This is a genomic window from Niallia yueguangensis, from assembly GCF_052663115.1.
The window spans coordinates 57,672-173,014 of record NZ_JBQTCX010000003.1 but is presented as its reverse complement, the minus strand read 5'-3'; the positions used below and the strand labels follow the sequence as shown (position 1 = coordinate 173,014).

The 115,343-nt window shown below is 34.4% G+C and carries 105 protein-coding genes and 2 riboswitches (1 of these 107 only partly in view); of the genes, 72 read left to right on the top strand and 33 right to left on the bottom strand.

Going from position 1 to position 115,343, the window contains the following annotated elements:
• Nucleotides 1-312: 312 nt before the first annotated feature.
• The 6 genes from ACTYA4_RS04075 (at nucleotide 313) to ACTYA4_RS04050 (ending at nucleotide 6,637) form a co-directional block, all read left to right on the top strand.
• On the top strand, nucleotides 313-795 hold the full coding sequence (locus ACTYA4_RS04075) for a hypothetical protein (RefSeq protein WP_443480324.1): 483 nt from the start codon (nucleotides 313-315) through the stop codon (nucleotides 793-795).
• A 285-nt stretch (nucleotides 796-1,080) separates the two neighbouring features.
• Entirely contained in the window at nucleotides 1,081-1,662 is a 582-nt protein-coding gene (locus ACTYA4_RS04070; RefSeq protein ID WP_443480437.1) for a shikimate kinase, read from the top strand.
• A 109-nt stretch (nucleotides 1,663-1,771) separates the two neighbouring features.
• Complete coding sequence (aroD, locus tag ACTYA4_RS04065) at nucleotides 1,772-2,542, top strand: type I 3-dehydroquinate dehydratase (RefSeq protein ID WP_443480323.1); 771 nt, start codon at nucleotides 1,772-1,774, stop codon at nucleotides 2,540-2,542.
• 189 nt (nucleotides 2,543-2,731) lie between these two features.
• A complete protein-coding gene (locus ACTYA4_RS04060; protein WP_443480322.1) occupies nucleotides 2,732-3,865 on the top strand; it encodes a Fic family protein in 1,134 nt (377 codons plus the stop codon).
• Nucleotides 3,866-4,045: 180 nt separating this feature from the next.
• Complete coding sequence (locus ACTYA4_RS04055; protein ID WP_443480321.1) at nucleotides 4,046-5,434, top strand: aldehyde dehydrogenase; 1,389 nt, start codon at nucleotides 4,046-4,048, stop codon at nucleotides 5,432-5,434.
• Between the two features lie 114 nt (nucleotides 5,435-5,548).
• Nucleotides 5,549-6,637 carry a nitric oxide synthase oxygenase gene (locus ACTYA4_RS04050; RefSeq protein ID WP_443480320.1) on the top strand — a complete coding sequence of 363 codons (1,089 nt, stop codon included), beginning with the start codon at nucleotides 5,549-5,551 and terminating at the stop codon, nucleotides 6,635-6,637.
• A 43-nt stretch (nucleotides 6,638-6,680) separates the two neighbouring features.
• Here the strand turns inward: ACTYA4_RS04050 and ACTYA4_RS04045 are convergent, their stop codons facing one another.
• Together ACTYA4_RS04045 and ACTYA4_RS04040 are read right to left on the bottom strand one after the other, a co-directional pair.
• Nucleotides 6,681-7,214, bottom strand: coding sequence for a hypothetical protein (locus tag ACTYA4_RS04045; protein WP_443480319.1), 534 nt, complete (start codon nucleotides 7,212-7,214; stop codon nucleotides 6,681-6,683).
• Nucleotides 7,215-7,366: 152 nt separating this feature from the next.
• On the bottom strand, nucleotides 7,367-7,993 hold the full coding sequence (locus ACTYA4_RS04040) for a DUF421 domain-containing protein (protein ID WP_443480318.1): 627 nt from the start codon (nucleotides 7,991-7,993) through the stop codon (nucleotides 7,367-7,369).
• A 482-nt stretch (nucleotides 7,994-8,475) separates the two neighbouring features.
• Between ACTYA4_RS04040 and rpoN the strand changes: the two genes are divergently transcribed.
• From rpoN to ACTYA4_RS04025, 3 genes are all read left to right on the top strand, one after another.
• On the top strand, nucleotides 8,476-9,813 hold the full coding sequence (rpoN, locus tag ACTYA4_RS04035) for an RNA polymerase factor sigma-54 (protein WP_443480317.1): 1,338 nt from the start codon (nucleotides 8,476-8,478) through the stop codon (nucleotides 9,811-9,813).
• A 484-nt stretch (nucleotides 9,814-10,297) separates the two neighbouring features.
• Complete coding sequence (locus ACTYA4_RS04030; protein ID WP_443480316.1) at nucleotides 10,298-11,053, top strand: DeoR/GlpR family DNA-binding transcription regulator; 756 nt, start codon at nucleotides 10,298-10,300, stop codon at nucleotides 11,051-11,053.
• 31 nt (nucleotides 11,054-11,084) lie between these two features.
• The gene (locus tag ACTYA4_RS04025; protein WP_443480315.1) at nucleotides 11,085-11,903 is read left to right on the top strand and encodes a Cof-type HAD-IIB family hydrolase; all 819 of its coding nucleotides are present in this window, start codon (nucleotides 11,085-11,087) and stop codon (nucleotides 11,901-11,903) included.
• A gap of 99 nt (nucleotides 11,904-12,002) precedes the next feature.
• Here the strand turns inward: ACTYA4_RS04025 and manZ are convergent, their stop codons facing one another.
• From manZ to ACTYA4_RS04000, 5 genes are all read right to left on the bottom strand, one after another.
• Nucleotides 12,003-12,872, bottom strand: a complete 870-nt coding sequence (gene manZ / locus ACTYA4_RS04020; RefSeq protein WP_443480314.1) for a PTS mannose transporter subunit IID — start codon at nucleotides 12,870-12,872, stop codon at nucleotides 12,003-12,005.
• 77 nt (nucleotides 12,873-12,949) lie between these two features.
• Nucleotides 12,950-13,762: a PTS mannose/fructose/sorbose transporter subunit IIC gene (locus ACTYA4_RS04015; RefSeq protein ID WP_443480313.1), complete on the bottom strand. Its 813-nt coding sequence runs from the start codon at nucleotides 13,760-13,762 to the stop codon at nucleotides 12,950-12,952.
• A gap of 65 nt (nucleotides 13,763-13,827) precedes the next feature.
• Entirely contained in the window at nucleotides 13,828-14,301 is a 474-nt protein-coding gene (locus ACTYA4_RS04010; RefSeq protein WP_443480312.1) for a mannose/fructose/sorbose PTS transporter subunit IIB, read from the bottom strand.
• Complete coding sequence (locus ACTYA4_RS04005; RefSeq protein ID WP_443480311.1) at nucleotides 14,298-14,729, bottom strand: PTS sugar transporter subunit IIA; 432 nt, start codon at nucleotides 14,727-14,729, stop codon at nucleotides 14,298-14,300. Before ACTYA4_RS04005 ends, ACTYA4_RS04010 begins: the two co-directional genes overlap by 4 nt.
• Nucleotides 14,730-15,058: 329 nt before the next feature.
• Nucleotides 15,059-17,878 (bottom strand): sigma-54-dependent transcriptional regulator, encoded by a 2,820-nt coding sequence (locus tag ACTYA4_RS04000; RefSeq protein WP_443480310.1) that lies wholly within the window; start codon nucleotides 17,876-17,878, stop codon nucleotides 15,059-15,061.
• 621 nt (nucleotides 17,879-18,499) lie between these two features.
• Between ACTYA4_RS04000 and ACTYA4_RS03995 the strand changes: the two genes are divergently transcribed.
• A complete protein-coding gene (locus tag ACTYA4_RS03995) occupies nucleotides 18,500-18,886 on the top strand; it encodes a YidH family protein (RefSeq protein ID WP_443480309.1) in 387 nt (128 codons plus the stop codon).
• A 236-nt stretch (nucleotides 18,887-19,122) separates the two neighbouring features.
• On the opposite strand, the gene ACTYA4_RS03990 is transcribed toward ACTYA4_RS03995, so the two are convergent.
• Nucleotides 19,123-19,431 (bottom strand): (2Fe-2S) ferredoxin domain-containing protein, encoded by a 309-nt coding sequence (locus ACTYA4_RS03990; RefSeq protein ID WP_443480308.1) that lies wholly within the window; start codon nucleotides 19,429-19,431, stop codon nucleotides 19,123-19,125.
• A gap of 252 nt (nucleotides 19,432-19,683) precedes the next feature.
• On the opposite strand from ACTYA4_RS03990, the gene ACTYA4_RS03985 reads away from it, so the two are divergent.
• On the top strand, nucleotides 19,684-20,805 hold the full coding sequence (locus ACTYA4_RS03985) for a 3D domain-containing protein (RefSeq protein WP_443480307.1): 1,122 nt from the start codon (nucleotides 19,684-19,686) through the stop codon (nucleotides 20,803-20,805).
• A gap of 307 nt (nucleotides 20,806-21,112) precedes the next feature.
• On the opposite strand, the gene sacB is transcribed toward ACTYA4_RS03985, so the two are convergent.
• Nucleotides 21,113-22,564 carry a levansucrase gene (sacB, locus tag ACTYA4_RS03980; protein ID WP_443480306.1) on the bottom strand — a complete coding sequence of 484 codons (1,452 nt, stop codon included), beginning with the start codon at nucleotides 22,562-22,564 and terminating at the stop codon, nucleotides 21,113-21,115.
• A 1,218-nt stretch (nucleotides 22,565-23,782) separates the two neighbouring features.
• On the opposite strand from sacB, the gene ACTYA4_RS03975 reads away from it, so the two are divergent.
• The 3 genes from ACTYA4_RS03975 to ACTYA4_RS03965 all read left to right on the top strand — a co-directional run bounded on the left by ACTYA4_RS03975 (nucleotide 23,783) and on the right by ACTYA4_RS03965 (nucleotide 26,746).
• A complete protein-coding gene (locus tag ACTYA4_RS03975) occupies nucleotides 23,783-23,977 on the top strand; it encodes a hypothetical protein (protein WP_443480305.1) in 195 nt (64 codons plus the stop codon).
• A gap of 85 nt (nucleotides 23,978-24,062) precedes the next feature.
• On the top strand, nucleotides 24,063-25,400 hold the full coding sequence (locus tag ACTYA4_RS03970) for an RNA-guided endonuclease TnpB family protein (protein ID WP_443480304.1): 1,338 nt from the start codon (nucleotides 24,063-24,065) through the stop codon (nucleotides 25,398-25,400).
• Nucleotides 25,401-25,930: 530 nt separating this feature from the next.
• Nucleotides 25,931-26,746 carry a lipid II flippase Amj family protein gene (locus ACTYA4_RS03965; protein WP_443480303.1) on the top strand — a complete coding sequence of 272 codons (816 nt, stop codon included), beginning with the start codon at nucleotides 25,931-25,933 and terminating at the stop codon, nucleotides 26,744-26,746.
• A gap of 98 nt (nucleotides 26,747-26,844) precedes the next feature.
• Here ACTYA4_RS03965 and ACTYA4_RS03960 read toward each other — a convergent pair whose 3' ends face one another.
• Entirely contained in the window at nucleotides 26,845-27,273 is a 429-nt protein-coding gene (locus tag ACTYA4_RS03960; RefSeq protein WP_443480302.1) for a MarR family winged helix-turn-helix transcriptional regulator, read from the bottom strand.
• A 121-nt stretch (nucleotides 27,274-27,394) separates the two neighbouring features.
• Here ACTYA4_RS03960 and ACTYA4_RS03955 point away from each other — a divergent pair, with 121 nt between their 5' ends.
• Nucleotides 27,395-27,982, top strand: a complete 588-nt coding sequence (locus tag ACTYA4_RS03955) for an NAD(P)H-dependent oxidoreductase (RefSeq protein WP_443480301.1) — start codon at nucleotides 27,395-27,397, stop codon at nucleotides 27,980-27,982.
• Nucleotides 27,983-27,988: 6 nt separating this feature from the next.
• A complete protein-coding gene (locus ACTYA4_RS03950; RefSeq protein ID WP_443480300.1) occupies nucleotides 27,989-28,483 on the top strand; it encodes a hypothetical protein in 495 nt (164 codons plus the stop codon).
• 359 nt (nucleotides 28,484-28,842) lie between these two features.
• Here ACTYA4_RS03950 and ACTYA4_RS03945 read toward each other — a convergent pair whose 3' ends face one another.
• The 3 genes from ACTYA4_RS03945 to ACTYA4_RS03935 all read right to left on the bottom strand — a co-directional run bounded on the left by ACTYA4_RS03945 (nucleotide 28,843) and on the right by ACTYA4_RS03935 (nucleotide 32,239).
• Nucleotides 28,843-29,550: a hypothetical protein gene (locus tag ACTYA4_RS03945; RefSeq protein WP_443480299.1), complete on the bottom strand. Its 708-nt coding sequence runs from the start codon at nucleotides 29,548-29,550 to the stop codon at nucleotides 28,843-28,845.
• Nucleotides 29,551-29,729: 179 nt separating this feature from the next.
• The gene (locus ACTYA4_RS03940; RefSeq protein ID WP_443480298.1) at nucleotides 29,730-30,158 is read right to left on the bottom strand and encodes a VOC family protein; all 429 of its coding nucleotides are present in this window, start codon (nucleotides 30,156-30,158) and stop codon (nucleotides 29,730-29,732) included.
• 539 nt (nucleotides 30,159-30,697) lie between these two features.
• On the bottom strand, nucleotides 30,698-32,239 hold the full coding sequence (locus ACTYA4_RS03935; RefSeq protein ID WP_443480297.1) for a glycoside hydrolase family 68 protein: 1,542 nt from the start codon (nucleotides 32,237-32,239) through the stop codon (nucleotides 30,698-30,700).
• Between the two features lie 915 nt (nucleotides 32,240-33,154).
• Here ACTYA4_RS03935 and ACTYA4_RS03930 point away from each other — a divergent pair.
• From ACTYA4_RS03930 to arsC, 6 genes are all read left to right on the top strand, one after another.
• Nucleotides 33,155-34,822, top strand: a complete 1,668-nt coding sequence (locus tag ACTYA4_RS03930; RefSeq protein ID WP_443480296.1) for a ribonuclease J — start codon at nucleotides 33,155-33,157, stop codon at nucleotides 34,820-34,822.
• Nucleotides 34,823-35,035: 213 nt separating this feature from the next.
• Nucleotides 35,036-35,689, top strand: a complete 654-nt coding sequence (locus tag ACTYA4_RS03925) for an MtnX-like HAD-IB family phosphatase (protein ID WP_443480295.1) — start codon at nucleotides 35,036-35,038, stop codon at nucleotides 35,687-35,689.
• On the top strand, nucleotides 35,686-36,741 hold the full coding sequence (locus tag ACTYA4_RS03920) for an iron-containing alcohol dehydrogenase family protein (protein ID WP_443480294.1): 1,056 nt from the start codon (nucleotides 35,686-35,688) through the stop codon (nucleotides 36,739-36,741). The genes ACTYA4_RS03925 and ACTYA4_RS03920 overlap by 4 nt, the downstream gene beginning before the upstream one ends.
• A 393-nt stretch (nucleotides 36,742-37,134) precedes the next feature.
• Nucleotides 37,135-37,479 (top strand): ArsR/SmtB family transcription factor, encoded by a 345-nt coding sequence (locus tag ACTYA4_RS03915; RefSeq protein WP_443480293.1) that lies wholly within the window; start codon nucleotides 37,135-37,137, stop codon nucleotides 37,477-37,479.
• A gap of 16 nt (nucleotides 37,480-37,495) precedes the next feature.
• Nucleotides 37,496-38,794, top strand: coding sequence for an arsenic transporter (locus tag ACTYA4_RS03910; protein ID WP_443480292.1), 1,299 nt, complete (start codon nucleotides 37,496-37,498; stop codon nucleotides 38,792-38,794).
• Nucleotides 38,795-38,815: 21 nt separating this feature from the next.
• The gene (gene arsC, locus ACTYA4_RS03905) at nucleotides 38,816-39,235 is read left to right on the top strand and encodes an arsenate reductase (thioredoxin) (RefSeq protein WP_443480291.1); all 420 of its coding nucleotides are present in this window, start codon (nucleotides 38,816-38,818) and stop codon (nucleotides 39,233-39,235) included.
• A 179-nt stretch (nucleotides 39,236-39,414) separates the two neighbouring features.
• Here arsC and ACTYA4_RS03900 read toward each other — a convergent pair whose 3' ends face one another.
• The 5 genes from ACTYA4_RS03900 to ACTYA4_RS03880 form a co-directional block, all read right to left on the bottom strand.
• Complete coding sequence (locus tag ACTYA4_RS03900) at nucleotides 39,415-39,909, bottom strand: GNAT family N-acetyltransferase (RefSeq protein WP_443480290.1); 495 nt, start codon at nucleotides 39,907-39,909, stop codon at nucleotides 39,415-39,417.
• Nucleotides 39,893-40,045: a hypothetical protein gene (locus tag ACTYA4_RS03895; RefSeq protein WP_443480289.1), complete on the bottom strand. Its 153-nt coding sequence runs from the start codon at nucleotides 40,043-40,045 to the stop codon at nucleotides 39,893-39,895. The genes ACTYA4_RS03900 and ACTYA4_RS03895 overlap by 17 nt, the downstream gene beginning before the upstream one ends.
• 11 nt (nucleotides 40,046-40,056) lie before the next feature.
• Nucleotides 40,057-40,893, bottom strand: coding sequence for a permease (locus ACTYA4_RS03890; protein WP_443480436.1), 837 nt, complete (start codon nucleotides 40,891-40,893; stop codon nucleotides 40,057-40,059).
• Nucleotides 40,894-40,991: 98 nt separating this feature from the next.
• Complete coding sequence (locus ACTYA4_RS03885; RefSeq protein WP_443480288.1) at nucleotides 40,992-41,438, bottom strand: MarR family winged helix-turn-helix transcriptional regulator; 447 nt, start codon at nucleotides 41,436-41,438, stop codon at nucleotides 40,992-40,994.
• A gap of 22 nt (nucleotides 41,439-41,460) precedes the next feature.
• Nucleotides 41,461-41,664: a hypothetical protein gene (locus ACTYA4_RS03880; RefSeq protein WP_443480435.1), complete on the bottom strand. Its 204-nt coding sequence runs from the start codon at nucleotides 41,662-41,664 to the stop codon at nucleotides 41,461-41,463.
• 309 nt (nucleotides 41,665-41,973) lie between these two features.
• Here ACTYA4_RS03880 and ACTYA4_RS03875 point away from each other — a divergent pair, with 309 nt between their 5' ends.
• Nucleotides 41,974-42,468 (top strand): hypothetical protein, encoded by a 495-nt coding sequence (locus tag ACTYA4_RS03875; RefSeq protein WP_443480287.1) that lies wholly within the window; start codon nucleotides 41,974-41,976, stop codon nucleotides 42,466-42,468.
• 181 nt (nucleotides 42,469-42,649) lie between these two features.
• Here the strand turns inward: ACTYA4_RS03875 and ACTYA4_RS03870 are convergent, their stop codons facing one another.
• Nucleotides 42,650-43,273, bottom strand: a complete 624-nt coding sequence (locus ACTYA4_RS03870; protein WP_443480286.1) for a nitroreductase family protein — start codon at nucleotides 43,271-43,273, stop codon at nucleotides 42,650-42,652.
• A gap of 123 nt (nucleotides 43,274-43,396) precedes the next feature.
• On the opposite strand from ACTYA4_RS03870, the gene ACTYA4_RS03865 reads away from it, so the two are divergent.
• Nucleotides 43,397-43,747 (top strand): winged helix-turn-helix transcriptional regulator, encoded by a 351-nt coding sequence (locus tag ACTYA4_RS03865; RefSeq protein WP_443480285.1) that lies wholly within the window; start codon nucleotides 43,397-43,399, stop codon nucleotides 43,745-43,747.
• Between the two features lie 177 nt (nucleotides 43,748-43,924).
• Here the strand turns inward: ACTYA4_RS03865 and ACTYA4_RS03860 are convergent, their stop codons facing one another.
• Nucleotides 43,925-44,170 carry a HesB/YadR/YfhF family protein gene (locus ACTYA4_RS03860; RefSeq protein ID WP_443480284.1) on the bottom strand — a complete coding sequence of 82 codons (246 nt, stop codon included), beginning with the start codon at nucleotides 44,168-44,170 and terminating at the stop codon, nucleotides 43,925-43,927.
• A 268-nt stretch (nucleotides 44,171-44,438) separates the two neighbouring features.
• On the opposite strand from ACTYA4_RS03860, the gene ACTYA4_RS03855 reads away from it, so the two are divergent.
• Both ACTYA4_RS03855 and ACTYA4_RS03850 read left to right on the top strand, forming a co-directional pair.
• Nucleotides 44,439-44,585, top strand: coding sequence for a hypothetical protein (locus ACTYA4_RS03855; protein ID WP_443480283.1), 147 nt, complete (start codon nucleotides 44,439-44,441; stop codon nucleotides 44,583-44,585).
• Nucleotides 44,582-45,544, top strand: coding sequence for an LLM class oxidoreductase (locus ACTYA4_RS03850; RefSeq protein WP_443480282.1), 963 nt, complete (start codon nucleotides 44,582-44,584; stop codon nucleotides 45,542-45,544). The genes ACTYA4_RS03855 and ACTYA4_RS03850 overlap by 4 nt, the downstream gene beginning before the upstream one ends.
• A gap of 83 nt (nucleotides 45,545-45,627) precedes the next feature.
• Here ACTYA4_RS03850 and ACTYA4_RS03845 read toward each other — a convergent pair whose 3' ends face one another.
• Entirely contained in the window at nucleotides 45,628-46,344 is a 717-nt protein-coding gene (locus tag ACTYA4_RS03845; RefSeq protein WP_443480281.1) for a 3-ketoacyl-ACP reductase, read from the bottom strand.
• 298 nt (nucleotides 46,345-46,642) lie between these two features.
• Between ACTYA4_RS03845 and ACTYA4_RS03840 the strand changes: the two genes are divergently transcribed.
• The gene (locus tag ACTYA4_RS03840; protein WP_443480280.1) at nucleotides 46,643-47,674 is read left to right on the top strand and encodes a LacI family DNA-binding transcriptional regulator; all 1,032 of its coding nucleotides are present in this window, start codon (nucleotides 46,643-46,645) and stop codon (nucleotides 47,672-47,674) included.
• 38 nt (nucleotides 47,675-47,712) lie between these two features.
• Nucleotides 47,713-49,380, top strand: a complete 1,668-nt coding sequence (locus ACTYA4_RS03835) for a glycoside hydrolase family 13 protein (RefSeq protein ID WP_443480279.1) — start codon at nucleotides 47,713-47,715, stop codon at nucleotides 49,378-49,380.
• A 130-nt stretch (nucleotides 49,381-49,510) separates the two neighbouring features.
• Here ACTYA4_RS03835 and ACTYA4_RS03830 read toward each other — a convergent pair whose 3' ends face one another.
• Both ACTYA4_RS03830 and ACTYA4_RS03825 read right to left on the bottom strand, forming a co-directional pair.
• Complete coding sequence (locus tag ACTYA4_RS03830) at nucleotides 49,511-50,341, bottom strand: pentapeptide repeat-containing protein (RefSeq protein ID WP_443480434.1); 831 nt, start codon at nucleotides 50,339-50,341, stop codon at nucleotides 49,511-49,513.
• Between the two features lie 123 nt (nucleotides 50,342-50,464).
• Complete coding sequence (locus tag ACTYA4_RS03825; RefSeq protein WP_443480278.1) at nucleotides 50,465-50,863, bottom strand: hotdog fold thioesterase; 399 nt, start codon at nucleotides 50,861-50,863, stop codon at nucleotides 50,465-50,467.
• A gap of 506 nt (nucleotides 50,864-51,369) precedes the next feature.
• Between ACTYA4_RS03825 and ACTYA4_RS03820 the strand changes: the two genes are divergently transcribed.
• The 5 genes from ACTYA4_RS03820 to ACTYA4_RS03800 all read left to right on the top strand — a co-directional run bounded on the left by ACTYA4_RS03820 (nucleotide 51,370) and on the right by ACTYA4_RS03800 (nucleotide 59,516).
• Nucleotides 51,370-54,504 (top strand): MMPL family transporter, encoded by a 3,135-nt coding sequence (locus tag ACTYA4_RS03820; protein ID WP_443480277.1) that lies wholly within the window; start codon nucleotides 51,370-51,372, stop codon nucleotides 54,502-54,504.
• Between the two features lie 701 nt (nucleotides 54,505-55,205).
• On the top strand, nucleotides 55,206-56,195 hold the full coding sequence (locus ACTYA4_RS03815) for a glycosyltransferase family 2 protein (protein WP_443480276.1): 990 nt from the start codon (nucleotides 55,206-55,208) through the stop codon (nucleotides 56,193-56,195).
• Nucleotides 56,195-56,617, top strand: a complete 423-nt coding sequence (locus tag ACTYA4_RS03810; protein WP_443480275.1) for a GtrA family protein — start codon at nucleotides 56,195-56,197, stop codon at nucleotides 56,615-56,617. The genes ACTYA4_RS03815 and ACTYA4_RS03810 overlap by 1 nt, the downstream gene beginning before the upstream one ends.
• 2 nt (nucleotides 56,618-56,619) lie before the next feature.
• Complete coding sequence (locus ACTYA4_RS03805; protein WP_443480274.1) at nucleotides 56,620-58,302, top strand: DUF6044 family protein; 1,683 nt, start codon at nucleotides 56,620-56,622, stop codon at nucleotides 58,300-58,302.
• A 182-nt stretch (nucleotides 58,303-58,484) separates the two neighbouring features.
• On the top strand, nucleotides 58,485-59,516 hold the full coding sequence (locus tag ACTYA4_RS03800; RefSeq protein ID WP_445505520.1) for an AI-2E family transporter: 1,032 nt from the start codon (nucleotides 58,485-58,487) through the stop codon (nucleotides 59,514-59,516).
• A 17-nt stretch (nucleotides 59,517-59,533) separates the two neighbouring features.
• Here ACTYA4_RS03800 and ACTYA4_RS03795 read toward each other — a convergent pair whose 3' ends face one another.
• Nucleotides 59,534-59,713 (bottom strand): Spo0E family sporulation regulatory protein-aspartic acid phosphatase, encoded by a 180-nt coding sequence (locus ACTYA4_RS03795; RefSeq protein ID WP_443480272.1) that lies wholly within the window; start codon nucleotides 59,711-59,713, stop codon nucleotides 59,534-59,536.
• Between the two features lie 592 nt (nucleotides 59,714-60,305).
• Nucleotides 60,306-61,142, bottom strand: a complete 837-nt coding sequence (locus ACTYA4_RS03790) for an undecaprenyl-diphosphate phosphatase (protein ID WP_443480271.1) — start codon at nucleotides 61,140-61,142, stop codon at nucleotides 60,306-60,308.
• A gap of 499 nt (nucleotides 61,143-61,641) precedes the next feature.
• On the opposite strand from ACTYA4_RS03790, the gene ACTYA4_RS03785 reads away from it, so the two are divergent.
• Nucleotides 61,642-62,589 (top strand): carbohydrate kinase family protein, encoded by a 948-nt coding sequence (locus ACTYA4_RS03785; protein WP_443480270.1) that lies wholly within the window; start codon nucleotides 61,642-61,644, stop codon nucleotides 62,587-62,589.
• A gap of 128 nt (nucleotides 62,590-62,717) precedes the next feature.
• Here ACTYA4_RS03785 and ACTYA4_RS03780 read toward each other — a convergent pair whose 3' ends face one another.
• Both ACTYA4_RS03780 and ACTYA4_RS03775 read right to left on the bottom strand, forming a co-directional pair.
• A complete protein-coding gene (locus ACTYA4_RS03780; protein ID WP_443480269.1) occupies nucleotides 62,718-63,197 on the bottom strand; it encodes a PDC sensor domain-containing protein in 480 nt (159 codons plus the stop codon).
• 12 nt (nucleotides 63,198-63,209) lie between these two features.
• Nucleotides 63,210-64,091 (bottom strand): methyl-accepting chemotaxis protein, encoded by an 882-nt coding sequence (locus ACTYA4_RS03775; protein WP_443480268.1) that lies wholly within the window; start codon nucleotides 64,089-64,091, stop codon nucleotides 63,210-63,212.
• A 239-nt stretch (nucleotides 64,092-64,330) separates the two neighbouring features.
• Here ACTYA4_RS03775 and ACTYA4_RS03770 point away from each other — a divergent pair, with 239 nt between their 5' ends.
• The 4 genes from ACTYA4_RS03770 to ACTYA4_RS03755 all read left to right on the top strand — a co-directional run bounded on the left by ACTYA4_RS03770 (nucleotide 64,331) and on the right by ACTYA4_RS03755 (nucleotide 69,922).
• Nucleotides 64,331-65,269, top strand: coding sequence for an NAD(P)-dependent oxidoreductase (locus tag ACTYA4_RS03770; protein WP_443480267.1), 939 nt, complete (start codon nucleotides 64,331-64,333; stop codon nucleotides 65,267-65,269).
• A 583-nt stretch (nucleotides 65,270-65,852) separates the two neighbouring features.
• Complete coding sequence (locus ACTYA4_RS03765; protein ID WP_443480266.1) at nucleotides 65,853-66,302, top strand: MarR family winged helix-turn-helix transcriptional regulator; 450 nt, start codon at nucleotides 65,853-65,855, stop codon at nucleotides 66,300-66,302.
• A 21-nt stretch (nucleotides 66,303-66,323) separates the two neighbouring features.
• Nucleotides 66,324-68,054, top strand: a complete 1,731-nt coding sequence (locus tag ACTYA4_RS03760; RefSeq protein WP_443480265.1) for an ABC transporter ATP-binding protein — start codon at nucleotides 66,324-66,326, stop codon at nucleotides 68,052-68,054.
• Entirely contained in the window at nucleotides 68,051-69,922 is a 1,872-nt protein-coding gene (locus tag ACTYA4_RS03755; RefSeq protein WP_443480264.1) for an ABC transporter ATP-binding protein, read from the top strand. Before ACTYA4_RS03760 ends, ACTYA4_RS03755 begins: the two co-directional genes overlap by 4 nt.
• Before the next feature lie 632 nt (nucleotides 69,923-70,554).
• On the opposite strand, the gene ACTYA4_RS03750 is transcribed toward ACTYA4_RS03755, so the two are convergent.
• A complete protein-coding gene (locus tag ACTYA4_RS03750; RefSeq protein WP_443480263.1) occupies nucleotides 70,555-70,743 on the bottom strand; it encodes a hypothetical protein in 189 nt (62 codons plus the stop codon).
• A gap of 789 nt (nucleotides 70,744-71,532) precedes the next feature.
• Here ACTYA4_RS03750 and ACTYA4_RS03745 point away from each other — a divergent pair.
• From ACTYA4_RS03745 to ACTYA4_RS03730, 4 genes are all read left to right on the top strand, one after another.
• A complete protein-coding gene (locus tag ACTYA4_RS03745) occupies nucleotides 71,533-72,813 on the top strand; it encodes a methyl-accepting chemotaxis protein (protein ID WP_443480262.1) in 1,281 nt (426 codons plus the stop codon).
• A gap of 375 nt (nucleotides 72,814-73,188) precedes the next feature.
• Nucleotides 73,189-74,355: a rod shape-determining protein RodA gene (gene rodA / locus ACTYA4_RS03740; protein WP_443480261.1), complete on the top strand. Its 1,167-nt coding sequence runs from the start codon at nucleotides 73,189-73,191 to the stop codon at nucleotides 74,353-74,355.
• Nucleotides 74,356-74,886: 531 nt separating this feature from the next.
• Nucleotides 74,887-75,201 carry a hypothetical protein gene (locus tag ACTYA4_RS03735; RefSeq protein ID WP_443480260.1) on the top strand — a complete coding sequence of 105 codons (315 nt, stop codon included), beginning with the start codon at nucleotides 74,887-74,889 and terminating at the stop codon, nucleotides 75,199-75,201.
• Nucleotides 75,202-75,300: 99 nt separating this feature from the next.
• Nucleotides 75,301-75,654 carry a hypothetical protein gene (locus ACTYA4_RS03730; protein ID WP_443480259.1) on the top strand — a complete coding sequence of 118 codons (354 nt, stop codon included), beginning with the start codon at nucleotides 75,301-75,303 and terminating at the stop codon, nucleotides 75,652-75,654.
• Nucleotides 75,655-76,446: 792 nt separating this feature from the next.
• On the opposite strand, the gene ACTYA4_RS03725 is transcribed toward ACTYA4_RS03730, so the two are convergent.
• Genes ACTYA4_RS03725 through ACTYA4_RS03715 form a run of 3 tightly spaced genes read right to left on the bottom strand, consistent with a single transcriptional unit; the run spans nucleotide 76,447 to nucleotide 77,291 of the window.
• Nucleotides 76,447-76,782, bottom strand: a complete 336-nt coding sequence (locus ACTYA4_RS03725) for a spore coat protein (protein WP_443480258.1) — start codon at nucleotides 76,780-76,782, stop codon at nucleotides 76,447-76,449.
• A 46-nt stretch (nucleotides 76,783-76,828) separates the two neighbouring features.
• Nucleotides 76,829-77,110 carry a hypothetical protein gene (locus ACTYA4_RS03720; protein WP_443480257.1) on the bottom strand — a complete coding sequence of 94 codons (282 nt, stop codon included), beginning with the start codon at nucleotides 77,108-77,110 and terminating at the stop codon, nucleotides 76,829-76,831.
• A 46-nt stretch (nucleotides 77,111-77,156) separates the two neighbouring features.
• Nucleotides 77,157-77,291, bottom strand: a complete 135-nt coding sequence (locus tag ACTYA4_RS03715) for a YuzL family protein (protein WP_443480256.1) — start codon at nucleotides 77,289-77,291, stop codon at nucleotides 77,157-77,159.
• Between the two features lie 321 nt (nucleotides 77,292-77,612).
• On the opposite strand from ACTYA4_RS03715, the gene ACTYA4_RS03710 reads away from it, so the two are divergent.
• The 23 genes from ACTYA4_RS03710 to yunB all read left to right on the top strand — a co-directional run bounded on the left by ACTYA4_RS03710 (nucleotide 77,613) and on the right by yunB (nucleotide 105,628).
• Entirely contained in the window at nucleotides 77,613-79,970 is a 2,358-nt protein-coding gene (locus ACTYA4_RS03710; protein WP_443480255.1) for a 3-hydroxyacyl-CoA dehydrogenase/enoyl-CoA hydratase family protein, read from the top strand.
• Nucleotides 79,971-79,986: 16 nt separating this feature from the next.
• Nucleotides 79,987-81,741 (top strand): acyl-CoA dehydrogenase FadE, encoded by a 1,755-nt coding sequence (locus tag ACTYA4_RS03705; protein WP_443480254.1) that lies wholly within the window; start codon nucleotides 79,987-79,989, stop codon nucleotides 81,739-81,741.
• Between the two features lie 215 nt (nucleotides 81,742-81,956).
• Nucleotides 81,957-82,313, top strand: a complete 357-nt coding sequence (locus tag ACTYA4_RS03700) for an arsenate reductase family protein (RefSeq protein ID WP_443480253.1) — start codon at nucleotides 81,957-81,959, stop codon at nucleotides 82,311-82,313.
• A gap of 174 nt (nucleotides 82,314-82,487) precedes the next feature.
• The gene (gcvH, locus tag ACTYA4_RS03695) at nucleotides 82,488-82,871 is read left to right on the top strand and encodes a glycine cleavage system protein GcvH (RefSeq protein WP_443480252.1); all 384 of its coding nucleotides are present in this window, start codon (nucleotides 82,488-82,490) and stop codon (nucleotides 82,869-82,871) included.
• A gap of 159 nt (nucleotides 82,872-83,030) precedes the next feature.
• Nucleotides 83,031-83,378 carry a toprim domain-containing protein gene (locus tag ACTYA4_RS03690; RefSeq protein ID WP_443480251.1) on the top strand — a complete coding sequence of 116 codons (348 nt, stop codon included), beginning with the start codon at nucleotides 83,031-83,033 and terminating at the stop codon, nucleotides 83,376-83,378.
• A 2-nt stretch (nucleotides 83,379-83,380) separates the two neighbouring features.
• Nucleotides 83,381-83,698 (top strand): thioredoxin family protein, encoded by a 318-nt coding sequence (locus ACTYA4_RS03685; RefSeq protein WP_443480250.1) that lies wholly within the window; start codon nucleotides 83,381-83,383, stop codon nucleotides 83,696-83,698.
• Nucleotides 83,699-84,140: 442 nt separating this feature from the next.
• On the top strand, nucleotides 84,141-84,491 hold the full coding sequence (locus ACTYA4_RS03680) for a hypothetical protein (RefSeq protein ID WP_443480249.1): 351 nt from the start codon (nucleotides 84,141-84,143) through the stop codon (nucleotides 84,489-84,491).
• Between the two features lie 104 nt (nucleotides 84,492-84,595).
• A riboswitch (SAM riboswitch) is annotated at nucleotides 84,596-84,698 on the top strand.
• A 161-nt stretch (nucleotides 84,699-84,859) separates the two neighbouring features.
• The gene (locus ACTYA4_RS03675) at nucleotides 84,860-86,179 is read left to right on the top strand and encodes an O-acetylhomoserine aminocarboxypropyltransferase/cysteine synthase family protein (RefSeq protein ID WP_443480248.1); all 1,320 of its coding nucleotides are present in this window, start codon (nucleotides 84,860-84,862) and stop codon (nucleotides 86,177-86,179) included.
• 160 nt (nucleotides 86,180-86,339) lie between these two features.
• Nucleotides 86,340-86,448: riboswitch (SAM riboswitch) on the top strand.
• 164 nt (nucleotides 86,449-86,612) lie between these two features.
• The gene (locus ACTYA4_RS03670; RefSeq protein ID WP_443480247.1) at nucleotides 86,613-87,635 is read left to right on the top strand and encodes a methionine ABC transporter ATP-binding protein; all 1,023 of its coding nucleotides are present in this window, start codon (nucleotides 86,613-86,615) and stop codon (nucleotides 87,633-87,635) included.
• On the top strand, nucleotides 87,632-88,300 hold the full coding sequence (locus ACTYA4_RS03665; RefSeq protein WP_443480246.1) for a methionine ABC transporter permease: 669 nt from the start codon (nucleotides 87,632-87,634) through the stop codon (nucleotides 88,298-88,300). The genes ACTYA4_RS03670 and ACTYA4_RS03665 overlap by 4 nt, the downstream gene beginning before the upstream one ends.
• Before the next feature lie 14 nt (nucleotides 88,301-88,314).
• Entirely contained in the window at nucleotides 88,315-89,151 is an 837-nt protein-coding gene (metQ, locus tag ACTYA4_RS03660; RefSeq protein ID WP_443480245.1) for a methionine ABC transporter substrate-binding lipoprotein MetQ, read from the top strand.
• A 711-nt stretch (nucleotides 89,152-89,862) separates the two neighbouring features.
• Complete coding sequence (gene sufC / locus ACTYA4_RS03655) at nucleotides 89,863-90,648, top strand: Fe-S cluster assembly ATPase SufC (RefSeq protein WP_443480244.1); 786 nt, start codon at nucleotides 89,863-89,865, stop codon at nucleotides 90,646-90,648.
• A gap of 16 nt (nucleotides 90,649-90,664) precedes the next feature.
• Nucleotides 90,665-91,972, top strand: coding sequence for a Fe-S cluster assembly protein SufD (gene sufD / locus ACTYA4_RS03650; protein WP_443480243.1), 1,308 nt, complete (start codon nucleotides 90,665-90,667; stop codon nucleotides 91,970-91,972).
• Nucleotides 91,972-93,201 (top strand): cysteine desulfurase, encoded by a 1,230-nt coding sequence (locus ACTYA4_RS03645; RefSeq protein ID WP_443480242.1) that lies wholly within the window; start codon nucleotides 91,972-91,974, stop codon nucleotides 93,199-93,201. The genes sufD and ACTYA4_RS03645 overlap by 1 nt, the downstream gene beginning before the upstream one ends.
• On the top strand, nucleotides 93,191-93,622 hold the full coding sequence (gene sufU / locus ACTYA4_RS03640; protein ID WP_443480241.1) for a Fe-S cluster assembly sulfur transfer protein SufU: 432 nt from the start codon (nucleotides 93,191-93,193) through the stop codon (nucleotides 93,620-93,622). Before ACTYA4_RS03645 ends, sufU begins: the two co-directional genes overlap by 11 nt.
• A gap of 63 nt (nucleotides 93,623-93,685) precedes the next feature.
• Entirely contained in the window at nucleotides 93,686-95,083 is a 1,398-nt protein-coding gene (gene sufB, locus ACTYA4_RS03635; protein WP_443480240.1) for a Fe-S cluster assembly protein SufB, read from the top strand.
• Nucleotides 95,084-95,669: 586 nt separating this feature from the next.
• Entirely contained in the window at nucleotides 95,670-98,267 is a 2,598-nt protein-coding gene (gene ppsA, locus ACTYA4_RS03630; protein ID WP_443480239.1) for a phosphoenolpyruvate synthase, read from the top strand.
• A 366-nt stretch (nucleotides 98,268-98,633) separates the two neighbouring features.
• The gene (locus tag ACTYA4_RS03625; RefSeq protein WP_443480238.1) at nucleotides 98,634-99,479 is read left to right on the top strand and encodes a DUF72 domain-containing protein; all 846 of its coding nucleotides are present in this window, start codon (nucleotides 98,634-98,636) and stop codon (nucleotides 99,477-99,479) included.
• Nucleotides 99,480-99,554: 75 nt separating this feature from the next.
• A complete protein-coding gene (locus ACTYA4_RS03620) occupies nucleotides 99,555-100,907 on the top strand; it encodes a bifunctional metallophosphatase/5'-nucleotidase (RefSeq protein WP_443480237.1) in 1,353 nt (450 codons plus the stop codon).
• Nucleotides 100,908-100,972: 65 nt separating this feature from the next.
• A complete protein-coding gene (locus ACTYA4_RS03615) occupies nucleotides 100,973-101,275 on the top strand; it encodes a YunC family protein (protein ID WP_443480236.1) in 303 nt (100 codons plus the stop codon).
• A gap of 710 nt (nucleotides 101,276-101,985) precedes the next feature.
• Complete coding sequence (locus ACTYA4_RS03610) at nucleotides 101,986-103,443, top strand: RNA-guided endonuclease InsQ/TnpB family protein (protein WP_443480235.1); 1,458 nt, start codon at nucleotides 101,986-101,988, stop codon at nucleotides 103,441-103,443.
• 201 nt (nucleotides 103,444-103,644) lie between these two features.
• Nucleotides 103,645-104,730: an HD-GYP domain-containing protein gene (locus ACTYA4_RS03605; RefSeq protein ID WP_443480234.1), complete on the top strand. Its 1,086-nt coding sequence runs from the start codon at nucleotides 103,645-103,647 to the stop codon at nucleotides 104,728-104,730.
• 145 nt (nucleotides 104,731-104,875) lie between these two features.
• Nucleotides 104,876-105,628 carry a sporulation protein YunB gene (gene yunB / locus ACTYA4_RS03600; protein WP_443480233.1) on the top strand — a complete coding sequence of 251 codons (753 nt, stop codon included), beginning with the start codon at nucleotides 104,876-104,878 and terminating at the stop codon, nucleotides 105,626-105,628.
• A gap of 390 nt (nucleotides 105,629-106,018) precedes the next feature.
• Here yunB and ACTYA4_RS03595 read toward each other — a convergent pair whose 3' ends face one another.
• Entirely contained in the window at nucleotides 106,019-106,957 is a 939-nt protein-coding gene (locus tag ACTYA4_RS03595) for a M23 family metallopeptidase (RefSeq protein WP_443480433.1), read from the bottom strand.
• Between the two features lie 805 nt (nucleotides 106,958-107,762).
• Here ACTYA4_RS03595 and lipA point away from each other — a divergent pair.
• From lipA to nucF, 4 genes are all read left to right on the top strand, one after another.
• The gene (lipA, locus tag ACTYA4_RS03590; protein ID WP_443480232.1) at nucleotides 107,763-108,677 is read left to right on the top strand and encodes a lipoyl synthase; all 915 of its coding nucleotides are present in this window, start codon (nucleotides 107,763-107,765) and stop codon (nucleotides 108,675-108,677) included.
• 521 nt (nucleotides 108,678-109,198) lie between these two features.
• Complete coding sequence (locus tag ACTYA4_RS03585) at nucleotides 109,199-109,477, top strand: YutD family protein (RefSeq protein WP_443480432.1); 279 nt, start codon at nucleotides 109,199-109,201, stop codon at nucleotides 109,475-109,477.
• Between the two features lie 195 nt (nucleotides 109,478-109,672).
• The gene (locus ACTYA4_RS03580; protein ID WP_443480231.1) at nucleotides 109,673-110,977 is read left to right on the top strand and encodes an EAL domain-containing protein; all 1,305 of its coding nucleotides are present in this window, start codon (nucleotides 109,673-109,675) and stop codon (nucleotides 110,975-110,977) included.
• 18 nt (nucleotides 110,978-110,995) lie between these two features.
• The gene (gene nucF, locus ACTYA4_RS03575; RefSeq protein ID WP_443480230.1) at nucleotides 110,996-111,772 is read left to right on the top strand and encodes a 5' nucleotidase NucF; all 777 of its coding nucleotides are present in this window, start codon (nucleotides 110,996-110,998) and stop codon (nucleotides 111,770-111,772) included.
• A 91-nt stretch (nucleotides 111,773-111,863) separates the two neighbouring features.
• Here the strand turns inward: nucF and ACTYA4_RS03570 are convergent, their stop codons facing one another.
• The gene (locus tag ACTYA4_RS03570; RefSeq protein WP_443480229.1) at nucleotides 111,864-112,355 is read right to left on the bottom strand and encodes a phosphatidylglycerophosphatase A family protein; all 492 of its coding nucleotides are present in this window, start codon (nucleotides 112,353-112,355) and stop codon (nucleotides 111,864-111,866) included.
• A gap of 407 nt (nucleotides 112,356-112,762) precedes the next feature.
• Here ACTYA4_RS03570 and yutH point away from each other — a divergent pair, with 407 nt between their 5' ends.
• From yutH to thrC, 3 genes are all read left to right on the top strand, one after another.
• Nucleotides 112,763-113,770, top strand: coding sequence for a spore coat putative kinase YutH (yutH, locus tag ACTYA4_RS03565; protein WP_443480228.1), 1,008 nt, complete (start codon nucleotides 112,763-112,765; stop codon nucleotides 113,768-113,770).
• 247 nt (nucleotides 113,771-114,017) lie between these two features.
• Nucleotides 114,018-115,307 (top strand): homoserine dehydrogenase, encoded by a 1,290-nt coding sequence (locus ACTYA4_RS03560; RefSeq protein ID WP_443480227.1) that lies wholly within the window; start codon nucleotides 114,018-114,020, stop codon nucleotides 115,305-115,307.
• On the top strand, nucleotides 115,307-115,343 hold the start of the coding sequence (gene thrC, locus ACTYA4_RS03555; RefSeq protein WP_443480226.1) for a threonine synthase. The gene runs 1,025 nt beyond the window's last position; the window shows 37 of its 1,062 coding nt (coding positions 1-37); its start codon is at nucleotides 115,307-115,309; its stop codon lies beyond the right edge, outside the window. Before ACTYA4_RS03560 ends, thrC begins: the two co-directional genes overlap by 1 nt.

Here is a 115,343-nt window from a genome sequence, read left to right as displayed (position 1 = left end):
TTCTTTGTCTTAAATAATAATAGCATTTATAATAAAAAAATCAATACTACTTTATAATTATTATAAATAAAGTTATCGTAAGCAATTTGTAAAGACAAATTCATAATGATCAATTAGATGAATTACAATAATTTTCCACGTATATATAGAATAATAGAAAAGTAATAAATTTACTAACAAAAAGAGTTTGAAGGGTTAAATTCAATTATGTACAATCACCCAATTGGAAGTGCCAACATACCTTTATAAAAGAAAAGTTTTTTAAGAAGATGGTTACCTTTATGAACACACATTTTAAAGGGGGGAATATGCTTGTATCCTTACAATTACTATAGGGAAACAAATTGGCAAGACATCTTAAATTTGCTGCAAAGAAGTTTATACGCTGAAGAAATGGTTTGTGCGATGAGCAGTGAGCTTTATCATATTCCGCAAGCGAAAGATATAAAAGGGAATAATGAAATGCATAATCATTTAGTTCCAGCATCTTACCATCGTGTGACAGCAGTTGGATCGGCTCAAAGACTAGCAACTGGCGAGCAGAGGCAATCAATCATCGATACGATGACAGCTTGTATAAAAAATGCTGAGAAACAGGATGTATCTGTAAAAAAATGGCTAGGTGTTATGGAGGGAAATGCCGGTTCTGAATTTAAACCATTTATCCAAATGATCATTCGCTGGCAAAATCAGACGGAATTTTATTTAAATCAAACGAAGTCTGAACTAAAAAAAATGGGAATTTCTATTCCAGCAGAAGCCGAACAGCAGGGCGGAGAGTATAATGGGTATTAACGTTCAGCTTCCATCAGAGAGAGAAAAATTCTTGCAAATGGAAGTTTTAACAAGGCTTGCATCAAGGTCTAGAGCCTTTCATCACTAAGTGTTTGAGGTAGACAAAAGGCTCTATTTCTTATTTTTCAGTTTGCTGAAACGATTTCGTCCAAATAGATAAGTAAGCCCCTATTGATTTCGAACATTTATCATAAAATCCATCGCCTAATAATCTTCTATGATTAAGAGGTTCGATGACGTATAATATAAGGAGAAAAAAACAACTTATTGGTAATAAATGTTAAAATGCAAGAAATAGGGGGCTTCACCTTGAATACACGCAGTGTTCCGCTTAAAGAAAAAAATATTATTTTTATTGGATTTATGGGAGTAGGGAAAACATCGATTGGAAAAGCCGTTGCGAAGAAGTTGTACCGAGACTTTCTCGATGTTGACCAAGTGATAGAAGAAGAATATGGAATGCCTGTTCCTGAAATTTTTAATAAGCTTGGAGAAAAGACATTTAGAGAGAAAGAGAAGGAAGTAATCATCAACCTTTGTCAGAAGAAGAAGCTTCATATTCTTTCGTTAGGTGGAGGTTCCTTTTTACAGGAAGAGATAAAAAAAGCTTGTTTAGAGCATTGTATCGTTATCCATTTAGATTTATCTTGGGATTCTTGGAAAGAAAGAATTAATCTTATAATCGATAGCAGGCCCGTTTTAAAAGGAAAATCAATGGAAGATATGGAAGAGCTGTTTAATAAAAGAAAAGCAATATACGCTGATCACCATTCCTCAGTGTTGACAGATAGCCAAGAAATTGAAGAAGTAGCAGATTATATTGTGAATTCATTAAAATGGGCTTGGGAGTTAAATGAACCACAATAAGGAGAATCAGCATAAAAACACTCGTTTTTTTGCTACCTAATAAGCTAGATTAAAACGTGCGTGTTTTTGCTGTCTGTTCTTTTTATCATGTAACTGGAGTGAACGTTTGATGGATCAAGTAGTTAAAGTGAAAAATATAGAAATAGGTGCAGGCATTCCGAAAATATGTGTATCTATGATTGGACAAACAGTGCAGCAGCTAAAAGAAGAGGCTGCCTATTTAAAAACATTAAATGTAGATGTGATCGAGTGGCGGGTTGATTACTTTGCACAAGCAGATGATGTAGAAAAAGTACTATCGGCATTAAGTGTCATTAGAAATGAACTGGCAGATCTTCCGCTTATTTTTACTTTTAGAAGTAAAAAGGAAGGGGGAGAAAAAGAACTTGATTCTTCCTTGTATTTTGCTTTAAACAAGGCAGCTTGTGAAGCTGGGATTGCCGATATTATTGATATAGAACTATTTAATGATGAAAAAGAAATACAAGAAATAGTAAACTATGCCCATAGTAAAAAGGTTGCTGTTATTATATCGAATCACGATTTTGAAAAAACTCCTTCCAAAGAGGAAATAATAGCTCGTCTATGTAAAGCGCAGCAATTGGGTGCAGACTTGCCAAAAATTGCTGTTATGCCTAACTGTGCTGCCGATGTTATTACTGTTTTAGATGCAACAAGCACGATGAAAGAACAATATGCAGACAGACCAATTATTGTGATGTCTATGGCTGGAAAAGGTGCAATCAGCCGAATGGCAGGAGAAGTATTTGGATCAGCATTGACATTTGCCGCAGCGAAAAAAGCATCCGCTCCAGGACAAATTCCTGTTGCAGAGTTAAGAACAGTTTTAAATATCGTACACAATGCCATAAAATTATAAGAGAAGAAAAAAGAAACCTGAACGAAAAACTGTTAAAAAGTTCTTCATTCAGGTTTTTTATATTTAATTCTTGTTATTAACTCTAGTTACGGAAGAAAGTATGATTTATAAATCACTTTTTTGTATTTTTTGATCTAATTTAGTGTAATATGGATAAATAAGAGCAAAAAATGCAAAGGAGGGACATTAATGGCAATTCATGGATTGAATTTATTACCTTTAGATGTAAAAAACAAAGACGCCATCAAAATCTTGAATGTTCTATCCCAGGCAAGTAATAAAATAGGTAGACTTGAAGAAAAGTTTAAACACTCTATTGTTAGTGAAGCATTAGTTCAAGTATTATCTCTAAGTGAATCCGTTGAGTCGACACGAATTGAAGGTACACAAGTTACATTTACTGATATGGTGGAAGAAAAAGATGATAAGAATCCTCGATGGGAAGTTATAGAAGTAAATAACTATCAACAAGCTCTGTTTGAAGGATTTGAGCGTATAAAAAATGGTTATCCAATAACTACAAGGCTCATCCAAGAATTACATCAGATTCTGATGAAAGGGGCGAGAGGTTCTGTTCAATCCAGTGGACAGTTCCGGAAAATCCAAAATTTTATTGGTCCCACGAATAAAATAGAAGATGCTTCTTATATTCCTATATCGGCTGAGAAAATTAGTGGCTATATGAATAATTTAGAAAACTTTATAAATGGCCATCCATATAATCAGAAATTATCAATAGAGCATTTGGGAAATTCTTTAGAGCGTTTTGTGTTTGACGAAGAGAGTGATCCCCTTATTAAATCAGCTATTATTCACGCGCAATTTGAATCCATTCATCCTTTCTTAGATGGAAATGGTCGATTAGGTAGGATTTTAATTGTACTATATCTTATGCAGTCTAAACTTGTAACGAAACCCATCTTTTTTGTAAGTGAAGAGTTAGAAAAAGAGAGAATGCGTTACTATGATTTATTAAATGGAGTACGAGGGCAAGATCCAGATTGGGGAAGTTGGATTTTATTCTTTTTAAATGCATGTAATCGAATGGCGGATAAAATTAATGATAAATTGGATAAAGCTGAAGAATTAGCAAGAGGTGGGTTACTGAAATGTGAAACTCCTTCTGATACAAAAGTATGGATATATACTTTTTCAAATCCTTTTACCGATGTAGCTTCTGTTGCAAAAGCATTAAATATATCGCCTAATACCGCGAGAAAATCACTCAATAATTTAGTGGAGAAAGACCTATTATTTACGGATCGCCATACAAAACGCAATAAAAAGTACCGAAATTATGAGTTAGTTCGTATTCTTACTTAAGAGAACCAAAATCGCTGCTAAGTATAGATTACATCAATAGAATTTAAAGTTATTATTATCAGAAATAAAACAAAAGTGAATCGATAAGAGTTGAGCGCTTTTGTTTTTTCTTATTCTTGTTAAGTTTTTTAATTGGGACGAAACAAATCACTTCAATTGAAAGGAAGAAAACGAAAATATATGGAACTAACTTCAAAAGATGTGGAGCAACTGATCAGCGGGCATCAACAATTCTTTTATACGAACGAATCGGCATCCATTGAATTTCGTTTACAGCAGCTGCAAAAGTTAAAAGCAGGAATCGAACAATTTAAACAAAAGATTATAGAAGCACTGCAAAAGGATCTAGGAAAGCATGCGTTTGAAGCGTATGCCTATGAAGTAGGTTTTGTGTTAAGTAGCATCAGGCATACGCTAAAGAATTTAAAAAAGTGGGCAAAGCGAAAAAAAGTAAAAAGTCCGCTTACGTTGTTTCCATCAAAAAGTTATGTACAGTATGAACCATATGGAACGGTGTTAATCATTGGGCCATTTAATTATCCTTTTCAGCTTGTAATGGAACCGTTAATTGGTGCGATTGCTGCTGGAAACTGTGTCGTATTAAAGCCTTCTGAATTGGTTCCATCTATATCAGCTGTTATTACGGAGATGATTTCGTCTATTTTTGATGAAAACTATATTCGTTCTGTTGAGGGTGGAGTTGCCACAAATACGGCATTAATACAGGCTTCTTTTGATTATATATTTTTTACAGGAAGTGTTTCTGTCGGAAAAATGGTCATGGAAGCAGCCGCTAAAAATCTTACACCTGTAACGTTAGAATTAGGCGGAAAAAGTCCAACATTTGTCGATGAGAGTGCCAATATTCCCATCGCTGCACAACGTATTTTATGGGGGAAAACAGTTAATGCTGGGCAAACATGCATTGCTCCCGATTATCTTGTAGTCCATGAATCAGTAAAAGAAGACTTGATTGTAGAATTGAAAAAAGCATTGCATACTTTTTTTGGATCGAATGTAGCAAGCAGTAAAGACTTTGGCAGGATAGTGAATGACAAACATTTTAACCGGCTAGCACAAATCCTTCAGCAAGAGGAAGAAAACATTCTTGTTGGAGGAAATAGCAATGCGAAAACAAGATTTATCGAGCCAACCTTACTGAAGGCTGATTGGAATTCTTTATCGATGAAAGAGGAAATATTTGGACCGATTCTTCCTATTATTACGTATTCTGACTTGGATGATGTCATACAGTCTGTCCAAAAACAGTCCAAACCACTGGCATTATATGTTTTTACAACAAATAGAGAGGTAGAAGAGAAAATTGTAAGCAGCATTTCTTCTGGGGGAGTGTGTATAAATGATACCATTACACATGCGGCAAACCCATATTTGCCATTTGGTGGTATTGGGAGTTCTGGAATGGGAATGTATCATGGCGTGTATAGCTTTTTTACTTTTTCACACAAAAGAAGTGTACTAAAGAAAAACAATAGATGGAATATTACGACTTTATTTCCTCCTTACACAGAAAAGAAAAGGAAATTAGTTCGTAAAGTTTTAAAGTAGGAAACCTGTGGGAAGAGGACTAGAGCTTTTATAGTCTGGAGAAAGTAGTTTACTTTTTCGTTTAAAATCTGCTGTGTTATGATAAAGCCAGTATTGCTAATAGGGAGGACTATTTTGCGTCGATCAATAGACATTCTACAAGAAGCAGCAGCATTTATTTATACTTGTTATCACGAATTAAACAAAAGTGCACAGCAAATAAAAGATAGAATAGATAAGATAAAAAAGGAAATAAACGAACAAGGCTACTATACACATACAAAGGAAGAGTTAGAGCATGGAGCAAAAATGGCATGGCGAAATAGTAATCGCTGTATCGGGAGGCTGTTTTGGGAAAGCTTGCATGTAATCGATAAAAGAGAAGTGAAGACTGAAGAGGAAATGCGGGATGCCTTGTTTGATCATATTTCGTATGCAACAAATGGTGGCCAAATACGACCAACTATCACGATATTCCAGCAAAAAACGGAAGAAACAACGATGCGAATATGGAATCATCAATTAATACGCTATGCAGGTTATGAAACAGAAGAGGGAGTAATAGGGGATCCAGATTCTCTGGCGTTTACTGAATGCTGTCAAAAATTAGGGTGGACCAGCAGCAAAACCGATTTTGATGTATTGCCATTAGTGGTACAAATCAATGACAATCATCCAAAGGTTTTTGATATTCCAGAAGAATTACTGCTTGAAGTACCTATTCGCCATCCCGAATTTAGACGGTTCGTTGATTTACAATTAAAGTGGTACGCTGTTCCGATTATTTCAAGCATGTGTTTAGAGATTGGCGGTATTACATATACAGCTGCACCATTTAATGGCTGGTATATGGGTACAGAAATAGGAGCCAGAAACTTGGCAGATGAAAATCGCTATAATATGCTGCCGAAAATAGGTATTTTAATGGAGTTGGATATGCACAAAAATATGTCTTTGTGGAAGGACAGGGCACTGGTGGAATTAAATATTGCTGTTTTACATTCTTTCCGTGAAGATGGAGTAATGATTGTTGATCATCATACAGCTGCACAGCAATTTAAAACATTTGAAAAGAAAGAGCAAGTGAAAGGAAGAGAAGTTACTGGGAATTGGGCATGGCTTATTCCGCCTTTATCACCAGCGACAACCCATATTTTTAATAAGCAATATGACAACGAAGTGAAAACACCAAATTATTTTGATCAAAAAAGACCGTATGAATAAATTATTTGCGGTCAATGGCGTAACTGAGTTTACTTAAATATTGCTACTGTCCTGTAAATTCAGTTACGCCAAATGTTTGATTATAATCATATCCATTAAATAAAATATCTAAATCGTGAAAGTAGCGATGAAGCAAACGCATCGCATCTCGATCATCCCCGTTTATGACTTGTTGTGCATGTTGTTGAATGCTTTCCAGATCATGTTTGATTTTTTTATTTTTTACCGATACATTCTCTAATTGCTGCAGGATGGAGGAAGCCGCTTCTTTTTGTTCGCTGTAACTAGCTGTCTCCATTTTTCCCCAACCGAGTGTCTCATTGTAAAAATTATGCCAGTCTGCAATAAAGGTATGGCCATTTGTTTCATCCGCTAGTGTTACGACATCTTCCTCGACAGGATCATTGACGGTTTTTTTAGTAAAATCCGCTGATTCTCCAACAGCTGCACTCTTCCCTGTTTGTTGTGCTTTTTCTTTTTCTAAAAAAAGCAGCAACCCAAAAGATACAGAGGCAATAAGCGCACCTCCGCCAATAATAATGCCGAAACACCATAAAAGAATTTTTTTCCAGTTCATGATAAACTAGGACACGCTCCTTTTAATTGAAAGATTAGCTGTTTAATAGTCTATCATTATGATTTTTACATTTCAAATTTTTACAAAGATGCCAACTTTTAAAAAAGAGAAAAAAGGAAAACAAAAAATTTTGTTTTCCCTTTCAATTAGAATTAATATGTATAAAGCTTTAAATCATTTTTATAATATTCGGCAAAAAAGACATCTTCTATTTTATAGCCTTTTTCTTCTAACATGGTATGCAGCCATTTTTCGTCTTTGCCGATATCCTCTAATCCTTCTTGATGAATATCTCCATCGGATATTAACATATAAGAATAATCTTCATCATCCATATGAATTACAGTTAATTGACCATTTTGTTCAATTTGGGCTTTTTTTAATGAGCCAATATAATGGATATCTTTTAACCGCAGCATCGTATGAAATGTTTTCGTTGATAACTTAGCTTTTTTAAAATTATCAATCAGCAAGACACCATCCTGCACAACGACAATTCTTTCCCCATCGATAAATTGTTTTACAAATCGATTTTTCAGTCTTAAAATCCGGATAATGTAGACTAAAAACCCCCATATCAATAAAACAATCAAAAACTGCATTATTGTGATTGCAGGACTGTAAATAATTCCTCCAACAATGCCCCCTAATACATAGTTTTGAATCTGATCAGCTGCAGTCATCGGTGCTAAGTTTCCTTTTCCAGACAAATTCATCAAGATAATTAAACAAAAAAATCCTATGGTTAATTTTATCGCAACCTCTACATATATAGTCATAAAATCGGACCTTTCTATATATACTTTACTGTTCATTACGATGGTATGAATGAAGACAATCAATGTTTATGTATTCTCGGCAATATCACGTTTATCATTGCCAATTTTATGTTTTGTATTCACTAATAACCTATAGTAAATATTATGCAAATTCGATATAATGATAGTATAATATTTAATTATCTAAAAATTTTTACTATTAAAAGAAAACGCATTCATATTTTTATCAATAAATGCAGCCTATATTCAGTATCAGTAGATGTTCAAAAAGCAGAGTAGATAAAGCCAAGGGCCTTGAAGTTACAAAGTCCGGAGCTACGTAATGATGGAAGTGAAGAAGTAAGGAAGAAATCCATGAGACGGCTCATGAAGGACAAAAGAAGGGAAAAAGAAGCAAGTTTTGTTCATGAGATGGTATATAAAGGAAAGTCCGCGGTTTTAACGAATTCATTAATAGTATTTGGATGTTTGGAGGGATTAAGATGAATCTGCAGCCAACTATTTTACAATATCAAAAAGCAGCGATGGTTTTAAATCACGAAATGCTTCAAACGATATCACTTTTAGCATATTCTACTGATGACTTGCTTGATTATATTCGTGAACAAGCAATGGAGAATCCGTTAATAGAATGTGAACAAAGTTTGCAGAATGCTGTGGCGCAAGGAGATGGCGATGAATTTCCTAGGAAAGAAAAAAGACAACAAAATACGAGTGAAAAAAACGACATCATTGAAAATTTAAAAGATACAAATGGTACAACATTAGCGGAGTTTCTTTTGGAGCAGGCAAGATTGTTAAAAATAAATGAAAACGATTACAAGAAGTTAGCATATTTTATTTATAGTCTTAATGAAAATGGTTATTTAACTACATCGTTAGAAGAAATTGCTGCTAATTTATCACTTACAGCAGAAGAAGGAAGAAATTATTTAACTTTATTGCAAAGCTTGGAACCGACTGGAGTTGGGGCAAGAAATCTGCAGGATTGTTTGCTGCTTCAGTTGAAAAAAAAATATCCGGAAGACAAATTGGCAGCTGCTATTGTAGCCGATTATTTTGTTCTTTTTGCAGAGAAAAAGTGGAAAAAGATTGCAAAAGAATTAAGTGTAGACGTATCTGCTATTCAAGAAGTGCAAATGAAGGTTCTAGAACTTCAGCCGAGACCTGGTCTATGCTTTCAGCAAGATTTGTCATTATATATCCGACCAGATGTTTCTGTTTATTGTGTAAATGGCAACTTCGAAATCCAGTTGAAAACTCAATTTTTTCCTAAGTTTACTATAAATGAAGATTATATGTTCCTTTTAAAAAATAAAAAAGGAAAGGAGTATGAGTATATACACAAGAAATATGCAGAATTTCAATCATTGCGAAACGGTTTAAAGCAAAGAGAGGCTATTTTACTTCAAGTTAGTACCATTATTGCACAACTGCAAAGCGATTTTTTTGATAAAGGTTCGAGTAAATTAAAGCCATTAACATTAAAACAAGTAGCAGATGCACTCGGTGTACATGAATCAACCATCAGCCGTGTAGTTGCCAATAAATATATGGAAACATCATTTGGAATAATTCCTTTAAAATCATTTTTTAGTCAAGGAATGAAAGGGGAAAATGAAAAGGAACTATCGTCTGCTGCTGTAAAAAAAGCAATGATTGATTTAATAAAGGAAGAAGATAAAAAGCATCCTATTTCTGATGAGAAAATAAAAAAATTATTAGAAACAAATCATAAAATGTTTGTGTCAAGACGTGTTATTACAAAGTATCGCGAAGAATTAAATATTCCTTCTTCTACAAGAAGAAAGCAGTTTTAAAAGGAAAGGGGCTGTTAAACTTGCCTGTTGATTTCCGCTCCAGGCGTTCGCTTTCCGCGGGCGGTCTGGGAGCATCCTCAGCGCTGTGCGGAGGCCACTGAAAAACTGATTATTTTTTAAAAAAACTTGAATTGTCATCTATATACAGATGACAAATGAGTTTATCATTCTATATATAGTAGGTTGTTCGTATCTTTTTCCTTTCCGATGGACTTTTTCAGTGGCCTTGCTGTGCGCCTGTGGGGTCTCCCTCTGACTCGCTTTTCCTGCAGGAGTCTCACACCTTCCGCTCCAATCAACATAGTGCCAAAATCAACAATGAGCTTAAACATAGCCAAAGAAAAAAATCTCCTTTTTCTACTTGAAAGGAGATTTTTTTCCTTTTGATATAAGTGTTTTTTTGTTAATTTATTGAAAAACAAGTGTTTATCACTTGTAATTACTTACATAAATACTTATAATTACTTATATAAAGGAGGTTAATATGTATCAAGAAGAACGACTTGTTAAAATACTTGAAATATTAAATAAACAACATAGCATGGCTGTTCAAGAAATTTGTGAGCGCTTTAATATTTCTCGAGATACGGCAAGAAGGGATATAGTAAAGCTGGTAGAGCAAGGTGCGGCAATCCGAACACATGGCGGAATTTCTCTGCCTGCGATAAAGGAGACGATTTTAGCTTATAGAGAAAGAGTTCAATCGTTTTCAAATGAAAAAAGAAGAATCGGCAAGTATGCTTCAGGCTTTTTGGATAAAGATGGAGTTTATTTCTTTGATGTTTCAACAACGGTTTGTTGCTTGGCAGAACAAGTAAATAAGCAGATGCAAGTATTTACTCATTCTTTAGATATTGCAGAAGTGCTGGCTAATCAATCATATGCTTCCCTTTTTCTTTTCGGGGGAAAATTAAATGAACAAAATCGTTTTTTCTTTGATATCGAAAGTATCAATCAACTAGATAAAATCAAATTTGATGCTGCTTTTCTAGGGGCAGCTGCGGTTATGGAAGATGGCATTTACTTTGAAGATAAAGAAGATGCTTCCATTAAAAACATGGTTGTTCATAAAAGTTCTAAAAATATTATTCTGGCTGATTTTAATAAATTTTCTTCAAATAGTTACTATAAAGGGATGAACTGGGAGAACATACATGTTCTTATTACAGATCAGTCGCCTCCGCCCGTATTTTGCGACATTATTTCTGCTCATAACATAATGCTTTGTATTGCTGATTAAAGAATAATCAGTAGATTGGGAGATGATAAGGGTGTATAAACTTATTTTCAGTGATATTGATGGAACATTGTTAAATTCTAATCACCAAATTAGTGAAGAAACACAAAACTCCTTAAAATTTTTACAGCATAAAGGGATTCCTTTTGCTCTCGTTTCAGCAAGAATGCCAGAAGGGATCTTTCCGCTGCTGAAATCTTGTCAACTAAATGAACCGATTATTTGTTTTAGTGGAGCACTATTATTAGGAAAAGAACAAATAAATGGGGAAAGAGAGATATTGTATAAAGCGACAATGAAGGAAAAAGATGTTGAAGAAATTTACAAGTTAGTTTCTTTACAGTTTCCATCAGTTTGTTTCACCATGTACAGTAAAGACAATTGGTTTGTGGAATCTCTGAAGGATGAATGGGTAGAACAGGAGCAAGAAATAACCAGCATTATCCCAAAAATTTTTGTTTTTCATTCGTCATCTTATCCATCTGTTTACAAAATTTTATGTATGGGTACACCTGAGCATATTACTTCACTTGAAAAGGAGCTAAAGAAGGATTATCCCAAACTCTCTATCTATAAATCTAAAGCAACTTATTTGGAGATAATGGCAGAAGGTGTTAAAAAATCTAATGCCATTTGTATTCTTGCAAATCAATTAGGAATTTATCAAGATGAAATAATGGCATTCGGTGATAATTATAATGATATCGATATGCTGAAGTATGCTGGATTAGGGGTAGCAATGGGGAATGCACCACAGATTGTAAAAGATGCTGCAGATTTAATTACAAGCAGTAATGATGAAGACGGGATTGTAAAAGTAATCGATCAATACTTTAGTAATAAAGAACAGTAATTAACCGAAAAGGGATTCTATTTCCTCAAGAAACAACGAAGAAATCAGAATCCCTTAATCATGCAAATATTTAATGGCTATACAGCAATCCTAAGCGAATTACGCTAAAATTTTTGCCCAGTAGCCTAAAATACCGATGACAAAAATCGATAAGATTAATATCAATGGATTTACTTTTTTCTTTAATAGTTTAGCAACTAAGAAGGTTAATAATAATGGAACTAATCCTGGCATTAATTGATCCAGTACACTTTGAATTGTTGTAACGGTTGTATTGCCTGCTTGGTCAGTTAACTCTGCAATTTTAACAGGAATATTGATACTGGTCCACTTACATACTAGCGCACCCATTACGAAGAGACCCAGAATGGAGGCGCCTTCTGTTAATTTTTGCAGTCTGTTTCCTGCAAGGTCGGAGATGATTTCCATCCCTTTACTGTAGCCGTAGCGTACACCATACCATACAACACCTAAACGGATCACATTAAATACCAGGAAGAAAATAAGCGGTCCAATAATGCTTCCAGTTAATGCAATAGATGCCCCAAGTGCACCAAGTACAGGGCGCAGCGTACCCCAGAAAATAGGATCCCCGACACCAGCAAGTGGTCCCATTAGACCGACTTTTACACCAGCAATAGAACTATCTTCAATTTCTGCACCATTTGCTTTTTTCTCTTCCATCGCAGCGTTAACGCCAATGATTGGTGCGGCTAAAAACGGCTGTGTATTAAAAAACTCTAAACCGCGTTTCAGTGCTTTGTTGCGATCTTCTCCTTTTTTATACAGTCTTTTAATGGCTGGGATCATGGAATAGCAATATCCAATTGCCTGCATTCTCTCAAAGTTAAAGGATCCTAATAATAGATTTGTCCGGAAAAACATTTTCGTTAAATCTTTTTTTGTTAATTTTACTTCTTCTGTTTGTATTTCCGTTTCGATAGATGTTTTCTTTAATGATTCACCCATATTGATTGCCTCCTTTTTGTTAAAAAGATAAAAAAGTATACTATTCAACCCAGATGAACAAGGCGCTTCCGCTTTTCTTAACTGTCTAAATCATCATCTAAATCATCGTCAAAACTTGCATTGGTTGGTGAAGCAGCTGCGACAGCTTGGTTTTTCGCAACGTTATATTTTGGATGCAATTGAATATAAACAATTGCAGCAACTATTCCTATGACACCAAATGCCACTAGGTTAAAGTTTAAAAATGCTGCGAATACAAATCCAAGGAAGAAAAATGGCATTAAATATTTAGCGCCCATCATGTTAATAATCATGGCATAACCGACAATAACGACAATTCCGCCTCCAATTTGCAGTCCTTTTGTAATCACTTCTGGAATGCTGTTCAACATAGCTTCGAAAGAATGAACGCTGATTAAACTTACGATTAAAGTTGGAATAACAACGCGCAGCGCTTGGATGGCGAGACCGAAATAATGCATTCGATCAATACCATTAAAATTGCCTTCTTCTGCATATTTATCGGCACGATGCTGTAATCCGATTGTTAACGTTCTTGCGAAGATTGTCAGTACTTGGCCGGCGGCAGCTAAAGCTACTGCAACGGCAATCCCTTTTCCGATGCTTTGGTTTGCTGTAATAACAAGAATAGTAGATATAACACTGGCCATCGCCGTATCTGGTGCCATTGCTGCACCGATATTCATCCAGCCAAGGGCCATCATTTCTAATGTACCGCCAAGAATAATCCCTGTTTTAAGGTCTCCAAGTACAAGACCGATTAATGTACAAGCAACGATTGGACGATGTGTTTGAAAGGCATCTAATACACTGCCCATCCCTGTGATCGCAGCGATTATAAGAATTAAAACAATTTGTAAAGTCGTCACGATTATTCACCTCTCAAAAAGTATAATTTTATTAATATAAAAAGCTATTAGGACAAGGTATGCACTTACAATCTAGTCATTAAATCAACTTTTGGATCTGTAATTGCATGTCTTATTTCTAATTTAATATGATAGCTATCAAGTTTTTTAAAGGCTTCTATATCTTTTTCGTCAACATTGATCGCGTTGGCAAGCGGTCTTTTTCCTTCTTTAAAGCTCATCCCGCCGACGTTTACTTTATCAATTTTCACTCCACCCTCCACTACTCTTACAATATCAGTTGGGTTAGTGAAAAGAAGCAAAGTTTTAACGCCTTCATATTTAGGATTACTATAGGCTCTGAGCATTTTATCGATTGGAACTACACTTGCTTTAATCCCTGGAGGGGATACAGAAATCAACAGTGTTTTTCTTAATGTATCTTTTGCCACCTCATCAGATACGACAATAATACGTTCACAATCTGCTTCTTTTGACCAAGCTGTAGCAACCTGACCATGAATTAAACGATCATCAATTCGAACTAATGTAATATTCATAATAAATCATCCTCTCCGCTAGCGTCACTGTATGCCAAACTTTGTTTTAGAGACTTAACGCCATCTGCTGCTGTTTGACTAACGGCCTGAATTAGATCATGAAGATTATTTCTTTGCCGCTTATCCAGTCCTTCAATTAACATTGGTAAATTAACTCCAGCAATTACATCCATATCTTCCTTATCCGCAGCAATTAATGCTGCAGCATTATATGGGCTTCCTCCAAAGAGGTCTACCATAAATAGTGTTCCTTTACTACTATCTAATTCCTGTAATGCTTGGTGATACTTTTTTTGTAGATCCTCAGGTCCTTCTCCTGGAGAAAATGTTACATATGCTATATTTTCTTGTTTGCCGAAAATCATTTCAGCTGATTTGATGATTTCTCTGGAGAATTCCCCGTGAGTCGCAATAATAAATGCAACCATCTGATGCACCTCCTAATTTTTTTTGCCTTACACTAATATATAAAGCAAGAACCGTGCCAACTTTTCGGAAGTGAGCGATTGTTTTTTGCAAAAATAGAAAAAAATATTGATATTAAAGCGTTTTCATTCTTTGTGAAAAAATAATGTTTTTTTTAATTCGTTGTTTTTTGGGGTGGTTTTTCCGTATTTAATACACTAAAAAATAAGAAGCACTCAAAAATGCTTCAAATGCTTCTTATTTTGATACACTATTCTTTTTTTTTTGAGGAATTGATACACTAAAAAGGAGCGGCAGCATGTTAATAAAACACTTTATCGATAATATTTTATTATCTTTTTCTCAAACATTTTTCTTTTATTTCTTCAGAAAGTAACTCGACAATATAATAAAACTCATCATCTGATAACATAATATTTAATTGTTCATTAATTGTACTGAAGCAGCTTTTGATTGTTTTCATCCTATTAGTTATTTCTTCCGTTATTCCTTCATGATAAACTAATTCGGTTTTCATAATGGCTCTTTCCATCGCAAAGGCAGTATGCATGACAATCTTGATAACGGTCGTATTTTTAAAATGCATATCCCACTCTTTTTCTAATTGTTGACAAAATAACAATAGGCTGGATGTGGCACGATATGGATTTAAGTAGATTAATGTTTTTTTCATGCCATCTTCACATAAACTGCGGAGAATAACATCTGAGTGGCTGTTTTTTATGGTAATAGCATGGTTATTAATCACCTGTTCGATTATTCGTTCCCCTTTTCCTTCAATAAAATCTTCTAAAGAAATAAAAGGAGCATTAATACGTGGATTTTTCACCCCAATGGAAACGATAATGCTGTATTTTTTTTGTATTTCTTCGATAGATTCTTTTAAACCTGCTGTTGAAATAGGAATAACATCGATAGGTTCATCTGCGATTTCTGCAATATAAGACTTTACCATTTCTTTTAAGCGCAAAGCAGTACCTTTTCCTGTAGAACATATTGTGATAATGGCTTTTTTTTCGACTGTTTTTTTTGGAGCAGGTTCTATAATAACTTCGCTGTCATTATGATATCGAAGCGATGAATAGATGGTATTTAAATCCATTTCTAAAAAATTCGCTTTTCTGACGGCATCGAGTACTAGTGGAGTAGAGACCATATCAATCGTTTTTACGGTTATTCCGGATTTTTCAATTATTTTTTCCTCGAAATAAAATAAAGATCCCATATCTACAAGCATTAATACGCCTTCGCCTCGGTCCGTTTCTTTCACAGCATGCACAATCGTATCAAAAACATCGTGGAAGCTAACGTCAAGAGGCATATCAACTGCTCTTATATTATGCTCCCCTAATAGCTCTTGTGTAACGTTTACGATAGAGCTTGCTGTAGATACTCCATGTGCTGCAACAACAATACCGACTTTACCTTTATTATTCCATTCATCGGCTGAAAGAAGGAGCAGTGCTAAATACATCACTTCTAGCTCAGGAAGTACAATATTTAATGTAGCTTCAATTAATTCTTTCATTTTAAGGGCAACTTTATATTCGTTTTGATTCTGCTGCATCGTTTCATATATATCTTGAAGCATAGGATTATCTTTTTTTAACCGGTTCTTTCTATTTAATAATCCTTCCAAATGCAAACTGATAAAATAAATAAATTTATCATTAAAATGTCGCTGCAGTATGCTTTGTGATAAAGAACGCAGCTCTTCTGCAAGCAAAAGCACTTTTTTATCTACTAAATTGGCTAGTTTTGAAAAGTTTTGTTTTGTCACTTGCTGATAAAAGCTTTTGATATGAACTTTAATATCGGTTGTTACAAATTTATTGATTTCGTCTTTATCAATTCCTTCATCTTTTAAGAGTCGGGCTTTATCTTCAATAATTTTATACATGTCAAATGGCAGCTCATATACATCATCCTCTAATAAATCTTCATTTCCTTCCCCTGTAATATTAATGATTGGATCGACGAACTTTGCGATTTCTTCATTTTCTTGACGGTTTCGAGGAAGAAGACTCAGCCTTTCCTTCATTTCAGGAGGAAGAGTTTTAGCATATAAATAAACGGCAGACTCTTGAATACTCTCTAGAAAACCGTGGGCACAAACGAGTTGAATATTGGATTTAAGCTGACCGATATTTCCAAATGTTACACTTCCGATTAATGCTCGCATTACATCCTCATGAACACGAATACTTTTCTGAATACGCACCGCTTCTTTTCCAAGCAAAAACTTTGTTAGTTCAATTTTTTCTTTTACTTGCCGTTCATGAAAAGATGGCATCGTGATGGTAATCGGTATTCTTCGTAAAAAAGTGTTGAGAAAAGAAGAAGAAGGATCTTCTGTTGTAGCGCTGATAATTAATACTTTTGCTTTCCGGTTTCTTTCTGTTTCTCCTAATCGATTAAACAGACCATTATCCATAAAATAAAAAATCATTTCTTGTCCTTCTGGGGGAAGGCGATGTACTTCGTCTAAAAACAAAATCCCTCCATCTGCTTTTTCTACCATACCTTGTTTATCGGAAGTGGCACCAGTAAAGGCGCCTTTTATATGTCCAAATAATTGAGAAAGAAGCAATTGGGGGTTATGATAATAATCGGCACAATTAAATACAACAAAGGCAGACTTTTCATCCATCGATTCTGCAAACTTTGCGTAATTATGCATCATATGAGCAAATAATGTTTTACCGGAACCAGTAGGACCGAGTATTAATGTATGCAGCCCCTTAGGAGGATACACAATGGCTGCCTTTGCCTGTTCCACTTGTTTTTTTAAACTGCCTTCTACGCCAATCAAAAGGCGGAATGGATTTTGATCATATGATTGTTGTCCCTTTTTTTTCTTTTCATATAATTCCTTTAACGATGGAATTTCTAAGATGCTGCGATCGATAATATTCCCGAAATGATGTTTGATAACGTCACGTGGGAGATATAGTACAGGTCGTTTTTTGATTTTTACAACCTTCCCTAATCGCACAAGATTATTTAATTCTAAGCTTACATTATTTCTTAACATCGCTAAGTCTTCTACTAATTCATTTGCAGAAAAACCTTCTTTTACTATTAGTTCATCTTTTGATAATTTTTCGCACTTATCAACTAATAATTGAAAGATACGTTCCATTCTTTTCATTGAATCACCTCATATTGTGAAAAGCACTTTTAAACTCCCAAATTAGGAGCAAGCAAGTACTGCTAATGATGATTATATGTTTGTAAACCTTTTCATAGAAGTTTGACAACGGAAATATAGATGTTCTTATTATTTATTTTAAGGGATAAACGGAAAAAAAGCTTTAAAAAAAGGAGAATAATTGTGTGGAATTAGTGTCAGTTGGAATGAATGAAAAAAGAAGGGATAGTATACGATGTAATGATTTACAAGGAATAAAAATCTGTCAAATTAATGGTATACTAAAGATATTCGTTAACAATCTATTTTCCCTTTTATGTTTTGGCTCTTTTCGTATAGATTGTTGTTATTTAACCCGAAGCGTGTGGTAAGCCTCGGAAAACCGAACGAAAACCTCTTCGTTGCTTGGATTGTCACTACATATATTTTATTGCATTCACTTTTTCAGTGGCCTCGCTATGCTCCTGTGGGGTCTCATCTTTCTCGCTTTTCCCGCACGCAGGAGTCTACGTGTATTCAGGCTACTCTGTATGTCAAAAATGTTTTTATTTATTCAAAAACTACAGACTTTTAGAAAACAGCCTATGTTTTACTAGTTTTCATTTAAGGGAGAAAGGACAAATGATGCAAGAGTTAGAGAAAACGAAAGATTCACAATATATTCAGCAGCATTTGGCAAATGAGCGTACGTACCTTGCGTGGATAAGAACTAGTGTTACGATTATTGGTGTAGGTTTTTTAATAACCAATCTTCACTTTTCTACGCATAAAACAAATATAAAAATAGCCAATTTGTTAGCTGAAATAGTTGGGTTATCATCTATTCTGGTAGGAATCGTTATTATCCTGATGAGCACTTATTCTTATTTTCATAAAGGGAAAGACATTAATCAGCAGTCTTTTCTATTTCCCAAGATATTAATTATTGTTTTATCTTTATTGATTATCATTATATTTATCGTCTTTGCTGTCTATTACTTGTTTGTTTGGGGCTTGTTAGGAAAGTAAAAAAAGCATCTAACGATAACTATACTGTTAACGTAGATGCTTTTTTATTTTGGCTGTTTTCGTATAGATTGTTGCTTTTAAACCCGCAGCCTGAATACACTTCGTCCGTTTAGCGAGCGTCCTCGTCTTTCTCGCATTCCCACAGGAGTCTACGTGTATTCAGTCTGCTAAGAAACACTTTTCCAAATGTATTATGTAAAAAACAACAAACTTTGAGAAAACAGCCTTTATTTTGGTTAAGCCTTAGCCAATGTATGTATCACTAAATCCGCAACCGGCTCACCGTTAATAAAATGTTCTTCTGTAATTCTCTCCACATCATCTTCTGTAACGTTGTAATACCAAACTCCATCAGGATAAACAAGGACAAAGGGACCATTTCCACACATTCCTAAACAGCCTGTTTTCGTTATTTTAATCTCTTTATATATGCCATGTTCAACAAATTGCTCTTTAAAAGCATCCATTACACTGTCAGCATCTGATTCACAATGTTGGCTTCCGCAATACAAAATATGTTTTTTTATTAAATTTAAACGACTCATTCACATCACTCTTTTCATAATAATGGAAGTTAACGTTAACATGTCTCCATTATATAGTGTAATGAATAGAAAATGAGCGTAAATGACATATTGTCGAAAAGTTGTCAATTATCTGAAAAAAGAAAAGAATTCCTTTCTTTTGATAATGTATCTCATCTGTAAAGAATTTTTAAGCGAAATGACTTTTTAGTTTAATTGGATTGTAACTTATTGGCACCTTTCTTATGGTATAACAATAGGGAAAGGGGTTTTATGATGCGTTCCTTAAAAAAAATGATGGTCATCGCACTGACAAGTATGTTTTTCCTGTCAACAGCAATAATGGCTCAAGCAGAAACGAATCAAGAATCACTGAAGAAAAATCAACGTGTAATGGACGAAAAAGTAGCAGAACAACAAAAAGTATTAAAAGAACTGGAAGCTGTACATAAAGATTTAGCAAATTTTAATAACGAATTGGAAAAAAATAAGAAAAGTATAGCTGCGTTGAAACAAGATATTGCAAATTCTCAAAAAAGGATAGAAGAGAAGAAAAAAGACATTGTGAAATTAGAAGATAAAGTACTTTCAAGAAAAAAAATCATGAAAGATCGCCTTGTCTCTCTGCAGCATAATAATCAAACGAATGTAGTTATTGAAGTTCTTGTTAATGCGAAGAACCTTTCCGATTTTTTAGATCGAGCAACGGCAGTTACAGTTATTTATAATATGGATAAAGAGATATTAGAGCAACAAAAAACAGATTTAGAAGAAATGGAAAAAGAAAAGCAAGAAATTGCAGAGGAAGAGAAAGAGCTGCAAAAGCAATTTCAATCATTGGCTGCCAATCAAGTAAATTTAGAAAAGAATTTGCAACAAAAACAAGAAGCGCTTGCTTCTGTTCAAAAAAAATATAAAACAATATCCAATGAGGTAAATCTTGCTAAAAAGGAAAAAGAAGCGATTCAATTGGAAATCAATCAGCAGCAAGATGATTTAAAGAAAGAGCAGCAAGAAGCGAAGACTAATAAAAAAACATTTACACAGCAAAAGCAAACAATAAAAAAAGCAGCAGCTGTTTCCAATACAAAAAAAGACAATGAAAGCGGAGAAGAAATATATGTGACAGCAACAGCCTATAGTCATGAAAGTGTAAGTTCGGAATTCACAGCGGTAGGGATTAATATTAAAAAGAATCCGAATATGAAATTAATCGCCGTTGATCCTTCTGTTATTCCATTAGGAACAAAAGTATGGGTGGAAGGCTATGGAGAAGCCATTGCCGGAGACACAGGCGGAGCAATAAATGGTCACAAAATCGATGTGCTAATGCCATCCAACAGCAAAGCAAGATCATGGGGGCGTCAAACAGTTAAAGTAGTGATTTTAGATTAAATTAAGAAAATATGGATTAATAGCTCTGCGGAAGTTCGCTTCTGCAGAGCTATTTGCTTTAAACGAATAGGACTTTTAAAATAGAGGCAGCCCGAATACACTTCGTCCGTTTAGCGACATACGCTCCTGTGTGGTCTCGTCTTTCTCGCATTTCTACAGGAGTCTATGTGTATTCAGTCTGCTGAGTACTTCTTCTCCCATTTTTTTACGTAAAAAACAACTAACTTTGAGAAAACAGCCAATTAAAAAAAGAAAATGCCGATATGCTTTCGACATTTTCTTTTCCTTAATATTATAAGGTTTTTTATTATTTAATTGTTAATTGGCCTTGTTCAAGAATGCTGTCTTTTACAACAGATGTTTTTGAACCTTTGATTTTCACTAAGAAACTTGGTGCGAAAGTAGCTTTATGATCTGCAAAGTAGCCTCTGTTTGTCATGTAGCTTGTGATTACTACATTATCACCTTTAACTTGTGGAATTGCAAAGTGAGCATAAGTCCAAGTGATGTCATATGGATTTAAGTCTTGATGCAATACTAGTCCAGTTCCGTTTAATGGTTTGTATGGTCCAGTGATTGAATCTGCTACATATCCTAACATGTAGATGTCTTCTTTATCAATTCCGTCAACGAACATTTTAGATCCACGTGTATCTGTGAATAAGTACCATTTTCCATCTTTTTCGAAAATGTTAGCACGTTCAATTTCATCTGTTACTATATTAGATGCAATAAGCGGCTTCATTACTTTTTTCAATGAATAATCATCATTTAATTCAACGATACCAAGTGCACCATTTGCTAATGAAGTGTAATATTTGCTTGGGCTTTGAAGCAATTTAGCTCTTTCTGCTTCGAAGAACTTTTTGCTGCCGCCATAGTATGCTCTATTATTGAACTGCTCTTCACCTTGATAGCCAGTTTCTGTTCCTGTGTTTGCTTCAAATACAAGGTATTTTTTACCGTTGTCTTCTACATAATGAGGATCTCTTAATGTATGGTTGTCATCAAAGTTGCCATTTCCGAAAGCTTGGTTCATAGTTTGGTAGTTTTTGCCGTCACCATCAAAAATCGATTTGAAATCTTCCACGCCATCCACTTTAAGCGTGTTGCCGTCTGGTTGAGATACGTTGATTTGAGCTGTTGTTAATGTTTGTTTACCAAAATATCCTTTTGATGCATCCCAGATTGAGCGATTTGTATAGAACAAGCGAACTTTTCCATCAGAAGTAAAAGTTGCAGATCCAGACCATTCTTCTGCTTGATTATGAAGAATAGGATCATTTGTATTAAATTTATCGCTGTCTTTAAATACTCTACCAGCAGATTTCCAAGCGTCAATTGAATTATCGCCTATTTTTTTATAGAACAAGTAAACAAATGTGTCCCATCCTCTTTTAGGATCTCCTGCTAAACCAAATGTGATTTCGTAGCCATTATAGTTTGCTACTGTTCCATCTGCGTTTTGCAGCGGCCAAGTATCCCAAACATCTAAATTAATAAGGTTTCCAAACTCATCGAAGCCTTTTGCTGATTCAACGTTTTTAATAGTCGATGCATCAAATTGAGGCACTTTAAATTGCTCGTTTGTTTGTTGCGCAGGAATTTTCAACGCATCAAAACGTGTAATGTGGGAAAAACCATAATCTTCTTTGAAACTCGTGCTTTCTTTTGCAGATGCTAGAGATGCACCACCTAACAGTAATGCTGTAGTAAAGGATACTGCTGTTGCTTTTTTAGCAATCTTTTTGATGTTCATGCTTTTTTTTCCCTCTCTTTTATATATGTATCTAAAAAGTTGGAAAACGATGTTAACCTGCTTTTTAGACCAAGAAATTGCCTCTGTGTTATTTATTTAGAATAGGTTGGATGCTAAATTAATATGATTCATAGTTTTGATTTGAAAACAATCGTTCAAACCAATAAATTATGTACAGTGTAACTTCGTAACATTGTCTACCTTTTTTTGATATGGAACGTAAATCTAATATTAACTTGTTTATATATAGCTATTTAATCGATTACCTTCATAACTTATTCAATACACAATGTACAAATATGAATATGAAACTATTAATGATTAGCCTCTATGAAGTCGGGCAAAATATTCTAAAAAAAATAACAAGATTTAATTTCAACACAAGATTACTTTGATAAGAAAGTTCAGTCAATTCGACCAAATGTAACAAACTTCTACATACAATCGTTATATGATAAAATATTACCAGGACGAAAATAATAAGTTTTTTCCATTTTATTAAAACAAGCTGGACGCAAAAAAATAATCCTATTTTTTCTTTTTTAAGAAAATATTTACTCTTTCTAATCAATGTTTATATGTTAACTTTTTATAAAAAATCTTTGCACAGCATACATTCCAAAGTTATTAAAATTAACTTTTATCGTTTCAACTCTACTATTTATTTTAATTAGGAATAGAATAGCAGAAGGTGTTGGATTTTAATCAATTACATTAATATTTTCTATTGTAAATATACTATTAACAGATCTGGGACAAAAGGATGAGATGGACTTTTAAACGAAATTAGGACCTTTAACATAAATTGTTTTTGGGAAAGCTGCTGTCACTCCCCTGAAAATATTAAAATTTGGTAAAAAATGATAGAGATATTATATAAAAGATAACTATCGTCCTCAATAGAATATACTGTATTTTCCAAATGTTATACTCTCTTATAGAACTATCCAGTACGTTCGAATAAAAATCTTAAATAAAAAGATGATTAAATAAATGAAATAAGAGCATGTTTTGAGTGATTTCAAAACATGCTTATTGATTTTTATACAGTTGGAAAGAGCGCATTTTTTACATCACAGAATTTTAGGCAAAGGAAGCCCATTCCTTCAGGTGTGGAGGAATGGGCTTTTTTTGAACATTTTGTTAAAAGGTACATTTGTTCCTTTTTGTTTGTTATAATTATTATACAAACAAACGTTCGTAAAGGGGGTTTTTGTAATGGCAAAGGAGACAACGCCTTCCTATGTAATAACGATGGAATTATGGACAAATCCTTCTATTATAAAAGATATTGAAAGCGATTTAGAAGTGAGTCGCGTCATTTATAATTCGTGTCTTGGAGAACTATTAAAACGTGAAAAACAAATGAAACGGACAAAGAAATATAAAAAATTAAGAAGATGCTGTTTCTAAAAAACTCTCCTATTATGAAACACAAAGAAACAAAGAGAACATACAATTCTATCAAAACGAGAAAAAGCAAATTATGAGGAAAATATTGGATATACAAGAACAATTGGAGTTAACGGAGTATGCTATGCACGATTATCTTAAAACCATTCGGAGCCATTTTGGAAATACATTAAATGTAGATATTGCTCAAAAGGCAGCTACTCGTGCTTGGAATACGTTTCATAAAAAATTGAAGGGTGAATCCAAGAAAGTAAACTTTATTAAACGCGGAGAAATGTTTAGTTTTGAAGGGAAGAAAAACAATATCGGCTGGTTTTATCGAAATGGAGCCATTGTTTTTAGAAAAACAAATATACATTTAATCATGAAAAAAAATGATTTGTACATGCAGGAAGCGTTGTCTAACATCGAAAACAACGTTGAATTTGAATACAAAACGAAAAAAGGCATGCTAAAAGAAGCTTTCCATAAAGTGAAATATGTTCGTATTGTAAAACGTGTAATACGAGGGGAAACTCGTTATTTTGCACAATTGATTGTTCAAGGATTTCCTCCAGCGAAACGAAATAAAGATGGATCATTCAAGCATCAAATTGGAAAAGGTCGTGTTGGCGGAGACTTAGGAACTTCTTCTATTGCAGTCGTTGGAGAGAATAACGTTCTCTTAACGAATTTAGCTGAGATTGTGATGAATCAATCAAGAAAAATTCGATTGATTCAAAGAAAAATGGATCGTTCAAAACGAGCTATAAATCCGAAAAATTATCATCAAGACGGAACCATTAAAAAAGGAAAAAAGACGTGGATTTACTCCAATCGTTATTTGAAGTTGAAAGCCAAAATAATAGAATTATACCGTAAACAAGCTGATAACAGAAAACAATCTCATCGTACATTAGTTAATAGACTGCTCTCTTTCGGAGATGAACATTACTGGGAAGAAATGAACATAAAGAGTTTGCAAAAGCGTTCTAAGAAAACAGAAATCAATGAAAAAACAGGAAAATATAAACGTAAAAAGCGTTTTGGGAATAGCATTGGACATCGAGCTCCTGCGATGTTTATAAGCATACTTGAACATAAAGTAAAAGCTCAAGGCGGAATGTTTAAGAAAGTGAATACAAGAACATTCAAAGCTAGTCAGTATAATCATAAGACAAATGATTATACGAAAAAAGAATTGAAAGAAAGGTGGCACATCTTTGATAATGGGACAAGCATTCAGCGAGATTTATATTCGGCGTTTCTGTTGATGAATTCCAATCAGACAGGAACAAAAACTAATAGAAAACGTTGCAAAGAGACGTTTGAGCTGTTTCGATCTTTACATGATAAAGAAATAGAAAGAATAGAGAAACAAGGTATGTTGGTGTTAAATTCAGGTATTCGATTAAAAAACAAAAAAACTGCTGCAGCAGTTTAAAATATAATGGCGGTGTGACCTACCGAGTCTGTGAGGACCATAGATGCAGTCGCAAATGGCAACAGAGGTTGCTTTGGCTGTGAAAGTTCTGAATAAACCTTTTAAACATAATGTTTATTAATGTCAGTGCTTCATTCCCAAGCCGTCTACTTGTAAGAGTGTGGAGTGTGTGAATGTACTTGTACATGTATGAATGAAGAGAAGCAAGAGTTTTTCAGAACCCCATTGCTTTAGCGGTGGGAGTGTCAGATTAATGAAATAACAATAAATAGTATAAATATGGTAATATAAAAAATAAAGCTGTTTTCGTATAGATTGTTGCTTTTAAACGCGCAGCCTGAATACACTTCGTCTGTTTAGCGAGCGTCGAGTCTCCTCGTCGCATACGCTCTGCTTAAGTCTCGTCTTTCCCGCATTCCTACAGGAGTCTACGTGTATTCAGTCTGCTGAGTACTGCTTTTCCCATTTTTTTATGTAAAAAACAACAAACTTTGAGAAAACAGCCAAAAATAAAAAAGCAGGTAACTATTTTGGAATTTATCACTGAAAAACTATTGTTCATCTCTTTATTTATTTTGATCATTCATTCAATCGAAACACTTGCGTATGCAGTTCGATTATCTGGTGCAAGGGTAAAACTATTAGCCTCTGCTTTATCTTTATTTAACGTAATGGTTGTATTTTCTCGTTTTTCGAATATGATGCAGCAGCCTTTTACAGGGAGTTTAATAGACAATGCTCCTAAAGAACATAAGCTGGAATTTGTAGAAAATCAATTTAGAGTTATTATTGGTGCTGCATCATTAGGCACAATTTTAGGAATTCTCTTGCTTCCTACTTTTATTGCTCTTTTTTCTAGAGCCATCATTCATTTGTCGGAAGGGGAAGGTTCTGTTCCTTCCTTATTGAAAAAAGGTTTTACTTTAGAATTCATTAAGCGGGGCTTAAAACATATACACCTACCAAGGCTTTCTTATATAAAGGATATTCAGTTGAAAAATATCCCAGTTAAATTATTTCTTATTAATATGGTCGTAACAGCAGTCTATACCATTGGAGTGATTGCTGCTTTATATGCGTCGTTATTGGCTCCTGAAAGAGACTCAACAGCAATAATGGCATCAGGACTTATTAATGGAATAGCCACTATTTTACTTACTATTTTTATTGATCCGAAAATATCTATCCTTGCTGATGGTGTCATTAATCAAAAGGGAAGCTACCTTCAATTAAAAAGTATGTCGATCATGATGATTACTTCTCGCGTAGCAGGAACGCTGCTTGCTCAACTTTTGTTGATTCCAGGAGCTGAATACATTGCTTGGCTTACTAAGTTTATTGCATAGTTTGATTGGTTTTGTCATTCGATAGAGTGATGATCAAAGAGAATCTTGTCATGGATAGAAATAATCGTTTCTGTCCATGACAAGATGTATTAATCAGCTTAATAAAATAGTTTTTTGTGCAGTATTTCTAAGGCTCGGTCCATCTCCTCTAATTCTTCTTTTGAAGCATCTTGTATTCGATTTAGGAAACCCGTTTCTACATATTTAAAGGCTTCGTTCATCATTGTTTTCCCATTATTTGAAAGACGGATAAATTGTTTTCTTCGATCCTCCATATCTTCCAATTTTTCAATTAATTTTTTTTCGCTTAATTTTTTCAGCTCACGACTTGTATTCGGCATGGACATGTGCTGACAATCACTAATTTCACTAATGGTAACGGGCTGATTTACATATATATATTTAAGAATATTAAATTGAACCGGAGTAACGGTATCCAGTTTAGCGTTTTTTGTTAATTCATGTGTCACTTGATGAACAGAAGTTGTAAACACGATAAATTTCTGAAAAAAATCTTTCTTGTCCAAAATTATCACCTCGTATTAACAAGATAGCAAAATAATTATCAAAAAACAATTATCATTTGACAATTAAAAGAGATAGGATTATTATTTAGTTATCAAATGATAATTAAAGGGGAATGGCGATATGAACATGCTTGTTATTTATACACATCCTAATCACAAGAGTTTAAGTTATGCATTTTTGCAAAAAGTTATCAAAGGAAGTAGTGAGAACTCCAATATTAAAGAAGTTCAGGTATTAGATTTGTATGAAGAAGGGTTTGATCCGAGGCTTGTATTTAATGAGACAAAACGAAGACGTGATATGCATAGTGACCCGAACTTAGAAAAATATAGAAAACAAATTAGTTGGGCCGACAAGATTGTTTTGATCTATCCGATCTGGTGGGGAAGACCTCCTGCCATGCTCTTAGGATATATTGATCAACTATTTGCTTCTGGCTTTGCCTATAACGATAAAGGGGGACTTTTACCAGAGGGACTCTTGAAAGGAAAGTCTGTCGTGTGTATTTCCGCCATGAAGGGGCCAACACATTATCCATTGTTTTTCTTAAATAATGCGCATAAAATGTTAATGAAAAAAGCCCTTTTTAATTTTGTAGGCATCAAAAAAGTGAAATTTTTTGAATTTGGCAATATGGAAAGTCCAAAAGGAAAACAAGCGGAAAAATTGGATAAAATCTATCGTTATTTTAAGAACATAGATCGTTAAGGGGAAATGACAAGGAGTGAGGATTGTATAAATACTTTCATACTTTATTATAAAATGTACGAAAACAAAGTAGAGGCTATCGATTATATAGATTGGACAATTGCTATGTTGAAAAGCGGTTATTCGAGTGACTCTCTCCTTATTTTAAGTTCCTTGCAAGAGCCTCTGAATTTATTTGAGGTAGAGGATTATTTTAAAAGATCAGTGAAGGAACTGAATATTTATAAACCGTCATATGAGGAATGTGCAAGAAGCTTTATTGTCCACTTATCGGAAATGATATTGGCTGGCGGTAATAACATGGTTGAAGTTGCCAATGAGATATATAGCGTAGTGAGGAGTTTGGAATATCCTGAGGATCTAATAGAGTGGTATAAGATAACTGAATGGATGGATGATTTTCGTTATGGCGACAATATATCCAATATAAGTGAGCAAACATTGACCGAAATGATAATCAAAATAGCAAAGAATCAAATAGGACGTTATGTATCCAAGTAAGTTAGAAAGGGTACATAACACTTTTTTATTATGAAAGGCTGTTTTCGTATAGATTGATGCTTTTAAACTCGCAGACTGAATACACTTCGCTTTCCGTGGGCGAGCGTCGAGCCTCCTCGTCGCATACGCTCCTGTGGGGTCTCGTCTTTCTCGCATTCCCACAGGAGTCTACGTGTATTCAGTCTGCTGAGTATTTCTTCTCCCACTTTTTTTACTTGAAAAACAACAAACTTTGAGCAAACAGCCTTAGACAAAGAAGTAATTGAAGTACAAGTATTTCAGTCTTTATTGTTAAATTGGGTACTGTAGCTTATATTACATCGTTGTCATAGGACCATTTAACGTCAAGTAATAATGTATTAATTAGCTCGGATAAACAAACTGATGTCTTTTGATAAAATGGATGTGTCCCAGGGATGCCAAAAGTATGTTTTTCCGTCAAATTGTAGGTTGAAATGATATGCAATTGGTTCATCCATATAAAAAATCATTTCATAATAAGTGGGGTCTTTCTCCGACGTATCAGGTTGAAAATTCGGGCTATTTTTACTATGCTTTAATATTTTTAGGAAGGTATTGATTTCTTTTTGGCTATTCAATTTATTCACAAGTTTTGTACCGTCTGGCGTATTCATTTGATAAATTTCCACTTTAGTTACTTTTTCGGTGGGCATATCTTTATAATGCCATTTATATTTACTATCTTCAGTTGAATAGTAAACTTGATAGCCGTTTATTGTATTTAGAGATTCAACGGCAATTAAATTTGAGTGACCCTTTAAAGAAAAGATAGTCGTACCTTTTTCGTAAAATGCCGCATCTCCGTCTTTTATTTTGTAATGAGGGTTTGTGACATTATCAGCGACTTTAAATTTAACAGTTCCGATTTTTTTACCAATTAACTTTTTATCAGCTAAAACGCCAGTATATACTCCATCATATGTTTTTCCATCCCATTTAATAAAATCAACCCAATCGATTTCGATTTCGGAATGACCATCAAATGGTGTTGATCTACAACCTGTTAAAATGATGATAAGTAAAATAAATAGACTCCATTTTTTCATAAACATCGCCCCTTTTTACGTTAGACGAAAATTTAGTGCCATTCGTTCCATATCATTTATCTAAATATAGGTTGTTTTATATGTATTTCTTCATTTGTTGTAAATAGTATTAGAAATCAAAAAAAGGATATAGAATCCTTCTTCAGAAGAGAGTTCCATATCCCTTTATATTAAGAGAATTACATGTTCATTTCTCCACTATCATGGTTGAATTGCCAATGAATTCCGAACTTATCTGTTACTTGTCCGTAAAGTTTACTCCAAAATGTTTCTTGAAGGTCCATGCCTACCGTGCCGCCTTCTTTTAGTTTATTAAAAAGAGAGATCATTTCTTCCATATTACTATTTACAACTGCAAGGGTGATGTTGTTTCCTTCAATAAAAGGCATTCCAGGGAAGACATCTGAAAACATAACAGGGCTTCCATCAATGATAAGCATTGTGTGCATGACTAAATTTTTTGCTTCATCTGGTAGAGGGTAGTCTGGATGAGGTGGTGTTTCTCCAAAGGTCATAATTTGTGTCATTTCTGTTCCAAAAACCTCTGCGTAAAACTCTACTGCTTCTCGACAGTTCCCATTAAAATTAATATAAGCATTAACAGACATTTGTTTCACCTCTAAGTAAGATTTTGTCAAACATTGTAAACCACGTACACATCTATTCTACCATGTATATATACATAATGAAAATTTCAGCTAGAACACTGAATGAAAAATTAGTAGAAATTCTACGCTATTTATAAAAAAATCGGGTTTATCCTACTATTGAAAAATTGCTGAAAATTGGCAGGGAATATAAGGGTTGTATTGTTATCTTCTACTATCATCTTAAGATCTAACCAATAAAGCGTTATGAGCACCTCATTTTTCAAAATATACCCTCTTGTTGGATGAATAGCATTGATAGTTTGTGGATTAATTGAGGGATCTTTTATACAAAAGTGGCCCGATTAAAGTGATGATTCTTGAGTTTATAAATTCTGTTTATTGCTTAGTTGTAGGTGTGATTATGTGACATATCTGAAAAAAAGAAAATGCCGATATAATTTGGCATTTTCTTTTTTAGATATTATAGGATACTTTTAGTATCCTATAATATGTTAATACACTATTTTTGCTTATATGAAGTAAGCGAAAACTCTTTGTTATCTAGTATTTTCAGTTGTTAATTGACCTTGTTCAAGGATGCTGTCTTTTACGACAGAAGTTTTTGAACCTTTAATTTTCATTAAGAAACTTGGTGCAAAAGTAGATTTATGATCTTCAAAGTAACCTCTGTTTGTCATGTAGCTTGAGACTACCACTTTATTACCTTTAACTTGTGGTATTGCAAAGTGAGCGTAAGTCCAAGTAATGTCATATGGGTTAAGATCTTGATGCAATACAAGTCCTGTTCCGTTTAATGGTTTGAATGGTCCAGTGATTGAATCTGCTACATATCCTAACATGTAAATGTCTTCTTTATCAATTCCGTCAATGAACATTTTAGATCCTCTTGAACTAGTAAACAAATACCATTTTCCATTCATTTCAAATAAGTTAGCTCTTTCAATTTCATCTGTTACTGTATTGGATGCAATTAATGGCTTCATCACTTTTTTCAACGTATAGTTATCATTTAATTCAATGATACCAAGTGCACCATTTGCTAAAGAAGAGTAATATTTACTCGGACTTTGAAGCAATCTAGCTTTTTCTCGTTGGAAGAATTTGTTGTTCGCAGCATAGAAAGCTTTTTCCAATAATTTATTATTTCCGCCATCGAAAGATTTGTTGAAGAATTTATTATTTCCGCCATAGAAAGCTCTATTATAGAAAGATTCTTTTCCTTGATAGCCAGTTTCTGTTCCTGTATTTGCCTCAAATACAAGGTATTTATGTCCTTGTTCATCTTCTACATAATGAGGATCTCTTAATGTGTGGTTATCATCAAAGTTTCTGTTACCAAATGCTTGGTCAACAGTTTGATAATTCTTACCGTCTCCATCAAAGATTGATTTAAAATCATTCACGCCATCTACTTTAAGTGTACTATTGTTTGGTTGAGATACATTAACTTGAGCTGTTGTTAATGTTTGTTTACCAAACATTCCTTTTGATTCATCCCAGTATTGGCGATTTGTATAGAATAAGCGAATTTTTCCATTAGAAGTTAAAGTCGCAGATCCAGACCATTCTTCTGCTTGAGTGTGTAGAATAGGATCATTTGTATTATATTTATCACTGTCCTTAAATACTCTTCCAGCACATTTCCAACTGTCAATAGAATCTTCGCCTACTTTTTTATAGAACAAGTAAATAAATGTGTCCCATGGTCTTTTTGGGTCTCCAGCTAAACCAAATACGATTTCATAGCCTTTGTAATTTGCTACTGTTCCATCTGCGTTTTGCAGCGGCCATGAATCCCAAACATCCAAATTAATAAGGTTTCCAAACTCATCATAACCTTTTGCAGATTTAATGTTTTTAATAGAGGATGCATCGAATTGAGGCACCTTAAATTGCTCGTCTGTTTGTTGCAGAGGAATTTGCAACGCATCATAACGTGTAATGTGGGAAAAGCCATAATCTTTTATGTAATCCATACTGTCTTTTCCTTTTGCAGAAGCTAGCGATCCTCCTCCCGCAAGTAATGCTGTCGTTAAGGTTAGTACTGTTGCTCTTTTGGCAATGTTTTTAATTTTCATAAACTTCCCCTCTTCTTTTAACCTATGTATCTAAAAAGTTAGATTGATATATCATATTGTTTTCTCACTTTTTAGACCAAGAAACTGCCTCTCTATTATTTATTTAGATATTTTTGTATTGCTAAACTAATAAAGTTCATAAAGTATATGCACAATGTGCAAGTTTATATATGAATTTCTATAATTTAAGCATCTATGTAGTTGAGAGAAATTTCTAAATAGAATAACAAGATTTAGTTTCAACACAAGATTACTCTGATAAGGAGGTGTGGTCAATTCGACCAAATGTAACAAATTTCAAAACGTATTTATTGCTTGGTAAAAAATAACTAGGATAAAACTAACAATTTTTCCTGATTTTAAAGCAAGCAGAACACAAAATTTTTATCATCTTTTTCGATTCTTTTCTTTTATGAGAGAATGTATTATTTTTTCTCTAATCACTATCTATTAGTCTTTTATGAATAAGAAATCCATGCATAATATACATGTTCAAAGCCTATGAATATTAACTTTTTCACGTTCTATCTCTATTTTTTATTTCAAAAAGGAATAGAGTAGCGGGACAGATAAATACATCATTTTTTTCATTCATATGGAATGAAAGTAACTATTTCTTAATTTTTTATATTTTTTAGATGTAAAATAATGTTAAATGTTACTGACAATAGAAGGGGATGGGCTTTAGTATAAATCGGTACTTTTATCATAAAAAAATTTCTTTATATCCCCTTAGATAGAAATATTTGGTCATAAAATGATAAAAATAATGAATTGATAATATAAAAAGCCCTGTATATTGTTTAAACACAGTAAAAAAATCGTGTATTTTTAGTGTCTAGTAGATGGAATCGACAAATAAAGAATATCAAATGGGGGATACTAATAATATCGAGGAATTGGGAGGAAAAAATCATGACTACAGAAAAATTATCGATATTTGCTTTAGGTGGCATAAATGAAATTGGAAAAAACATGTATGTTATTCAATATGAAGACGATATTGTCATTATTGACTGTGGAGGAAAATTTCCCGATGAGAGTTTATTAGGCATTGATTTAATTATCCCTGATATTAGTTACTTAGAAGAAAATAAGGATAATATTCGGGCATTGCTTGTTACACATGGTCATGAAGATCATATTGGCGGAATTCCCTACTTATTAAGAAAACTAAATATACCTGTTTATGCTACACGCTTTACATTAGGGGTAATTGAATTAAAATTAGACGAACATAGGCTAAAAAGAGATGCGAAGCTAGTTCAGATTGATTCGAATTCAGAACTTGATTTTGGAAAAATAAAAGCATCCTTTTTTAAAACTAGCCATAGTATTCCTGATTGTCTAGGCATGGTTTTTCATACTCCAGAAGGAAATGTTGTTCATACAGGTGATTTTAAATTTGATTTAACCCCAATGAATAATCAATATGCTGATATTCATAAAATGGCCGAGATTGGCAAACAAGGTGTTTTGCTTCTAATATCTGAAAGTACAAATGCAGAACGAACTGGCTTAACTCCATCGGAAAAAATGGTAGAAGGCCATATGTATGAAGCTTTTACGAAAGCAGCCGGGAAAATTTTTGTTTCTACTTTTGCTTCCAATGTGAACCGTGTTCAGCAAGTAGTTCAAGCTGCCATCAAAACGAATCGAAAGCTTGCGCTGCTTGGACGAAGTATGGTTAATATTGTGTCTGTAGCAATGGAGCGTGGCTACTTATCCATTCCTGATGGGATGCTGATTGAGGCAAATGAAGTAGATAAACTCCCCTCTGAAAAAGTAGTTATCCTGTGTACAGGAAGTCAGGGAGAACCAAATGCTGCTCTTGCCCGACTATCAACTGGAAACTATCGGGATATTTCTATTTATCCTGGCGACACGGTTATTTTAGCTGCATCTCCAATACCCGGAAATGAACGGGATGTTTCTCGAATAATCGACAACTTATTTCAGCTTGGCGCCAATGTTATTTATGGATCCGGCAGTACAACAGGCATGCATGTTACTGGGCATGGCTACCAGGAAGATCTTAAGCTCATGATTACTTTAATGAAGCCAACGTATTTTATTCCCATTCATGGTGAGTTTAGAATGCTTTATCATCACCGGCAGCTGGCTGAATCTGTAGGAGTAAAGGAAGGAAACACCTTTATTATCAAAAATGGGGATGTCGTTGATATTGAAAACAAAATTGCCCGTCAAACAAGGAAGATTCCATCAGGAGATACATATATTGATGGAATCGGGGTTGGTGATGTTGGGGATATTGTCTTAAGAGATCGAAAACAGCTTTCGGAAGATGGAATGTTAGTGATTGTGATAACTATTAGTAAAGAAGAAAGAAAGATCATTTCAGGACCTGACACCATCACTCGTGGGTTTGTATATGCCAGAAATGCAGATGATCTTCTAAGCGAAGTGAACCATCTTGTGACAAGAACGGTTAATGACTTGCAATCCGAGAATATCCGACAATGGAAAGCAATAAAACAAAATATTAAAAAATCAGTAGGACAATATTTATTCACACAAACGAAGAGAAAACCAATGATTTTGCCGATTATTATTGAAATTTAAGACTAAATTGCCTCTCCTAATAGGGGGGCAATTTTTGTGAAATTTATATAAAAATTTTATGAGTTTTTTAGTAGTAATATTAAAAAGCAGTATAATAAAAACATTATATTTTCTTTTTTTAAGGCTTTGAGGTGGATGTATTTTCTCTTTGCTGTCATTATTTTTTAAGAGTTATGAAATATCTTATATGAAAAAGAATGGGGGATATAGTTAATGAAACGTTGGGCATTTGTATCTGATTTTGACGGAACTATTTCAAAAAAAGACTTTTATTGGCTTGTTATTGAGCAATATTATCCAGAAGGGAATGATGTTTATAAAGAATGGAAAAAAGGGAAGGTGAAAGATATTGATTTTTTGCGGACTGTATTTAAAGCGATTCACCAAGACGAAGAACAAATTATTAAAGATGTTCACGGTATTCCAATTGATGAATATGTGCCAGAATTTATTAAGCTTGTACAAAAAAATGGCGGAGATTTTTATATTTTAAGTGCCGGTACGGATTATTATATCAAGCATCTTATTAATAAGTACAAGATTGAAAATGTAAAAATATTCTCAAACGAAGGCGTATTTCGTGAAAGAAATATTCATCTGAATGTTGATGTTAATGACTGGAAGTATTCTGAACGCTATGGCATAGATAAAGCGATAGTCATCAAAAAACTAAAGGAAGAATATAATTTGGTTTATTACGCAGGAGACAGTGAGCCTGATTCACACCCAGCTGTTTTTGCAGATTTAACATTTGCAAAGGATTTTTTAAAAGATTTACTGAAAGAAAAAGGGGTGCCATTTATTGCTTTTGAGGACTTTATGGAAATAGAAAAATATCTAGTAGATAAAGGTTTGATTTTGAAATGATGAATCAAGGAAGAAGTTTTAATGCACCTGCGATATTAGAAATTGGTGAAGGAGTTATTCAGGAATTAGAAGTTCATTTAAAGAAATACGAGTTTATGAAAATTATTCTTTTTTTAGATGATTATACGAACAAACATTTTGCACCAGGCATTTTAGAATCTTTTATTACAGTCAAAATTGAAACGGAAGTTCTTCCTGCTAAAATGGATATTCATGAGCTTATTTCGATAGCGTTTAAAATGAGCAACTATGATGCAATCCTTGCCTTGGGGGGAGGAGCGATTATTGATTTTGGAAAATATATTGCATTTACTAGAAAGATACCGTTCATTAGCATCCCAACATCTGCTTCTAATGATGGCTTTGCAAGCAGCAGTTGTTCCCTGCAAGTAAATAATAAAAAAACAACAGTTCCTACGAAAATTCCTTTCGGCATTATAGTAGATTTAGACATTATTCGAACAGCTACAAAACATTTAATTCTTGCTGGAGTTGGGGATTTAATGTCCAATATTACAGCATTATATGACTGGAGCTTTGAAGAAAAACACGGAGTTGCTAATGTAGATGCATTTGCGGCCATGCTTAGTAAAAAAGGAGTAAACAGCTTTGTACGAACCCCAATGTCAGATGTGGAACAACCTATATTTCTAAAAGAATTAGTAAGCTCTATGACAATGGGAGGAATTGCGACCGAAATTAGCGGGACGAGCGCACCGATTAGTGGATCAGAGCATCTTATTTCTCATGCATTAGACAAGATTTCAAAAAAACCACAAATGCATGGTGTACAAGTAGGGATTTCCACCTATTTAATGGCTCTAGTACAGGAGCATCGATATGAAAGGGTGGGAAAGGTTTTTCAAAGAACCGGCTTTTTCGATTATGTAAAAAAATTAGGTTTAGATAAAGAAGAATATAAGCAGGCCATTGACTTATCTCCTGAAATAAAGCCTAACCGCTATACATATCTTCATGAAAAATCATACCGTGATATAGCGAAGAAGCTGCTTGATGAAGATCCAATTTTAAGAGAAATATTTGAAAAATAAATGAATACAAAAGAAATTAGGCAGTTTTTGTTCAACATATATCGAGCAAAAACTGCCTAACTATATAAGTTCTTCCTTCGTAGTAATCAACTATTAATGTTTTCTGTATATTGAAGGGTGATTATGTTTAGGTTACATTTAACCATCTATTTACTATGAGAAGCTACTTTTCAGATAGGTAATAAACTAAAGGTTTATTATCGATTTTTAATTTACAATAACTTATCAAAAAATCCATTGTAATTACTATATAATCAAATTAATATATAAGTAAGTTTTTATATAATAAAATAATCATAAGGAGGAGTTCTAGAAAATAAACGGTAATTTAAGTTTATTATATAAGCACATTATTATGTAATGATATTTATTTGGGTATTGGGAGGTGTTGTTTTGAAAGTATCAACTGTTGAAATCGAAAAAGCTGCGACAATCTTAAAGCTATTAGGGGATAAAACCCGTTTAACAATGGTGAAGATTTTAGAGTTGCATGACTGTTGTGTTTGCGAATTTGTGGAAATATTTAAAACGAGTCAGCCTGCTATTAGTCAACACGTACGCAAATTAAAAGATGTTGGAATTGTAAGAGAAACGAGAAGAGGGCAATGGATTATCTATTCATTGAACAAAGAAAGTGAGTATTATCCATTTGTTCAAAACTTGCTTCAACAACTGCCAAATCAAGATTTCAAACTACAAGAATTAGAAGAACAAGGATTACGTATATCGTGTGAGTAAATAGGAGGCTAGTACATTGACTTCGGTAGTTTTAGCATTAGTGATTTTTTTAGTAACACTTATTTTAGTTATATGGCAGCCAAAAGGGTTATCAATCGGCTGGTCAGCCTGCGGGGGAGCCATTCTTGCATTAATCATAGGAGTAGTAGATTTTAAAGATGTAATAGCCGTTACTTCTATCGTATGGAACGCTACATTAGCTTTTATAGCAATTATTATTATTTCTCTTATCTTAGATGAAATTGGTTTCTTTGAGTGGTCAGCCTTACATATGGCGAGAGCTGCACGGGGAAACGGGGTTCGAATGTTTGTCTACGCGGCGATTCTTGGAGCACTGGTAGCTGCCTTTTTCGCAAACGATGGTGCAGCTCTAATTTTAACTCCTATTGTTTTGGCAATGGTCCGAAATTTAAAGTTTAATGAAAAGATGGTATTTCCTTTTATTATTGCGAGCGGTTTTATTGCGGATACGACATCTCTTCCGTTAGTTGTTAGTAATTTAGTTAATATTGTTTCAGCGGACTTTTTTTGGATTAAATTTACTGAGTTTGCTTCAAGAATGATTATTCCAAACCTCTTTTCCTTGATTGCAAGCATTTTGGTTTTATATCTCTTTTTCCGTAAAAGCATACCGAAAAATTATGATCTGTCTCAACTTCAGCAGCCAGTCGAAGCGATTCAAGATAAAAAAATGTTTCGATTATCTTGGCTTGTGCTAGGAATCCTTTTAATTGGATATTTCGCAAGTGAATTAACTGGAATTCCTGTTTCTATTATCGCGGGTGTTGTCGCTATTTTTTTCCTTGCTATGGCTAGAAGAAGCCCAGCTGTTCATACTCGAGCTATCATTAAAGGTGCACCTTGGGCAATTGTCTTTTTTTCAATTGGAATGTATGTGGTAGTTTATGGATTAAGAAATGAAGGATTAACAAATATATTAGCTGATCTTATTCAAATGACCGCCGATCAAGGCTTATTTGCTGCAACGATAGGAATGGGATTCATAGCTGCTATTCTTTCATCCATTATGAATAACATGCCTACTGTTATGATTGACGCACTAGCTATTGCAGATACAACGACAAGTGGTCCAATAAGAGAAGCGCTCATTTATGCTAATGTCATCGGCTCAGATTTAGGTCCTAAAATCACGCCAATCGGTTCCCTTGCAACCTTATTATGGTTGCATGTCTTATCGCAAAAAGGGGTTAAGATATCCTGGGGAACTTATTTTAAAACAGGAATCATTCTAACCATTCCAGTATTGTTTATTACTTTAGTTGGTTTATATATATGGTTGATCACTATTCATTAATTATTAAAGGAGAAATACAACATGACTAAAAAAATAATCTATTTCTTATGTACAGGCAACTCTTGCAGAAGCCAAATGGCAGAAGGCTGGGCAAAAAAATACTTAGGTGGGAAGTGGGAAGTGAAAAGTGCAGGACTTGAAGCACATGGACTAAACCCAAATGCAGTAAAAGCAATGAAAGAAGCAGGAATCGATATTTCGAATCAAACATCTGATGTGATTGATCCAGAAATATTAAATAATGCTGATTTAATTGTAACACTTTGCGGTCACGCAGCAGACAATTGTCCTGTAACTCCCACGCATATCAAACGTGTACACTGGGGCTTTGATGATCCTGCAAAAGCTACAGGGACAGAAGAAGAAAAATGGGCTTTCTTCCAACGTGTTCGTGATGAAATTGGCGACAGAATTGAACGTTTCGCGAAAACTGGTGAGTAGATACTAAATGAAGAGTTGCAAATTTCTATCGGTTAGAAATCAAGCTTAACGATTTAAACTTCGATAAAGAGAACATTCAATGAGTTTGTTGTTAAAAAAGAGGTCTTTTAATTGCGACCTCTTTTTTTATAGAATAAATATAAAAACTAAAAATAGAAACGTCTAAATGAAAAGGACTTTTAAAATTTTTGACTTCTTCTCTCCATGAATAAAACATCTCTCCAAATACCTTTATGTTTTCCTATCTTTTCTCTTATGCCAACTTCCCGAAAACCACAACTTTTGTGAGTATGAATACTCGCTTTGTTTTCAGGAAATATCCCAGACTGTAAGGTCCAGTATCCTTTTTTCTCAGAGTGATCAATTAAAGTTTCTAACAGTTTTTTCCCTAACCCTTTCCCATGATAATCGGGGTGAAGATAAATGCTGACGTCTCCAACTCCCTTATAGACACATCGGCTTGATACCTTGCTTATAGAAGCCCAACCAATGGTTTGAAGTGGATGGGTTTTCATTAGAACAAGGCTACAAGATAGATCACGATTGTTTTTCCAACTTTCCCAGCCAGGTGTAGTGGTCTCGAATGTGGAGTTTCCTGTTTCAATCCCAAGACGATAGATTGTTTCTATTTGTTCCCAATGATCCTTCGTTAATAAATCAATTTGAACGTTCATCGTCATCTTCCTTTTCTTTAAGTTTTTCTACTTTTTGGGAGCAAGATTCATCTTCTTTTTTATCAACTTCTTCAACAATAATATTGTAGCAATCATTTTTCTTGTTTGTTTTGAATAATTTTTGAAATAAACTCAATGATATCCCTCCTAGATAAAGTAAAATAAGAATCCTGAAATCGTCGACATACTGATAACGGAAAGAATAAAGGCAAAGACTAATTTCTTTTTAAAAATGCTGTTGAGCAAGGTTACTTCTGGCAGACTGGCCCCAGCAGAACTAATCATAAGTGCCATAACTGGAGCTAACGCCATTCCTTTTGCTATCATAATCTGGGAGATTGGAATCATCGTTGATAATCGGATATATAGGGGGATTCCTACAATAGCTGCAATAGGAACAAGCCACCAATTATCTCCTCCGAAATATTGAGCAATAAATTCAGTTGGAACAGCTCCGTGGATAATAGATCCAATGGCAGCTCCTATTAGGAGATATGGATACACCGTTTTTATGAGTATTATGGTTTCTGAAAAGGCGTTTTTTAAATTAAATCCTTTTGTTTCTGGTACAAAATTTTTGACTAATACGTTTTTTACTTCTTTTTCAAAACCATGCTTTTCAAGAGTGAATCCAATAATGATGGAAAGTATGGTTGTGATCAGAGTGTAATAAAGAGCTACTTTCCACCCAAGCATTGCAGTCATAATTGTTAAAATCGTTGGATCTAAGACAGGCGATGAAAAAAGAAAGATCATCACAACGCCAAACCGAATTCGATTGTTTAATAGATTTACGACAACAGGTATCGTGGAGCATGAACAAAATGGAGTGACAAATGCGAAAAATACAGCAATTAATGCACTAATGATTGAATGACTCTTCTCCATAAGTAGTTCCATTTTTTCATAAGGAACAAATGCTTGAATGATGTTAATAATAAATGAAATCCCGATAAATAAAGCGGTTAATTCTTTGCAATCCATAGAAAACTCTTGAAAACTTCGAACCACATTGTAAGTCCTCCTTTATTTAGTTGCAAAATGCAAGTTTATGTTTATTTGAAAAGCAAGTAGATACTTGTTTATTGAACAGGTTTACAGCACATTTTACTTTTAGCCATGGATTTATTAAGTAAGATTAAGGAACGAATAACCGTTTCTTTTTCAAAATCAGTCATGTAGGAAAATACTTCATCTAGGTACTGGTTCATTTGCGAATCAATTGATGCAGCGATTATTCTCCCTTGAGTGGTTAAATGGAGTTCATAAACCCTCTTGTCTTGAAGGGACTGTCTTTTCTCCACCAATTCCAATTTAATTAAGGTTTGAATTTGTCTGCTGAAAGTTGTAAGATCAATGCCTAATATTTCTGATACTTCCTGCATGGAGGGGTGATGCCTTTTATCAATTTCGTATAAGATGTGACTCTGAACAAGGGATATTTCAGTAGTTCCTATAGAACAGCAGTTTTTATCTAGCAATCCAAATCCTCTCATTGTTTTCTGTAAAATTTCTCGTAGATTCTCCATTTTAATAACCTCATTTCATACTTTACTTATTATTTACCAATTGTTTGTAGGCAACCTGAAAATTACGTTTTGTTTTTTCTCCCCTAGAACATAATTCTCCTTGGAAGAATTGAGTTATGATATAATATTTTACTTCTTCAATTTCCATTTCAAATGTATTCATGATTAATTGAAAGTAAGAATGAAAATATTCAACCGATAAATTCCCGGAGTTATTAATAATCATGATAATCACTTTCCTTACTCCAAATACTGTTAATTTAATATTATTATATTTTATTATTTGCAAAACGCAAGTATTTTTAATGTTAAAGGAGCTAATTCAATCGAAAAAGCCGATTTTCCTTACAATGATCCTTTTACGATTAAAAACGCCTTAAAAATAAAATCAAGCGTTAATTATTATGGTGAATATTATCAAATGAAAAGGTATGATAAAAAATGAAGAATATAAGGTTACTAAATATTCCTATATATCCATATAGTAGTTTTTTTGGTAACTTTAAAATAAAATACAATAATAAAGGAGAGTTCAATGAAAAAAATTGCAGGGCTTTTAATGGTATTATTATTTACAATTGTATTAGCAGGGTGTGGTGATGAAACTGTTAGTGGAAAGGTAAATGAGAAATTAAAGTATGAAGAAAATGCATTGACAGTAAAAGGAACAAAGATATATAACAAATTATTGTTGGTGGAAAATGGAGAGAATATGGATTTAACCTTTGATGAAGGACATAAAGCTATATTAGTAGATATATCTATGAATACAGGGTCTAATAAAGTAGACCATACTAACTTTGTTATTGAAAGCGAAACAGATAGTGATATAACTCCATATGAGGCATTGCCTTCAGATGTTGAGTACCATAAAAAGCAGAATATAATAAATTTTAATCATTCTAATAAAGGAAAGATAGAAGGGAATCTAGTTTTTTCTTTCAGTGAAAAAGAAATTAAAAATAACAAAAATACTTTAGTAATAACATTAGATGGTGTAGTATTTAAAGTTCCTTTAAACTTAAATTAAAATATATAACAACGAAAGCTGGTTAGGCTCTTTCTTTGGAATTTTAGTTCCATTTCATTTAAACAGAAAAATCCTTTCCTTTTAAGTACAGATCAAGTTAAATCTGCAAACTTTTCAGGCTGATTCAAGGTAAGTTTGTTGACAGCCTGAGAGTTGCAGTGCTTATAAACTTTTAATCAACTTATATCTTATCTTTATAAATCACTTTATCCACATCATGTCTTACCGTTTGATGACCAGCTTTAATCCCTTTCCCAATAGCGATAAGCATAACGTCTAAATACCTTTCCGAAATATTTAAGGCCGCTCTTAGTTGGTTAGAATCATAACCGGACATAGTGATTGTTTCAAAACCTGCTTCATTTGCTAATAAAATTAATGACATGGAAGCGAGACTGACGTCTCTAGTTAATTCAAGCTTTAAATCATCCTTTGATTTAGCTGCATAGTAATTGATTGCAGCATTCGTTAGAAAATCTTTTAATGATTCATCAAAAAAACCTGCTTGAAACTCTTGCTCATGTATTGTAATAATATTATCTTCATTAAAAGCTTGATAATCACCCAGCATAACGATTAAAGTAGAAGCTTCTACAACTTGCTGCTGATTAAAAGCGATAGGCAATAATAATTCTCGTAAAGTTGGATCTTCAATGATTAAGTATCGAGTTGCTTGAATATTATTTCCATTAGGCGACTTGCTTGCACTTTCAATTAAGGATGTTAGAATTTCCGAACTAATTTTATAATTTGGGTCATAATGTCTAACGGAACGTCTTTTTTCTAAAATGTTTTTTACACTCATGATATCCACTCCCAAGGTTTTATTTGTTGCACCTAAAAGTATAGTAGGCAATAATTAATAAGAAAATAACGCACAATAATGTGGTATAACCACTTTTAGGTGCCTATTTAGGAGGAACAGGATATGGTTAGTCATAATACTGGCATCAATATTTTCATGAATATTGTAGGTGGAAAGTGGAAATGTTTAATCCTTTATTTCTTGAGTCAAAAATCAATCAGGACAAAAGAATTTTATGAATTAATACCGGGAATTACCCAAAAAGTCTTAACAGATCAACTAAAGCAGTTGGAAAGAGATGGTCTTGTCCGAAGAGAGGTATTTAACGAAGTGCCGCCAAAAGTAGAATACAGTTTAACGGAGTTAGGCAAATCATTCGTACCAGTCTTAAACACAATGTGTCAGTGGGGTAATGAATATGCGGTTGTGAGGGACATTGATAGAGATAAACAGATTTGTTGTCAGCATAAATAAATATACTCTTCCTAGAGTTAACTCTTTGCAAAAAGTGTCTATTCTATAAGCTTTTTAAGAAACTTATAGAACAGGCACTTTTTTTGTATGCCGCTTCCTTTTTTAGAAAAAACGACAATCATTTCATATCTTGCATTTCAAAAAATATATCGTCATGTATAGGGTCATATTTAATATCTAATGATTTTTCTTGAAAAATGGCATCATCGGAAATCTCAATATAAAAAGGATGCCGTCTTTCTTAAAATGTGTAACAAGAAGGTTGGGCACTTCTACAAGAAATTTTAACGAAAAACCGGGGTAATAGGATCTGTTTATTGCTTCTTCTTCATAGCTGATCATTAAACGGACAGTTTCGCCTTTTTTCAATTCAGCCACTTCCTTAAACCATTGTACTGCATTTTCTTCAATCTTTAAATTCAAGCTAATCTCTTCCAACAACTATAGATACTTTTTAGTTCCTATACTACTAAAAAGTACGTACTTTTCTTTTTGTTTTGTATGCGACATAATAACATTCATAAAGGCAGTGTGATGAAAATTTGAACGGCGCCTGATCACGTTGTCCATGAATAATTATTTACTATTACAAGGCGGAGTTTGATGGACTCAATTGCTATAGATTCAAGAGAGAAAAAAGGAGGAACACCAGCCCTTGGAAAAACGAAACCTGAATTAAAGGAGCTTTTAAATGAACAATCGTGAAGAAATGCTAGAAATGATGAAAAAACAATCGCTAAATAAAAATAAATTAATTTTATCATTAGTTGTTACAATTGGTTCTTTTTTAGGTGCATTAATAGCGCTTAAACAAAGAAGAAGGGAGTGGAAGAAATGAATTTTTTACAAGAACACCGAGCATTCAATCGAATGTATAAAGAAGCTGAGCTAACACTTGGCTTGCATATACCGTTAGAGAATTATCAATTTCAAACGCCTACCATGGAGAAGCAGGTCGAACTAGCACAACTTGCAGAAAACTATGGCTTCTCAAGTCTTTGGTTCCGTGATGTTCTGCTGCAAGATCCCTCTTTTGGGGATCCGGCAACAGGACAAATATATGATATGCTTATTTATTTAACGTATCTTGCAAGCAAGACGAAAGAAATTGCATTAGGAACATCCGCTGTTGTGCTGTCACTTCGTCATCCTTTGCGTGTAGCAAAAGAGATAGCTACGATAGAAAATTTGTTTCCGGAAAGACTCATTATGGGTGTATCGTCTGGTGATCGAAGAGCAGATTTTTTAGGACTAGGGATCTCTCACGAAAATAGAGGAAAAAGATTCGTTGAAGCTTTTGAATACCTCAATCAGCTCTTATACAAAGAATTTCCTATGATTACTTCATCATTAGGAGGAGTTGCAGGTGCAAATCTAGTACCTAAGCCAACGAAAAAAATTCCTACAATGATTACTGGGTACAGTCAGCAAGATATGAGTTGGTTTGCTGAAAATGGAGATGGCTGGATGTATTATCCTCGGAGTCCGCATCTACAAGCAGAATCGATCAAAAAGTGGAGACAGTTAGTAGATCATTATCATCCAGGCGTGTTTAAGCCATTCACGCAGCCAATGCATTTAGATTTATCGGAAGATCCAAACGAAGGACCAACTCCTATACGACTTGGATTCCGGGTTGGGAGAAACGCTTTAATTGATCTATTAAATATCTATAAGGAAATAGGCGTAAATCATCTATTCTTCGCATTATTCGATAGCAATAGACCTGCGGAAGAAGTAATTCATGAATTAGGGCAAGAAGTTTTACCATATTTTTCAACACAAGACAGCAACTAGAATTCTAGTAATTTTCAATAAAAAGACATATAGCCTTCTTTTCTTAAAAAGAATGCTTATATGTCCTTTTTTTATTAGCCTGTTTACGGATTCGTTGACCACATACCAGCAGTTTTAATAAAGACGCGTGGATTTAATTTTAATTGTGCGACCATTAATTCTGCTAAGTCTTCTGGCTGCATAACTTTCTCAGGATTGCCGTCTGTTAAATTTATATCGATAGCCATATCTGTAGCAACTGTACTTGGTGTTAACGCAGTTACACGTATATTATGTTTTCTCACTTCTAACATAAGCGATTCGGTTAATCCTAGTACAGCAAATTTAGAGGCGCTGTACGCACTAGTTACAGGCGCACCTTTTTGTCCTGCAGTAGAGGAAATATTAATGATATCTCCCGCTTTTCTTTCGATCATGCCTGGTAAAACGGCTTTTGTCACATAGTATGTACCAAGAAGATTCACTTTGATAATATTTTCCCATTCTTCTGTAGCAAGATCTAGGAAACCGCCGAATTTCGCAATACCAGCACTGTTGATTAATATATCAATTTGTTTTAATTCAGAGGTAATATGGTTTACAGCATCTATAACAGAAGCATTGTCTGCTACATCTGCAGTTGCAATCGAAACAGAAACGCCATATTGTTTCACTTCTTCTGCCACTTTTTCTAAATTAGATAAAGTTAAACCAACTAAACCAAGATTAACACCTTCCTGTGCAAGTGCGATGGCAGTTGCACGGCCGATGCCTCTGCCTGCGCCAGTAATAAGCGCTGTTTTTCCTTTTAGTGATGCCAATGAGAGCACTTCCTTTCTAAAAAACTATAAACAAAATATAATTGAATATCATGCCTTATGTCTACTTTTATGCATGACGAAAAGAAAAAGAAAACCTTGTTTGAATAGTGAATAATAGACACCAGCATATTGTTCATTTAATAGACCTGTGGTATTATTTTTTATATCGTTAAGTGCAATCGTTTGCACTGGTGTTTGAAAACATATAACAAAATAATAGGAAACATCCCTTTTATATGAATTATAGGAAGGTTTAACAACATTTTCATTTAGTGATAACGAAAGGAAGAGGGGCGTTTTGGCAATTACAATCAAAGATGTTGGCAAAGAGGCGAATGTGTCTCCATCAACTGTTTCCAGAGTACTTGCTAACCATCCAAAAATAAGTGAAGAAACAAAAAGAAAAGTTCGGGAAGCGATGGAAAAATTGGGGTACCATCCGAACTTGCAAGCAAGAAGTCTCGTTGTGAAATCAGCGAATGCCATTGGGATTGTGATGCCTCACTCTGCTGAATCGATGCTTGAAAATCCTTTTTTTCCAGAAGTAATTCGAGGAATTAGTTTAAAAGCCCGTGAGAATAAGTATGGAATTTATTTAACAACAGGCGCAGAAGAAGAGGAGATTTATCAAGAAGTTGTGCAAATGGTACAAGGTAAGAGAGTGGATGGCATTATCCTTTTGTACAGTAAAAAGAATGATAAAGTAATGGATTATTTAGTAAAAGTGAAATTTCCCTTTGCGGTGATAGGAAGACCATATAGCAATGCAGAACAAATCACCTATGTCGACAACGATAATATTTCCATTACAAAACAAATTACGGAATACTTAATTAATATGGGGCATCAACATATTGCATTTGTAGGGGCTAATATGGAAATGGTGTTTACAATTGACCGTTTAGAAGGGTATAGACAAGCACTAGAGCAGGCAAATATTCCATTTGATGAATCGATTATTATTTATGATAAAGAGATGAAAGTGAATGCTAAAAAGCAATTTCAGCAGCTGCTGCAAAAAGATGTGCCTCCAACAGCACTAGTAGTTGCAGACGATTTTGTAGCAATTGAGCTGATTAGCTATGCAGAGGAATGGAATATATCTGTTCCTGAAGATATATCAATTGTTGGGTTTAATAATATTATTGTCGCTAAGCATATAAAGCCTTCTTTAACTTCCATCGATATAAATATTTATCAGCTTGGTATAGAAGCAGCTGATTGCTTAATAGATAATATGAAAAATTCTGATTCTCTGCCTAAAAAAATGATTATCCCTGCAAAAATGGTGGAAAGAAAATCTTGTTCCCCTATTCCAAATATTTTATGAGAAGTAAAATCTTGAGAAAATAGAGGAGGAAATCTTGAATGGAAACACAAAAATGGTGGAAAGAAGCAGTTGCTTATCAAATTTATCCAAGAAGTTTTATGGATTCGAATGGAGACGGAATCGGTGATTTACAAGGTATCATTTCAAAATTAGATTATTTAAAGGAATTAGGAATTGATTGTATTTGGATTTGTCCAATGTATAAATCTCCAAATGATGATAATGGCTATGATATTAGCGACTATCAAGATATAATGCCAGACTTCGGAACAATGGAGGATTTTGATCAATTGCTGAATGAAGTTCATCAAAGAGGGATGAAGCTGATTATTGATTTAGTAATTAATCATACGAGTGATGAACATCCTTGGTTTATTGAATCCCGTTCTTCCAAAGAAAATGCAAAAAGAGATTGGTACATATGGAGAGACGGAAAAAATGGCAAAGAGCCAAACAATTGGGAAAGTATTTTTGGCGGATCCGCATGGAAATACGATGAAAAAACGGAGCAATACTTTTTACATATTTTTTCGAAAAAACAGCCGGATTTAAATTGGGAAAATGAAGAGGTCAGAAAAGCGTTATATACAATGATTAATTGGTGGCTGGATAAAGGTATCGATGGCTTTAGAGTTGATGCCATCAGTCATATTAAAAAAGAAGATGGACTCGAAGATATGGAAAATCCAGAAGAACTAGAGTATGTCCCCTCCTTTGATAAACATATGAATGTAGAGGGAATTCAGCCATATTTGGAAGAGTTGAAAAAGGAAACATTCGCTAAATATGACATTATGACTGTCGGGGAAGCCAACGGTGTAAAAGTCGAAGAAGCAGAATTATGGGTAGGTGAAACAAAAGGGAAATTTAATATGGCTTTCCAATTTGAACACCTATATTTATGGGATGCAGATAAAAAGAAAAAAGTAGATGTATTAAAATTAAAAAAAGTCTTAAATAAATGGCAAAAGGGTCTTGAGAATAAAGGATGGAATGCCCTGTTTATTGAAAACCATGACCAAACTCGAAGCGTATCCACATGGGGAGATGATAAAGAGTATTGGAAAGAAAGTGCAAAAGCTTTAGCAACGATGTACTTTTTTATGCAAGGAACTCCTTTTATTTATCAAGGACAGGAAATCGGCATGACAAATGTCCAGTTTCCGACAATTGAAGAATATGATGATGTAGCAACAAAAAATTTATATCAACTAAAACAAAAAGAAGGACTTTCTCACCAAGAAATAATGGAAATTATTTGGTCTTCCAGCCGTGATAATTCGCGTACACCGATGCAGTGGTCAAGTGAGCCGTATGCTGGTTTTTCTACGGTTGCTCCATGGATGGGGGTAAATCCAAATTATATAGACATAAATGTAGAAAATCAAAAACAGAATCCTTATTCCATTTATCATTATTTTAAAAAGATGATCGAATTAAAGAAATCTGGACCAATTTTAACGTATGGAACATTTGATTTAATCGATGAAGAAAATGAGGAAGTATTTTCCTATACAAGAACATTAGATGATGAAAAAATCGTAGTAATAGTGAATATGACTTCATCTGAGGCCGTATTTAATAGTCAGGAAGTAGAGCTGCATTCAAGAAATTTATTGCTTGCAAACTATGAGGTAGAGGAGCATCCTGCTGTTAATAGTTTGTCATTAAAGCCATATGAAGCAAGGGTTTACAGTAGTAATTAAGAAGAAAACTAGGGAAGAGGCTGTCTCAAAAGGTCGTTAATAACGACTTTTTAGAGTCAGCTTTTTCTTTTCCTTCTACTAAATGAAACCCCTTCTATTGGACAGTTTCCAGTCACTTACGCTTTTATGCTCACCTAGACCAATGTGTTGGGCGAGAAAGCAAGTGCGGTAATTTTATGCGTGCATCGCCCTTTGCTGAGTTAATTTGAACTTGGGTGAGAAAAATACTCTCAGTGAGATCCGCTCCCCTTAAGTCTGCGTCTCGGAAATCAGCCCCAATAAGATCGGCCATTCTCAAATCTGCGTCTCGGAGGTCTGCTGCAATAAGATATGCTCCTCTTAAGTTAGCTCCTTTAAGGTTCGCCCCTTTAAGATTTTTCCCGATAAGATCCGCTCCTCTATGGTCCGTTTTTTTGCTTTTTTTATAACTATTATTTTGGCGATGGGACTCGGCCCGTACAAGTTCACTTGTTTTTAAAAGCAGAGCATTTACCTCTGCACGATGTGATGGAACATTTAATTCCATGAGAGAATCGGGACTAAGTTGAGTAAGTCGTTCTGTCTCGTCAAGTACGAAGCTAAGTTCTTTATGAATGGAACGAGATGCTTTTAAAGTTAGTGCTTCGGCAAGATACCAGAGCATCTCATGAAGTTGTTGCATAATGGGGAACAGATCAAACATTTTTTTTGCCGTTTCTGCACTTTCCCTCCAGTCAACTCCTTCGAAAGTAACTTTAGAAACCTTTTGACCTGCACCGAAACAGTCGAAAACTGTACAACCTTTATAACCTTGCTGTCTGAGGCTTTTGTGAATGCCGCACCGGAAATCTAATTGTAAATTGGGACAAGGTTTGCAAGCGTCTTTATCGATTGCAAAATCTGCAGAAGCGGCGAAGGGCAGTGCAACACAGCATAAGCCGAAGCAGTTCTCACAATCAGCACGCAGACTGCTGCGACGCATGTCGCTTTTTAGATTTTGATCATCACGATTTTCAAACAATACGTACACGTCCTTTGCTTCTGTTAGGTAATAAATGAACAAAATTTGTTTGCTAGACTTTTTCCTCCTGAAGGAAGTTTCATTTTATTTTCTCTTCGTGACAACTGCAATCGTACAGCGAGAAATGCTGATTAATTTTTCATCTTCATCAATAATTTTCGTTTCATATACCATACTAGTTCTGCCTTGATGAATAACCGTTGCAATGGCTGTCACCATTCCGTCTTTTTTGGAAGCAATATGATTAGCGTTAATTTCTTGACCGAAAACAGCCTGTGTCTGTAAATCTACCAGACTAGCAGCACCAAGGCTTGCAACTGTTTCTGCCAACGCAACAGATGCTCCTCCATGCAAATAGCCAAAAGGCTGTTTCGTGCGAGAGTCAACCGGCATGGTAGCAATACATGTACCATCCTTTTTTACTTCTTTAATTTCAATTCCTAAGGCTTCCATTAAAGTATTTTTCATTTCAAATTTCTCCATAATTCCTCCAAAATATCCTGTTTTTCCCCATTATAGCATAGACATGATAGTAGAAAACGTTTTCCTATTGTAGTGAAACGACAATCTTTATTCATCTTTTCGATTCCTTTTTATATATGCTTAGTATAAAAGATACATATCGATTTATGACAAATAAGTGAAAAAATGAATTTATAATTGACAGTAAAAAGGAAAAAAGTTAAAATCAGAAAATTAAAGATAATAGTAGATCGTTATGAATATATTAAATTTTTGTTAATAGGAAACTGGAAAACCTGATTAGATTGGAAACTGGTGATATTTTAAGTTCGTTATAAAGAACGAGTGTAGTCTATTTAACGATTACAGAGAAAGGATATTCTGTTTTTAAAAAGATGGAAGAAAGAATACATCGTTATAAGAATCCATTACTAATCCATTCGATGAAACAGAATTAACATTTTTTTAACTACCTATGAGGATAAATTAATTGTAGAAAACTAAGAAATAGTAGAGGAGGAGACAGAGTGAATACTATTTTAAAAGGGAGATGGTTTATTCCCTTTGCATGGCTTGTTGTTATTATAGGTTTATTTTTTCTAGCGCCAAATATTGCTGATTTAGTAAGAGAAAAAGGACAATTAAGTATTCCTAATAATTATAGTTCTGCACAAGCAAGAAACATAATAAAGGAAATACAAAAGCAAAAGAATATTGGTGATCAATCAACAGTCGCCCTTGTTTTTCAAGATGATAAAAAGTTAACGAACAAGGAAATAGCTGAGGCGAAAAAGGCGTTACATAAATTAGAAGGTGATAAAAAACAATTAGGCATTACAGAAATACATTCCCATTTCATAGATGAAAATTTAAAAGATCAGCTTTTTTCAAAAGATGGAAAAACAATCTTAGTATTGCTGTCCTTTAGTTGGAATGATAGAGATCGAGATGAAGTAAGTGATGCATTATATGCTGCAATTAAAGGTTACGATGTGGAACATTACTATACGAGTAATTGGATGATTAATCGCGATATAACCAAAGGCTTCCAAGAAGGGTTAAAGAAAACGGAAGGTATTACGGTTATATTTATTCTAGCGGTATTATTGATCATTTTCCGGTCTATTATTGCACCGCTTATACCATTAATTACCGTTGGTGTTTCTTATTTAGCATCTCAATCGATTGTTGCTATTCTTGTCGATAAATGTAATTTTCCCATTTCAAATTATACACAAATATTTTTAGTAGCAGTGTTATTTGGAATTGGAACAGATTATTGTATTCTTTTATTATCCCGTTTTAAAGAAGAATTTTCCCATCGAGAAAGTATAGTTGAAGCAATATTGGAAACATACAAAACCGCTGGTCGAACGGTTTTTTTCAGCAGCATGGCCGTTATGATTGGATTTGCAGCTATCGGATTTTCAAAATTTAAGCTATACCAGTCTGCTTCTGCTGTTGCTGTCGGGGTAGCGTTATTATTAATCGCCTTGTTTACATTGGTGCCGTTTTTTATGTTTGTTCTTGGTCCGAACATATTTTGGCCGTCTAAGTCCAGTACAAAACATGAGGACAGTAAAATCTGGGCAATCACAGGAAAATTTTCCTTAACTAGACCGCTTCTTACTTTACTGATTGTGGCGGTAATTTGTGTACCTTTTCTCATGACATATGATGGAAAACTTTCTTTCAACTCATTGGATGAAATTAGTGATAAAGTTTCTTCTATTAATGCATTTAATGCAATAGCAGATAGCTTTGGACCTGGAAAATCGAACCCTTCCACAATTGTAATAAAAAATGATGAAAAAATGGATTCAATAGAATACATAGGATTAGCTGAAAATTTAAACAAAGAATTAGCAAAGTTAGAGCATGTAGATAAAGTGCGTTCTGTTACACATCCTACAGGAGAACCAATTGAAAAATTATATGTAGGAACACAAGCACAAAGTTTAGAAGAAGGGCTTGAGAAAGGAAAACAAGGATTAGATAAAATTAGTAATGGCCTTCATTATTCAGGCAGTGAGCTCTCTAAATTTGAACCCAAATTAACTAATACTTCAAAAGGCATAAATGATTTAATAAGCGGTACTTCCGGCATTCAATCAGGTTTAACAGAAATTCAAACCAATTTAATGAAAATTGAAGATGGAATCCGTCAAGGTTCAGCTAAATCTGAACAGATTATTCAAGTGTTAGAAGATGCAAAAACTGGCGCTGAAAAATTATTGGCAACACATCAAAACTTGCAGCCAGGCTATGAGGAAATCGATACAAATTTATTCAACATTATAACTCAGAATCAAAAAATAGGAGCGAAATTAGAAGAACTGTCGGGTGACATCAATCAAATACCAAGCGAATCTTTTGGCTACTTAGAACAAAAATATAATGGACTCGATGAGGAACAGGCATATCAAGTAATAAAAAATGCATTGTTAACCACACAACCTCAATTGCCACAAGTGGTACAGGGTATTACAGGGTTAAATACTAGTTTATCTCAATTGCAAAATCAATTGCAAACAGGAATAAAGCAGGGAAATAGCATATACGCTGAAGTAGTGAAAAATCAAGCATTACTCGGAACCGGATTAGAACAATTAATCGAAGGAATTGAAGCACAGCAAAAAGGATTAAACCAACTAGCAGATGGTCAAGGTAAAATTGTTTCCATTATGCCCAAATTAACCAATGGTTTAAGCAGCATTAATGATGGTCAAAAACAATTATTAAATGGATTTAGTAATATAGACGGTCAAATCAAGCAATTATCTGATGGACTGAATCAAAGTGTGGAAGGTTTAGATAAAGTATCGGGAGGAATAGGTTCGGCAACAAATTATTTATCTGGTTTATCTCAGCATAATAAAGACAGCTTTTATATACCACAGGAAGTACTGGAAAGCAACGATTTTGCCGAATCTATCAATACGTATATGTCTAAAGATCGTAAAATAATGACTTTGGATGTTATCTTTGCTGCTAATCCTTATTCAAATGAAGCAATTAATCAGGTAGATGAATTAAAAGATGCAGTGAGCAGAGTGACAAAAGGAACGAAATTGGAAAATGCAGAGGTGGCGATTGGTGGCATAACGAGTACAAATGCTGATTTACGGACAATTTCGCATGAAGACTATTCTCGTACAGTTGTCTTCATGCTGCTGGGGATTTCTGTTATACTGGTCTTTTTATTCCGTTCGATTATTATGCCTGCATATATAATTGGATCTTTGATCCTATCCTTTTATACTGCAATGGGAATAAATGAAGCAATCTATGTCAAACTATTAGGATATTCAGGGATTAGTTGGGTTGTTCCTTTCTTTGGATTTGTAATATTAGTAGCATTAGGCGTTGATTACAGCATCTTTTTAATGGATCGTTTTAATGAGTATCGTGGTCTATCAGTTGCAGAGGCAATGTTAGAAGCGATGAAAAAAATGGGCACCGTCATTATTTCTGCTGCAATCATTTTAGGCGGTACATTTGGAGCAATGATGCCATCTGGTATGCTGTCCTTACTGCAAATCGCCAGCATTGTTTTAGCAGGGTTAGCATTGTACGCTTTTGTCATTTTGCCTTTGTTTATACCAGTAATGGTGAAGAATTTTGGAGAAGCCAACTGGTGGCCGTATAAAAGACCAAATTAATTGGAAATTTATAGAGGGAAAAAGAGTTTGTAAATATTGTAGCTAAAGAAATAAAGCAATGAGGGGAATTTCCTAAGCTCATCTTTAACAAAGGTTGTTTTCTAAAAGTTTGTTGTTTTTGAATAAAATAATAATAAACATGGCTGCGGGTTAAATAACACAATCTATACAAAAAAAGCGTTAACAAAAGAAACCTAAAACGATGGAGATTCTTTTCTAATCGCTTTAGGTTTTTCCCTTATTAAAACATCGATAATTTAATAAATATTTATCAAATGTTTATAATGTATGTTACAATAATCCCCGATAATGAAGAAAATTCCAACTGGCAACTTTTTGTTGAAGGCTGTTTTCTAAAAGTTTGTTGCTTTTTAATAAGTTGAAAAACCTTATAGAATTACTGAGCAGCCTGAATACACGTAGACTCCTGCGGGATTAGCGAGACAGGCGAGAAGAAAGCAGGAGTGAAACGACGAAGCGGCTCGGCGCTCGCCCCGCGGAAAGCGAAGTGTATTCAGGCTGTGGGTTAAATAACAACAATCTATACAAAAAGAGTCTTGTTGAAAAATAAACCATTAAGTGAAAAACTTGGAAAATTCTTTAATACAAGTTGTTATGGAAGAAATAGTAGATCCTATAGTTAGTTATGTTTTTCCGAGATAAAATACATGTATTTAGTTAGAAGAGGGTAGGTCTTTAATATGAATGAAACAGTTTTAACGATTGCAGTACCATGCTATAACGAAGAAGAAGTATTTGACACCACGTATGCTCATTTAAAGGATGTGCTGCATAACTTAATCGACGAAGATTTAGTTAGTGAAAAAAGCCAGTTATTATTTATTGATGACGGCAGCAAAGATTCCACATGGGAAAAAATTGAAGCGGCTTGTCGCTTAGATTCTTATGTAAGTGGGATAAAGCTTTCCAGAAATTTTGGGCATCAAAAAGCACTGTTATCCGGTTTGGAAGAAGCTGCAAAATTTTCTGATTGTGTGATTAGCATTGATGCGGACCTTCAAGATGATACAACCGTAATAAAAGAGTTTGTAATACAATATTTGAACGGTTTTGATGTGGTGTATGGAGTAAGAAGCAAACGAGAAACCGATAGTTTTTTCAAAAGAACCACTGCCGAAGGCTTTTACAAGCTGATGGGCAAGTTAGGCTTGTCACTTGTTTACAATCATGCTGATTATCGTTTATTAAGTAAACGTGCTTTAACGGAAATGCTGCGTTTTCAAGAAACGAATCTATTTTTAAGAGGCATAGTTCCTTTATTAGGGTTTAAATCGACAAAAGTTTATTATGAACGAAAAGCACGTGAAGCAGGCGAATCCAAATATCCACTGGCGAAAATGCTTGCGTTTGCATTTGACGGTTTAACTTCTTTTAGTGTGAAACCAATCCGTTTTATCACCATTATTGGATTTTTATCTTTTTTTATTAGTTTTATTGCTGGGGCTTATGTTCTGATTGAAAAATTTATGGGCGATACAGAATCTGGATGGGCTTCATTAATGATTTCCATTTGGTTGATCGGAGGCCTTTTATTAATGAGTATTGGCCTAATAGGAGAATATATTGGAAAAATATATGAAGAAGTAAAGCAACGTCCTCGCTATATTATTGAACATAATTTATGTCCTAAACGCACCGAAGAAAAACCTAAGACAAAGGTACATGCATAATGTTGCAGCATCCTTTTATTAAATTTCTTTTTATTGGTGTCATAAATACTTTAGTTGGCTTATCGATTACGTATACTTGTTTAAGCTTCTTACAATTAAACTACTGGACTTCTACGATTATTGGAAATTGTCTTGGAGCCTGCGTGAGTTATTTTTTAAATAAACGATTTACCTTTCAAAGCAAAGCTCCCTTTATGGGGAGCAGTATTCGTTTTGCCATTGTGATTATTCTATCCTATATCTCTGCTTATAAAATTGGTTTAGAAATAGTAGAAGAAATAGTGAAAATGCTTGCAATACCAGCGGGTTATACAGAAGAAATTGCGGTATTATTTGGAAGTGGATTATATACCATTCTTAACTATTTAGGACAAAAATATATTGTATTTCCACATAAATACAAGCAAGAACCAAGGAGTTAATAATGATTGATCAACAAGGAAAAAAAGAAAAAATTTATATAATTAGTGCACTTATTATTATTTCATTATGGGTAGCCCCCTATTTTTTGTTAAATGAACATGCTCATATGCGAATGCATGATAATTTAGATTCTAACTTAGGCTGGTATCAAGTTTTAAAGGACAGCGGCCAGTTATTTGCACCTTTAAATACACCAATGGAACAAATTATGAACGGCAACTTTTCGAGAGATACTTTTTATTCTGAGTATTATGCGATGGTTTTTTTATTTCAACTATTTCCGCCTGTCATTGCATATGGTATCAGTCAAGCAATCACAAGATTTATTGCTTTTTTAGGAATGTATTTCCTTTTGAAAAAATATGTGGTAAAAGAGAAGGGGTTTTCTTTTATTATAATTGGGGCAGCCCTTACTTTTGCATTAACTCCTTATTGGCCGTCAGGCATGTTAAGTATTCTTGGAATGCCATTGGCACTTTGGAGTTTCCTTAATATTCGCAACGGGGATCGGCATTGGAAAAATTACATCGTATTAACTGTTTTGCCTTTTTTCTCGACATTTGTCATCGGATTCTTTTATTTTCTTGCCGCAATTGGATGTGTATGGCTATATGATGTAATCAAAACAAAAAAATGGAATATGGCTTTTTTCTTATCCATTTTATATATGCTGCTTATTTATTTATTAATTGATTACCGATTAGTAGCATCGATGATTACACCAGCCCAAGAATTAACCAACCGAAATGTTTTTTACCAGTCGAAACTAACGTTGTGGGAGACAATTAGATTGATTGGAAAAAACTATGTGATTAGTCATAATCAAGATAGAACGATTCATACGTATATCATTCTCCCGCTAACTCTTTTCTGCTTCGTTATCGTGTTATGGAAAAAAACATGGAAGGAGCATAAGCTATTTCTTTGGCTTCATCTACTCAACATTCTGCTATCCACTTGGTATGCATTTTGGTTTTTTGAAGGCTGGCAGCCATTAAAAGAGCGAATTAGTATTTTAACAACCTTTAATTTTGCTAGATTTCACTATTTAAGACCGATGATCATTTATGTTTTATTTGCGCTGTCTTTAAAAATGATATGGAAGATGGGGAGTCTAGGAAAAAAAGTCGTCTATGTACTTGTTTTTCTTCAGTTGCTCGTATTAGTGCCAAATAACGAAGAAGTGAAATACAGCAAACAGCCAAGCTATGGTCAATACTTTGCAAAAGAAGAATTTACGCAAATAAAAAACTATATTGGTCTTCCAATGGATCAATATCGAGTAGTCAGCATTGGCATGCATCCTGATGTCGCCCAATATAATGGCTTTTATACAATTGATTCTTACAGCAATATGTATCCTTTGCGGTATAAACTGGAGTTCCGAAAAATAATCGAGCCTGAATTAAACAAAAATAAAGCGCTTCGTGAATACTTCGATTATTGGGGAGGAAGATGTTATATCTTTGTCGATGAATTAGGAAAACATTATCAATTCTCCAAAAACTCAAAGAAAGTTATTCACGACTTAAATCTAAATACAGATCAGCTGAAAAAAATGGGAGGACGTTTTGTACTGTCAGCTGTTCCGATTGAAAATGCGAAGGAAACGAATTTAGAGTTTCGTAAAACATTTGAAACAAAAAAAGGATATTGGCGTGTATATTTATATGAAGTGAAGTAAAAAAAAGCATCCGCTCCAAAACTTATTTGGAGACGTGATGCCTTTTTTATAGGATAAGGATAGAATTTAATAAAATATATCTTGTTATTTTTTCCATATTCGTAAATAATGGTAGTAAAAGGATTATAAATGGAACACACATAACAGAAGAAGCTATTCACCAATGGTCAGGAGTCTTTTAAATGGATTATTTTTCTAGGTTTGTGCTTAACAAGGATTTGAAACGGTTTCTAATTCTTGTTTTATTTGCATTTACGCTTTATGCCGTACAAGATATGATTAATCTTATTTTATTTACCGTGATTTTTTCTTTTTTAATGGATCGATTTGTGACTATTTTCGCAAGTAGAATTCCAATCAAACGTTCTATCATCGCTATCCTTTTATATTTGCTTGTTATAGGAATATTAATTGTTGGAATCAGTTTGTATTTACCGATTATATTGACCGAAATTATACAGCTTATTAAACAAATCATTGATTTTTATACGAATACGCATGAAAATATTGTCTTTAATTATCTCGTACATATCATTCGAAACTATCATATCTCTACTTATTTACAACAAGGCTTTTCTTTTTTATTCCAATATTTTACAGGGGTAGGGGAAATAAGTTTGCAGTTTTTTTTGGCAATGGTATTAAGTTTTATTTTTATATTGGAAAAGGAAAAGTTAAAACGGTTTTCTCATCATTTTAGCAATAGTAGAATTGCGGTGATTTATGATGAATTTATGTATTTTGGAAAAAAGTTTGTGGGAACTTTCGGAAAAGTAATAGAGGCGCAATTTATTATTGCTCTATTTAATTGTACTTTTACTACTTTGGCATTGTATTTTTTGGGGTTTCCACAATTATTTGGGATTGCTATTATTATTTTTTTTCTTGGGCTTATTCCAGTTGCAGGGGTTATCCTTTCTTTAATTCCATTAGCTACAATTGCTTATACAGTAGGTGGAATAACACAAGTAATGACGATTGTTATTCTTATTATGATCATTCACGGGATAGAAGCGTATATATTAAATCCAAAACTAATGTCTTCTAAGACAGATTTGCCAGTATTTTTTACGTTTATTGTCCTTATTTTTTCAGAACATTTTTTTGGTATATGGGGATTAATCGTCGGTATACCAGTTTTTATTTTCCTGCTAGATATACTCCAAGTGAAAAATGGTCCTCAAAGGAGAATAGGAAAAAATAATAATAGCTAGGAATTACATTCCTAAAATTATTTATTGTAAATAATTTGTTGATATTGGTTAAGATAATAATCTAGTTTTTGGCTCAGTTGAATCGTTTCTCTACTTGTAAGCCCATGATCTAAGCCAACTTCAATTAAATCTTGTCGTAATGTATTAATATAAGTTAATAAAGTATCAGAATCATTGTTTTCTAGTACAACAGTCATTTTTGTTAACTCCTTGCATTTTTGCTACTTTAAGGATGTTACCAAAATAATGTTATTATGGGAAGAAAATTCTTGTTCATTTTTCTAATATTTTCAAAATGAGTCTTTATAACTATGCAAAATATCGATAAATAAAAAGCCATCCCTTTATGTAAATAGGATGACTTTTTTCAAAAGATAAGAAAGTATAAGTTTTCTGAAGTCTGATGGGTGTCTAGCCCCAGCGCCCTATCGACTTCAACGCTTCCCTCACCTCGTCTACGATAAGTCAACATCGAATCGCTAAGCTCTTCGTGTTTCCTTTATCTCTGAAAGGTACACAATCTAAAACCGCCACGTCCTGTGGCAACGATTGTGTAATCCACATCCTGTGGACCTCAGCTTTTTCTGTCGATGAGCAAGGGCGCTTCCGCTTTTCTTATAAGATAAGAAAGTATAAAATTTCGAACCTAGTTTAGTGTTTAGCTCCAGCGCCTAGCTCTTGTGAAAAATAACCCCATGCCTCTAAAAGTAAAAAGCACTTTTTGAGTCATGTGAACATTTTTCTTCAGAGCTGATCAAGGCGCTTCCGCTTTTCTTATTAGTATAGAAATTAAAAAAAGACAAGAATAATGATAACAGCTAGTACAATTCGATAAATCGCAAATGGGAATAATTTGATTTTGTCTATTAGTTTCAGAAAGAAACGAATAGAGATGATGGCAAAGATAAAAGCACTGATAAAGCCTGCAATAAAAAATGGCAGTGTATCCATTGTGATAGATTCCCAGTGTTTCAGTAATGATATAAAGCTTGCTCCAGCCATAATCGGAACTGCCATAATAAACGTAAAGTCAGCAGCGGCACGGTGGCTTAACCCTAGTAATACCCCGCCAGAAATAGTGGACCCGGAGCGGGAAAATCCTGGCCATAAGGCAATACACTGGAAAAGTCCGATTAAAAATGCTTGTTTATTGGTGATTTTGTCGACTGTTTCAACAGATGCTACTCTTCTTTTTTGTGCAAAATCAGCGATAATCATTAAAATAGCGCCGCCAATTAACGCATATACGACTGTATGTATCGTAAATAGATGTTCATCAATATAGTCTTCAAATAAGACACCTAGTATCCCAGCTGGAAGCAAGCCAATAAAGATTTGCACTAAGCTTAATTTATGTCCTATTATTTTTTGTCCATTAATGTCTTTTTTCAGGCCTAAAAGATTTAAAAAACGGTCTTTAAATAAAATAACAACGGCTAAAATAGAGCCCAGCTGAATGACTACTTTAAATGTATTGGCTACTTCTTCCGAAAAAATTTCTTTTGATTTTAATAATAAGTCATCGACAATAATCATATGACCTGTCGAGGAAACTGGGGCAAACTCTGTCAGCCCTTCTACAATACCTAAAATAATGGCAACAATGATATTCCATAAATCGTTCAATCTATTCACTCCTATTGATTCTCTTATAGTTTTTATTATTTATATTTACTGTTTCGTGCAGATATGTCCTACCATATCATAACAAATTTAATTCAAAAGAAACACTCCCATTTTTTTTTAAAAAGTGAATAAAAAAGGCTCTTTTCGTATAGATTGTTGTTATTTACCCCGCAGCCTGAATACACTTCGCTTTCCGCGGACGAGTGCCGAGCCTCCTCGTCGCATACGCTCCTGTGGGGTCTCGTCTTTCTCGCATTCCCCGCAGGAGTCTACATGTATTCAGGCTGCTCAGTGCTTCAACCATGTTTATTGTTTTATTCAAAAACAACAAACTTTTAGAAAACAGCCATAAAAAATTATTAGATACAGTACATACCTTCTAACGGAAAAATTGGTTGGAAAGTTTCAAGAAATAATAATTGGTAAAAAGATGGTTTGGTAAATAAGAGGAGATTTTAGTATGATAGTTTCATAGAAAATATGATAAAGGAAGATACTATTGAAAAAACAGGGAATTGTTTCATTAGGAGATGCATTTATTGATTATATCTCCACAAATAGGAATAATGATGAATTTAAAAAGAAACTAGGTGGTGCGTCGGTTAATGTTGCGGTGCATGTAAGCCGTTTAGGAATCCAAAGTTATTATGTAACGAAATTAGGCAAATATGAAGATAGTCTTTTTGTCCAACAAGAAATGGAAAAAGAATCGATACATTTAAAGTATAGTGTTTTTTCTTCTGAAAAAGAAATATGTGGTGTTTATGTTCATTTAGATGATAAAGGAGAGCGACATTTCCATTCCTATATAAATAATACACCTGATGATGTAGTTAAAGAGGAAGATATTGTCGTAGAAGCATTTCAAAATAAAAAGATTTTTTATTTTGGATCGGGTACACTCTTTCATCTGCAAGCACGAAAAGCAACAGAAAAAGCAATAAAATTTGCAAAGGCCAATCAACTTATCGTAAGTTTTGATGCAAATATACGATTACAAAGATGGAAAAGTGAGCAAGAATGCAGAAATACAATAAAACAGTTTTTCCATGCATTGGATGTATTAAAACTATCAGAAGAAGAATTATTATTTTTATTTGAAGTGCAAACAGTAGAAGAGGGACTAAAAGCGCTGGAGCAATATAATATCCCTGTTATTTTCATTACAATGGGAGAAAAAGGGGCCTATGGGCTGCTTTCTCATCAAGCTATAAAAGTAAATGGAGAGACGATTGAAGCAAAAGATACGAATGGGGCTGGCGATGCTTTTATGGCCGCCATTCTTTATAATATTTATGAACAAGGATTGCCAACTTCCCTGGAAGAATTAAAAAGATATGTTCAACTTGGAAATTTATTAGGTGGAATGGTCGCAACAAAGATTGGGGCTTTACCTTCTAAGGTAAACTATAATAGTATCGTTTCTTGTGAACAGGATTATCAATAAATGATGGATTAATAAAAACATAGTGAAAAAATCAATTCCTAATAGAAACGGTGCTGTCCAAAAACAAAAATTCTACCTGATGGTAAATATTGGATGATGGACAGCGCTACTATTTTTATGCCGATTGATTAAAAGGATATATCGACTCCGACTACTCCACCAACTTCTCCTTTTTTTGTAATTGGGAAAGAAATAGTGATGCATGGTCGTTTTGTTAATACAGATGTATAGGCTTTTGTAATAAACGATTTTCCTTTGCTTGCTTCAATAAACCATTGGCGGATGCTTGCATTAATCAGCATTGCTTTTGGTTTACTGTGTATGAAGCTTCCATCCAGTCTGTTTGACCATATTGCATCTAATTCTGTATGTTCCTTTAAAACGTTATTCAACCATTTGATATGATAAGAATCATTCATTTCTGAGAGAGTAGATTTCGTTATTTTATCTTGAATTTGCGTTTGAATGGAATGAATGAGCTCTTTTTGTTCTGTTGTTAAAGAAATCGAATCTGTAACGGTTGTAATATTTTGTAATTCTTTAGAAGTTATGTGTAATAATTCATTGATTTCTATTATTTCTTCCACATTGTTATGTTGTTGCCCCATATCTTCTAACACTTAAGATACATATTCTTTATTATGAATAGTCATTTTAGAGATTTCTTCTAAAAGATTGGCAATCTCTTTCACACTTGTAGATTGAGCATTCACTTCTTGGGTTGAATTTGAAACCATGGAAGTAATATTATTTAAGTTATTTTTAAAATGATCTAATAAGTTTCCAATATGCTGCAGTTCTCCTGAACCAGTTTCTATTTGTTCTGTTTCTGTTCGAACCATATCGGTAGTAATAGAAATTTCTTCTTGTACTTGTAAAATATTATTTCTTGTTTGTTCCACAGCATCATTCGTTTGATTAGCAAGTTTTCCTACTTCGCTGGCAACTACCGCAAAACCTTTGCCGTGTTCTCCTGCCCTCGCGGCTTCAATCGTTGCATTTAAAGATAGGATGCTCGTTTGTTGGGAAATAGAGCCAATGCTCAAAAGAATGTCATTAATATTATTTGAGTGATTTACTAAGCTTTCCATCTGCTTTAATAAAGAATAGTGATTGGATAATAAAGAATCATATTTTTCCTGCAGTGCAGCTAATGAAGATAAAGAATGCATCAACTCTTCGTATGAAGCTTCGCTGTTTTCATGAATGATAGTTGATACTTTTGAAATTTCACTGGCAGATACTTCAATTATTCGCATTTTCTCCGATACTTGCAGGGTGTATTCGACGGTTTTTTCGCTTTGGTTCATTAATTCCAACGTACTATTTTTACTTGATTCAGAAGTACTATTTAATGAATTTGCAGCAAGCTTCATTTGTTCGATCACGCCATTTAGTTGATCTGCTGCAACTTGTATTTTTCCATTCAATTCTAATGCTTCGTCGTCTTTTATTTGTAAAGGGATATGTTTTGTTTTGCTTTTTACTTTCCAAATAGACATTTTACCTCTCCTTATGTCATTATTCCTGTCATTTATTGTAACATAATGAACGGGAGAAAAGTTTGGGAATTTTAGAATATATAGATCGAATTTACTATAGAAAGTGGAAAAATGGATTGTTCTTTTTAGTTTACCGTAAAAATAATATGATTTTTTTGAAAATTATAATGATTGTTGTGAGATATTCGATCATAATAAATAAAAAAGGATTTTTAGACCATAGCGGGAGGAATACATAAATGACAAAAGTTTTATTATCTTTAAGTGATGGATTTGAAACAGAAAATAAAAAAATTACGGAGGAGCTAGAGAAATTAGGGGCAGAGGTTACTTCAATTGTGACAAAAAAAGCTTCTATTTTAGACTATGTACAAGATGCGGAAGTGATTGTAACTGGTGTCGAAAAAATAAATGGTACGGTAATGGAGGCTGCTCCGAAGTTAAAATACATATCAAAGTTTGGAACAGGTGTAGATAGCATTGATTTAGAGGAAGCAGAAAAACGGGAAATTATCGTCACAAATACACCAGGACAAAATGCTTCCTCTGTAGCAGATTTAGCTTTCGGTTTACTATTATGTATTGCTAGGAATTTAGCAAAATCAAATGAAATTGTAAAAAACGGCGGATGGAAGCTGTTAATGGGAAATGATGTAGAAGGGAAAAGGATAGGCATCATTGGTTTTGGAGAAATCGGCAAAAAAGTAGCAAAAAGAGCAACTGGATTTGAGATGGATATCGTTGCATATGGCAATTATAAAGATGAAGCAACAGCGTCCAAGCTAGGTGTGCAATTTATTGAATTGGAAGAGCTGTTAAGTACATCTGATTATGTTGTTATTTGTACAAGCCTTAAAAAATCTACTTACCATCTACTAAATAAACAAAAGTTAGCGCTTATGAAAAAAAGTGCGTATTTAGTTAATATATCTAGAGGAGATTTAATTGATGAAGCGGCCCTAATCGAATGTTTAAAAGAGAATCAAATAAAGGGTGCTGCACTTGATGTATTTAGCAAAGAGCCTCCAAACCTTGAATTAGCACAGCTAGACAATGTCATTTGCGCAAGCCATATTGGCGGTGCAACAGAAGAATGTGCGGAAAGAATAGGAGACGTAATTATTGATAATTTAAAAAATTATATACAAAAACAGCCATTAACACATATTGTCATGTGATTGTGGTAATGATGTTTTTTTAGGATTGTTTTGCCCGGAATTTTGGGTGAAACAGTCTTTTTTATTTGACAAGAAATTTTAACAACTTATATACTTAGGTTACTTACCTAATTATATAGCTGTGTAAAAGCTAATTGTTGATTTTGATACTTTGTTGATTGGAGTGGAAGGCGTGAGACTCCTGCGGGATTAGCGAGAAAGACGAGACCCCACAGGAGCAAAGCGACGAGGAGGCTTGGTGCTCGCCCCGCGGAAAGCGTGTGGTAAGCCTCGGAAAACCGAACGAAAACCTCTAAAAGCTTGATTTTCACTATCTATATTTCATAGCATCCACTTTTTCAGTGACCTCCGCACAGCGCCAAGGAGGCTCTCGGATCGCCCGTGGAAAGCGAATGCCTTACGCTGCAATCAACAGGCAAGTTTAACAGAGCCACCCATGCTAATAAAAATTCGCATCAAGGGGGATGAAAATAAGTAGTGTTCATTCAGCGTGAAGATAGAAGGAGTTAGAGCTAAGAATGATGTTGGTTTTCCGAAGCTTATTTTCAGGGTAGCCAAATATATAAACAGAGGAGAGGAAAGAATGGAGGAATTAGCCCATCAACTTTTGCATTCATTTAGACAATTTCACAAGCTGAAGGATATGAATCAATCTTTTCATGGTTTTAAAAGAAGCGAGATCATGATGTTATTTGTCATTGGCTGTAGGAATGATCAGAATGAAAAAGCAATAACGATATCAGAAATTAGTTCCATATTGCAAATAACTTCGCCATCTGTCACACAAGTGATTAATGTTTTAGCGAAAGAGGGATTAGTGGAAAGAATCAACGATCAAAAGGACGGAAGAGTTGTTCGAATTACATTAACTGAAAAGGGAAAATCAGTTACAAAGGAAATTCATCAGAAAATCATCGAGAAGTATAAACAGCTGGTAGAGTATCTCGGAGAAGAAAAGAGCAAGGAACTAATAAGCTTATTGACAGATGTAAATGAGTTTTTTTCAAAAGGGAAAACATGTAATGATAAATAAAATAGACTGGAGTAAAGTAGAATGAGCAAATTATTACGAGAAATGAATAAGTATCGCGTAGGTATTTTGATTGTTCTTTTATTTACTTTGTTTCGAGCATTTTCAGAGCTTTATTTGCCAACGATTATGTCAGATATTGTGGACGTAGGGATTGTGCAAAATAATAAAACCTATATGATGCAGCTAGGCGGGTGGATGCTGCTTATTACTGCTTTTGGGACTGTATGTGCTGTCTTTACCAGCTATTATTCAGCAAAAATTGCATCAGGTTTTAGCAGAGATATCAGGGGAAAAATGTTTTATAAAGTAGAAAGCTTTGCATTAGAAGAAGTAAATAATGTCGGAACGTCTTCGTTAATCAATCGTACGACAAATGATATTAACCAAGTGCAGCAGGTCACTATTATGCTGTTAAGATTGGTTGTTTTTGCACCAATGCTGTGCATTGGCGGAATTATTATGGCTGTAGCAAAAAATGCAAAACTATCCCTTATTTTTCTTGTAGCTATTCCGATGCTTGCACTCGTTATTTTTTTGGTTATAAAAAAAGGTATTCCACTATTTAAAGTATTACAGAATAAACTGGATCATTTAAGCAGTATTTTTAGAGAAAATTTAACTGGGATGCGAGTTATTCGAGCTTTTAATAATGAAAAATATGAGCAAAAGCGTTTTTATCATGCAAATAATGATTTAACGGAAACAGCGCTGAAAGTAAATAAAATGATGGCTGTAACAATGCCGATTATGATGGTAGTTTTAAATGTATCAACGTTGGCAATTGTGTGGTTTGGCGGAATTCAAGTCGATGAAGGGAGTATGCAAGTTGGCGATATCATGGCATTTATTCAATATGGAATGCAAATCATGTTTTCTTTAATGATGGTCAGTATGATTTTTATGATGATGCCAAGAGCATCGGCTTCTGCAGACAGAATTAATGAAGTGTTGGCTATGCAGGTCAGCATAAAGGATTCTGGTGAAGAAAAAAAGGGCAGCAAACCTGAAAAAGGAGAGATTGAGTTTCGCGATGTTGTTTTTTCGTATCCCGGAGCAGAAAAACCGGTGCTGCAAAATGTATCGTTCCGGATAAAACCTGGTAAAGTAACAGCTATAATTGGCGGCACAGGGTCTGGAAAATCGACAATTCTCCATTTGCTGACGAGATTTTATGATATAAACAGCGGTGAGATAATAATAGACGGAATAAATATTCAGGATTACCGACAAAGTGATCTTAGAAAAGAAATTGGTTTTGTACCACAAAAAGCAGTTCTTTTTTCAGGAACAATTGCGGATAATATTCGTTTTGGCAAAGAAGACGCCTCTGAACAGGACATTGAAAAAGCCTTAGAGATTTCTCAAGCAAAGGAATTTGTCGAGAAAATGGATAAAGGGATACATGCTTCTATTACGCAAGGCGGAACAAATGTATCAGGCGGTCAAAAGCAGCGTTTATCTATTGCCCGTGCACTAGTAAGAAAACCGTTAATCTCTCTTTTTGATGATAGTTTTTCTGCATTAGATTACCGAACAGATGCTTATTTAAGAAAAGCATTAAAACAGGAAATGGAACATAAGACGATGGTCATTGTTGCCCAAAGAGTTAGTACGATAAAAGATGCGGATCATATTATTGTGTTGGATGATGGGAAAATTGCAGGTGCTGGCACACATCATGAACTTTTAGAAACATGTGATGTATATAAAGAAATCGTATATTCACAAGGGGTTATGGAGGAGAGTGTATGAGTGAAAATACAGGAAATAAAGGAAACTCCAGCTTCCCTTCAAGAGGTCCAGGCATGCCTATGCATATGCAAATGCCTGGGCAAAAAGCGAAAGATGCAAAAGGGACATTAAAAAGGCTATTGGTTTATTTAGGAAAGTATAAATTGCAGCTTGTATTTGTTTTATTATCTGCTATTTTAAGCACTGTTTTTTCTATCTTAAGTCCAAAAATAATGGCAAAAGCAATCGATCATATATTTGAAGGTTTTGTCGGCAAAATGAAAGGAGTTCCGGAAGCGGGGATTGATTTTTCTGTCGTTGGGAAAATTATACTGTTGTTAATAGTGCTATATATAATCAGCTCTTTGTTTACTTACATTCAACAAATTATTATGGTGAATATTTCACAAAAAACCATTTTTGAACTACGGCAGGATGTTCAGAATAAAATAGAAAAAATGCCATTAAAGTATTTTGATCGAACTCCGTATGGTGAAACATTAAGCAGAGCAATAAATGATATTGACAATATAAACAATACAATGCAGCAAACTGTTACGCAATTAATTACGTCTATTGTTACTTTTTTTGGTGTTATTATCATGATGTTAACGATAAGTCCGATTTTAGCGATCATTTGTTTTCTAACGATTCCATTAAGTATTTTTGTGACAATCAAAATTGCAAAACGTTCCCAAGTTCAATTTAAAAATCAACAGGCATCTCTTGGGAAAATAAATAGTCATGTCGAAGAAATATTTACAGGACACAGTATCGTTAAAGCGTTTGGTCATGAACAAAAGGCGATCGAAAAATTTAACCGCATCAATAATAACTTATATGAATCAAGCTGGAAATCACAATTTGTTTCCGGATTGATTATGCCGCTAATGATATTTATTAATAACTTAGGGTACGTGTTTGTAGTAGTCATTGGCGCCATCTTTGTATCCACTGGGAGAATTACAGTTGGTGATGTGCAAGCATTTATTCAATATGCACGCCAATTTTCACAGCCGATTACACAGCTCTCTAATATATCTAATATTATTCAGTCTACACTAGCTTCAGCAGAAAGAGTATTTGAACTGTTGGATGAAGAAGAGGAATCAACAGCCGTCAAAGAGGAAAAAACAATCGCTTTTCCTAAAGGTGCTGTTGCATTTGATTCGGTTTATTTCCGTTATAAAAAAGAGGAAGAGTTAATAAAAGATTTATCAATTCTTATTAAGCCGGGGCAAAAGGTAGCCATTGTTGGTCCAACCGGAGCCGGGAAAACGACATTAGTTAATCTGTTAATGCGTTTTTATGAAATAGACACCGGTTCGATTACCATTGATGGCATCGATATACGTGATATGAATCGAGGAAATTTACGAAGCCTATTTGGCATGGTGCTGCAAGATACATGGTTATTTAAAGGAACGATACGGGAGAATATTGCTTACGGAAAACAAGGTGCAACAGAAGAAGAGATTGTGCAAGCGGCGGTTTCCGCAAATGCTGACCATTTTATTCGAACATTGCCAAACGGCTATGATACGGTAATAAATGAAGAAGGCACAAATATTTCTCAAGGACAAAAACAATTGCTTACGATTGCCAGAGCTTTATTAGCTGACCCTGTTTTGCTCATTCTTGATGAAGCGACAAGCAGTGTCGATACAAGAACAGAAGCACATATTCAGGCAGCGATGGTGCTGTTAATGAAAAATAGAACGAGCTTCGTTATTGCTCACCGTCTTTCTACCATCAAAGATGCAGATATAATATTAGTAATGAAAGATGGCAGTGTAATAGAGCAAGGAAATCATGAAGAATTAGTAAGAAAACATGGATTTTATGCAGAATTATACAATAGTCAATTTGCAGACGCAGCAGGTAATTGAGTTTGGCAGATAACTATTTTTAGTAGAGGTAGTTTTTGATAAAGGCCAAAGTTTGTTGTTAATGAATAAAATAATAAACATGGCTGAAGCACTGAGCAGCCTGAATACACGTAGACTCCTGCTTAGAAAAGCGAGAAAGACGGAGACCCCGCAGGAGCATAGCGACGAGGAGGCTCGGCACTCGTCCGCAGAAAGCGAAGTGTATTCAGGCTGCGGGTTAAATAACTACAATCTATACGAAAAGAGCGTTGATAAAAAAAGACTCTGTTAACGATAATGTTGTTTATAGGAAGGGAGTGGATTCCCTAACCATTTGATAATCAACAATGGAATTTAACAGAGCCATAAAAAAAGAGGCTGTTAGTCATTCTTTAGGGGGAATGTTTACTAACGCCTCTTCAACAAAAGGGGGAATTACACTTTGTAGTAACATTGTGGTCCCTTTTTTGATTTTTTATACATAAAAATTTAAAAAATTCGTGCCTTTCATCAGGAAAGAAAGTATAAACTTTCTGAAGTTATACTGGTTTCTATATCCAGCGCCTAGCCACTGTGAAAGATAACCTCTTGTCTCTAAAAGTAAGGCTCTGTTAAACTTGCCTGTTGATTTCCGTTCCAGGCGTTCGCTTTTCTTAATCACCGCGGATTTTCTCGTGAATCACTTCATCTTCCAATAAATTTAATAACGAAAGAATAATGCCAGCTGCTAATGCTGCAATCGTATAAACAGAAATTCCTGTTGCAAGGAAGCAAAAAAAAGTGCTGATAAATGTCCAAAGCATACAATACTGTACGGCAGATAATTTAAAGATTTTTTCCATAAAACTACCTTCTTTCCTACTTTATCCTACGTTTAATGGGCAGTAAGACCCCCACTGATGGAAGTATCACTTTATCTATTGTTAACATATGTTCAATCGCAATAAATTAGAAGGTATGAATTGAGTTCAGATCATTTCTGTATCCAGCTATTTTGCCCTTTTTTAACAATAAAGGGATAAGCCCACACTTTTCTTTGTAAAATACATATCTTTTAAGTATAAAGGATAGCTTGTATTATCTTCTCGGAAGCTAATATCAATGCTTTCCCTTTATACCGTAACCCCATAACCTCCTCTCATTTAAGGCATAGTAGCAATACTATGTCTCTTTTTTTTTGGAAGTCAGTTTTCTAAAAGTTGTTGTTTTTGAATAAAAAAATAAGCATGGCTGAAGCACGGAGCAGTCTGAATACACTAGACTCCTGCGGGAAAAGCGAGAAAGACGAGACCCCACAGGAGCATAGCGACGAGGAGGCTCGGCACTCGTCCGCGGAAAGCGAAGTGTATTCAGGCTGCGGGTTAACTAACAACAATCTATATGAAAAGAGCCTTTTGGAAAAATAAGTTGTTTGGAATTAATCGTCATGTATTCTACAGATTAGAAAACGGAACAGCACTGATAAAAGGAATGGAAAAATATCAGATAAATAAATTTTATTAATTCATCTTCATAATAAGTGATCTATGCCGATAGAACTATTAGAAAGCAATGGTTAAAAAAATGTTCTTTTCGAAGATTATTAGGTATAATATCCTAAAAAATATAAAAATGTTAGGAAGGTACATGATATGAAAAAAAGGCTTCAGTTTCGCAGCTTAAGAGCTAAAATGATTATGGTAATTGTTTTTGCAACGATTATTAGTACCCCGATTTCGATTTTGTTAAATGACACGATAAGAAAAACAGGTGTACTGCCTCCTGAATTTGGAATTGTCATTAATACATTTATTAATCTTTTCATTACTACGCTTATTTCTGCAATTTTTATAAGTTGGCTTGTTATTAAGCCGATTAAAACATTATTAAAATTTACAAAAGAAATTCAAGCTGGAAATTTAAAGATGAGTATTCAGAAAAAATCTAATGATGAAATTGGTTTATTAACGGATGAGTTTATTCTATTAAAAGATGCGATTAAAAATCTGGTTGTAAAAGTAAATGAAACGTCTGTACATATTAATTCCTCTGCTGAAGTTTTAACAACAAACACAGTTGGCACAAGTCATGTTTCCGAACAAATATCAAACGCGATTCAAAGTGTAGCAGCAGGTTCTGAAGAGCAAACAAAAGGAATGGAAACGATTGTCGAATCGGTGGCAGTCGTAAATAGTGAATTAAAAGATATTGCCATACATATAGACGAAATGGCAAAATCATCAAATGATACAATAATAAAAGCAAAAGAAGGGCAAGGCGTAGTAGAGAAAACCGTTGAACAAATGAGTTTAATTCAAAATTCTGTAAAAGAATCGAATGACTCGATTGGGCTTTTACAAGAACGTTCTCAAGAGATAGGGCAATTTTTAAATGTTATAACGGAAATCGCAGATCAGACGAATCTATTAGCGTTAAATGCTGCAATAGAGGCTGCTAGAGCAGGAGAAGCTGGAAAAGGATTTGCAGTCGTTGCAGAAGAAGTCAGGAAACTGGCAGAACAATCCAATCAGTCTGCTAAGCAAATAGCTGTGCTAGTGAATGAAATCCAAAAAGATACGCTAAGTTCTGTTAAAACGATGAGAAGAGTAACAGATGAAGTAAAAGAAGGAATCAGCATTACAAATAATACAAAAGAAAAGTTTAATTTAATTTCTGATTCCATGTCTAATATGGGAAATCAAATGCAAAGAGTGTTGGAGGCAGGTAACAATATAACTGCAAATGTAGCAGAAGTTGCCGCATCTGTTGACCAAGTAACAAGTATTGCGAAAGAAAATAGTCAAAACTCAATGAATGTCTCTGCTTCTTCTCAGGAACAACTAGCGGCAATAGAAGAAATAGCTCATTCAACGAAAAAGCTTGCCAACATTGCAGATGATTTAGTTATGTTAACAAAAGGTTTTAACTTATAGAGGATGTTCACACGCACTTATAGTTTCTAAAAGACATTTTACCAAGAAGCCTGAGCAAGGTTTCTTTTTTTTTCATTTTGCTAAAAGAAAGATTAAATTTTGATTAATTCATTTTCGAAAGTTGTTATTTATCTGAATTACAAATATAATGAAGTGTTGTATGAACTTTTTTTATGGAAAAGGGGACGGAGCTCCTCCTAGTCAAAAATTGTAGAAAAAATATTCTGCTTAGTATCTTGTTTTTTATCAGTAAATAGTAAAAGTGCTCCGCTCACGCCGTTTTTACGAAATTATAGGGGAATTCATGTAAGTTTCTATAATGAACACAACAAATTTTTACTTAATATTGTGGTTTTATCGAGGAGTTATGAATAAATGTCGAGAATGAAAAATACTTCTAAAATAGATTTTAATCTTGTCCTTATATTAATGCTGCTTTGTATTGCGAGTTGTGTGGCAATATATAGTGCACAAAGTACGGGACAGTATAATCAAAACTTTTTAGTGAAACAAATTTTCTGGTACGCGGTTGGAATAGCTATAGTTGCTGGAGTTATTACGCTAGATTCAGACCAACTAAAGAAAATTTCATGGTATTCATATGGATTTGGCATTGTATTGCTTTTATTATTAATTGTTGCACCAGAAAGTATTGCAAGAAAAGTAAATGGTGCAAAAAGTTGGTTCCAGCTGCCTGGTATTTCTTTGCAGCCATCGGAATTTGTTAAAATATTTATCGTTTTAACGCTCTCAAGAATTATTGTCGAGCATCAGGAAAAGTATATCGTAAAGACATTGCGTTCTGATTTTTGGTTATTAATAAAAATCGGCTTAATAACCTTTTTTCCACTTGTTCTAGTGATGCAGCAGCCCGATTTAGGAACATCTCTTGTGTTTCTTGCAATTATGCTTGGAATGATTTTTATATCTGGGATAACTTGGAGAATTTTAACACCTATTTTTCTATCTGGCATGGCACTTGCAACCGGGGTTTTATATTTAGTATTATGGCATCCAGATTGGTTAGAAAAATATTTAGGTGTGCAAGAATATCAGTTTGGCAGAATTTATTCTTGGTTGGATCCTTATAATTATCAAAGTACGACCGGTTATCATTTAACGCAATCTTTATTGGCTATTGGATCAGGTGAAACAGCGGGAAAAGGTATTGGGACAAGAGATGTTTATTTACCTGAAAGTCATTCAGATTTTATTTTTAGTGTGGTGGGAGAAGAGTTTGGATTTATTGGTGCAAGCGTGCTAGTAAGTTTGTTCTTTTTACTCATCTACCACATTACAAAAGTTGCATTGGAAACAAAAAATCCTTTTTATACATGCATCTGTGTGGGGATAATAAGCATTATTACTTTTCATGTATTCCAAAATATTGGAATGACCATTGGGATTCTGCCAATTACGGGAATACCATTGCCGTTTATTAGTTATGGCGGTAGTTCACTAATGGGAAATATGCTTGCAATGGGGTTAATATTTTCTATCCGTTATCATTATAAAAAATACATGTTTTCTAATGATGAATAAGGAATAGAGATAAACAGAATCTGTTATTATACTTAAAGGTTTTATATATAACGTTACACCTTTTAGAGAACGTGGATCACGTTCTCTTTTTGTTGTATAGGAAATTATAAACGAAATGGGATTGTGGATAACTTGGCGGCTGTGTCCGTATCCAGCTTCGACGTACAGGACGTACTAGTGCCAATGTTGCCACAGGACGTGGCGCCTTTAATCGGCCAGCGCCTAGCTCTTGTGAAAAATAACCCCATGCCTCTAAAAGTAAAAAGCACTTTTTGAGTCATGTGAACATTTTCTTCAGAGCTGTTCAAGGCGCTTGCGCTTTTGTTCTTGTTGTGGCAGTTTTTTCGATTACGGTACCAAAATAAAGGTAGATGCTTTGAAAAACACTGCAATTAATAAGGTAAAACAATAATAGCATTAACTCGTTTTATAACTGTTTTTAAAATCCGCCATTCTATTGATGAACTCGTCCAATTGATTTTTCCATGTTTGAATATACTGTTAGCAACAATATGAAAGGGGGGAGAATACATGAGCACACCATGGTTTCCAAATAATGAAGATAGAAATAATAGCAAAAGCCGTTCAAAGGCAAACAGTGATTCAAAAGCAAAGGCAGATGTTGATTTCGATTTTGACAACGATATAGATACGGATATTGATAATGATAACAAATTAAAAAACACAGACAAAAATATCAACGATTCAAGAGCAAATGCTAAAGTTTTTAACAGTGGGAATTCTAAAGTTGATCTTGATATTGATGTAGATTCTGACTCTAAAGCACGAGTTCGTTCACGTGCTGAATCTGACCAGGACCAAGATCAGGAACAAGACCAAGACTAAGGTTTTTAAAGCGTAAATTTAAATGATTGATTTAAAGGGGTATTCTAATAAATAGTAATACTCCTTTAAATTAACTAGTTTACGAGAAGAGGATAATTGATGGAAAAACAGAGCAAAAAACGATCATTGCAACATTTTGATCAATTAATGAGAACAAAGGAAAGTTCTTTTAACGATATTCGATCTAACCTCTCTTCTTCTGTTAATCAGAGTGGAAATTCAGACGTAGATGTTAATGTAAATATTCAAATTGATACTATGCCAATTGCACTCTCATTGCTATGTTTATCATTCGCAAATAAACAATTGACGCGTCAAGAATTTGAATCGGCTGTTAATGAACTAGTTGAGATGACAAATCGCTACAAAGAATCTGAAGGAAAAATAAAGGGAGATTCGACCGTAAAATTATTTAATGAAAACAAGAGTAATAGGATATGGGGAAAATTTTAAATGAAATATCTTCTCCCTATTATATCCACCCTTTTAATAAATGTTCCCGACAGAGGGTATAGGGAGGTATAGCATTGTCTTGTTAAAAGAGTATATATCCTTTGCAAAGATAGTTTAGCAAAACGCCAAACCCATAAGTTAAGGGATTGGCGTTTGTTCATTTTTTCGGTTTGTGGGATAGGATCAACTTTTGACGTAAAAATTACGTGAATACAATGAATGGAAGTGACAGGTAGGTTTTTCTTACGCTATATAAGGAAAGGCTATTTTCTAAAAGTTTGTTGTTTTTGAATAGAAAAATAAACATGGCTAAAGCACTGAGCAGCCTGAATACACGTAGACTCCTGCGGGGTAAATAACAACAATCTATCCGAAAAGAGAGTAAGGAAAAGAAAAAGTTTAATTTTTTATACTTAAGTTATTTATCAACTAGCTTCCTTTTGGGTGAGGGGGAAAAGGAAGCAGTGATAAATATAGATGGAAAGAACAATCGAAATTGATAATCATTATCAATTGATTTGATTTTATCATAAAATATAATATTGACAATGTCAATATTTAGTTTAGATTATTTTGTTTTTTAGAAGATTGAGGAATTTACTAATAACAAAGCTCATATGAATAAATCGATGCCCGAACTAAGCATGGGAATGTAGAATTTCTCAAACAGCAAAAAAGAAATGAATTTAAAAAACAAATTAATAAATAAAACATATGCTATTAAGAGTGGCCTACCTAGGAAACTCTGCAGGGATGCCACTCTTAATTATTGTTGCATATCCTGTCTTTCTTCTATTGAAGAGTGGAACCGCCATAAGGGAATTGTGTATTATATCCTTTAAATTGTTGATACGATTGTTGTAATTTTTGTTGTTCAGCAGCTTCTAGTTTATACCAGCCATTTTGGAACATAACGGTATAGAGCTCGCGCTGCATATTTTGTGTTTCAGTAAAAATCGCTAATAAATCTTGATACAATGCTTGATGACTAGCTTCATTTAATGCTGTGGAATAAGAGTCTGTCATATATTTTTCTGTTGCTAATAAATCATTAATAAAATCTCTGTCATTCATTTGTGGTGTTTTTGGTACTTGTGTTTCTTGGTTTTGAATAGTCTGTTGGTTCATTTTCTTTCCTCCCTTAAATAAACGTAAAAATATAAATGATCCAAGATTATTGTTGCTGATAATTACTCATTGATTGAGATGGTTGAGAATCTAAATGGGACAATATTTTTTCATAATGCTTTTGATGCATTTGTCCACATTTCTCCAGACTAGATTTAATGCTTTGATTTTGTGTTGCTTCTGCAAAAAAATGGGCTTTTTTCATAACGAGTAAATTCCATGAAAGCATATCGGTTAAATAAAGAGAATCCTTTACGGTAAGAGTAGCTGGCGGCTGCATCATCATATTCGTATTTTGCATGGTATTAGTAGGCTGTTGCTGTATCATTTTTTTTCCTCCATTCATTGAAACTAACATAGATTTAATTTTTCAATTATTGTTTTTTGTATTGATTATTTTGGCTGTTTACTTTACCTCCACCATCCATTTCATTAGTAGGACCTGCATTTCCTTTTACACTGGCTGCACTAACTCCCGCTTTAGAAGGCTCTTTTTTAAGTCTAGGCATGATTGTCACCTCCTTCAATACGTACACTTAGTAGAATTTCCTAAACAAAATGATTTAATGAATGAACAAAATTGCCATTTTTTTAAAAGGTAAGAAAGCTAAATTTTCTGAAACTCGACGGGTGTCTAGTACGCAGCAGCCTGAATACACGTAGACTCCTGCGGGTTAATTAACAACAATCTATCCGAAAAGAGCGAAGACAAAAAATAACAAGAATTTTTAAGGGGAAATTCCGCTCTTGTTGATTGTGCTTCCTTATTTTTTATTTTATCGTTAAGGAAGTAATGGGTTTAAGTGGAAGAAATTCATAGGAGGGGTAAAATGGCTAGCGAAATAAAGTATGCAGTAGTAATTGGTTCAGGAATTATGGGATCTGCTATTGCTGCGCAATTAGTAAATGTTAATATTCCGACATTGCTTCTTGATATCGTTCCAAATCAATTGTTACCGGAGGAACATGCTCAACAGCTAACATTACAGCATCAACAAGTTAGAAATCGTTATGCAAATATGGCTAAAAAGAATTTAACAAACATAAAACCTAGTCCAATTGTTTCCTTGCAAAAGCTTTCGTTGTTAGAAACAGGGAATATAGAGGATGATTTACATCTAATATCAAAAGCAGATTGGATTATTGAAGTAATAATAGAGGATATAAAGGTAAAAAAATCATTATTTCAAAATATAGATAAATGGAGAAAACCAGGATCTGTTATAAGCAGTAATACTTCTGGAATATCTATTGAAAAAATGATGGAAGATTGTTCAGAGGATTTTCAAACACATTTTTTTGGTACACATTTTTTTAATCCACCTCGTTATATCCACCTTTTAGAAATGATTCCTAGTACTAAAACAGCCCCAACCATACTAAAAACATTTAAAGGTTTTGCGGAAGAAACATTAGGTAAAGTGGTAATTGAAGCAAAAGATACTCCAAATTTTATTGCAAATCGTCTTGGCGGATATGCATTTTTAACCATTATTAAAGAGATGGTTTTATCGCAACGGAGCATTTATGAAGTAGATCAATTGACTGGTCCAATAATTGGGAGTACTAAAAGCGCTACATTTCAAACATTGGATATGGTTGGTTTAGACACATTGTTTTATTCTTTTCAAAATATAAAAAGCCGAATTACTTCTCAAGAAGAAAAGGATTATTACACATTGCCCCCTTTCTTGCAAAAGATGATCAACAACAACATGTTAGGAAGAAAAACTGGTGGTGGATTTTATAAAAAAACAAACAAAGGTTTACAAGTTTTGGATTATAACAGCATGCAATATATAGATGTAAAAAAAGAAAAAAAACTTGTGCCGAAATTGAAGGGGATAATCTACGAAAATCATTCAGATGCCATTTTTATTTGGAAATGTATTACTCCCTTATTATTGTATTCTGCAGCTTTGGTAGGGGAAATTTCCGATACCATTTATGAAATAGATGAAGCGATAAAATCAGGATTTCATTGGGAAAAAGGACCTTTTGAAATATGGGATACGATGGGTTTACCTGATACCATTAAAAGATTTAATCAAGAAAAAGTTGCTGTGCCAAGTTGGATTACAGCAATGCTAGACAATGGCTTTACCTCTTTTTATAAAGAAGAGCAAGGGGTAGTGCATTTCTATTATCAAGGAAAATATATGGCTGTTCCAAAGAATCCAAAAACTATTTCGGTAAAAGAAAAAAAAGAAAAAGGAGGATTGCTTCTCTCTAATTATGCTGCAAGCCTTGTAGATATTGGGGAAGGTGTTGCATTGCTGGAATTGCATACTTCTAATAATGCCATTGGTTTAGATGTTTTGGAAATGATCGAATCATCCATAGAAATAATCGAAAATAATAAGAAATACAAAGGTCTTGTTATTGGCAGCACGAGCAAAAATTTCAGTGTTGGAGCAAATATAGCACTATTATTATTAGAGGCGCAATCCGGAGATAATATAGAACTTTCCTTGGTGGTAGATCGATTTCAGCAAGCAATGAACAAAATTAAGTATTGTAACAAACCCGTTGTGGCAGCAGCTTGTAAACGAACCTTGGGCGGTGGTGCAGAAATTGGTTTAGCAGCAGCACGAATTCAAGCATTGCAAGAAACATATATAGGATTAGTAGAAACAGGAGTAGGGTTAATTCCTGGAGGAGGTGGTACGAAAGAGCTTTATTTAAATGGACTAAAACAAAAACAACAATATAGTGATAAGGAATTAATGGAGTTAGTAAAAAATGTACTTTATACGATCTTAACAGGCAAAGTATCAACATCTGCAGAAAATGGAAAGGAACTTGGCTTTCTAGAAAGCAACGATAAAATAACGATAAATGAACGCTACTTATTAAATGATGCAAAACAAACAGTATTGCAGTTAGAGAAAGAAAATTACCTTCCCCCTCAAAAAAACAAAATTGTTGTTGCTGGGCAACCTGGCTATGAGATGATAATGAAAGAACTGAAAGGGTTAGCTCATATTGGAAAAATATCGGAATATGATCTTAGGATTGCCGAAAAGCTGGCCTTTGTTTTAACAGGAGGAAAGGTAGATTTTAAAACAGAGGTAGAAGAAGAATATTTATTAAAGTTAGAAAAAGAAGCATTCGTTTCTTTAATTCAGCAACAACCAACACAGGAGCGAATGATTCATCTCCTGCAAACAGGCAAAATAAAAAAGTAAAGGGGACAGTCGGAGAATGAAACAAGGCGGAAGTTTTATTATTGAAGAAACAAATTATGAAGATATTTTTACACCGGAAGATTTTGAAGAAGAACATGAAATGATTGCAGATATGACAACCGATTTTGTTGAAAATAAAGTACTGAAACATTTGCCTCTAATGGAACAGCATGATTTTAACATAACAAAACAACTGTTGAAGGAAGCTGGGGAGCTAGGGTTATTAAGTGCGGATATACCAGAAGAATACGGTGGATTAGGACTGGATAAAATCAGTTCATCCATTATCTCGGAAAAAATGGCTATTGCAGGTGGTTTTTCGATTACACATGGAGCTCATATAGGCATTGGTTCTCTCCCTCTTGTCTTATTTGGCAGCAAAGAGCAGAAGGAAAAATATTTACCTTCATTAGCTACAGGGGAAAAAATAGCTGCATATGCATTAACGGAGCCTTTAGCAGGTTCTGATGCATTGGGAATTAAAACAACAGCGACTTTAAATAAAGAAGGCACACATTATGTATTAAAAGGGGAAAAACAATGGATTACGAATGCAGGAATTGCTGATCTATTTACGGTATATGCAAAAGTAGATGGCAAAAAATATTCCGCATTTCTTGTAGAGCGTACTTTTGACGGAGTATCCATAGGTCAAGAAGAACATAAATTAGGCATTAAAAGTTCGTCCACTTGTACTCTTCGGCTAGATAATGTAGAGGTGCCAGTAGAAAATTTACTTGGCAAAATAGGCAGAGGCCATATTATTGCGTTTAATATATTAAACATCGGCCGTTTTAAATTAGGAATTGGATCAGTCGGAGCAAGTAAAGAAGCAATTAAACAAACCATTTCTTATACGAATAATCGCGTGCAATTTCATTCCCCAATTTCCCAATTTCCTTTATCAAAAGAGAAATTTGCTACTATGTCCTCCCATCTATATGCAGCTGAAAGTTCTGTTTATCGTACTGCTGGGTTGCTTGCAGAAATTATGGATCCATTAGAAGCTGATGCAGCATTTAAAGATGTTGCTACATCAACAAATGAATATGTGATTGAATGTAGTTTAAATAAAGTATTTGCCTCTGAAGTGCTCAATATGATTGTAGATGAATGTGTTCAATTACATGGAGGAAATGGCTTTATGGAAGATTACGACATTGTCAGAATGTATCGTGATGCGAGAATCAACCGAATATTTGAAGGAACAAATGAAATCAATCGTTTACTAGTTCCAGGCACGCTTTTAAGAAAAGGAATAAAAGGTGAACTCCCCATCCTGCAATCTGCGAAAATTTTACAAAAACAATTGCTGACAATGATACCCCATGATTTAGATAAAACATTGCTGGCACAAGAGAAAATGTTTATTGCAAACGGTAAAAAAATCGCGTTGCTTCTTTTAGGGTTGGCAGCAAAACATTATGAACATACGCTCGAAAAGGAACAAGAATTGCTTGCGAAAATTTCTAATATTATGTCGGCGGTATATGCAATGGAATCAGCCGTTTTAAGAACGGAAAAAGCAATCAATCATTCAACAAAAGAAAATAAACAAAAAAAATTATATACAGAGATTTATTGCCAAGAAGCATTTCAACAAATAGTTTTAGAAGCAACAGAATCGTTGGCATATATCGAAAGTGGCGATAATTTAAGAATGATGCTGGCCACTTTAAAAAAATTAACAAGATACACACCAAAGCCAATTATTCAATTAAAAAGAGAAGCAGCAGAGCAATTATTAGTAGATAATCAATATGTTGTTTAATATTGTACCTTTGTCGTTCCACTAATAGAGGGGAAATTTTTGTGAAAAAACCCTTAAATAGTAACTGTTTAAGGGTTTTTATAATTTGTATTTCCTTATACTAAATATTTTAATAGAATAAATATTATTTTTCATATTTTTATTATGATTTTGTGTAATATTGTGATAATATTCAATTATATGAAAAAAATAACTAGATAAAATAAGGTGATGGAATGAAAGTTACTTTTTTTTGGTATCCTAAATGCGGCACTTGCCGTAAAGCAAAAAAATGGCTTGATGAAAATCAAGTGCCTTATGAAGAAGTACATATTGTAGAAAATCCTCCTTCACGCTCCATGCTAGAAGATCTATATCATAAAAGTGGTTTAGAACTAAAGAAATTCTTTAATACTAGTGGTCAAAAGTATCGAGAACTCGGTTTAAAGGACAAAATAAAAGAGGCCTCTGATGATGAATTATTAGATTTATTGGCATCTGATGGAATGTTGATTAAACGTCCTTTGACTACTGGCAGTAACAAAGTAACAATTGGGTTTAAAGAAGAGGATTTTAAAGAAAGTTGGACATAAAAAGTATAAAATTTTTGAACTAGTGTCTAGCTCCAGCGCCTAGCCCCTGTGAAAAATAATTCCATGCCTTTAAAAGTAAAAAGCACTTTTTGAGTCATGTGAACATTTTTCTTCGGAGCTGAGCAAGGCGCTTGCGCTTTTCTTAAATATAATATAATTTGGAGGGATTTGTAGATGAGTACACCAAAAGAATTACGTTATTCAGAAGAACACGAGTGGGTAAAAGTTGAAGGGGAAAATGTTCGTATAGGTATTACATACTTTGCTCAATCTGAGCTAGGTGATATTGTTTTTGTTGAGTTGCCTGAGGTTGGAGACGAAATAGTTGCGGACGAGCCTTTTGGCAGTGTTGAATCTGTTAAAACAGTGTCTGAATTATATGCGCCAATCAGCGGAAAAGTTGTCGAAATAAATGAAGATTTAGATGATAGCCCTGAATTTGTAAATGAATCTCCGTATGAAAAAGCATGGATGGTTGTAATAGAACCAAACAACATCGATGATATTAATAATCTTATGACTGCAGAGCAGTATGAAGAAATGATAAAAGAAGATTAATCATGAAAGCACCGGTAATTTTCCCGGTGCTTTTGAATGTGCTTTCAGAATTTTTGAACAATCTATTTAACTAAAAATTCTGAAAATAAAACCTTAGCACTTTATCTCCTCTTCTGAATATGATAAAGTTAAACTCAATACTTCCTTTAGGTGATCATGATGAAAAAAATAATCATTGTAGAAGGTAAATCGGATAAACGGAAAATTAAAAATATTATTAGAGAGCCAATTGATATCATTTGTACAAATGGAACAATTGGTGTCTCAAAATTAGATGAGTTAATAGAAGAGTTATTTGATAAAGATGTCTATATTTTAGTAGATGCAGATAATTCAGGAGAAAAATTAAGAAAGCAATTTAAGAAAGAACTGCCTGAAGCAGAGCATTTATATATAGACAAAATGTATCGAGAAGTGGCTTCGGCACCTGAATATCATTTAGCTACTGTATTGCTGCAAGCAAATATTGATATTTTCCCCGAATATTTAGATTTAAGGATGAGTTAATAATGAATGACTGGACGTTGGAAGAAGTAGAAAAAACCTTATTAGAAGTGAAAACAACAGGATTTATGCTTTATTTGTATACTCCCCTTTGTGGAACATGTATGATGGCGTCTAAAATGCTTCATGTCGTTCAAGCAATCATAAAAGAACCTATTTTTGCAAAGATGGATTTAAATTACGCACCGCATTTAGCAGAAAAATATGAAGTGGAAAGTGTACCATGCCTTTTAATTTTTAAAGAAAATAAATTAGAAGAAAAAATATATGCATTTCAATCCGTACCTTATTTAGTGGATGTAATTCACAAACAAATGTCATAATAAAAGGTTTCCTATAAAAGTTCTCTATTATTAAAGCTTTAAATAATGGGGGATTTTTAATAGGAAGCTTTTTTTGTTGGCTATGTTAAAGCTCATTGTTGATTTTGGCACGATGTTGATTGGAGTGGAAGGTGTGAGACTCCTGCGGGAAAAGCGAGTCAGAGGGAGACCCCACAGGCGCACAGCGCCGAGGAGGCTCCCGGACCGCCCGCGGAAAGCGAACGCCTGAAGCGGAAATCAACAGGCAAGTTTAACAGAGCCTTTTATTATGTAAAAAATATATAGAAACAGATATAAGCAGTATCGACAAAATTAGTATCGTTATGACATTTCTCGGGAAATACATGTCAAACGAATTTTCATGGTATTTTTGTAATCTTAAAGGGTTTTAATTTGACAGGAAGAATACATATAAAGGGAACGATAGGAAGGTGGGGAGAAAATGCAACAGTTTATTATGGACTTATTAGAAAGATTAAATAAGAGTCATGTTATCAAACCACTGATTAAAAACGAATCATTTATTATGCTGTTAACATGCAATCAAGAAAAGTATTGCATCGAATTAAAAGAAGTTCGATTCGATCTTTTAAAGAGTAATCCTGTAAAACCAGATATTTTAATGGAAGGCAGCGAAAGTTGCTTACAATCAATTTTTCTTGGAGAAGTGTTATTACGCGAATTAAAAAAAGAGAAAAGTTTAACGATAACAACCACAATCAGAAAATTATTAATGTTAGAATCCCTTTTTTATCTAGTCAATATAAAAAATACAGTTCATAAAAAGTTATAATATCACTATAATATTTCAAGAATTTGTAAAAAATATATTGACGAACGATTATTTACCATGTTACGATCTCTCTAACAGTTGAACTGACTGAAAATTTAATAAGTTTCTTATCAAGAGTGGTGGAGGGACTGGCCCTTTGAAACCCGGCAACCGATCATTATACGGTGCTAATTCCAGCAAAGCTTTACATGCTTTGAAAGATAAGAAGAGTCGATATTAAGCCCTCTTCTTATGGAATGAGGGTTTTTTTACTGTCTGTCATTTTAATCAGACTGATTGAAAATGTTTTTCTATTAAACATAGAAGAAAGACAACTTCAACTATGGAAAACCCTCTTCTACAACTATTTCAGAAAAGGAGAATGGACGATGACTAATGGAAGAAAAGAGTACCATTTTGAAACATTAAGTGTGCATGGAGGGTTGCAGCCTGATCCGATAACTGGAGCAAGAGCTGTGCCAATTTACCAAAACAATGCTTATCAATTTAAAAATACAGAACATGCTGCCAATTTATTTGGTTTAAAAGAACCAGGGTTTATTTATACAAGAATTCATAATCCAACAGTTACGGTCTTTGAAGAAAGAGTTAATTTATTAGAAGGTGGTGTCGGTGCTTTAGCAGTAGCAAGTGGGCAAGCAGCGATTACGTTGGCGATTTTAAATATTGCACAAGCTGGTGATGAAATTATTGCGTCTTCCAATCTTTATGGAGGCACGTATAACTTATTTGCCACCACCTTACCGAAGTATGGAATTACCGTTAAGTTTGTAGATCCGGACGATCTTGATAATTTTCGGTTTGCGATAACGGAAAAAACTAAAGCTATTTTTACGGAAACAATCGGCAATCCCAGCTTGAAGGTATTAGATATAGAAAAAGTGGCTGCTATTGCTCATGATGCCGGAATTCCGTTAATTGTCGATAATACTTTTGCCACACCATATTTATGCAGACCAATTGAATATGGAGCAGATGTTGTGATACATTCTGCCACAAAATGGCTGTTAGGGAATGGGACAACATTAGGGGGGGTAATAGTCGATGGAGGGCATTTTGATTGGAACTCACCGAAATTTCCTGGATTTATTGAACCAGATCCAAGCTATCATAATTTAGTGTACAGTGTTGCTCTTGGAAAAGTTGCATATATTACAAAAGCAAGAGTCCAGCTTCTTCGTGACTTTGGGCCAGCACTTAGTCCTCAAAATGCTTTTCAATTTACTCTAGGGTTAGAAACACTGCATGTAAGGATAAAGGAACATATTGCTAATACGGAAAAAATCGTGCAATATTTGCATTCCCATCCGGCGGTGAAATGGGTTTTATATCCTGGAGATTCCGCTCATCCTGATTATGAGTTGTCCAGAAAATATTTACCAAAAGGTGCAGGCGCGGTTGTTGTATTCGGAATTGAAGGAGGAAGAGAAAGTGGAGCAGAGTTTATTAATTCGCTGCAGCTATGGGCACATGTAGCGAACGTTGGTGATGCGAAAAGTTTAGTGATCCACCCAGCAAGTACAACACATCAGCAATTAAACAAGGAAGAATTAAAAGAAGCAGGTGTGACAGAAGACTTAATACGATTATCTGTTGGCATTGAACACGTGGATGATTTAATTGCCGATATAGAACAGGCCCTTCAACAAGCAGTACAAAATCATAAAAACACTAAGGCTATTAACTAAATATTTTTGTAAGATAATCTAACAGAAGTTAATGAAAAATTCAGAAAAAACATTATATTAAAAAATGCATTATTAAATATTGACACCTAATTTTGGGCGTGTTACATTACGTCTATCCAAATAAATAACAACATAATTAACAGTGAAAATAAATTAGTTACTCTTATCAAGAGAGGTGGAGGGAAGTGCCCGATGAAACCCGGCAACCGTTAGTTTTAGGCTGACATGGTGCCAATTCACACAAAGCAGTTTGCTTTGATAGATGAGAGGAAGGTTTAGAATAGACTAAAGCCTTTCTGCTCAAACAATGCAGAAAGGCTTTTTGTTGATTAAAAGAAGTATGATTCTTCTTATTCACTCAAAAGATATAGAAGAATAGTAATGTTTGTTATTTAAAGGTAGTAATGGTGGAGACAAAAGTAGGTGAAGAATATTGATTAACATAAATAGTGTAAAAAAAATCTATCCAGCAAAAAAAGGACAAGTTGTTGCAGTAGATGATGTGAATTTAAATATTTCACAAGGTGAAATATTCGGAGTAATAGGCTATAGCGGTGCAGGAAAAAGTACATTAATCCGAATGTTAAATGGATTAGAAATACCGAGCGAAGGAAGCGTTCATGTTGCAGGACATGAAGTTTCCAAAGTAAAAGGAAGCAAGCTTCGAAAAGCTCGTCAAGAAATCAGCATGATTTTTCAGCATTTTAACTTGCTGTGGTCAAGAACGGTAAAACAAAATATAAGTTTCCCTCTTGAAATAGCTGGAGTAAAAAAAGCAGCTAGAGATAAAAAGGTAGCAGAATTAATCAAATTGGTTGGACTAGAAGGAAGAGAACATGCTTATCCATCTCAATTGAGTGGGGGGCAAAAACAAAGAGTGGGCATAGCAAGAGCACTTGCAAATGATCCAAAAGTGCTGCTTTGTGATGAAGCGACCTCAGCACTGGATCCACAAACTACGGATGCCATTCTTGATTTATTAGTAGATATTAATAAGCGATTAGGACTAACCATTGTGTTAATCACGCATGAAATGCATGTTATCCGAAAAATTTGTCATCGTGTTGCCGTGATGGAAAATGGAAAAGTGGTAGAATCTGGACCTGTGATTGATGTATTTAAACATCCAGAACAAGAGATAACTAAACGGTTTGTTCAGCAGGTAATTGAACCAGAAGAAGCGAAAGACACGATTGAAAATCTTACCTCCAGATATACATCCGGTAAAGTTGTTATTTTAGGTTTTGTTGGCGAAAATGCAGAGCAGCCTGTTATAACGAAGCTGATCCGTTCATTTGATATAACGGTAAATATCATTCAAGGAAAAATCAGCCCAACGCAAAATGGCTCTTATGGAACGTTATACATTCATATAGATGGAGAAAAAGAAGAGACAGAAAAAGCACTTCAATTTCTTCATTCACAGGACATTAGCGTGGAGGTGATACAGCTATGATGACACGTTTTTTTCCAAATGTGGAATGGGACAAGATGTGGTTAGCAACAAAGGAAACGTTGTATATGACTGGCTTTTCCATCGTTGTAACGTTTATTTTAGGCATCTTGTTAGGAATTACACTGTTTTTAACAGCAAAAGGAAATATGTGGGCTAATCCTTTTATAAATAAAATTATTAGTGCAGTTGTTAATATTTTTCGCTCTATTCCGTTCATTATATTGATTGTACTATTAATTCCATTAACCGTGTTTTTAGTAGGAAGCATGATTGGGGCAACAGCTGCGTTGCCAGCACTTATCATTGGAGCTGCTCCGTTTTATGCAAGATTAGTGGAAATAGGATTAAGAGAAGTAGATAAAGGCGTTATTGAAGCAGCGAAATCAATGGGGGCAAAACCATTCACTATTATCTTTAAAGTACTATTGCCTGAATCCATGCCTGCATTAGTTTCAGGGATTACAGTAACAACGATTGCTTTAGTGGGTTCCACTGCAATGGCAGGAGTAATTGGTGCCGGCGGATTAGGTAATTTGGCTTATTTGGAAGGATTTCAACGCAACCGTGCTGACGTAACATTAATGGCAACGATTATTATCCTTATTATTGTGTTTATTATCCAATTTATTGGAGATTATATAACATCAAAATTAGACAAAAGATAAAGGAGAATTACAGTATGAAAAAATTATTATCCTTATTATTAGCGTTCACATTTGTGTTTGTTCTAGCAGCTTGTGGAACATCCAAAGATGGAGAAAATGCATCAAATGGTGAAGAAAATGAAAAATTAGTAGTAGGTGCATCTAATGTTCCTCATGCTGAAATTTTAGAAAAAGCAAAACCGATCTTAGCAAAAAAAGGCATTGATTTAGAAATTAAAAAATTCCAAGATTATGTATTGCCAAATAAAACGTTAGCATCAAAAGAATTAGATGCAAACTTTTTCCAACATATTCCGTATTTAGAATTGCAAATTAAAGAAAATGGCTATGATTTTGTTAATGCTGGAGCAGTTCATATTGAACCAATGGCAGTATATTCTAAGAAATATAAAAGCTTAGATGAATTGCCAAAAGGCGCTACCGTTATTTTCAGTAATTCTGTTGCAGAACATGGCCGTGTTCTTTCATTATTAGAAAAAGGCGGACTTATTAAATTAAAAGATGGTATTAATAAAGTAAATGCAACAGTAAAAGATATTGTGAACAATCCAAAAAACATTAAATTTAAACCTGATTATGAGCCAGCATTATTACCACAGATCTTTAATAATAAAGAAGGCGATGCAGTAGTAATTAATGCCAACTATGCGTTGGATGCTGGTCTAAATCCTGTAAAAGATTCTATTGAAATAGAAGGAAGCGAATCTCCTTATGCAAACATTATTACAGTGCGCAAAGAAGATGAAAATAAAGAATCAATTAAAACTTTAGTAGAAGTATTACAGTCTAAAGAAATTCAAGATTTCATTAAAACAGAATACAAAGGTGCCGTACTGCCGGTATCTAAATAATTTAAAAGAAACCTGTTTAACATTGGACAGGTTTCTTTTGTATCTGTGCATAAGGAAGACTCTGGCCGTTTTTAAAATAAATATTGTATTATTTATTTTTTGAAAGAATTTATGAAACAAGGTGTTTCTAAACAGAGAATAATGGGAATAACAGGTGGTGTTATAACTTCAAGTAATCATAGAGGGGAATTTTTGTAATTTATTTTATTATATTTTGGAAAAAAGTAAATTATAGTAAGGAAGCGGTTGTATTCTGAACAAAAAGAACCGTTAATCATAAGAATATAATAAGAATATTCAGTTAATTTTGAAGGTTTTTCGAACAAATGAAGAAAATTACAACAAACGCATAAAAATAAGGTACTATAAGAATGAGATACTTTAATCCTTTGGCTCAGTTAAACGATCATGTTGTTTATAGGAAGGGAATCTGCGAGACTCCTGCAGAAAAACGGGCTGGCAAGACCCCGCAGTGAGGAACGAGCGAGGAGGCTTGAAAGAATGTCCGCGGAAAGGGAGTGGATTTCCTGACCTTTTGAAAATCAACAATGGAATTCAACAGAGCCTAATCTTTAAAAGAAAATTCAATCTATATTCCTATAGGTTGCGATGAGTTTTTATTTGTTATAATATAATAATGAGAATAAATTGATAATGAAGTTTCAGCAATTTAATGAACTAAACTTCTTTTATTATGGGGGTATAAAAATAATGGGTCAATCAAAATTAGTTATTAACGATTTGCATGTTGCAATTGAAGAAAAAGAAATTGTTAAAGGTCTTAATCTTGAAATTAAGGGAGGAGAAATTCACGCAATCATGGGTCCAAACGGAACAGGAAAGTCTACACTTTCTTCCGCTATTATGGGCCATCCGAAATATGAAATAACAAGTGGTTCTGTAACACTTGATGAGGAAGATGTATTAGAAATGGAAGTGGATGAGCGCGCTCGTGCAGGTCTTTTCCTAGCAATGCAATATCCAAGTGAAATAAGCGGAGTTACAAATGCTGACTTTCTTCGTTCGGCAATTAACAGCCGTCTAGAAGAAGGAAACGAAATTTCATTAATGAAATTCATTCGTAAAATGGACAGCAATATGGAGTTCCTTGAAATGGATCCAAATATGGCACAAAGATATTTAAATGAAGGTTTTTCTGGTGGAGAGAAAAAACGCAATGAAATTCTTCAATTAATGATGCTTGAGCCTAAAATCGCTATCCTTGATGAAATTGATTCAGGATTAGACATCGATGCATTAAAAGTAGTTTCTAAAGGAATTAATGAAATGCGTGGAGAAAACTTCGGCTGCTTAATTATTACGCATTATCAAAGATTGTTAGATTACATTACTCCTGATTTTGTCCATGTTATGATGCAAGGTCGTATTGTTAAATCAGGTGGACCAGAACTTGCACAACGTCTAGAAGCAGAGGGCTATGATTGGATTAAGCAAGAGCTTGGCATTGAAGACGAAACAGTTGAACAAGAAGCGTAAGTTTAGGGGGATCGACATGACAACTGAAATTAAATTACCATTTGACCAGGAATATATAACAGCCTTTTCAAAAGATATGGGCGAACCTGCTTGGTTAACGGAATTGCGTGTACAAGCATTTAATAATGCAGAGAACCTTCCAATGCCAAGTCCAGATAAGACCAAAATTACAAATTGGAATTTAACACAAATAGATAAACATATTGTAAGCAGCGAAGATTTCACAAATGTAAGTGAATTTCCAGATGAAGTGAAAGCACTTATTGATTTAGAAAAAAACAGAACATTATATATTCAACGCAATAATCGCCCAACTTTTTTAGCAGTATCAAATGAGTTAAAAGAAAAAGGGGTTATTTTTACCGATATCTTTACTGCGGCGAGAGAATACAGTGATCTTTTACAAAAATATTTTATGAAAGATGCTGTCAAAGTTGATGAGCACCGTTTAACGGCATTGCATGCTGCTTTGCTTAATGGTGGTGTATTCTTATATGTACCAAAAAATGTGGAATTAGAAGAACCAATTCAAGCTATTTTCTTACATGATGATAAAGAAGCTAATTTATTTAATCACGTGTTGGTAGTTGCTGAAGATAATAGCTCTGTTGTGTATGTTGAAAACTATGTATCAACAGTGGAGCCGGAAAATGCTGTCTTTAATATTGTTACAGAAGTAGTTGCAAATGCAAATGCTAAAGTGCAATATGGTGCAGTTGACAATTTGGCTAAAGGCATTACAACATATGTAAACCGCCGTGGTGTTGCAAATCGTGATGCGAAGATAGAATGGGCATTAGGATTTATGAATGATGGCAATACTATTTCTGAAAATGTAACAAACCTAATCGGCGATGGCTCCTTAGGTGATACAAAATCAGTTGTAGTCGGAAGAGGAGAACAAAAACAAAACTTTACTACAAGTGTTGTGCATTTCGGCAAAAACTCCGAAGGATACATTTTAAAACATGGCGTTATGAAGGATAGTGCTTCATCCATTTTTAATGGAATCGGAAAGATTGAACACGGTGCAACAAAGTCGAATGCTGAACAAGAATCACGTGTGTTAATGTTAAGTGAAAAAGCAAGAGGCGACGCAAACCCAATCTTGCTAATAGATGAAGATGATGTAACAGCAGGTCATGCTGCATCTGTTGGAAGAGTAGACCCGTTGCAGTTGTATTATTTAATGAGCCGTGGTATTCCAAAACATGAAGCAGAAAGATTAGTTATTCATGGTTTCTTGGCACCCGTTGTAGAACAACTTCCAATTGAGGGAGTTAAAAAGCAATTAGTTGAAATAATTGAAAGGAAAGTAAAATAATGAATATCCAGGATATTCGTCAATACTTTCCCATTTTAAATCAAGAAGTCAATGGCCATCCTTTAGTTTATCTTGATAGTGCAGCAACCTCTCAAAAGCCAGTTCAGGTAATAGAGGCTGTTAATAAATATTATCGAGAGTATAATTCAAACGTGCACCGCGGTGTTCATACATTAGGAACGAAGGCAACAGACGGATACGAAGGTGCAAGAGAAAAAGTAAAAAACTTTATAAATGCTAAATCAGTAGAAGAAATTATTTTTACAAGAGGAACCACAACTGCTTTAAATACAGTTGCACAAAGCTACGCTATGGCAAATCTAAAAGAGGGGGATGAAATTATCATTACCCCAATGGAGCATCATAGCAATATTATTCCGTGGCAGCAAGTAGCTAAGAGAACAGGCGCTACTTTAAAGTATTTTCCATTGCAAAAAGATGGTACACTCTCTTTAGCAGATGTTGAAGAAACAATAACAAATGCTACTAAACTTGTATCTGTTACTTATGTTTCCAACGTATTAGGCGTAATAAATCCAGTCAAGGAAATTGCTGCTATTGCCCATAAATATGGGGCAGTACTAGTTGTGGATGCTGCGCAAGGAGCTCCGCATATGAAGATTGATGTTCAAGACATTGATTGTGATTTTCTTGGTTTTTCCGGACACAAAATGTGTGGACCAACTGGAATTGGAGCATTATATGGGAAGAAACAATTGTTAGAAAAGATGGAACCTATTGAATTCGGTGGAGAAATGATTGATTTTGTTGGGTTATATGAATCAACATGGAAAGAGCTACCATGGAAATTCGAAGGGGGAACACCTATTATTGCAGGAGCAATAGGATTAGGTGCGGCGATTGATTTTCTTCAAGAGGTTGGTTTAGATGCTATTATTGAACATGAACATAAATTAGCAGCTTATGCAATGGAGAAAATGTCTACAATTAATGGATTAACCATTTACGGACCGAATAATGCTCAGAATCGTGCAGGGGTTATTACGTTTAATATTGAAGATGTACATCCACATGATGTAGCAACTGTATTAGATGCAGAAGGAATTGCTGTACGTGCAGGACATCACTGTGCTCAGCCATTAATGAAATGGCTTAATGTTTCTGCAACGGCAAGAGCAAGTTTCTACCTCTATAATTCTGAAGACGAAATTGATAAACTTGTTGAAGGAATTAGTAAAACAAAGGAGTATTTTAGCGATGTCTTTTAATAATTTAGATACACTTTACAGAAGTGTTATCATGGATCATTATAAAAATCCTCGTAATAAAGGGGTTTTAGAAGGCAGTCTAACTGTTAATATGAATAATCCAACATGTGGCGATCGCATCTTACTAACAATGCAGGTAGAAGATGGAGTAGTAAAAGACGCAAAATTTGAAGGCGAAGGCTGCTCCATCAGCATGTCGTCTGCTTCCATGATGACGCAAGCAATTAAAGGAAAACCAGTAGAGGAAGCATTTAAGCTTTCTAAAATCTTTTCAGATATGATGCAAGGAAAAGAATATAGTGATGATATAGATTTAGGAGATATTGAAGCACTTCAAGGTGTTTGTAAATTTCCAGCTAGGATAAAGTGCGCAACTTTAGCATGGAAGGCAATGGAAAAAGGATTTAACGAAGGAATTTAACTAAGTTAGAATCGTTTCTATTGGTGGAAATAAGAAAATGTGCATAGAATGGAGGAAAAAGAAATGGCAAAAAAAATGCCCGATATTGGGGATTATAAGTATGGATTTTCGGATAAAGACGTTTCTATCTTTCGTTCTAAACGTGGTTTAACGAAAGAAATTGTAGAAGAAATTTCTAAATTGAAGGATGAGCCACAATGGATGTTGGATTATCGTTTGAAATCGCTTGAGCACTTCTACAATATGCCAATGCCACAATGGGGCGGCGATTTAGCTTCTTTAAACTTTGATGAAATTACGTATTATGTAAAACCATCTGAAAAAACGGAGCGTTCATGGGATGAAGTTCCGGAAGAAATTAAACAAACATTTGATAAGCTAGGAATTCCAGAAGCAGAACAAAAATATTTGGCTGGAGTATCCGCTCAATACGAATCAGAAGTGGTTTACCATAATATGCAAGAAGATTTAGAAGCAATGGGTATTGTATTTAAAGATACAGATTCAGCATTAAAGGAAAATGAAGATATTTTCCGTGAGCATTGGGCAACAGTTATTCCAGCAACAGACAATAAGTTTGCAGCGTTAAATTCAGCTGTATGGTCTGGTGGATCGTTTATTTATGTACCAAAGGGTGTAAAAGTAGACACACCACTTCAAGCATACTTCCGTATTAACTCTGAGAATATGGGACAATTTGAACGTACATTAATCATTGTAGATGAAGGAGCACATGTTCATTATGTAGAAGGGTGTACAGCACCAGTTTATACTACAAACTCTCTTCATAGTGCAGTCGTTGAAATTATCATTAAAAAGGATGCTTATTGCCGCTATACAACAATCCAAAACTGGGCTAACAATGTTTACAACCTTGTAACAAAACGTGCAGTTTGTGAAGCAAACGCAACGATGGAATGGATTGACGGTAATATTGGCTCCAAATTAACGATGAAGTATCCAGCTGTTATTTTAAAAGGGGAAGGCGCAAGAGGAATGACTTTATCGATTGCCCTTGCTGGTAAAGGACAACATCAGGATGCAGGAGCAAAAATGATCCATTTAGCACCAAATACTTCTTCGACAATTGTTTCGAAATCTATTTCAAAACAAGGTGGAAAAGTAACATACCGTGGTATTGTTCATTTTGGTCGTAAAGCAGATGGAGCACGTTCTAATATTGAATGTGATACATTAATTATGGATAATAAATCTACTTCAGATACTATCCCTTATAATGAAATTTTAAACGACAATATTTCATTAGAACATGAAGCGAAAGTTTCAAAAGTGTCAGAAGAGCAGTTGTTCTACTTAATGAGTAGAGGTATTTCCGAAGAAGAAGCAACAGAAATGATTGTAATGGGATTCATTGAACCATTTACAAAAGAATTGCCAATGGAATATGCAGTAGAAATGAATCGCCTGATCAAGTTCGAAATGGAAGGTTCTATTGGATAAAACCGATTCAACCTTTGATACGACAAGGGTTGAGGCATAAATAAAATTATGAAAATTGTTGGTCGTGCCGATTTTGTAGCGATTCAGATTTTCTATCAGTGTAGGAGGCGAACTTTTGAAGTTCGTCTTCTTCTATTTTTTCAGTAATATCAAGGTAAGTATCCGCTGTTGTTTTGATGGTTTTATGACCCAAGCGATCTGATACATATTTAAGGGCTTGCACCTGATTCAAGCAGCAAACAATAGGTGCTAAAGCATAGGAGCGCTGAAAGTGATTGAATGAAATAATTGGACATTACGAGGTGAGAAAATGAACCTAATTTACAATAAAAAGATTACTGATTTGGGGATAAGATGATTACTCAGGCGTGACGTTCTAAAAAAATCTACCCACTTAGGTAGTTTTGATTAGGATTGAAGAAGAAAAACAAAGCGGCATCAGCTTACTTTATGGTAAGGTCTAGCTATTTTTTTTGAACTCTTCCTAATTTAATTATAGCATTTAAAAAATGGTTAATATAGACTTTTTATTCTCATTTACTACTGCTAAAATCAATAGAACATTAATGATTAGGAGAGATGTAGAATGAGTTCTTTGGTTCTCGGTTTTCAGGAGATAGAAAAAACACAGCATTTGCTCGTTGGCGGAAAAGGGTTAAATTTAGGGGAATTATCAAAAATTCAAGGAATACAAGTACCAGAAGGATTTTGTGTTATAACAGTGGGATATCAAAAAGCCATCGAACAAAACGAAACGTATCATGCTTTGTTGGGTCGACTAACCATGCTAAAAGTAGAAGATCGAGATCAAATTGGTGAAATCAGCAGGAAGATTCGACAAATCATTATGGAAGTAGAAATTCCTTCCGATGTTGTGAAAGCAGTTACTCACTATCTCTCCCAGTTTGGCGAGGAACATGCTTATGCAGTGCGTTCTAGTGCGACTGCTGAAGATTTACCACATGCCTCTTTTGCTGGTCAACAAGACACTTATTTAAATATCATCGGCAAAGAAGCAATCTTGCAGCATATCAGCAAATGCTGGGCTTCCCTATTTACGGATCGCGCGGTAATCTACCGTATGCAAAATGGATTTGACCACAGTCAAGTTTATTTATCCGTTATCATTCAAAGGATGGTTTTCCCACAGGCTTCAGGGATTTTATTTACTGCTGATCCGATTACTTTTAATCGCAAACTGCTATCAATCGATGCTAGTTTTGGACTTGGAGAAGCACTGGTCTCTGGCTTGGTATCTGCCGATTGCTATAAGGTTAAAGAGAATAAAATTGTCGATAAGATGATAGCAGCTAAAAAATTGGCTATTTATGGACGAAAAGAAGGCGGGACAGAGACACACGAGATCGCTCCTGATCAGCAAAAGACGCAAACACTTACTGACCCACAAATTTTACAACTGGCACGTATCGGAAGACAGATCGAAGCTTATTTTGGCTGTCCTCAAGATATCGAATGGTGTTTGGTTGATGACACCTTTTATATTGTCCAAAGCCGTCCAATCACGACTCTTTTCCCCATCCCTGAAGTGAATGATCAAGAAAACCATGTCTATGTATCTGTCGGTCATCAACAAATGATGACTGACCCCATGAAACCATTGGGATTGTCTTTTTTCCTGTTAACGACTTCTGCGCCCATGCGTAAAGCTGGTGGAAGGTTGTTTGTTGATGTCACACTTCAACTGGCTTCACCTGTCAGTAGAAACATTTTATTAAATGCTATGGGACAACACGATCCGCTCATGAAAGACGCACTTATGAACATCATTGAGCGTGGAGATTTTATAAAATCGTTACCAAATGATTCTAAAGCGCCGAGTCCCAACAGAGGCAATATAGATATGCTGGCACAAATCGAAAACAATTCATTAATCGTTTCTGATTTGATTAAGAGTAGTCAAACATCCATAGAAGAGTTAAAACAAAACATCCAAATGAAATCAGGATCGGATTTATTAGATTTTATTCTAGAAGATATTCAGGAATTAAAGAAGATTTTATTTGACCCACAAAGTTCAGCTGTATTTATGGCTGCTATAAATGCTTCAACATGGGTCAATGAAAAAATGAACGAGTGGTTAGGTGAAAAAAACGCAGCAGACACGCTTACTCAATCTGTACCAAACAATATTACTTCGGAAATGGGATTAGCACTATTGGATGTCGCAGATGTGATTCGTCCATATCCAGAAGTAATTGATTATTTACAGCATGTAAAAGATGATAACTTTATGGATGAAATGGTTAATTTTGATGGTGAACAAGAAACCAGAGACGCTTTCAATGCTTTTCTCAACAAATACGGAATGCGATGTGCTGGAGAAATCGATATTACGAAAACTCGTTGGAGTGAAAAACCAATTACACTTGTCCCCATTATTCTTGGTAACATCAAAAACTTTGAAACCAATGCCGGCAAGCGCAAATTCGAACAAGGGCGACAAGAAGCTATGGAAAAGGAACAAGAGTTATTAGACCGATTGAAGCAATTACCGGATGGTGAACAAAAGGCCAAAGAAACAAAACGAATGATTGACCAAATCCGGAATTTTAGCGGGTTTAGGGAATATCCAAAATACGGCATGATTAATCGCTATTTTGTTTATAAGAAGGCTTTACTGAAAGAAGCCGAACAACTCGTACAAGCGGGCGTTATTCGTGAAAAAGAAGATATATACTATCTCACTTTTAATGAACTTCGCGAAGTCGTACGCACAAAAAAACTTGATTGCCAGATCAGCAAGCGAAAAGACGAGTACAGATTTTATGAAAAACTAACTCCACCGCGTGTTATCACGTCTGATGGTGAAATCATTGCAGGTAAGTACAAACGAGAAAATCTCCCAGCTAAAGCTATTGTAGGTCTACCTGTTTCTTCCGGAGTTATAGAGGGGCGCGCTCGTATCATCTTAAACATGGAAGATGCTAATCTAGAAGATGGAGATATATTGGTCACATCCTTTACTGACCCTAGCTGGACACCACTTTTTGTATCCATAAAAGGCCTAGTCACCGAAGTTGGTGGACTGATGACTCATGGAGCAGTTATCGCACGCGAATATGGATTACCAGCAGTTGTCGGAGTAGAAAATGCTACCAAACTGATAAAAGATGGGCAACGAATTCACGTGCATGGAACAGAAGGGTATATCGAAATCTTGTAATTGCTGAATACGTCCAGATTTAATCATTTAATCATTAGCACCGCTTCAGTGGTTACCAGAGCGGTGTCTTACAATCTTTCCATTGGGACAAAAAGTTGAAGCCAACTTTATCGGTGGCCTTAGTAGTTATTTATATTGAATATGTTATGATAATAAATAGACATATACGTTTATTATGCATGAACGTTTAATAAAATAACTTGAAACTTAAAGCAGTAGGACACCGTTTATTAATACGAGATTATTGAAAATAAATAGGTTAAAAAAACATTGATTGAAATAAAATGATAAGAATAGATATGAAATAATCTTTACATTCTATTCTACTAATTAGTAGAAAATTGCTTTTATAGTAAAGGTGATAATATGATTAAAATTGGGTTAACTGGATGGGGAGACCATGATAGCCTTTATGGAACAGATACAACTTCTCGGAATAAACTGCAGACCTATGCAAGTTATTTTCCTATTGTTGAATTAGATGCTTCATTTTATGCTATTCAACCAATAAAAAATGCGGAAAAATGGGTGGCAGAAACGCCGGAAGCTTTTCAATTTATTGTAAAAGCCTATCAAGGATTGACTGGTCATCAAAGAGGGGAACTGCCATTCTCATCAAGAGAAGAAATGTTTACATCCTTTAAGCTATCGTTAGATCCGTTTAGAAAAGTAAATAAATTAGGGATGGTATTATTTCAATTTCCACCTTGGTTTGATTGTACGAAAACAAATGTCCACTATTTACGTATGTGCAAGGAGATAATGGGAGATATTCCGTGTGCTTTGGAATTTCGTCATCAATCTTGGTTTGAACCAAAGTTTCGTGATAAAACATTAACATTTATACAAGAGGAAAAATGGATACATAGTATTTGCGATGAACCACAAGTAAGCAAAGGATCGATCCCAACCGTTCTTGAGACTTCTAATAAGGATAATGTATTAATTCGTTTTCATGGAAGGAATCTTCATGGCTGGCAGCAAAAAAATAATCCGAAGTGGAGAGAAGTACGTTATCTATATAGATACAATCAACAAGAATTAGCAGAATGGGTTGAGCATATAAACTATTTACATACTGTTTGTAGTAATATTTTTGTACTTTTTAATAATAATTCCGGCGGAGATGCTGCAGATAATGCAAAGCAGCTTATTGACCTTTTAAAAATAGAGTATACTAATTTAGCTCCAAGGCAATTAGATTTATTTTAGATACTAACCTAAATTCCTATACAGCAGAGATATACGATATCATTTTATTCATTATCGGAAAAGGAAGGCGAAAGAATGGAAGTCATCCATATATATCACACAAATGATTTACATAGTCATTTTGAAAATTGGCCGAAAATTTTCAAGCTATTAAGAGAAAGAAAGAAATGGCATGAGGATGCTGGAGATCCAGTTTATGTTTTTGATATTGGAGATCATATGGATTTATGTCATCCTTATACAGAAGCAACCAAAGGAAAAATAAATACAGAATTATTAGAGAGGGAAAACTATACTGCTGTTACAATCGGAAATAATGAAGGCATTACATTATCTTATGAAGCACTTGATTCTCTATATAAAACTGCTTCATTTGATGTCATTCTTGCTAATTTGTATAAGGCAGATGGAGACCGGCCGGAATGGACGACTCCTTATAAAATCTATACAACAACTGCAGGCATTAAAATTGGAGTAATAGGTATTACTGCGTATTTTGATCATTTATATGAATTATTAGGCTGGAAATTAACGGATCCCTTTCATGAATTAGAAAAACAGCTTTCAGAATTAAAAGACAATGTAGATATCATTGTCGTTTTATCTCATTTAGGGATTAATGAGGATGAAGAAATGGCTGCACGCTTTCCAGAGATTGATCTTATACTAGGTGCTCATACACATCACATTCTACATCAAGGAAAGCTAATTAATAACACACTTTTAGGCGCTGCAGGGAAATTTGGATACTTTGTTGGGCATATTGTATTAACTGTAGATCCAATAAATAAAATAATCATGGATAAACAAGCAACTTTATATGAAACAAGTAAATTGGCAGCACCAAAAGATGGAGAAGTCTATATAGAAAATCTATATGAGCAAGGAAAACAGGAGCTTTCTACAGAAGTAGTTACGTTGGCGAAAAAATGGTCGAAAGAAGAAATTGCAAAATTTTTATGCAAAGAAATTCAATACTGGTGTAAGGCAGATTGTGCTATTTTAAATGAAGGATTAATATTAAATGATTTACAAGCAGGTCCAGTATCGTATTTCGATTTGCTTTCGATCTGTCCGCATCCAATTAATCCATGTAAAGTGACCTTAACTGGTGCAGAGTTAAAAGAAATTTTATTGGATTTACAGGATAATAAGTGGGAACACTTCCATTTGAAAGGTCTAGGATTTCGCGGAAAACTAATGGGAAAAATGATTTCCCATGGAATAAAATTAGAAACAAGTGGTGAACGAAATACCTATTTTTTAGAAAAGAAAGAATTGCATGCAGATGAAAAATATACGGTGGCAATACCAGATATGTTTACATTCGGAAATTTTTTTCCTGCGATTTATCGTGCAAAAGAAAAAAAATACTTCCTTCCTGAATTTATGAGAAATATCCTTGCGGAAAAACTTTCACACCACTAAGCCGATCAAATACACGGTTCGTCTTCCTTTTGAATATATTAATAGGAAAAAAGGAGTGGCGTGTAATGGTAGACGTATATCCAATCACTATTAAAGATCAACTATTTATTGCTATAAGTGTACAATTGCCAAAAACTACTTTGCTTGTAGTAAAAAATGAGAAAGGCTATATCATGTGTGGAGCATTAGATGTTGCTTTATTAAATGATAAATTAAGTGATCGAAAAATACTTGCTGGTAGAGCAGTAGGAGTAAAAACGATTGAACAATTGTTAGAAGCACCATTAGAATCTGTAACATTTGAAGCAGAAAAATATGGTATTTATAAAGGGGTGCTCGGAAAAGATGCGTTATTAAAAATGGTTTAATTGCAAGCTGCCCTGCAATAGTAATACCGTTTAAGAGCAATGATAGATTGCATAAAGATGAAAACCAGATGGTGGATAATATATTTCCTAATCTGGTTTTTTGTGTTTTAATAGGTTTTTTAATGGCTAACCTAAAAGATTATTGGTGTTCATTTTTAAAGACTGTTTTCTCAAAGTTTGTTGTTTTTTACATGAAAAATGGAAGAAGTGCTCAGTAGACGGAATACAGGTAGACCCCAATGTCATCAACTTAAGATTCCATAAATTTCAAACTGTGAAATATCATGGAATTAGATACCCTTTATGTAAAAGAAATACCTAATTTGTTTGGAGAGGCGTCCGCTCGACTCCTACGGGATTAGCGAGAAAGACGAGACCCCACAGGAGCAAAGCGACGAGGAGGCTCGGCGCTCGCCCCGTGGAAAGCGAGCGGTAAGCCTCGGAGAACAGAACGGAAACCCTTACTTCCTATTCAGTTACTTATTTTCCTTTTTTTTGAAGATTAGCTTGATGACATTGAGGTAGACCCCACAGGAGCGTATGCGATGAGGAGGCTCGACGCTCGCTAAACGGACGAAGTGTATTCAGGCTGCGGTGTAAAAGCAATATTCTATACGAAAACAGCGTCTATCATATTTGCCAAGAGTACCCCTTCTTCAAAACAAATGTTAAAATATACTTACAAACATAAGTTCGAGGAGGTGGAAAATATGAAGGAGGAAAAAGAAAAACAATACAAAACACATCAAATTTGGATTAAAAAAGGACATCGTATGTATTCTTATTTTAAAAGTTCTTGTATGAATGCAAAAAATATGTACAACACGACTAACTTTTATTATCGACAAGTGTATACAAGTTTAACTCAAAATAAAGAATTGCAACCGCTTCAAAAAGAAGTGTTAAAGTTAATTGAAAAGAATATCGGTAAAATGAATGATGTTCAAAAGGAAGCTTTCGAAAAGAAGGCTGCTAAAGAAGAAACAAAGCCAAAAGAAAAGCGAAAGAAAATAAAATGTAATCTATTTGAAGAGTTCACGAAAGAAAATCCGTATGTGGATTATCATTTTCTGGATTCTTTTTTTAAAATTGTTTCTCAACCAGACTATCGTTCTCTTCCTGTCCAATCAAGCCAAGGGATTATGAAAAATGTCTTTCAGAATTGGAAGTCTTTTTTTGCTAGTTTGAAAGAGTATAAGAAGAATCCATCAAAATTCAAAGGAAGACCGAGAATCCCTCGATACAGCCGGTGTTCGGAAAAAGAAGTCTTATTTACCAATCAAGATTGTGTCATTAAACAAAATAAGTTTTTAAAATTTCCAAAGACCAAAGAAAAATTAAATATTGGCAAGTTGGGTTATTCCAAAGGAAAATTAAAACAAGTTCGAGTCATTCCGAAATACGGTCAATATGTCGTGGAATTGGTTGTTGATGTACCTCATTCGATAGATGAATTAAAACCAAACGGTAAATATATGTCGATTGATATTGGAATTTACAATCTTGCAACCATCGTGACGAATACAGGTCAAAGACCTCTTTTAGTTAAGGGCAAACAGGTGAAATCCATCAATCAATACTACAACAAAATGAAATCTAATTACCTTGGTATCTTGAGACAAGGTAAGAAAACAAATGAAGGTCCTTTTACATCCAAAAGATTGGAAAAACTACATCAGAAAAGAAATCTTAAATTAAAGGATGTCTTTCATAAAGCAAGTTATCATATTGTGAAAGCTGCTGTAGAAGAAAATGTTTCCACTATCTTTATTGGACAAAATAAAGACTGGAAACAAGAGATAAACATCGGTAAAAGTAACAATCAATCGTTTGTTCATATTCCTCACAGTATGCTAATTAATATGATTACATATAAGGCTGCGGAATATGGAATAAAAGTGATAGTTACGGAAGAATCCTATACATCAAAAGCTAGTTTTCTAGACGGAGATGAAATTCCGACTTACGAAAAAGGAAAGAAATACTCCTTTTCCGGTAAGCGAATAAAGCGTGGATTGTATAGAACCAAGAAAAAAATTCTTCTGAATGCGGATGTAAACGGTGCAGCGAATATTATGAAAAAAGCAAGCTTAGGATTGCTTGGTGAAAAAGAATTTAAAGTGGATACGGTATGCTTTATGAATCCACGAACATTAATCGTTTCATAAAAAAAGAAGTCCCAAAGGCGTGACCAATGGGATAGAGGGGCTGGGCGTAAATAGTTCGCCAATGTGTCAGCTCCACTAGTGTTAATCGCTCCCTTCTTGGGTTCAATACATTAGAAACCCCTTCCTCAAAGCTTGCTTGGCGGGGGAGTATTCATTTAAGATATAATATACCTATATTTAAATGGAAATGGGAGTTATTTGATGAGATTAGTCGGAACGAAAAATATTGTTGACGGAGTAATATTAGCAAAGCCAATTTATAATGAAAGAGGCAAAATTTTAATTAACAGTGGCATAAAGCTTGATAATAAAATGATTAAACGATTAATGGAATTAGGAATTTCTTATTTATATATTGAAGATCCCAGAACCGATGATATTTATCCCGTACCTTGTATATCGGATGATTTAAAAAAAGAAGCCATGCAAACAATTGAAAAAAACTTTACAGACATAAAAAATAAAGCCAGTAAATCAAGATTTATTATGATGGAAAAAGCTACACCAAACTTTAAAGAACTTATATCAAGAGTACTTGAAGAACTTCGTGATCATCAAGAATTGTTTTCGATGATGTCAGATGTGTTTTTATATGATGATTATATTTTTTCTCATAGTTTAAATGTTACTGTTTATGCATTAGCAGTAGGAATAGAGTTGAAATTATCATCGAAACAATTAGAAGTGCTAGGCCTAGGGGCAATTTTGCATGATGTAGGGAAAATTAATATTCCATTAGATATCCTTTTAAAACCTGGGAAATTAACAGAACAAGAATTTGAAACAATAAAAAGCCATGCAGAAACCGGTTATCTAATGTTAAAAGATGTCCCAAATATGCCTCTTTTAGCTGCGCATTGTGCTTTTCAGCATCATGAAAGGGTTAACGGCACTGGTTATCCCCGTGGCATAAAAGGTGATGAAATTCATTTGTTTGGAAAGATATTAGCTGTTGCAGATGTTTTTGACGCGATTACTTCGAATCGTGTGTATAGACAGGCAATGCTGCCTCATGAGGCACTGGAAATATTATATAGTGGGATAAATAGGCTGTATGATACGAAAATTGTCGAAGCGTTTCGAAGAGCAATTATATTATATCCAAATGGACTCGGTGTTTCTTTAAGCAGCGGGGAAAAGGGTGTAGTATGCAGACAAAATAAAGGCTTAAATGAAAGGCCAGTTGTTCGTGTGCTGGAGAAAAATGGCGAAGAAGTTACACCGTATGAAATAGATTTAAAAGAAAGTTTATCCGTGATAATAACAGGTTGTGAATCGACTATCTAACTAGTACATAAAGTGTGCCTTCCTTCATAGTTGGGAGGTTCTTCAGTAGGAAATGGCGACATAAGCTCGGACTTTTTCGGGATAAATAAAAGCTTCTACCTGTCCTTTATTACGCATATATATGCATTAAAGGGAGGGGAAGAGTTTGCGGAAATTTTATTTTCGTCGAATGATACCTCGAAAAGGTTCATTGTCATTTCAACAAGTAGTTCTGATCACTGCTGTATTTTTTATTTTCTCTACTTTTTTTAGTATCTGGTTGATTAATAAAGGTTTAAAGCCAACATTGATTCAATATGCAGAATCACAAACAAAGAAGCTAGCATCATTAGTGATTAACGATGCATTAAAAGATGAAAAAATAGAAGAAAGTGACAACTTAAGCATAAAGGGAAATAATTTTGTTTTTAATACCGATCAAATGGTGAAAAAACAACAAAAAATTGTTAATATTGTACAGCAAAATATTATGGAAATGGAAAAAGGGAATATTTCTGAAGCTGCGCTGCTTACAGATGTACAGTTAGATAAAGAAAAAACAGCGAAACAAGAAGGAATCGTCTACAGTATACCAGTTGGTCAGGCGACTAATAATGCCTTATTAGGCAATATTGGTCCTGAGGTTCCTGTTAAATTTAATATTGTTGGAAGTGTGAAATCGGATTTAAAAACAAAAATGGAAAATGTAGGGATTAATTATGTGGTGGTAAAGGCTTATGTAGAATTAACAGTAGATATTCAAATTATCATTCCTTTTGCTACCGAAGTAACAACAGTAAAACAAGATATTTTAATTGCAATGGCTGGATTTGAAGGAGATGTACCCCAATTTTATAATGGAAGTCAAAATGGATCCGTTCCATCTGTGGAGTTGCCGAAAGATAAAGGGGAAAAATAAGGAATAAAAACGTATCAAGGACAAATCTTGGAACTTTTCTTAGGTTTTGTCCTTCATAAGCTGAATCAAGGACAAATCTTGGAACTTTTCTTAGGTTTTGTCCTTCATAAGCTGAATCAAGGACAAATCTTGGAACTTTTCCTTAGGTTTTGTCCTTCATAAGCTGAATCAAGGACAAATCTTGGAACTTTTCCTTAGGTTTTGTCCTTCATAAGCTGAATCAAGGACAAATCTTGGAACTTTTCCTTAGGTTTTGTCCTTCATAAGCCGAATCAAGGACAAATCTTGGAACTTTTCCCTAGGTTTTGTCCTTCATAAGCTGAATCAAGGACAAACCTTAGATATTTCCCCTTGATTTTGTCCTTCAAAAACCTATACCGCTTTTTTCCTTTATTTCCGTGATTTTAGCCTTTCTTGCCGTTCCCAAAGCTTTAAATGAGCATAAGGATCAAAAGACCATTCCGTGTATCCATTATCTTTATACATTCCGTAATGCAAATGGGGAGGGAATTTTCCAGATGTTCCAGGGGGGCCATATCCTGAACTTCCTACACCACCAATTAACATGCCAGGCTCGACAATTTTGCCGACTTTTAAATCTTTTGAAAAGCCGCTTAAATGGGCAAAGTAGTGGTAATTATTATTGATATCACGGATCCCAATACGCCATCCCCCATATCTATTCCAGCCTTTCATTTCTATAATTCCATAAGAAGTTGCTCTTACTGGAACACTGTAGCCGGCAAAGATATCGGTTCCTTCATGTATTCGTCTTCCACCCCATCCTCTAGCATCTCCCCATGTACTGCGATAACTATAGTCACTTCTTAAAGGAAGTGGGAAGGCATGAGCATCAAGGCTCAATCTGCCAAAATGTTTATAAATAGCTGCTTTTCCCATAATAATACTTACCGTTTTATCTCGTTTATAGTAATCCCAGAGACCGATTTTAAAATTTTCCTCGTCTACTCCATATTGAAGAATATAATGAGTAAATGCGTAAAGTACATCTTCATCATTTTTGTACTCTGCTTTGCCATCCCCATCGCCATCTAACCCATACCCACCAAAAAGCTCAATTGTAATCGGATTAGTATCCTCCACATTAGGATTAATAAGTCCTGCCCATTTTTCTTTAGAAAAATAAATTCCCGTTAATCCTTCTGCTTTTGGAAGGTCTCTTCTCGCAAAACGAATATTTCTTTCATATTGATCAACAGCTGCAATATAGTACCATGGAAGTTGAGAAACTCCCTCTATTTTTTTATATAATTCCATTCTCTTTTTATAGATATTTTCTTCGGTATTTTCTGCTGCAAACGCACGTATATTTGTTGCAGTTAATACAAATAACAATGCAAATACAATAATTCTACGCAAATGAAACCATCCCTTCTAAAGCCTTGGTATGCTTATTTTGTGAAAAAAAGGATGATTCATTAGTATCAATAAATGGTAAATAAGAAAAGCGGAAGCGACTTGAACAGCCCCGAAGAAAAATGTTCCCTTGTCTCAAAAAGTGTATTTTACTTTTAGAGACAAGAGGTTATTTTTCACAGGGGCTAGGCGCTGGAGCTAGACAATAAGAAAAGCGGAAGCAACTTGATCAGTCCTGAGAAAAATGTTCATTTGCTTCAAAAAATGCTCTTTACTTTTGGTTGTTTTCGTATAGAGTGTTGCTTTTAAACGCGCAGACTGAATACACTTCGCTTTCCGTGGGCGAGCGTCGAGCCTCCTCGTCGCGTACGCTCCTGTGGGGTCTCGTCTTTCTCGCATTCCCACAGGAGTCTACGTGTATTCAGTCTGCTGAGGACTTCTTCTCCCATTTTTTACATAAAAAATAACAAATTTGAGAAAACACCCTTACTTTTAGAGGCAATTGGTTATTTTTCATAAGGGCTAGTCGCTGGAGCTAGACAAAGAAAAGCGCAAGCTACTTGAACAGTCCTGAAGCTAGACAGTTATAAATTCTTGTTTTTAGAAAAGTCTTCAACTTGTAGCAAACAGTTCATTATGTTAAAGTGACAAAAGAAGAGTATAGATTATAATCCTTTGTATATTATACATGTTCTAAATTATTATTGTGTTATAGTATAGTGGTTGATTTTTAATTTGAGCTAGGAGATGATTTTGTATGTCAGATAAAAAACAGGAATACATACGTAAACCTGAATGGTTAAAAATAAAATTGAATACAAATGAAAACTATACAGGTTTAAAAAAAATGATGAAGGAAAAAAAGCTTCATACAGTATGTGAAGAAGCAAGATGTCCTAATATTCATGAATGCTGGGCTGTAAGAAGAACGGCGACTTTTATGATACTTGGAGATATATGTACTAGAGCATGCCGATTCTGTGCAGTAAAAACAGGATTACCGACAGAACTTGACTGGCAAGAACCAGAACGAGTAGCTGATTCAGTATTTAGCATGAACTTAAAGCATGCCGTTATTACAGCAGTTGCAAGAGATGATTTAAAAGATGGCGGTGCGGCTGTTTTTGCAGAGACAGTTCGAGCAATTCGCAGAAAAAGTCCATTTACAAGTATCGAAGTATTGCCTTCAGACATGGGTGGAATCGAAGAAAATTTACGGACGTTAATGGATGCGAAACCAGATATTCTTAACCATAATATCGAAACCGTAGAACGATTAACGCCAAGAGTTCGCGCTAGAGCAAAATACGACAGATCATTAGAATTTTTAAGAAGAGCAAAAGAAATGTATCCTTCTATTCCTACGAAATCCAGTTTAATGATTGGTTTAGGGGAAACAAAAGAAGAAATTATTGCAACAATGGATGATTTAAGAAAAAATAATGTGGATATTATGACCATTGGACAATACTTACAACCAACTAAAAAACATTTAAAGGTTCAAAAGTATTATCATCCAGATGAATTTAAAGAGTTAAAAGAAATAGCTTTAAGCAAAGGATTCAGCCACTGTGAGGCGGGACCATTGGTACGATCTTCTTATCATGCAGATGAACAAGTAGATGCAGCGAAAAAAAATCAAATGAGCGAAAAACAGGCAAAGGAAGCATAAATGATGGAGAAGTAGCTGGTGCTATTTCTCCAATTTTTTTCAATAGGGAATAAAAAATTTACAATCTTTAGACAATCTGTTGAAAATGGAGAATAAATCAATGTTTTACCATAATCATATCTATGTAAACAGGCTTTAACAGGTTATAATGAAAAGGAATAGAATCGTAAAGGAAGTTTGTTTTCACATAAATTCATGTTCAAAAGTGAACTAATTAGAAGCTTTAATTTGGAGCCTTTTGAACATCCTCTATAAGTAAGGCTGTTTTCTTAAAGTTTGTTGTTTTTACATAAAACATTTGTAAAAACGTTTCTTAGCAGCTTGCATACACGTAGACTCCTGTGGGAATGCGAGTAAGACGAGATCCCACAGGAGCGTATGCGACGAGGAGGCTCGACGCTCGCCCGCGGAAAGCGGAGTGTATGCAGGCTGCGCGTATAAAAGCAACAATCTATACAAAAACATCCATAAGTAAAGAATACATAAAATATACATATTTATACAATTGGGAGGTGGTTTATTTGGTTTGCATCAATAATTTTTGTTATGAGCTTGTTGAAGAAAGAAAAGCTGGTTTTAATGAAGAAGCTTTTAAAAATAGATACAGCGACATCTTAACGAAATATGACTATATAGTAGGAGATTGGGGTTATGGTCAATTACGGCTTAGAGGTTTTTTTGAAGATCAAAATCAAAAGTCGAGCTTTGATACTAAAATAAGCACACTTACGGAATATTTATACGAATATTGTAATTTTGGTTGTGCTTATTTTGTTGTAAAAAAAGTCAAAAAAAGCTGATCTAAACGTTTGTCTATTGGAGCAGGCAACATTGCGAGAGGATAATTTTCCATAAAAGGGTAATGGTGCTGCTTCAGCAAGTGAAGGAACGTAGCGAACGATTGTCGACAGCTTGAAAGGAAGACAACAGGATGAAGTTACACATGAAAAATATCAACCTTATCGTGATTTTGGCTTGCTGAGGGGAATGGAGTTATGGTGAATTATTATATTAAAAAAACAACAACATTAACGGATTGGGGAAAAGTGTTTTTTTCCACAGCTTCTCTAAAGTATTACCCGCCAAAATTTGTTTTAAGAGATCCAATAAAACAAGGGGTAAGTAAGGCTTTTAAAAATGGATATGAAGTGGCTGTTATTGTTTATCATATTGAAAATATTCATGAAATTCATCAGCAATTAGAACCTAGTCCCTATCAACAATATATAAAAACCTTAAAAATTGCCTTTTTAAATGCCGTAAAAACAAGACAGCATGCAGAAAATATCCTTTCCATACATGATTATGATCAAAATAGTGTTACTTTGTTTGTACGTATGGACCGTACATTGGACTGTGTTGCTGAAATTGAAGCCACCATCAAATCAATTTTACATAATGTGCAAGTATATATGAGCGATAAAGGAGCAGATGTGCAGTTAATCTTTAATACAGGCTTTATGTTTTTGGAGAAAAAATACATCTCCATCCAAGAATCCATTTATCAAGCTCACCAACAAGCGGTAATAATGGCAATGAAACAAAAAGAATCCGAATTCAACAAAATGGTCTATGCATTAAGTAATATTGTAGAAAAGAAAGATATACGTTTATTAGCTCAGCCCATTTTGGATGTAGAAACAAATGAGGTACGAGCTTGTGAGATGCTGACTAGAGGTCCTATAGGAACTCCATTAGAAAGTCCATTGAATTTATTTTCATTTGCCAGGCAAACGAAATTTTTATATGACTTAGAAATGATTGTTTTAGAAAAGACGTTAGAGCAAATAAAACGAACGAAATGGCAGCAAGATATATTTATCAATTTTACACCATTGACTATTGGTAATCCGTGTTTTGTAAAAGATTTAAAAGGATTAATGAAAAAATATAAAGATATTGCATCTAATAAATTGATTATAGAAGTGACAGAAAGAGATTCTTTTGAAGGATTAGAATATTTTATTTACAATTTAAAAATTCTCCGAACATTAGGGTTTCGCATCGCTGTAGATGATACTGGGGCAGGATATGCGAGCTTAAATTCCATTAGTGAAATCATGCCGGATATTATTAAGATTGATCGTTCTGTTATTCAAGATATTGATAAAAACTCTGTAAAAGAGTCTATGTTAAAGGGGCTTTTATTAATAGCAAAAGAAGTAGGCAGTATTGTAGTTGCAGAAGGAATTGAAAGTGCTGAGGAGGCTTCTGTTCTTTCACGCAATAAAGTAGATCTTGCACAAGGATATTTTTATGCGAGACCAACTAGTTTAAGTAATAACCTGCAAGCTTTATAAATAGGAGGAGTTACTAGCATGAAAAAGTATAAAGGGTATTTAATTGATCTAGATGGCACCATGTACAGAGGAACAGAAGTCATTCAAGAAGCTGCTGAGTTTGTAAAAAGGCTAATAGCAGAAAATATTCCTTATTTATATGTAACGAATAATTCCACAAAAACCTCGGAGCAAGTTGCACGCAAGCTAAGAGACTTTCAAATCCCAGCGAAAAAAGAAGATGTGTTTACCTCGGCGATGGCTGCCGCCAAATATATTAGTTCAGAAAAAGCGCAAGCAAACGTATTTATGATTGGAGAAGATGGATTAAAAAATGCTTTAAAGGATCAAAAACTTGTTTTATCTGATGAAGTAGACAAAGTGGACTATGTAGTAGTCGGTATGGATCAACAAATAAATTATGAAAAATTAACGCTTGCCTGTTTAGCAGTGCGTCAAGGTGCCTCTTATATTATTACAAATGGAGATACTGCTTTGCCGACAGAAAGAGGATTGTTGCCAGGAAATGGTGCATTGTCTTCCGTTATCACTGTCTCTACTCAAACAGAACCACTTGTAATTGGGAAACCAGAATCTATTATTGTCGATCAGGCAATTAGTATTTTAGGGGTGGCAAAAGAAGAAGTGGCAATGGTTGGCGACAACTACCACACGGACATATTGGCAGGAATTCAGGCTAATATTGATACTATATTAGTACATACTGGCGTAACAACAAAAGAACACCTAGTAGCAATTGAGCAAAAGCCTACCTTTACTGTAGATAGCTTAAGTGAGTGGGAGTTAATAAAATAAGCGTTTTTTCCTTATAGTGGGGTAATCTACAAATATCATCATACACATAATATTTGTAGATTACCCCTATACTCTAACGGGGGCAAATAGCTTACTCTTTCCCTCGTGCCCGATGTGCAAGCCTGCTAGAAGCAGCCGCTGCGATGGCGCCAACAATATCATCTAAAAAAGTATGACATTTTCCAGAAGATTTATCGTTTAGTTTTTTTAATATACCAGGCTTTAATTTATCGACATATCCATAATTAGTAAAGCCGATGGAACCATATACATTAACGATTGAAAATGCTAATACCTCATCCACTCCATACAAGCTTTCATCGCTTTCCACAATGGATTGCAGCGGGGCTTCGAGCATTTTTTTTTCAGCTAGTTTATCTAATTGAATTCCCGTTATTATGGCATTCTGTACCTCCCTTTTTGATAGTACGCGCTCCACATTTTCTATACAATCGGACATTTTTAAATTTTGATGATATTTTTCTTGCAAGATGTAAACAAGATCAGCGATATCCTGAACAAGCACACCTCTTTCGTTTAACCAATTTCTTGCCGTTTGTTCTGTTATATTTTTTAATGACATTCACTTCACCTTTTCTTCTATTGTAAGTGTGTATTCAAAAGGGTAACCATGGGGTAACTTTTTGAAACATCCTCTAAACACCATATATACATAGTGCTTAATATTTTATGCATAAAAATAATAAGTGCTATTTTTAGCTTCTCCTAATAAGAAAAGCGGAAGCGCCCTTGCTTATCGACGGAAAAAGCTGGACTGAATCGAGTGAGATAAGGAAACACGAAGAGCGTAGCGACTCGATGTTGACTTATCGTAGATGAGGTGAGGGAAGCTTTGAAGTCGATAGGGCGCTGGAGCTAGACACCCGTCAGACTTCAGAAAACTTTAACTTTCTTATCATTTAAAGAAAAAAACAAGTTTTTTTAAGCTCAACATATACTTAATTAGCTGAATCAATTAGGAGGGAGAAAATGATTCGACATATTTTATCAAGCAAATATGGAATTGAAGTAGAGGAAGAAACGAGAATTGGCAATTATGAGGCATGTATGAATAATGGAAAATTGTATACCTTAGTGCCAATCGCTCAAAAGGAACAGGAAGAATTAACGGAATTAGAGCAAATAACCGAACATTTAGTGAGTCGGGGTGATCACCAAGTAGGGAGATTTTTGCAATCGAAGGATGGAGAGACAAAAGTTGAGGTAGAAGAACAAGCCTTTTGTGTTATACATCATGATAATGTAAGCAGTTTTACATCTAAACAACTTGGACGAAAACTTGGGAAATTTCATTATAGAGGTAGAACCGTTCCATTTAATGTTGAAAAGATAAGTCGCATTGGACAATGGAAAGGATTATGGGAAAAGCGTCTGGATCAAATAGAATCGTTTTGGAACGGTATGTTGTATAAACAACTTGAAAGTGAATTTGATCGGATGTTTCTTGAATCTTTTCCCTATTATTTAGGATTGGCAGAAAATGCAATTCAGTATTTGGTGGATACAGAATTAGATGATGAACCAGGTTCGGTTGATAGTGGAACTATTTGTCATAATCGATTTTTAAAAGAAACATGGATGGGCAATTATTATATGAAAAATCCGTTCGACTGGGTTTTTGATCATTGTGGAAGAGATCTTGCAGAGTGGTCACGCGAAAGATATTTCCGAAATATAAAAACATATCATCGGGATGTGAAAAAATTTTTTGCTGATTATCAAACGGTGATGCCATTAAGTTCCTTTTCATGGAGATTGGTTTATTCTAGATTGTTATTTCCTATTCATTATGTAGAATGTATTGAGAGCTATTATTCTTCCTCTCATGAAGCAGATCGCTTATTTTTAGAAGATCGTATGAAAAAGTATTTAAGTCAATCAAAGGATGCAGAACAATTTTTACGTCAATTTTTCGAAAATGTAGAAGTGCCTGTGAAGAAAATGAAAATCCCAACAGTAGATTGGCTGGCAAATTAGAAAAGTATCTTTTGTGTTACATATGATTGAATGAAATAAAAAATGATGTGAAGTTTTCTTACGTAAGTTTGCGGAAAACGTAAAACTTTTTGAAGAATTGTCTTTTTTATGAAAAAAAAAACTTATGTAAAAAGATTTGCAAAGAATATATAAAACACCTCTTGTAAAAGAAGGGAACTAACACTATAATGTCTACTATAGGTAGACAGTTGTTCATTTATAGCGAACATCTTTAGGAGGAAAGCAGATGGAAACAATCTCAATTGGATTGCTTGGACTAGGAACAGTTGGCTCAGGTGTTGTAAAAATTATTGAAAATCACCAAGACAAAATTATGCACCAAGTTGGCTGCCCTGTAAAAGTAAAAAAAATCCTTGTTAAAAATGTAAATAAAGAAAGAGAGATTTCTCAAGAAATGTTAACAACGGATCCAGATGAAATTATAAACGATCCTGATATAGATGTAATTATCGAGGTAATGGGCGGTGTAGAAGAAACAAAAGAATGCTTATTAAAGGCATTAAATAATAAAAAGCATGTTGTAACAGCAAATAAAGATTTAATGGCAGTATACGGCGCAAAGTTATTGCAGGAAGCAAGCAAAAATAACTGCGATCTTTTTTATGAGGCGAGTGTAGCAGGAGGCATTCCTATTATTAGAGGGCTTGTAGATGGATTAGCATCTGATCGCATTGTTAAATTGATGGGAATCGTAAACGGAACAACAAACTTTATTTTAACGAAAATGAGCAAGCAGGGTAGAGCGTACGATGAGGTTCTAAAAGAAGCACAAGAACTTGGATATGCGGAAAGCGATCCAACATCAGATGTGGAAGGGCTAGATGCTGCTCGAAAAATGACGATTCTTGCCACACTAGGTTTTTCTATGAATATTAGCTTAGATGATGTAAAAGTAGAAGGAATTTCGCAAGTGACTGAAGAAGATATTCAATATGGAAAACAACTCGGTTATACGATGAAACTTATCGGGGTGGCACAGCGTCATGAAGGAAAAGTAGAAGTAAGTGTGCAGCCAACATTGTTAATTGACAGCCATCCTCTAGCAGCTGTTAATGATGAATTTAACGCAGTGTATGTTTATGGAGAAGCAGTCGGAGAGACGATGTTTTACGGACCGGGTGCAGGTAGCTTGCCAACAGCAACTGCTGTCGTTTCAGATTTAGTAAATGTTTTGAAAAACATGAGACTTGGTGTGAATGGAAAAGTTGCTGTAGCGCCACAATATAAGAAAAAATTAAAAAGTGATAAAGAAATATTTTCGAAATATTTCCTTCGCTTGCAAGTAGAAGATGAAGTGGGCGTATTTGCAGAAATCACCTCTATTTTCTCACAACATGGTGTAAGTTTTGAGAAAATTTTACAATTGCCTGTTAAAGAAAGAGGCTTAGCAGAAATTGTACTTGTAACACATAATGCATCATTATTTAACTATGAAAATATTTTACTTCAATTAAGAGACTTAAAATCTGTTCGAACAGTAAAAAGCTCGTATCGTGTAGAGGGAGGAACAAAGTAATGAGATGGAAAGGCCTATTAGAAGAATATAAAGAAT

Excerpts from the sequence above, each read along its gene's own strand:
- ACTYA4_RS04070 (WP_443480437.1), top strand. The coding sequence starts at position 1,081 with ATGCAAGAAATAGGGGGCTTCACCTTGAATACACGCAGTGTTCCGCTT.
- aroD (WP_443480323.1), top strand. The coding sequence starts at position 1,772 with ATGGATCAAGTAGTTAAAGTGAAAAATATAGAAATAGGTGCAGGCATT.
- ACTYA4_RS04060 (WP_443480322.1), top strand. The coding sequence starts at position 2,732 with ATGGCAATTCATGGATTGAATTTATTACCTTTAGATGTAAAAAACAAA.
- ACTYA4_RS04055 (WP_443480321.1), top strand. The coding sequence starts at position 4,046 with ATGGAACTAACTTCAAAAGATGTGGAGCAACTGATCAGCGGGCATCAA.
- ACTYA4_RS04045 (WP_443480319.1), bottom strand. The coding sequence starts at position 7,214 with ATGAACTGGAAAAAAATTCTTTTATGGTGTTTCGGCATTATTATTGGC.
- ACTYA4_RS04040 (WP_443480318.1), bottom strand. The coding sequence starts at position 7,993 with ATGACTATATATGTAGAGGTTGCGATAAAATTAACCATAGGATTTTTT.
- rpoN (WP_443480317.1), top strand. The coding sequence starts at position 8,476 with ATGAATCTGCAGCCAACTATTTTACAATATCAAAAAGCAGCGATGGTT.
- ACTYA4_RS04030 (WP_443480316.1), top strand. The coding sequence starts at position 10,298 with ATGTATCAAGAAGAACGACTTGTTAAAATACTTGAAATATTAAATAAA.
- manZ (WP_443480314.1), bottom strand. The coding sequence starts at position 12,872 with ATGGGTGAATCATTAAAGAAAACATCTATCGAAACGGAAATACAAACA.
- ACTYA4_RS04010 (WP_443480312.1), bottom strand. The coding sequence starts at position 14,301 with ATGAATATTACATTAGTTCGAATTGATGATCGTTTAATTCATGGTCAG.
- ACTYA4_RS04005 (WP_443480311.1), bottom strand. The coding sequence starts at position 14,729 with ATGGTTGCATTTATTATTGCGACTCACGGGGAATTCTCCAGAGAAATC.
- ACTYA4_RS04000 (WP_443480310.1), bottom strand. The coding sequence starts at position 17,878 with ATGAAAAGAATGGAACGTATCTTTCAATTATTAGTTGATAAGTGCGAA.
- ACTYA4_RS03995 (WP_443480309.1), top strand. The coding sequence starts at position 18,500 with ATGATGCAAGAGTTAGAGAAAACGAAAGATTCACAATATATTCAGCAG.
- ACTYA4_RS03990 (WP_443480308.1), bottom strand. The coding sequence starts at position 19,431 with ATGAGTCGTTTAAATTTAATAAAAAAACATATTTTGTATTGCGGAAGC.
- ACTYA4_RS03985 (WP_443480307.1), top strand. The coding sequence starts at position 19,684 with ATGATGCGTTCCTTAAAAAAAATGATGGTCATCGCACTGACAAGTATG.
- sacB (WP_443480306.1), bottom strand. The coding sequence starts at position 22,564 with ATGAACATCAAAAAGATTGCTAAAAAAGCAACAGCAGTATCCTTTACT.
- ACTYA4_RS03975 (WP_443480305.1), top strand. The coding sequence starts at position 23,783 with ATGGCAAAGGAGACAACGCCTTCCTATGTAATAACGATGGAATTATGG.
- ACTYA4_RS03955 (WP_443480301.1), top strand. The coding sequence starts at position 27,395 with ATGAACATGCTTGTTATTTATACACATCCTAATCACAAGAGTTTAAGT.
- ACTYA4_RS03950 (WP_443480300.1), top strand. The coding sequence starts at position 27,989 with ATGACAAGGAGTGAGGATTGTATAAATACTTTCATACTTTATTATAAA.
- ACTYA4_RS03945 (WP_443480299.1), bottom strand. The coding sequence starts at position 29,550 with ATGAAAAAATGGAGTCTATTTATTTTACTTATCATCATTTTAACAGGT.
- ACTYA4_RS03940 (WP_443480298.1), bottom strand. The coding sequence starts at position 30,158 with ATGTCTGTTAATGCTTATATTAATTTTAATGGGAACTGTCGAGAAGCA.
- ACTYA4_RS03935 (WP_443480297.1), bottom strand. The coding sequence starts at position 32,239 with ATGAAAATTAAAAACATTGCCAAAAGAGCAACAGTACTAACCTTAACG.
- ACTYA4_RS03930 (WP_443480296.1), top strand. The coding sequence starts at position 33,155 with ATGACTACAGAAAAATTATCGATATTTGCTTTAGGTGGCATAAATGAA.
- ACTYA4_RS03925 (WP_443480295.1), top strand. The coding sequence starts at position 35,036 with ATGAAACGTTGGGCATTTGTATCTGATTTTGACGGAACTATTTCAAAA.
- ACTYA4_RS03920 (WP_443480294.1), top strand. The coding sequence starts at position 35,686 with ATGATGAATCAAGGAAGAAGTTTTAATGCACCTGCGATATTAGAAATT.
- arsC (WP_443480291.1), top strand. The coding sequence starts at position 38,816 with ATGACTAAAAAAATAATCTATTTCTTATGTACAGGCAACTCTTGCAGA.
- ACTYA4_RS03900 (WP_443480290.1), bottom strand. The coding sequence starts at position 39,909 with ATGAACGTTCAAATTGATTTATTAACGAAGGATCATTGGGAACAAATA.
- ACTYA4_RS03890 (WP_443480436.1), bottom strand. The coding sequence starts at position 40,893 with ATGGATTGCAAAGAATTAACCGCTTTATTTATCGGGATTTCATTTATT.
- ACTYA4_RS03885 (WP_443480288.1), bottom strand. The coding sequence starts at position 41,438 with ATGGAGAATCTACGAGAAATTTTACAGAAAACAATGAGAGGATTTGGA.
- ACTYA4_RS03880 (WP_443480435.1), bottom strand. The coding sequence starts at position 41,664 with ATGATTATTAATAACTCCGGGAATTTATCGGTTGAATATTTTCATTCT.
- ACTYA4_RS03875 (WP_443480287.1), top strand. The coding sequence starts at position 41,974 with ATGAAAAAAATTGCAGGGCTTTTAATGGTATTATTATTTACAATTGTA.
- ACTYA4_RS03870 (WP_443480286.1), bottom strand. The coding sequence starts at position 43,273 with ATGAGTGTAAAAAACATTTTAGAAAAAAGACGTTCCGTTAGACATTAT.
- ACTYA4_RS03865 (WP_443480285.1), top strand. The coding sequence starts at position 43,397 with ATGGTTAGTCATAATACTGGCATCAATATTTTCATGAATATTGTAGGT.
- ACTYA4_RS03855 (WP_443480283.1), top strand. The coding sequence starts at position 44,439 with ATGAACAATCGTGAAGAAATGCTAGAAATGATGAAAAAACAATCGCTA.
- ACTYA4_RS03850 (WP_443480282.1), top strand. The coding sequence starts at position 44,582 with ATGAATTTTTTACAAGAACACCGAGCATTCAATCGAATGTATAAAGAA.
- ACTYA4_RS03835 (WP_443480279.1), top strand. The coding sequence starts at position 47,713 with ATGGAAACACAAAAATGGTGGAAAGAAGCAGTTGCTTATCAAATTTAT.
- ACTYA4_RS03830 (WP_443480434.1), bottom strand. The coding sequence starts at position 50,341 with ATGCGTCGCAGCAGTCTGCGTGCTGATTGTGAGAACTGCTTCGGCTTA.
- ACTYA4_RS03825 (WP_443480278.1), bottom strand. The coding sequence starts at position 50,863 with ATGGAGAAATTTGAAATGAAAAATACTTTAATGGAAGCCTTAGGAATT.
- ACTYA4_RS03815 (WP_443480276.1), top strand. The coding sequence starts at position 55,206 with ATGAATGAAACAGTTTTAACGATTGCAGTACCATGCTATAACGAAGAA.
- ACTYA4_RS03810 (WP_443480275.1), top strand. The coding sequence starts at position 56,195 with ATGTTGCAGCATCCTTTTATTAAATTTCTTTTTATTGGTGTCATAAAT.
- ACTYA4_RS03805 (WP_443480274.1), top strand. The coding sequence starts at position 56,620 with ATGATTGATCAACAAGGAAAAAAAGAAAAAATTTATATAATTAGTGCA.
- ACTYA4_RS03800 (WP_445505520.1), top strand. The coding sequence starts at position 58,485 with ATGGATTATTTTTCTAGGTTTGTGCTTAACAAGGATTTGAAACGGTTT.
- ACTYA4_RS03795 (WP_443480272.1), bottom strand. The coding sequence starts at position 59,713 with ATGACTGTTGTACTAGAAAACAATGATTCTGATACTTTATTAACTTAT.
- ACTYA4_RS03780 (WP_443480269.1), bottom strand. The coding sequence starts at position 63,197 with ATGGGGCAACAACATAACAATGTGGAAGAAATAATAGAAATCAATGAA.
- ACTYA4_RS03775 (WP_443480268.1), bottom strand. The coding sequence starts at position 64,091 with ATGTCTATTTGGAAAGTAAAAAGCAAAACAAAACATATCCCTTTACAA.
- ACTYA4_RS03770 (WP_443480267.1), top strand. The coding sequence starts at position 64,331 with ATGACAAAAGTTTTATTATCTTTAAGTGATGGATTTGAAACAGAAAAT.
- ACTYA4_RS03765 (WP_443480266.1), top strand. The coding sequence starts at position 65,853 with ATGGAGGAATTAGCCCATCAACTTTTGCATTCATTTAGACAATTTCAC.
- ACTYA4_RS03760 (WP_443480265.1), top strand. The coding sequence starts at position 66,324 with ATGAGCAAATTATTACGAGAAATGAATAAGTATCGCGTAGGTATTTTG.
- ACTYA4_RS03755 (WP_443480264.1), top strand. The coding sequence starts at position 68,051 with ATGAGTGAAAATACAGGAAATAAAGGAAACTCCAGCTTCCCTTCAAGA.
- ACTYA4_RS03750 (WP_443480263.1), bottom strand. The coding sequence starts at position 70,743 with ATGGAAAAAATCTTTAAATTATCTGCCGTACAGTATTGTATGCTTTGG.
- ACTYA4_RS03745 (WP_443480262.1), top strand. The coding sequence starts at position 71,533 with ATGAAAAAAAGGCTTCAGTTTCGCAGCTTAAGAGCTAAAATGATTATG.
- rodA (WP_443480261.1), top strand. The coding sequence starts at position 73,189 with ATGTCGAGAATGAAAAATACTTCTAAAATAGATTTTAATCTTGTCCTT.
- ACTYA4_RS03735 (WP_443480260.1), top strand. The coding sequence starts at position 74,887 with ATGAGCACACCATGGTTTCCAAATAATGAAGATAGAAATAATAGCAAA.
- ACTYA4_RS03730 (WP_443480259.1), top strand. The coding sequence starts at position 75,301 with ATGGAAAAACAGAGCAAAAAACGATCATTGCAACATTTTGATCAATTA.
- ACTYA4_RS03725 (WP_443480258.1), bottom strand. The coding sequence starts at position 76,782 with ATGAACCAACAGACTATTCAAAACCAAGAAACACAAGTACCAAAAACA.
- ACTYA4_RS03720 (WP_443480257.1), bottom strand. The coding sequence starts at position 77,110 with ATGATACAGCAACAGCCTACTAATACCATGCAAAATACGAATATGATG.
- ACTYA4_RS03715 (WP_443480256.1), bottom strand. The coding sequence starts at position 77,291 with ATGCCTAGACTTAAAAAAGAGCCTTCTAAAGCGGGAGTTAGTGCAGCC.
- ACTYA4_RS03710 (WP_443480255.1), top strand. The coding sequence starts at position 77,613 with ATGGCTAGCGAAATAAAGTATGCAGTAGTAATTGGTTCAGGAATTATG.
- ACTYA4_RS03705 (WP_443480254.1), top strand. The coding sequence starts at position 79,987 with ATGAAACAAGGCGGAAGTTTTATTATTGAAGAAACAAATTATGAAGAT.
- ACTYA4_RS03700 (WP_443480253.1), top strand. The coding sequence starts at position 81,957 with ATGAAAGTTACTTTTTTTTGGTATCCTAAATGCGGCACTTGCCGTAAA.
- gcvH (WP_443480252.1), top strand. The coding sequence starts at position 82,488 with ATGAGTACACCAAAAGAATTACGTTATTCAGAAGAACACGAGTGGGTA.
- ACTYA4_RS03690 (WP_443480251.1), top strand. The coding sequence starts at position 83,031 with ATGAAAAAAATAATCATTGTAGAAGGTAAATCGGATAAACGGAAAATT.
- ACTYA4_RS03685 (WP_443480250.1), top strand. The coding sequence starts at position 83,381 with ATGAATGACTGGACGTTGGAAGAAGTAGAAAAAACCTTATTAGAAGTG.
- ACTYA4_RS03680 (WP_443480249.1), top strand. The coding sequence starts at position 84,141 with ATGCAACAGTTTATTATGGACTTATTAGAAAGATTAAATAAGAGTCAT.
- ACTYA4_RS03675 (WP_443480248.1), top strand. The coding sequence starts at position 84,860 with ATGACTAATGGAAGAAAAGAGTACCATTTTGAAACATTAAGTGTGCAT.
- ACTYA4_RS03665 (WP_443480246.1), top strand. The coding sequence starts at position 87,632 with ATGATGACACGTTTTTTTCCAAATGTGGAATGGGACAAGATGTGGTTA.
- metQ (WP_443480245.1), top strand. The coding sequence starts at position 88,315 with ATGAAAAAATTATTATCCTTATTATTAGCGTTCACATTTGTGTTTGTT.
- sufC (WP_443480244.1), top strand. The coding sequence starts at position 89,863 with ATGGGTCAATCAAAATTAGTTATTAACGATTTGCATGTTGCAATTGAA.
- sufD (WP_443480243.1), top strand. The coding sequence starts at position 90,665 with ATGACAACTGAAATTAAATTACCATTTGACCAGGAATATATAACAGCC.
- ACTYA4_RS03645 (WP_443480242.1), top strand. The coding sequence starts at position 91,972 with ATGAATATCCAGGATATTCGTCAATACTTTCCCATTTTAAATCAAGAA.
- sufU (WP_443480241.1), top strand. The coding sequence starts at position 93,191 with ATGTCTTTTAATAATTTAGATACACTTTACAGAAGTGTTATCATGGAT.
- sufB (WP_443480240.1), top strand. The coding sequence starts at position 93,686 with ATGGCAAAAAAAATGCCCGATATTGGGGATTATAAGTATGGATTTTCG.
- ppsA (WP_443480239.1), top strand. The coding sequence starts at position 95,670 with ATGAGTTCTTTGGTTCTCGGTTTTCAGGAGATAGAAAAAACACAGCAT.
- ACTYA4_RS03625 (WP_443480238.1), top strand. The coding sequence starts at position 98,634 with ATGATTAAAATTGGGTTAACTGGATGGGGAGACCATGATAGCCTTTAT.
- ACTYA4_RS03620 (WP_443480237.1), top strand. The coding sequence starts at position 99,555 with ATGGAAGTCATCCATATATATCACACAAATGATTTACATAGTCATTTT.
- ACTYA4_RS03615 (WP_443480236.1), top strand. The coding sequence starts at position 100,973 with ATGGTAGACGTATATCCAATCACTATTAAAGATCAACTATTTATTGCT.
- ACTYA4_RS03610 (WP_443480235.1), top strand. The coding sequence starts at position 101,986 with ATGAAGGAGGAAAAAGAAAAACAATACAAAACACATCAAATTTGGATT.
- ACTYA4_RS03605 (WP_443480234.1), top strand. The coding sequence starts at position 103,645 with ATGAGATTAGTCGGAACGAAAAATATTGTTGACGGAGTAATATTAGCA.
- lipA (WP_443480232.1), top strand. The coding sequence starts at position 107,763 with ATGTCAGATAAAAAACAGGAATACATACGTAAACCTGAATGGTTAAAA.
- ACTYA4_RS03580 (WP_443480231.1), top strand. The coding sequence starts at position 109,673 with ATGGTGAATTATTATATTAAAAAAACAACAACATTAACGGATTGGGGA.
- nucF (WP_443480230.1), top strand. The coding sequence starts at position 110,996 with ATGAAAAAGTATAAAGGGTATTTAATTGATCTAGATGGCACCATGTAC.
- ACTYA4_RS03570 (WP_443480229.1), bottom strand. The coding sequence starts at position 112,355 with ATGTCATTAAAAAATATAACAGAACAAACGGCAAGAAATTGGTTAAAC.
- yutH (WP_443480228.1), top strand. The coding sequence starts at position 112,763 with ATGATTCGACATATTTTATCAAGCAAATATGGAATTGAAGTAGAGGAA.
- ACTYA4_RS03560 (WP_443480227.1), top strand. The coding sequence starts at position 114,018 with ATGGAAACAATCTCAATTGGATTGCTTGGACTAGGAACAGTTGGCTCA.